The organism is Streptomyces sp. NPDC059740, from assembly GCF_042733155.1.
GTDB lineage: Bacteria > Actinomycetota > Actinomycetes > Streptomycetales > Streptomycetaceae > Streptomyces.
The window spans coordinates 57,672-173,014 of sequence record NZ_JBHWGP010000002.1 but is presented as its reverse complement, the minus strand read 5'-3'; the positions used below and the strand labels follow the sequence as shown (position 1 = coordinate 173,014).

General features: G+C 73.2%; 91 protein-coding genes, 2 tRNA genes and 2 pseudogenes (2 of these 95 cut by a window edge). 65 read left to right on the top strand and 30 right to left on the bottom strand.

Going from position 1 to position 115,343, the window contains the following annotated elements; translation table 11 throughout:
• A protein-coding gene (locus ACFV3R_RS03555) for a hypothetical protein (protein ID WP_385574755.1) crosses the window boundary here: on the bottom strand, nt 1-730 show its 5' portion. It extends 581 nt beyond the left edge of the window; 730 of the gene's 1,311 nt are visible here — the first part of the coding sequence; it begins with the start codon at nt 728-730; its stop codon lies off the left edge, out of view.
• Between the two features lie 413 nt (nt 731-1,143).
• Here ACFV3R_RS03555 and ACFV3R_RS03550 point away from each other — a divergent pair, with 413 nt between their 5' ends.
• The gene (locus ACFV3R_RS03550) at nt 1,144-1,830 is read left to right on the top strand and encodes a FadR/GntR family transcriptional regulator (RefSeq protein WP_385574752.1); all 687 of its coding nucleotides are present in this window, start codon (nt 1,144-1,146) and stop codon (nt 1,828-1,830) included.
• 132 nt (nt 1,831-1,962) lie between these two features.
• Here ACFV3R_RS03550 and ACFV3R_RS03545 read toward each other — a convergent pair whose 3' ends face one another.
• From ACFV3R_RS03545 to ACFV3R_RS03515, 7 genes are all read right to left on the bottom strand, one after another.
• Nucleotides 1,963-3,000 (bottom strand): N-acetylglucosamine kinase, encoded by a 1,038-nt coding sequence (locus ACFV3R_RS03545; RefSeq protein WP_385574749.1) that lies wholly within the window; start codon nt 2,998-3,000, stop codon nt 1,963-1,965.
• On the bottom strand, nt 2,991-4,253 hold the full coding sequence (locus ACFV3R_RS03540) for a 6-phospho-beta-glucosidase (RefSeq protein WP_385574746.1): 1,263 nt from the start codon (nt 4,251-4,253) through the stop codon (nt 2,991-2,993). The genes ACFV3R_RS03545 and ACFV3R_RS03540 overlap by 10 nt, the downstream gene beginning before the upstream one ends.
• Before the next feature lie 7 nt (nt 4,254-4,260).
• The gene (locus tag ACFV3R_RS03535; RefSeq protein WP_385574743.1) at nt 4,261-5,169 is read right to left on the bottom strand and encodes a carbohydrate ABC transporter permease; all 909 of its coding nucleotides are present in this window, start codon (nt 5,167-5,169) and stop codon (nt 4,261-4,263) included.
• Between the two features lie 7 nt (nt 5,170-5,176).
• Nucleotides 5,177-6,193 carry a carbohydrate ABC transporter permease gene (locus tag ACFV3R_RS03530; protein ID WP_385574740.1) on the bottom strand — a complete coding sequence of 339 codons (1,017 nt, stop codon included), beginning with the start codon at nt 6,191-6,193 and terminating at the stop codon, nt 5,177-5,179.
• Nucleotides 6,194-6,205: 12 nt separating this feature from the next.
• Nucleotides 6,206-7,603, bottom strand: coding sequence for an ABC transporter substrate-binding protein (locus tag ACFV3R_RS03525; protein ID WP_385574737.1), 1,398 nt, complete (start codon nt 7,601-7,603; stop codon nt 6,206-6,208).
• Nucleotides 7,604-7,789: 186 nt separating this feature from the next.
• Nucleotides 7,790-8,932, bottom strand: coding sequence for an ROK family transcriptional regulator (locus tag ACFV3R_RS03520; RefSeq protein ID WP_385575475.1), 1,143 nt, complete (start codon nt 8,930-8,932; stop codon nt 7,790-7,792).
• A gap of 327 nt (nt 8,933-9,259) precedes the next feature.
• Nucleotides 9,260-9,682 carry a TetR/AcrR family transcriptional regulator C-terminal domain-containing protein gene (locus tag ACFV3R_RS03515; RefSeq protein WP_385574734.1) on the bottom strand — a complete coding sequence of 141 codons (423 nt, stop codon included), beginning with the start codon at nt 9,680-9,682 and terminating at the stop codon, nt 9,260-9,262.
• 37 nt (nt 9,683-9,719) lie between these two features.
• Between ACFV3R_RS03515 and ACFV3R_RS03510 the strand changes: the two genes are divergently transcribed.
• Nucleotides 9,720-10,019 carry a hypothetical protein gene (locus ACFV3R_RS03510; protein ID WP_385574732.1) on the top strand — a complete coding sequence of 100 codons (300 nt, stop codon included), beginning with the start codon at nt 9,720-9,722 and terminating at the stop codon, nt 10,017-10,019.
• Nucleotides 10,020-10,143: 124 nt separating this feature from the next.
• Here ACFV3R_RS03510 and ACFV3R_RS03505 read toward each other — a convergent pair whose 3' ends face one another.
• Nucleotides 10,144-10,575, bottom strand: coding sequence for a DUF3224 domain-containing protein (locus tag ACFV3R_RS03505; protein WP_385574729.1), 432 nt, complete (start codon nt 10,573-10,575; stop codon nt 10,144-10,146).
• 112 nt (nt 10,576-10,687) lie between these two features.
• On the opposite strand from ACFV3R_RS03505, the gene ACFV3R_RS03500 reads away from it, so the two are divergent.
• A complete protein-coding gene (locus ACFV3R_RS03500) occupies nt 10,688-11,743 on the top strand; it encodes a helix-turn-helix transcriptional regulator (protein WP_385574726.1) in 1,056 nt (351 codons plus the stop codon).
• A 43-nt stretch (nt 11,744-11,786) separates the two neighbouring features.
• On the opposite strand, the gene ACFV3R_RS03495 is transcribed toward ACFV3R_RS03500, so the two are convergent.
• Entirely contained in the window at nt 11,787-12,845 is a 1,059-nt protein-coding gene (locus tag ACFV3R_RS03495) for a mechanosensitive ion channel family protein (protein ID WP_385574723.1), read from the bottom strand.
• A 343-nt stretch (nt 12,846-13,188) separates the two neighbouring features.
• Here ACFV3R_RS03495 and ACFV3R_RS03490 point away from each other — a divergent pair, with 343 nt between their 5' ends.
• The 6 genes and pseudogenes from ACFV3R_RS03490 (at nt 13,189) to alc (ending at nt 20,673) form a co-directional block, all read left to right on the top strand.
• Nucleotides 13,189-13,743: an HNH endonuclease gene (locus ACFV3R_RS03490; protein ID WP_385574720.1), complete on the top strand. Its 555-nt coding sequence runs from the start codon at nt 13,189-13,191 to the stop codon at nt 13,741-13,743.
• Nucleotides 13,744-14,127: 384 nt separating this feature from the next.
• Nucleotides 14,128-14,382 (top strand): hypothetical protein, encoded by a 255-nt coding sequence (locus ACFV3R_RS03485; RefSeq protein ID WP_385574717.1) that lies wholly within the window; start codon nt 14,128-14,130, stop codon nt 14,380-14,382.
• Nucleotides 14,382-16,820 (top strand): 4-alpha-glucanotransferase, encoded by a 2,439-nt coding sequence (malQ, locus tag ACFV3R_RS03480; RefSeq protein ID WP_385574714.1) that lies wholly within the window; start codon nt 14,382-14,384, stop codon nt 16,818-16,820. Before ACFV3R_RS03485 ends, malQ begins: the two co-directional genes overlap by 1 nt.
• A 222-nt stretch (nt 16,821-17,042) precedes the next feature.
• Nucleotides 17,043-18,836 (top strand): alpha-L-fucosidase, encoded by a 1,794-nt coding sequence (locus ACFV3R_RS03475; protein WP_385574711.1) that lies wholly within the window; start codon nt 17,043-17,045, stop codon nt 18,834-18,836.
• A gap of 102 nt (nt 18,837-18,938) precedes the next feature.
• Nucleotides 18,939-19,178: pseudogene (locus tag ACFV3R_RS03470) on the top strand (hypothetical protein); the annotation flags it as partial.
• Nucleotides 19,179-19,521: 343 nt separating this feature from the next.
• A complete protein-coding gene (gene alc, locus ACFV3R_RS03465; protein ID WP_385574709.1) occupies nt 19,522-20,673 on the top strand; it encodes an allantoicase in 1,152 nt (383 codons plus the stop codon).
• A gap of 144 nt (nt 20,674-20,817) precedes the next feature.
• On the opposite strand, the gene pepN (ACFV3R_RS03460) is transcribed toward alc, so the two are convergent.
• The 3 genes from pepN (ACFV3R_RS03460) to ACFV3R_RS03450 all read right to left on the bottom strand — a co-directional run bounded on the left by pepN (ACFV3R_RS03460) (nt 20,818) and on the right by ACFV3R_RS03450 (nt 23,989).
• Nucleotides 20,818-23,406 carry an aminopeptidase N gene (gene pepN, locus ACFV3R_RS03460; protein WP_385574706.1) on the bottom strand — a complete coding sequence of 863 codons (2,589 nt, stop codon included), beginning with the start codon at nt 23,404-23,406 and terminating at the stop codon, nt 20,818-20,820.
• 128 nt (nt 23,407-23,534) lie between these two features.
• The gene (locus ACFV3R_RS03455) at nt 23,535-23,750 is read right to left on the bottom strand and encodes a hypothetical protein (protein ID WP_385574703.1); all 216 of its coding nucleotides are present in this window, start codon (nt 23,748-23,750) and stop codon (nt 23,535-23,537) included.
• On the bottom strand, nt 23,747-23,989 hold the full coding sequence (locus tag ACFV3R_RS03450; RefSeq protein ID WP_385574700.1) for a hypothetical protein: 243 nt from the start codon (nt 23,987-23,989) through the stop codon (nt 23,747-23,749). The genes ACFV3R_RS03455 and ACFV3R_RS03450 overlap by 4 nt, the downstream gene beginning before the upstream one ends.
• A 151-nt stretch (nt 23,990-24,140) precedes the next feature.
• Between ACFV3R_RS03450 and ACFV3R_RS03445 the strand changes: the two genes are divergently transcribed.
• From ACFV3R_RS03445 to ACFV3R_RS03435, 3 genes are all read left to right on the top strand, one after another.
• Entirely contained in the window at nt 24,141-25,310 is a 1,170-nt protein-coding gene (locus tag ACFV3R_RS03445; RefSeq protein ID WP_385574697.1) for a helix-turn-helix domain-containing protein, read from the top strand.
• 101 nt (nt 25,311-25,411) lie between these two features.
• Complete coding sequence (locus ACFV3R_RS03440) at nt 25,412-26,470, top strand: hypothetical protein (protein WP_385574694.1); 1,059 nt, start codon at nt 25,412-25,414, stop codon at nt 26,468-26,470.
• Nucleotides 26,471-26,570: 100 nt separating this feature from the next.
• Nucleotides 26,571-27,101 carry a DUF1203 domain-containing protein gene (locus ACFV3R_RS03435; protein ID WP_385574691.1) on the top strand — a complete coding sequence of 177 codons (531 nt, stop codon included), beginning with the start codon at nt 26,571-26,573 and terminating at the stop codon, nt 27,099-27,101.
• 131 nt (nt 27,102-27,232) lie between these two features.
• Here ACFV3R_RS03435 and ACFV3R_RS03430 read toward each other — a convergent pair whose 3' ends face one another.
• The gene (locus ACFV3R_RS03430; RefSeq protein WP_385574688.1) at nt 27,233-28,264 is read right to left on the bottom strand and encodes an aspartate-semialdehyde dehydrogenase; all 1,032 of its coding nucleotides are present in this window, start codon (nt 28,262-28,264) and stop codon (nt 27,233-27,235) included.
• Between the two features lie 177 nt (nt 28,265-28,441).
• Entirely contained in the window at nt 28,442-29,014 is a 573-nt protein-coding gene (locus tag ACFV3R_RS03425) for a helix-turn-helix domain-containing protein (protein WP_385574685.1), read from the bottom strand.
• A gap of 108 nt (nt 29,015-29,122) precedes the next feature.
• On the opposite strand from ACFV3R_RS03425, the gene ACFV3R_RS03420 reads away from it, so the two are divergent.
• Entirely contained in the window at nt 29,123-30,568 is a 1,446-nt protein-coding gene (locus tag ACFV3R_RS03420) for a benzoate/H(+) symporter BenE family transporter (protein WP_385574681.1), read from the top strand.
• A gap of 334 nt (nt 30,569-30,902) precedes the next feature.
• Nucleotides 30,903-32,630, top strand: a complete 1,728-nt coding sequence (locus tag ACFV3R_RS03415) for a TIGR03767 family metallophosphoesterase (protein WP_385575472.1) — start codon at nt 30,903-30,905, stop codon at nt 32,628-32,630.
• Between the two features lie 52 nt (nt 32,631-32,682).
• Here the strand turns inward: ACFV3R_RS03415 and ACFV3R_RS03410 are convergent, their stop codons facing one another.
• Nucleotides 32,683-33,870 carry a hypothetical protein gene (locus tag ACFV3R_RS03410; protein ID WP_385574678.1) on the bottom strand — a complete coding sequence of 396 codons (1,188 nt, stop codon included), beginning with the start codon at nt 33,868-33,870 and terminating at the stop codon, nt 32,683-32,685.
• Nucleotides 33,871-34,144: 274 nt separating this feature from the next.
• Between ACFV3R_RS03410 and ACFV3R_RS03405 the strand changes: the two genes are divergently transcribed.
• Nucleotides 34,145-35,383: an alpha/beta fold hydrolase gene (locus ACFV3R_RS03405; RefSeq protein ID WP_385574675.1), complete on the top strand. Its 1,239-nt coding sequence runs from the start codon at nt 34,145-34,147 to the stop codon at nt 35,381-35,383.
• A gap of 111 nt (nt 35,384-35,494) precedes the next feature.
• Here ACFV3R_RS03405 and pepN (ACFV3R_RS03400) read toward each other — a convergent pair whose 3' ends face one another.
• On the bottom strand, nt 35,495-38,071 hold the full coding sequence (gene pepN, locus ACFV3R_RS03400) for an aminopeptidase N (RefSeq protein WP_385574672.1): 2,577 nt from the start codon (nt 38,069-38,071) through the stop codon (nt 35,495-35,497).
• A 122-nt stretch (nt 38,072-38,193) separates the two neighbouring features.
• On the opposite strand from pepN (ACFV3R_RS03400), the gene ACFV3R_RS03395 reads away from it, so the two are divergent.
• The 3 genes from ACFV3R_RS03395 to ACFV3R_RS03385 all read left to right on the top strand — a co-directional run bounded on the left by ACFV3R_RS03395 (nt 38,194) and on the right by ACFV3R_RS03385 (nt 40,464).
• Nucleotides 38,194-38,841 (top strand): disulfide bond formation protein DsbA, encoded by a 648-nt coding sequence (locus tag ACFV3R_RS03395; protein WP_385575469.1) that lies wholly within the window; start codon nt 38,194-38,196, stop codon nt 38,839-38,841.
• Nucleotides 38,842-39,012: 171 nt separating this feature from the next.
• Nucleotides 39,013-39,957 (top strand): acylphosphatase, encoded by a 945-nt coding sequence (locus ACFV3R_RS03390; protein WP_385574670.1) that lies wholly within the window; start codon nt 39,013-39,015, stop codon nt 39,955-39,957.
• Nucleotides 39,958-40,173: 216 nt separating this feature from the next.
• Complete coding sequence (locus tag ACFV3R_RS03385; protein ID WP_385574667.1) at nt 40,174-40,464, top strand: acylphosphatase; 291 nt, start codon at nt 40,174-40,176, stop codon at nt 40,462-40,464.
• A gap of 161 nt (nt 40,465-40,625) precedes the next feature.
• Here the strand turns inward: ACFV3R_RS03385 and ACFV3R_RS03380 are convergent, their stop codons facing one another.
• The 3 genes from ACFV3R_RS03380 to ACFV3R_RS03370 form a co-directional block, all read right to left on the bottom strand.
• On the bottom strand, nt 40,626-41,267 hold the full coding sequence (locus ACFV3R_RS03380; protein ID WP_385574664.1) for a superoxide dismutase: 642 nt from the start codon (nt 41,265-41,267) through the stop codon (nt 40,626-40,628).
• Nucleotides 41,268-41,455: 188 nt separating this feature from the next.
• Nucleotides 41,456-42,904, bottom strand: a complete 1,449-nt coding sequence (locus tag ACFV3R_RS03375) for an amino acid permease (protein ID WP_385574661.1) — start codon at nt 42,902-42,904, stop codon at nt 41,456-41,458.
• A 289-nt stretch (nt 42,905-43,193) separates the two neighbouring features.
• Nucleotides 43,194-44,621, bottom strand: a complete 1,428-nt coding sequence (locus ACFV3R_RS03370) for an amino acid permease (protein ID WP_385574658.1) — start codon at nt 44,619-44,621, stop codon at nt 43,194-43,196.
• Nucleotides 44,622-45,037: 416 nt separating this feature from the next.
• Between ACFV3R_RS03370 and ACFV3R_RS03365 the strand changes: the two genes are divergently transcribed.
• Entirely contained in the window at nt 45,038-45,655 is a 618-nt protein-coding gene (locus tag ACFV3R_RS03365) for a biotin transporter BioY (protein ID WP_385574655.1), read from the top strand.
• A gap of 121 nt (nt 45,656-45,776) precedes the next feature.
• Here ACFV3R_RS03365 and ACFV3R_RS03360 read toward each other — a convergent pair whose 3' ends face one another.
• Complete coding sequence (locus ACFV3R_RS03360) at nt 45,777-47,255, bottom strand: amino acid permease (protein WP_385574652.1); 1,479 nt, start codon at nt 47,253-47,255, stop codon at nt 45,777-45,779.
• 219 nt (nt 47,256-47,474) lie between these two features.
• Here ACFV3R_RS03360 and ACFV3R_RS03355 point away from each other — a divergent pair, with 219 nt between their 5' ends.
• Together ACFV3R_RS03355 and ACFV3R_RS03350 are read left to right on the top strand one after the other, a co-directional pair.
• Nucleotides 47,475-47,966 (top strand): ribose-5-phosphate isomerase, encoded by a 492-nt coding sequence (locus ACFV3R_RS03355; RefSeq protein ID WP_385574649.1) that lies wholly within the window; start codon nt 47,475-47,477, stop codon nt 47,964-47,966.
• Nucleotides 47,967-48,040: 74 nt separating this feature from the next.
• Nucleotides 48,041-48,898 (top strand): Fpg/Nei family DNA glycosylase, encoded by an 858-nt coding sequence (locus tag ACFV3R_RS03350; RefSeq protein WP_385574646.1) that lies wholly within the window; start codon nt 48,041-48,043, stop codon nt 48,896-48,898.
• Nucleotides 48,899-48,926: 28 nt separating this feature from the next.
• Here ACFV3R_RS03350 and ACFV3R_RS03345 read toward each other — a convergent pair whose 3' ends face one another.
• Nucleotides 48,927-50,153, bottom strand: a complete 1,227-nt coding sequence (locus ACFV3R_RS03345; protein ID WP_385574643.1) for a GNAT family N-acetyltransferase — start codon at nt 50,151-50,153, stop codon at nt 48,927-48,929.
• Nucleotides 50,154-50,304: 151 nt separating this feature from the next.
• Here ACFV3R_RS03345 and ACFV3R_RS03340 point away from each other — a divergent pair, with 151 nt between their 5' ends.
• Nucleotides 50,305-51,447, top strand: a complete 1,143-nt coding sequence (locus tag ACFV3R_RS03340) for a PP2C family protein-serine/threonine phosphatase (protein WP_385574640.1) — start codon at nt 50,305-50,307, stop codon at nt 51,445-51,447.
• Between the two features lie 148 nt (nt 51,448-51,595).
• On the opposite strand, the gene ACFV3R_RS03335 is transcribed toward ACFV3R_RS03340, so the two are convergent.
• Nucleotides 51,596-52,849 (bottom strand): acyltransferase family protein, encoded by a 1,254-nt coding sequence (locus ACFV3R_RS03335; RefSeq protein WP_385574635.1) that lies wholly within the window; start codon nt 52,847-52,849, stop codon nt 51,596-51,598.
• Between the two features lie 776 nt (nt 52,850-53,625).
• On the opposite strand from ACFV3R_RS03335, the gene ACFV3R_RS03330 reads away from it, so the two are divergent.
• The gene (locus ACFV3R_RS03330; protein WP_385574630.1) at nt 53,626-53,820 is read left to right on the top strand and encodes a hypothetical protein; all 195 of its coding nucleotides are present in this window, start codon (nt 53,626-53,628) and stop codon (nt 53,818-53,820) included.
• A gap of 253 nt (nt 53,821-54,073) precedes the next feature.
• Here the strand turns inward: ACFV3R_RS03330 and ACFV3R_RS03325 are convergent.
• Nucleotides 54,074-54,147, bottom strand: a tRNA-Gly gene (locus tag ACFV3R_RS03325).
• Between the two features lie 314 nt (nt 54,148-54,461).
• On the opposite strand from ACFV3R_RS03325, the gene ACFV3R_RS03320 reads away from it, so the two are divergent.
• The 5 genes from ACFV3R_RS03320 to clpX all read left to right on the top strand — a co-directional run bounded on the left by ACFV3R_RS03320 (nt 54,462) and on the right by clpX (nt 59,769).
• Nucleotides 54,462-54,538, top strand: a tRNA-Pro gene (locus ACFV3R_RS03320).
• 326 nt (nt 54,539-54,864) lie between these two features.
• The gene (gene tig, locus ACFV3R_RS03315; RefSeq protein ID WP_385574626.1) at nt 54,865-56,256 is read left to right on the top strand and encodes a trigger factor; all 1,392 of its coding nucleotides are present in this window, start codon (nt 54,865-54,867) and stop codon (nt 56,254-56,256) included.
• Between the two features lie 707 nt (nt 56,257-56,963).
• On the top strand, nt 56,964-57,566 hold the full coding sequence (locus ACFV3R_RS03310; RefSeq protein ID WP_385575466.1) for an ATP-dependent Clp protease proteolytic subunit: 603 nt from the start codon (nt 56,964-56,966) through the stop codon (nt 57,564-57,566).
• 68 nt (nt 57,567-57,634) lie between these two features.
• Nucleotides 57,635-58,294: an ATP-dependent Clp protease proteolytic subunit gene (locus ACFV3R_RS03305; RefSeq protein WP_385574622.1), complete on the top strand. Its 660-nt coding sequence runs from the start codon at nt 57,635-57,637 to the stop codon at nt 58,292-58,294.
• Between the two features lie 185 nt (nt 58,295-58,479).
• Nucleotides 58,480-59,769 carry an ATP-dependent Clp protease ATP-binding subunit ClpX gene (gene clpX / locus ACFV3R_RS03300; protein ID WP_385574619.1) on the top strand — a complete coding sequence of 430 codons (1,290 nt, stop codon included), beginning with the start codon at nt 58,480-58,482 and terminating at the stop codon, nt 59,767-59,769.
• 139 nt (nt 59,770-59,908) lie between these two features.
• On the opposite strand, the gene ACFV3R_RS03295 is transcribed toward clpX, so the two are convergent.
• The gene (locus tag ACFV3R_RS03295) at nt 59,909-60,874 is read right to left on the bottom strand and encodes a hypothetical protein (protein WP_385574615.1); all 966 of its coding nucleotides are present in this window, start codon (nt 60,872-60,874) and stop codon (nt 59,909-59,911) included.
• A 131-nt stretch (nt 60,875-61,005) separates the two neighbouring features.
• Between ACFV3R_RS03295 and ACFV3R_RS03290 the strand changes: the two genes are divergently transcribed.
• From ACFV3R_RS03290 to ACFV3R_RS03240, 11 genes are all read left to right on the top strand, one after another.
• Nucleotides 61,006-63,642, top strand: a complete 2,637-nt coding sequence (locus ACFV3R_RS03290) for a valine--tRNA ligase (RefSeq protein WP_385574612.1) — start codon at nt 61,006-61,008, stop codon at nt 63,640-63,642.
• 423 nt (nt 63,643-64,065) lie between these two features.
• A complete protein-coding gene (locus ACFV3R_RS03285) occupies nt 64,066-65,517 on the top strand; it encodes a peptidoglycan D,D-transpeptidase FtsI family protein (RefSeq protein WP_385574609.1) in 1,452 nt (483 codons plus the stop codon).
• Nucleotides 65,518-65,671: 154 nt separating this feature from the next.
• Nucleotides 65,672-67,243, top strand: coding sequence for a bifunctional folylpolyglutamate synthase/dihydrofolate synthase (locus ACFV3R_RS03280; RefSeq protein WP_385574605.1), 1,572 nt, complete (start codon nt 65,672-65,674; stop codon nt 67,241-67,243).
• Between the two features lie 2 nt (nt 67,244-67,245).
• Nucleotides 67,246-67,623, top strand: a complete 378-nt coding sequence (locus ACFV3R_RS03275) for a DUF4233 domain-containing protein (protein ID WP_385574600.1) — start codon at nt 67,246-67,248, stop codon at nt 67,621-67,623.
• Between the two features lie 163 nt (nt 67,624-67,786).
• On the top strand, nt 67,787-68,200 hold the full coding sequence (gene ndk / locus ACFV3R_RS03270) for a nucleoside-diphosphate kinase (RefSeq protein WP_385574597.1): 414 nt from the start codon (nt 67,787-67,789) through the stop codon (nt 68,198-68,200).
• Between the two features lie 491 nt (nt 68,201-68,691).
• The gene (locus tag ACFV3R_RS03265; RefSeq protein WP_385574593.1) at nt 68,692-69,711 is read left to right on the top strand and encodes a rod shape-determining protein; all 1,020 of its coding nucleotides are present in this window, start codon (nt 68,692-68,694) and stop codon (nt 69,709-69,711) included.
• Nucleotides 69,712-70,127: 416 nt separating this feature from the next.
• Entirely contained in the window at nt 70,128-71,072 is a 945-nt protein-coding gene (gene mreC, locus ACFV3R_RS03260) for a rod shape-determining protein MreC (protein WP_385574589.1), read from the top strand.
• A 2-nt stretch (nt 71,073-71,074) separates the two neighbouring features.
• On the top strand, nt 71,075-71,803 hold the full coding sequence (gene mreD, locus ACFV3R_RS03255; RefSeq protein WP_385574583.1) for a rod shape-determining protein MreD: 729 nt from the start codon (nt 71,075-71,077) through the stop codon (nt 71,801-71,803).
• 103 nt (nt 71,804-71,906) lie between these two features.
• On the top strand, nt 71,907-74,138 hold the full coding sequence (gene mrdA / locus ACFV3R_RS03250) for a penicillin-binding protein 2 (protein ID WP_385574577.1): 2,232 nt from the start codon (nt 71,907-71,909) through the stop codon (nt 74,136-74,138).
• Entirely contained in the window at nt 74,135-75,343 is a 1,209-nt protein-coding gene (gene rodA, locus ACFV3R_RS03245) for a rod shape-determining protein RodA (RefSeq protein WP_385574572.1), read from the top strand. The genes mrdA and rodA overlap by 4 nt, the downstream gene beginning before the upstream one ends.
• A gap of 279 nt (nt 75,344-75,622) precedes the next feature.
• Entirely contained in the window at nt 75,623-77,548 is a 1,926-nt protein-coding gene (locus tag ACFV3R_RS03240; protein ID WP_385574569.1) for a TIGR03960 family B12-binding radical SAM protein, read from the top strand.
• A gap of 121 nt (nt 77,549-77,669) precedes the next feature.
• Here ACFV3R_RS03240 and ACFV3R_RS03235 read toward each other — a convergent pair whose 3' ends face one another.
• Both ACFV3R_RS03235 and ACFV3R_RS03230 read right to left on the bottom strand, forming a co-directional pair.
• Nucleotides 77,670-78,206, bottom strand: coding sequence for an ATP-binding protein (locus tag ACFV3R_RS03235; RefSeq protein ID WP_385574564.1), 537 nt, complete (start codon nt 78,204-78,206; stop codon nt 77,670-77,672).
• Nucleotides 78,203-78,415: a hypothetical protein gene (locus tag ACFV3R_RS03230; protein WP_385574556.1), complete on the bottom strand. Its 213-nt coding sequence runs from the start codon at nt 78,413-78,415 to the stop codon at nt 78,203-78,205. Before ACFV3R_RS03230 ends, ACFV3R_RS03235 begins: the two co-directional genes overlap by 4 nt.
• A gap of 141 nt (nt 78,416-78,556) precedes the next feature.
• Here ACFV3R_RS03230 and ACFV3R_RS03225 point away from each other — a divergent pair, with 141 nt between their 5' ends.
• The 15 genes from ACFV3R_RS03225 to ACFV3R_RS03155 all read left to right on the top strand — a co-directional run bounded on the left by ACFV3R_RS03225 (nt 78,557) and on the right by ACFV3R_RS03155 (nt 99,252).
• On the top strand, nt 78,557-79,885 hold the full coding sequence (locus ACFV3R_RS03225) for a tetratricopeptide repeat protein (RefSeq protein WP_385574552.1): 1,329 nt from the start codon (nt 78,557-78,559) through the stop codon (nt 79,883-79,885).
• Nucleotides 79,886-80,118: 233 nt separating this feature from the next.
• Nucleotides 80,119-80,472: a WXG100 family type VII secretion target gene (locus tag ACFV3R_RS03220; protein WP_385574548.1), complete on the top strand. Its 354-nt coding sequence runs from the start codon at nt 80,119-80,121 to the stop codon at nt 80,470-80,472.
• A 120-nt stretch (nt 80,473-80,592) separates the two neighbouring features.
• Entirely contained in the window at nt 80,593-81,627 is a 1,035-nt protein-coding gene (locus tag ACFV3R_RS03215) for a hypothetical protein (RefSeq protein ID WP_385574544.1), read from the top strand.
• Between the two features lie 212 nt (nt 81,628-81,839).
• Entirely contained in the window at nt 81,840-82,421 is a 582-nt protein-coding gene (locus ACFV3R_RS03210; RefSeq protein WP_385574541.1) for a hypothetical protein, read from the top strand.
• 120 nt (nt 82,422-82,541) lie between these two features.
• Nucleotides 82,542-82,895 carry a WXG100 family type VII secretion target gene (locus ACFV3R_RS03205; RefSeq protein ID WP_385574538.1) on the top strand — a complete coding sequence of 118 codons (354 nt, stop codon included), beginning with the start codon at nt 82,542-82,544 and terminating at the stop codon, nt 82,893-82,895.
• A 218-nt stretch (nt 82,896-83,113) separates the two neighbouring features.
• A complete protein-coding gene (locus ACFV3R_RS03200) occupies nt 83,114-84,100 on the top strand; it encodes a transglycosylase SLT domain-containing protein (protein WP_385574534.1) in 987 nt (328 codons plus the stop codon).
• Between the two features lie 121 nt (nt 84,101-84,221).
• Nucleotides 84,222-85,028 carry a hypothetical protein gene (locus tag ACFV3R_RS03195; protein ID WP_385574530.1) on the top strand — a complete coding sequence of 269 codons (807 nt, stop codon included), beginning with the start codon at nt 84,222-84,224 and terminating at the stop codon, nt 85,026-85,028.
• Nucleotides 85,029-85,374: 346 nt separating this feature from the next.
• A complete protein-coding gene (locus ACFV3R_RS03190; RefSeq protein ID WP_385574527.1) occupies nt 85,375-86,157 on the top strand; it encodes a TIGR03936 family radical SAM-associated protein in 783 nt (260 codons plus the stop codon).
• Nucleotides 86,158-86,394: 237 nt separating this feature from the next.
• Complete coding sequence (locus ACFV3R_RS03185) at nt 86,395-90,531, top strand: ribonuclease E/G (protein WP_385574523.1); 4,137 nt, start codon at nt 86,395-86,397, stop codon at nt 90,529-90,531.
• Between the two features lie 321 nt (nt 90,532-90,852).
• Entirely contained in the window at nt 90,853-91,173 is a 321-nt protein-coding gene (gene rplU, locus ACFV3R_RS03180; protein WP_385574520.1) for a 50S ribosomal protein L21, read from the top strand.
• 14 nt (nt 91,174-91,187) lie between these two features.
• Nucleotides 91,188-91,442, top strand: a complete 255-nt coding sequence (rpmA, locus tag ACFV3R_RS03175; RefSeq protein ID WP_385574517.1) for a 50S ribosomal protein L27 — start codon at nt 91,188-91,190, stop codon at nt 91,440-91,442.
• Nucleotides 91,443-91,612: 170 nt separating this feature from the next.
• A complete protein-coding gene (obgE, locus tag ACFV3R_RS03170) occupies nt 91,613-93,058 on the top strand; it encodes a GTPase ObgE (RefSeq protein WP_385574514.1) in 1,446 nt (481 codons plus the stop codon).
• A gap of 619 nt (nt 93,059-93,677) precedes the next feature.
• Entirely contained in the window at nt 93,678-95,432 is a 1,755-nt protein-coding gene (locus tag ACFV3R_RS03165; protein WP_385574510.1) for a stealth family protein, read from the top strand.
• Nucleotides 95,429-96,427, top strand: a complete 999-nt coding sequence (locus tag ACFV3R_RS03160) for a hypothetical protein (protein ID WP_385574507.1) — start codon at nt 95,429-95,431, stop codon at nt 96,425-96,427. The genes ACFV3R_RS03165 and ACFV3R_RS03160 overlap by 4 nt, the downstream gene beginning before the upstream one ends.
• Complete coding sequence (locus ACFV3R_RS03155; RefSeq protein WP_385574504.1) at nt 96,424-99,252, top strand: stealth conserved region 3 domain-containing protein; 2,829 nt, start codon at nt 96,424-96,426, stop codon at nt 99,250-99,252. The genes ACFV3R_RS03160 and ACFV3R_RS03155 overlap by 4 nt, the downstream gene beginning before the upstream one ends.
• 224 nt (nt 99,253-99,476) lie before the next feature.
• On the opposite strand, the gene ACFV3R_RS03150 is transcribed toward ACFV3R_RS03155, so the two are convergent.
• Nucleotides 99,477-101,255 carry an FG-GAP repeat domain-containing protein gene (locus tag ACFV3R_RS03150; protein WP_385574501.1) on the bottom strand — a complete coding sequence of 593 codons (1,779 nt, stop codon included), beginning with the start codon at nt 101,253-101,255 and terminating at the stop codon, nt 99,477-99,479.
• Between the two features lie 198 nt (nt 101,256-101,453).
• Nucleotides 101,454-103,571, bottom strand: a complete 2,118-nt coding sequence (locus ACFV3R_RS03145) for a hypothetical protein (protein WP_385574497.1) — start codon at nt 103,569-103,571, stop codon at nt 101,454-101,456.
• Nucleotides 103,572-103,996: 425 nt separating this feature from the next.
• Here ACFV3R_RS03145 and proB point away from each other — a divergent pair, with 425 nt between their 5' ends.
• The 5 genes from proB (at nt 103,997) to ACFV3R_RS03120 (ending at nt 109,176) form a co-directional block, all read left to right on the top strand.
• Nucleotides 103,997-105,097, top strand: a complete 1,101-nt coding sequence (gene proB, locus ACFV3R_RS03140; protein WP_385575464.1) for a glutamate 5-kinase — start codon at nt 103,997-103,999, stop codon at nt 105,095-105,097.
• Nucleotides 105,098-105,335: 238 nt separating this feature from the next.
• On the top strand, nt 105,336-105,728 hold the full coding sequence (locus tag ACFV3R_RS03135) for a hypothetical protein (RefSeq protein ID WP_385575461.1): 393 nt from the start codon (nt 105,336-105,338) through the stop codon (nt 105,726-105,728).
• A gap of 90 nt (nt 105,729-105,818) precedes the next feature.
• On the top strand, nt 105,819-107,084 hold the full coding sequence (locus ACFV3R_RS03130; RefSeq protein WP_385574493.1) for a glutamate-5-semialdehyde dehydrogenase: 1,266 nt from the start codon (nt 105,819-105,821) through the stop codon (nt 107,082-107,084).
• A 128-nt stretch (nt 107,085-107,212) separates the two neighbouring features.
• Nucleotides 107,213-107,803 carry a hypothetical protein gene (locus tag ACFV3R_RS03125; RefSeq protein WP_385574490.1) on the top strand — a complete coding sequence of 197 codons (591 nt, stop codon included), beginning with the start codon at nt 107,213-107,215 and terminating at the stop codon, nt 107,801-107,803.
• A gap of 140 nt (nt 107,804-107,943) precedes the next feature.
• Entirely contained in the window at nt 107,944-109,176 is a 1,233-nt protein-coding gene (locus ACFV3R_RS03120; protein ID WP_385574487.1) for a hypothetical protein, read from the top strand.
• Between the two features lie 328 nt (nt 109,177-109,504).
• Here the strand turns inward: ACFV3R_RS03120 and ACFV3R_RS03115 are convergent, their stop codons facing one another.
• Nucleotides 109,505-110,584, bottom strand: coding sequence for a M48 family metallopeptidase (locus ACFV3R_RS03115; protein WP_385574484.1), 1,080 nt, complete (start codon nt 110,582-110,584; stop codon nt 109,505-109,507).
• A 194-nt stretch (nt 110,585-110,778) separates the two neighbouring features.
• Here ACFV3R_RS03115 and ACFV3R_RS03110 point away from each other — a divergent pair, with 194 nt between their 5' ends.
• From ACFV3R_RS03110 to ACFV3R_RS03085, 6 genes and pseudogenes are all read left to right on the top strand, one after another.
• Nucleotides 110,779-110,934 (top strand): hypothetical protein, encoded by a 156-nt coding sequence (locus ACFV3R_RS03110; RefSeq protein WP_385574479.1) that lies wholly within the window; start codon nt 110,779-110,781, stop codon nt 110,932-110,934.
• Nucleotides 110,935-111,058: 124 nt separating this feature from the next.
• Nucleotides 111,059-111,229: a hypothetical protein gene (locus ACFV3R_RS03105; RefSeq protein ID WP_385574476.1), complete on the top strand. Its 171-nt coding sequence runs from the start codon at nt 111,059-111,061 to the stop codon at nt 111,227-111,229.
• A gap of 53 nt (nt 111,230-111,282) precedes the next feature.
• A pseudogene (nadD, locus tag ACFV3R_RS03100) lies at nt 111,283-111,888 on the top strand (nicotinate-nucleotide adenylyltransferase); the annotation flags it as partial.
• A 180-nt stretch (nt 111,889-112,068) separates the two neighbouring features.
• Nucleotides 112,069-114,204 (top strand): LytR C-terminal domain-containing protein, encoded by a 2,136-nt coding sequence (locus ACFV3R_RS03095; RefSeq protein WP_385574472.1) that lies wholly within the window; start codon nt 112,069-112,071, stop codon nt 114,202-114,204.
• A gap of 167 nt (nt 114,205-114,371) precedes the next feature.
• Entirely contained in the window at nt 114,372-114,800 is a 429-nt protein-coding gene (gene rsfS, locus ACFV3R_RS03090; protein ID WP_385574469.1) for a ribosome silencing factor, read from the top strand.
• A protein-coding gene (locus ACFV3R_RS03085; protein WP_385575458.1) for a histidine phosphatase family protein crosses the window boundary here: on the top strand, nt 114,797-115,343 show its 5' portion. Its footprint extends 107 nt past the window's final position; 547 of the gene's 654 nt are visible here — the first part of the coding sequence; its start codon is at nt 114,797-114,799; its stop codon lies off the right edge, out of view. The genes rsfS and ACFV3R_RS03085 overlap by 4 nt, the downstream gene beginning before the upstream one ends.

Below are 115,343 nucleotides of genomic sequence, written 5' to 3'. Positions count from 1 at the left end.
CGGGGCGGCCCGCGCCGGGGGCCGAACTCCCGCCCGCGACCGGTACCCAGAAGGCCAGCGGGTCCGCGAGCACCTGGGAGCGCAGCCCGGTGAGCTCGTCGGTGATGGACTCCAGCTCGTCCCCGGCCGGGTGTTCGCCGGGCCGTACGCCCACCGAGTGCGCCAGCGACCTGGTGCGCCGCAGTTCCGCGGCGAGCAGGTCGATGCGGGCCGGCAGCGTCGACCACACCGCGTCGGCGGAGACCACCACGTCCAGGGCGCGGGCGTACAGGCCGTTCAGCCGGTCGACGAGGGCGGGGAGCGGGAGGGCGTCGGCGGCCTGCGCGGTGTGGTCCCCGGGCCGTGCTGCTGCGGGCGCCGCGGGCTCCCGCAGCAACACGGTGAGTTCGGCCAGTTCCTCCGGCGTCGGCCAGCGTCGCCGCTCGCGCAGCTCGCGGACGGTCTTCAGCCGCTGCGTGAACGCGTCGAAGTGGGCCCACAGCACGGTGACGGCGTCCTCGGTGGCCGCCCAGCGCTCCCGGGTGACGCCGGTCAGTTCGGTGCCCTCCAGCAGGCGGCGGCCGGCGTGGTCCTGGAGGGCCAGCAACGAGGTCTCCACCGCTTCGTGTTCGGCGGCCAGCCGGTCCAGGCACTGGTCGACGTCCTCCCGGCCCATCACCGGTCCCTGCGGGCGTCGCGGGGCGGCGTGCGGGCCCCGGGCGGAGCCGGAACGGATTCCTTCAGCCCCCATGGGCCACCTCTCTGCGCCTGCGAATGCCTGCCCGGAGCATTACCCGCTCCGGGATGCGGCGAGTCCTGCCCGCCCCTCCGGTCGTCCCCGGCAGCCCTGCCGTACGCCCCTCCCGTCCCCGTCCCCGTCCGCCGACGCCCCCGCGGCGGGCGTCCCGCAGCGAGTATGCCGCCCGGCACGCCTCGCCACACCGTGATTGCGGGGATCACGCCCGGTCGGGAGGCCGGGGCCGGTGTGAAGGGACCGCATCGCGCGGCCGGGCCGCGTGGCCGGGACCCGGCGGGGGCGACGCTCTACGATGCCAGGCACGGGCGGCCGAGTGGACGCCGTGGGCGGCGGGCCGGTACGGGTGGGCAGGGGCCGTCGTGGGCGCCGGGGGACCGGAGGCCGAACGGGGAGAGGAGCGTGTGGAGATGCCGGCGGTACGACGGGCGTCACTGGTGGAGACCGCCACGGACGAGATCCGCGACCACATCGTCCGGGGGGCCTGGCCGGTCGGCAGCCGCATCCCGCCCGAGAGCGCGCTGACGGAGTCGCTGGGCGTCAGCCGGGCCTCGCTGCGGGAGGCGGTCCGCTCCCTGGTCCATGCCGGTCTGCTGGAGACCCGGCAGGGCGACGGCACCTTCGTGGTCTCCGACGACGACAGTGCGGTGGCGCTCCGCAGACGGCTGGCGCGCGCCGAACTCAGCCACGTCACCCAGGTCCGGCAGGGCCTGGACGTGGTCGCGGCGCGCGGGGCCGCCCGGCACCGCACGAAGGCGCAGCTCGCCGCCATCGCCGCTGCGCTGGAGCGGCGCGGGACGGCGCTGCGGGAGCGGGACGGGGAGGCGTTCACCGCCGCCGACGTGGAGTTCCACGTCCTGGTGGCGGAGGCGAGCGCCAACCCGGTGCTCGCCGACATCTACCGCTCGCTGAGCGCGGCCCTGCGTGAGGAGCTGCGGCGGGCCGCCTGCTTCGACAGCGCCGCGGCGGCGGCCACCGACCCGCACTTCCAACTCTTCCAGGCGATCTCCGCCGGTGACCCGGCCGCCGCGGTGGACGCGGCCGTCATGCTGCTGGCCGGCCACGTCCGCGATCTGGCCCTGCCGCTCGACGGCTGACCGGGGCCGCCCGAGACCCCAGGAGCCGCCGGAGGCGCCCCGGCACCGCCCGGGCCTGGTCGCTGCCGGCTGCGGCGCCGGCGGCCCGGATCAGCGGCGGCCCGGTGCCCCGGGCCGCCCCGGACGGCCGGCTCAGGCCGCCGTCGCCGTCCCGGTCGCCGCGTAGTGCGCGCGCAGCCGCTCGCAGGCGGCGGCTCCGGCAGCCGCACCGGTACCGGCCGCGGCGTGGTCCAGGGCGCGCAGCGCGGCCCCCAGCACCGGTGGCGCGACGACGACGTGCGGTACGGCCCTGGGCGCACGCTCGGCGAGGAGGGCGGTGACCTGGTCGTGCAGCAGCGGGTGCCGGGCGGCCAGGACGCCGCCGCCGAGGACGACGCGCACCGGCTCGTCCAGCAGGTCCAGGCGGCGCAGCGCCACGGTCGCCATGACGACGATCTCCTCGGCCTGCCGGGCCACCAGCGAGCGGGCCACCGGGTCGCCGCCGGCCGCCGCAGCGAACAGCACCGGGGCCAGGCCGTGCCGGGCGGTGGCCGGGATGCGGCCCAGGTGCAGGGCCTCGATGAGCTCGGGCATGGTGGCCAGCCCGAAGTGGGCCGGGACGGTCTCGGCGAGGACGGTGGGCTCGCCCCGGCCGTCCTCCGCCCGGGCGGCGTGCCAGATCGCCTCGCGCGCCAGGTGGCTGCCGCCGCCCCAGTCGCCGGAGATCGCTCCGATGGAGGGGAAGCGTGCCACCCGGCCGTCGGGCGCGGTGCCGGCGCAGTTGGTGCCGGCGCCGCAGACCACGGCCACCCCGGCCGGCGGCACCCCGTCGGGCAGGCCGGCGCGCAGCAGCGCGAAGGTGTCGTTGCCGACCTCCAGGGTGCGGGCCCAGCCGCGGGCGGTCAGGGCCTCGGCCAGCGCCGCCTCCTCCACCGGCAGGTCGACGTTGGCGAGGAAGGCGCTGAGGTGCTCGGCCGGCCCGTCGAGTCCGGCCTGCTCCGCCACCGAGGCGACCAGCGGCGCCAGGACGTCCACCGCCGCCGCCACGCCGACCTGCGGCGGGTGGAAGCCGCCGCCGCGGGCGCTGCCCAGGACGGTGCCGTCGGGGGAGAGGGCGATGACGTCGGTCTTGCTGTTGCCCGCGTCGACGGCGAGGAGGACGCCGCCGGGGGCGGTGGGGGTCAGGCCCACGGCAGGTGCTCCCGGTTGTGCGCGAGGAGGGCGTCGGTGAGCTGGTCGGCCCGGTCGATCTGGCCCACCAGCGGGTGGCTGAGCAGGGCGTCGAACACCCGGCCCCGGCCGCCCTTCAACGCCGCCTCCAGCGCGAGGTGTTCGTAGCCGGTGACGTGCGCGACCAGGCCGGCGAAGAGCGGTTCCAGCGGCCGCACCGGCAGCGGAGTCGCGCCGCTCGCGTCCACCGTGGCCGGCACCTCGATCACCGCGTCGTCCGGGAGGAAGGGCAGGGTGCCGTTGTTGAGGGTGTTGACGACCTGGACGTCGCCGGTGTCGCGCAGCAGCGAGGAGGTGAGGGCGACGGCGGCCTCGGAGTAGAAGGCGCCGCCGCGCTTGCCGAGCAGCTCGGGCTTCTCCGCGAGCGTGGGGTCGGCGTACATGTCCAGAAGCTGCTTCTCGATGGCGGCGACCTCGGTGGCGCGTGAGGGCCGCTCCCGCATTTCGGCGACCACCGCGTCGTGGCTGTAGAAGTAGCGCAGGTAGTAGGAGGGGACCACGCCCAGGCGGTCCAGCAGGGCGCGCGGCATGTGCAGGTCGGCTGCGACCGCCTCCCCGTGCTCGGCGAGCAGCCGGGGCAGCACGTCCTCGCCCTCGGGGCCGCCGACGCGCACCGCCCGCTCCCAGGTGAGGTGGTTCAGCCCGACGTGTTCCAGCGCGAGCTGGTCGGGGGCCAGGTCCAGCAGCTTGGCGAACTTGCGCTGGAAGCCGATGGCCACGTTGCACAGGCCGACCGCCTTGTGGCCCTCGGCGAGCAGGGCGCGGGTGACGATGCCGACGGGGTTGGTGAAGTCGACGATCCAGGCGTCCGGGTTGCGGCGGCGGACCCGTTCGGCGATGTCCAGCACCACCGGCACGGTCCGCAGCGCCTTGGCCAGGCCGCCGGCTCCGGTGGTCTCCTGGCCGACGCAGCCGCACTCCAGCGGCCACGCCTCGTCCCTGGCGCGGGCCGCCTGGCCGCCGACGCGGAGCTGGAGCAGGACCGCGTCGGCGCCGTCCACGCCCTCGTCCACGTCGGAGGTCCAGCGCACCGTCCCCGGGTGGCCCTGGGCGGCCAGGATGCGGCGGGCGAGGCCGCCGACCAGCTCCAGCCGGTCGGCCGCCGGGTCGATCAGGACCAGCTCCTCCACCGGCAGGGTCTCGCGCAACCGCGCGAATCCGTCGACAAGTTCGGGTGTGTAGGTCGATCCACCGCCGACCACTGCGAGCTTCATGTGCGGTTCAGCCCTTTACTCCGGTGAGGGTGACGCCTTCGACGAAGGCCTTCTGTGCGAAGAAGAAGACGAGGATGACCGGCGCCATCACCAGCAGCGTGGCGGCCATCGTCATGTTCCAGTTGACGTTGTGGGCGCTCTTGAACGACTCCAGCCCGTAACTGAGCGTCCAGGCGGCGGGGTTCTGAGCGGTGTAGATCTGCGGGCCGAAGTAGTCGTTCCAGCAGTAGAAGAACTGGAACAGGGCGACCGCCGCGATGCCCGGTTTCGACATCGGCACGACGATCCGCAGCAGGGTGCGCAGCTCGCCGCAGCCGTCCACCCGCGCCGACTCCAGGTACTCCTTCGGGATCGTCAGGAGGAACTGCCGCAGCAGGAAGATGGAGTACGCGTCGCCGAAGGCCATCGGTATCACCAGCGGCCACAGCGACCCGGCGAGGTGGAACTGCTGGGCCCACACCAGGTACATGGGGACGACGACGACCTGCGGCGGCAGCATCATCGTGGAGATCACCAGGATCATCGCGGTGCGCCGGCCGCGGAAGCGGAACTTGGCCAGTGCGTAGGCCACCGGAACCGAGGAGCAGACCGTCAGGAGCGTCCCGGCCACCGCGTAGGTGATCGAGTTGCGCCACCAGTCCAGGAAGCCGGGGGTGTGCAGCACGTCGAGGTAGTTGGACCAGTGCCAGGCATGCGGCCACAGGTCGCCGCTGAGCGCCTGGTCGTCGCTCATCACCGAGGTGAGCAGGACGAAGACGAACGGCAGGACGAAGAAGAGGGCCGCGGCGATCGCCAGCGAGTGGACGGCGACCCAGTGCAGCACCTGGCGGCGGCGGGCCCGGGACGCGGCCCGGCGTCCACCGGGGCCGGGCAGCGGGCGGGCGGCGTCACGGGCGGGAAGGGTGGTGGTGGCCATGGTCTTCTCAGTCCTCCGCGCTCAGCAGGCCGGCGCGCTTGCGCATCAGCAGGGTGGTGACCGCCATGGCGATGGCGAACAGGACCAGGGACAGGGCACACGCCGCCCCGGTGTTGAAGTTCTCGAAACCGAGCTGGTAGACGAGCTGCGGCACGGTCAGCGTCGAGTGGTCGGGGTAGCCGGGCTGGATCACCGAGCCGGGCCCGATGGAGACGCCGGAGGCCAGCTTCCCGGCCACCAGCGCCTGCGTGTAGTACTGCATGGTCTGCACGACGCCGGTGACCACCGCGAACAGCACGATCGGCGTGATCGAGGGCCAGGTGACGTAGCGGAACCGCGCCCACGGCCCGGCGCCGTCCAGCTGCGCCGCCTCGTACTGCTCCTTGGGGACGTCCAGCAGCGCCGCCATGAAGATCACCATCAGGTCGCCGATGCCCCACAGGGACAGCAGCACCAGGGACGGCTTGGCCCAGGCGGCGTCGTTGAACCAGCCGGGGGTGGGCAGCCCCACCGCGTCCAGCACGGCGTTGACGGGGCCGGAGGCGGGGTTGAGCAGGAAGACGAAGGCGACCGTGGCGGCCACCGGCGGTGCCAGGTAGGGCAGGTAGAAGGCGGTGCGGAACAGCCCGGCGCCCGACTTGACCTTGGTGACCAGCATGCCGACGCCCAGGCCGAAGACGACCCGCAGCGCCACCATCACCACCACCAGCCACAGCGTGTTCCACAGCGCCGGGCCGAACAGCGGCATCTGCGTCAGCACGTACTTCCAGTTCCGCAGCCCCACGAAGTCGGGTGCCTTGATCTGGTTGTAGTGCATGAAGGAGAAGTAGACGGTGGCGAGCAGCGGGTAGGCGAAGAACACCGAGAAGCCGACCAGCCACGGCGAGAGGAAGCCGAGCGTCGTCAGCCGCTCCCGCAGCCGCTTGCGGCGCAGCAGGGCGTCGGGGGCCGCCGGTGGCGGGGCGGGCGCCGCGGTGGGCGCGGCCGGGGACGGGGCGCCCGGCAGGGGGGAGGAGAGGGCCATGGGTCAGCTCCGTCAGTTCTCGGACTGGAGGTTGTCGGCGTCGATCTGGGCGTCGAGCCGTCGCAGCCCCGCGTCGAGGTCGGGCACCTTGCCCGCCTCCACGTCGTAGGAGAAGTCCTGGAGGTCGACGATGTACTGGCCGCCGTTGGTCGAGGGCGGCACGGCCGTGCTGTGCGGGTTCTTCGCGATGTCCAGGAAGGCGCGGAAGGCCGGGTCGGCGTCGAGCCGGGGCGAGGCCAGGGCGGCCTTGGTGGAGGGCACGTTGTGGATGGCGTTGGCGAAGTCCACGACCTGGTCGGTGTCGGTGGTCAGGAACTTCACGAACTGCCAGGCGGCGTTCTGGTGGGTGCTGCTGTGGGCTATCCCGACGACGGTCCCGGTGAGGTAGCCGCGGCCGTAGGTGCCGGCCTGGTCGTCGGGGACCGGCAGCGGGGCGGTGCCCCAGTGGAACTTCGCGCCGGCGTCCTTGAGCATCAGGCCGCGCCACTCACCGTCGAGGTGCATGGCGACCTTCTGGGTGAGGAAGGCGTTCTGCGAGGACATCTCGTCGCCGAAGGAGGAGCGCAGCCGCTCCAGCGCGTCGTAGCCGCCCTGCGCGTCCATCAGCTTGCGCTGGGTGGTGTAGAAGTCCTTCGCCTTGCCGCCGCGGGCGAGCGCCGCCTTGCCGCGGGAGTCGAAGTAGGTGGGGTTCCACTGGCCGAAGAGGCGGTCCGGGCTGTTCTGATAGAGGCGGAAGTCGGGCATGAAGCCGACGCGTTCCAGCTTCCCGTCCCGGCTGCGCCTGGTCAGCTTCGCCGCGTCGCGGGCCATCTCCGACATGGTGTGCGGGGGCCGGGTGATGCCGGCCGCCTCGAAGAGGTCCTTGTTGTAGTACATGCCGAAGGCGTCGGCCAGCAGCGGCAGCGCGCACTGGTCGCCCTTGTACTGCGTGTAGTCCAGCAGCGTCTGCGGGAAGACCTTTTTCTTGTCCATGCCGGAGCCGGTGAGGAAGGGGTCCAGGTCCGCCCACATCCCCGAGGAGCAGTACTGCCCGACGTTGTTGGTGGTGAAGGAGGAGACCACGTCCGGGGCTTCGCTGCCGCCGGCGCGCAGCGCCTGGTTCATGGTGGCGTCCGAGACGTTGCCGATCGACTTGATGTGGATGTTGGGGTGCTGCTCCTCGAACCGGGCGATGCTGTCGTCGATCGCCTTGACCTCGTTCTTCTCCGACCAGCCGTGCCAGAAGGTCAGGGTGACCGGCTTCGTCGGGTCGTCGTGGGCGCTGCCGACGCTCGGGTTGGCGCACCCGGCCAGCAGCAGCCCGGCCAGGGCGAGCGGGACGAGGCGGGCCGGGCGTGGCCAGCGGCCGGGGACGTGGGGGGTGCGGCGGCGCGCGGCGGGCGGTTGTGCTCGCCGGAGGAGACGCGTCATTGCGGACTTCCTTTGCCGGAGGCGGAGGCGGAGGCGGAGAAGGAGGGGACGGCGGGGACGGACAGCAAGGGGCGGAACACGGGGCGGCCGGGGGCCGGAGCGGGGCGGGGCGTCGGCGCGGTGGGGCGGACGTGCGGGTGCGGCGGTCGTGAGGTGTGACGTTCGCGTGCGCTGTGGCGGCGCGCCTCAGGCCGGCGCGGGGGTACTGCGCGAGGTGTCGAAGACGGAGTCCCGGGCCGCGTCCAGGGCGGTGTGCAGCGCGCCGGCGAGGATGGGATCGCCCTGGACCTCGCTGATGCGCAACTCGGGCCGGGGCAGCGCCAGACCGGTCATCTCCCGCTCCACCGCGGCGCGCAGCCCTTCCCCGCCGGCGTGGGCGACCGAGCCGGAGAGCACCACCAGGCGCGGGTCGACGACGGCGACGACGGCGGCCAGCCCGACGGCGAGCCGATGGGCGACCTCCTCACGCACCGGCGAGTGGCCGAGGGCGTCATCGAGCGTGGTGACGTCCCCGAACCCCTGGGAGCGGGCGAGCTCCACCACGCGGGGGGCGCCGACCAGTTGCTGGAAACCACTGCTCCGGGCGTCCTCGCCGCGGACCAGCGGTGCCCCGGGCACCGGCAGGTAGCCAACCTCGCCGGCACCACCCGTCGCGCCGCGCAGCAGCCGTCCGCCCAGCACGATCGCCGCGCCCACCCCCGCGTCCGCCCACAGCAGGACGAAGTCCTCGTGGCCGCGGGCGGCACCGTGGTGGCGTTCGGCGAGCGCGGCGAGGTTGACGTCGTTCTCGATGACCACGGGCACGCCGACGACGGCAGCGATCTCCGCGGCCGGCTCGCGCGAGTGCCAGCCCGGCAGGTGGGGGGCGTAGCGCAGCACGCCGGTGCCGGGGTCCACGGCGCCGGGCGTGCCGATGACCGCGCGGTGCAGCCGGTCCCGGGTCAGCGAGGCCGCGTCCAGCGCGGCGTCCACGGCGTGCGCCACCAGGTGACCGGTGCGGTCGGGGAGTTCGGCGGCCACGGCGTCGTGCCGTACCCGGCTGCGGCCCGTCACGCGGCCGGTGATGTCGGCGACGCAGGCGGTGATGCCCTCCGGGTCGACGGCGAGGGCGGCGACGTGCCCCGCCTCGGGGTCCACCTCGTAGAGCTGCGCGCTGGGGCCGGGCCGACCGCCGGTCGCGCTGCCCGTGGCCCGGACCAGTCGCGACTGCTGGAGGCGGCCCAGCACCTGCGAGACGGTCGGCTTGGACAGCCCGGTCAGCTCACCGATACGGGCCCGGGTGAGCGGGCCGTGCGCTGCCAGGAGGTCCAGCGCCGCCCGGTCGTTCATGGCGCGCAGAACGCTGGGGGTGCCGGGTGAGGGACGCCGGCCCGTGGACCGGGTGGCGGCGCCCGAGGACGCCGCGGTGCTCTCACCGAACCTGCCGGCCGTGCCGTCCGCCACCGTCCTCACCTCCGCAATCCGAGACCCTGGGCCCGCGGCCGGAACACCGGGCGGGAACTGTTAGGAAACCTTCCAATCAGTGATGAGGAAGGTAAGGCCGCGGTCCAGGTCGCGTCAATGGGTCGGCGGAAACGTCCTGTTCGGGCGTCCGGAGCGGGAGCCTCGTGCGGCGTGGGCGGTGGCCGGCGGGGGCCGGCGGGTCCGGCCCCCGGCTCAGCCTGTCCGGCGGCGTGCGATGAGCGCCGCCAGGCCGTCCAGGATCCGTTCCAGGCCGAACTCCAGTGCCTGGTCGCGGTCCTGCGGTCCGGCGGGGGAGGCGAGGGCCGCGGCCAGGGCCGGGTAGCGGTCCGGGTGGTCGTGGAGGACCTCGGTCAGACAGCCGAGGATCTGCCCCTCCGGGCTGCCGGACGGCCCGGAGGCGCGGGCGTGCCGGGCGATGTCCCGGATGTGTCCGGAGAGCAGCGTCACGGCGTCCATCTGCTCGGCCCCGCTGAGGCCGCTGCCGTCCAGGGCGCGCAGGGCGCCCTCGATCCAGGTGAGTTCGTTGGGGCCCATGACCCGCGGGCCCACCACGGCGTCCACCAGCCAGGGATGGCGTTGCAGGGTGGCGTGAAGGCTGTGCGCCCAGTCGGTCAACGCGGCGCGCCACCCTGCGGGTTCGCCCGTCGCCGGCATGGGCACCGGCACCGCGGTCGTCGCCGCGTACGTCCTCGCCGGTGAACTGGCCCGCTCCCGCGGTGACCACACCACCGCCTTCCGCCGCTACGAGCACCTGCTGCGTGACTACGCCACCCGCTGCCAGTCCGGCGGCGACCGCACCGGCCGCTTCCTCGCCCCCACGACCCGCCTCGGCATGGCCACCCGCAACGCCCTGCTGCGGCGCCAGGTCTTCCTGCGGGCGATGCTGAGGGTGGGGGAGAAGGTGAGCAGCGCGGTGGCGCTGCCGGACTACGAGGGCCTGGTGGGGAGTTGACAGACGTCGCCCGGGGCGGCCGGCCGGTGGTGGGCCCGAGGGGCCCCGGGGGCTCCTCAGCCGGCCGGTTCCGGCTCCCGGAGCCCGGTGCCCGGTGCGGTGGCGGACGGCCGGGCCCGCCGGGTCAGCCGAGCTCGTAGGTGAAGGCGTACTCCACCGACGGCGCGCCCGGCCGGGCCACGTACGTGCCGGTGCCGCGCAACCCCCTCAACGCGCCGGTGCCGGAACCGGGAACGACCTCGAAGGTGCAGCGGACGATTCCGTCCTCCCCGAACCCGCCGCGCTCCTCCGCCACGAAGGTGCCCTCGCGGCCGTCGAGCCGGCCGGTGAGGACCTGCATACCGGTGAAGGTGCCGGCACGGGCGGTGACGTAGGTGATGGTGTACTCGCAGGTGGTCGCGGGCGCCTCGATGCCGCCGGTGAAGGAGTTGGTGACCCCGGCGTGGGCGAGCCTGGGCCCCTCCCCGCCGGGGCCGGCAGGGGGCGCGCCCCAGGTGGTGAGGGTCTTCTCCTGCCAGTCACGGAAGGTGAAGGTGCCGGTGGTGCGTGCGGACATGGGGGCTCCGTCTCTCTGGGCGGTTCGCCGGTGCGGTGGTGGCCGCGCGGTCGGGGAACAGCCTGAGGGCCGTACCTGACACCCCCTGTCAGGTACGGGGATACTGACCTCCGTGCGCGCCGACCGGCTCCTCACCCTGCTCCTGCTGCTCCAGAACCGTGGCCGGATGACCGCCCCGCAGCTCGCCGCCGAGCTGGAGGTGTCGGTGCGGACGGTCTACCGCGACGTCGAGGCGCTCGGCGCGGCGGGCGTACCGGTCCACGCCGAGCGGGGCCCCGAGGGCGGCTACCGGCTGGTGGACGGCTACCGGACCCGGCTTACCGGGCTCACCGCCGAGGAGGCCGCCGCCCTCTTCCTCGCCGGCGGCCCCGGGCCCGCCCGCGACCTGGGACTCGGACCTGAGCTGGCCGCCGCCCGGCTGAAGCTGACCGCGGCCCTCCCGCCCGGCACCGGGGACCGGGCGCAGCGCGTGCAGGAGCGGTTCCACCTCGACCCCGCGGCCTGGTTCCGGGACGCGGACGCCGTGCCGCACCTGGCGACCGTGGCGACGGCGGTGTGGGAGCAGCAGGTGCTGGACGTCCACTACCGCCGCTGGGCGGGCGAGGTGCACAGGCGGCTGCTGCCGCTCGGCCTCGTCCTCAAGGGCGGCATCTGGTACCTGGCCGCGACCGGCGCGCAGCAGGCGGCAGCGGAGGGTGCGGCGGCGGAAGGTGCGGCGCCGGGTGCGGAGGAGGCCGTGCGGACCTACCGGGTGTCGCGGCTGCTCGCCGCCGAGCCCGCCGGGGACCGCTTCGAGCGGCCGGCCGGCTTCGACCTCGCCGCGTACTGGGAGCGTTCCGCGCACCGGCTGGAGGCCGCCCGCCACCGCGGCACCGCCCTGGTACGCCTCTCCCCGCGGGGCGTGGCGCTGCTGCCGATGTGGTTCGGCGCGGCGGGCAGGCGGGCCCTGGCGGACGCGGGCGAGCCCGACGCCGAGGGGTGGGTGCGGGTGGAGCTGGCGGTGGAGGGCCTCGCGGTGGCCGTGGGCGACCTGCTGCGCCTGGGCACCGAGGCGGAGGTGGTCGGACCGCCGGAGCTGCGGGCGGCGGTCGCCGGGACGGTGGCGGTGCTGGCGGGACGCTACCGGGCCGCCCCGCCACCGGGCCCGCCGCGGGCCGCACCGGACTGAGGCCCGGCCGACGGCGGGGCGGGCCGGGGCGGCGGGTCGTCGCCTACTTGCCGAGCTTCGGGGACGCGATCGGGGAGGCGGCCAGGGACTGCGGCGAGGTCGGGCTGGCCAGGGCGGACGGCGCGGCGACCCCCGCGGCCGGGTCGGCCGCCTCGGCGTCGGCCGCGCTGGCGGTGGTGGCCGAGGCCAGGGTGATCCCCGCCGCGTCCAGGGCCTTCTTGGCGCGCCAGCGCAGTTCGCGCTCGACGGCCGGGGCCCGGCCGGGCATGGTCTTGCCGGTGAGGCTGATCGTCACCGTGTCCAGGTTGGCGTCGCTCAGGCCCAGCACCTCCACCGGCTCCCAGAGCTGCTCGTTCCACGGCTCCGACTTCGACATCTCCTCGCCGACGGAGACCAGGACGCCGCGCGCGCCCTCCAGGTCCTGGTCGGCCCGGACGTGGACGTCCACCTCCGCCGTCGACCAGCCCTGGCTGAGGTTGCCGATGCGCTTGACCTCGCCGTTGCGGACGTACCAGATGGCGCCGTTCGGGCCCCGGAGCTTGGTGACGCGCAGTCCCACCTCGATGACCGTGCCGGTGGCCACCCCGGCGTCGATCTCGTCGCCGACGCCGTACTGGTCCTCAAGGATCATGAACACGCCGGAGAGGAAGTCCGTCACCAGGTTGCGGGCGCCGAAGCCGATGGCCACACCGGCGACACCGGCGCTGGCCAGCAGCGGCGCCAGGTTGATGTTGAGCACCGAGAGCACCGTCAGGGCCGCGGTGCCCAGGATCACGAACGAGGCGACGCTGCGCAGCACCGAGCCGATCGCCTCCGAGCGCTGCCGCCGCCGCTCGGCGTTGACGAGCAGACCGCCCAGGGCCGTGCCGTGCGGGGAGCCCGCGTTGCGGTTCATCCGGCTGATGAGCTTGGTGATCGTGCGCCGCACCAGGTTCCGCAGCACCACGGCGATCACGATGATCAGCACGATGCGCAGACCGGCGCCGAGCCAGGCGGACCAGTTGGCCTGTATCCACCCCGCGGCGTCGTTGGCGCGCGCCGTGGCGTCGTCGAACGGGGCGGGGGACGGTGAAGCGGCGGCCAGGGGGGCTGACCAGTGCACTGCGAACCTCCGTGGGAATACGTCCTGCCCGAAACCCGGCGGCGCGGTCGGCCCGCGCTCCCGGCGCCTGCGGACGGTCCCGGACCCGCCGGCCGCCGTGGGCCGTCAGGAGTCCTTCGATGCGGACCCGGGCAGGTCAACCACACTAACGGGGTAACGCGGGGGGACCGACCCGCTGTTCGAGGGCGACGGCCCCGAAATGGGGGAATGTACTGACTGGTGTGGTCGAAAACACCTCCCGCCTGTTACCTGGTCATGGTGGCGCGGCGGCCGGGCCACAGGGGAGACTGTGGAGAGATCGTCCCGGCGCGAGCCACGCGCCGCCGGCGTACAAGGAGGCACCGTGCCGCATGTCCTGGTCCTCAACGCGTCGTACGAGCCGCTCGGCGTCGTACCGCTCCACCGCGCGCTCATCCTCGTCCTCAACGACAAGGCCGTCAGCCTTGAGGACTCAGGCGCCCTCATGCACAGCGCAACACGCGTCATCCCCGCTCCGAGCGTGGTCAGACTCAAGAGATTCGTCCGGGTCCCCCTCAGAGGCCCAGTCCCCCTGACGCGCCGCGCCCTGTTCGCGCGGGACGGCGGCAGGTGCGTGTACTGCGGTGGCGTCGCAACCAGCGTCGACCACGTCATCCCCCGCAGCCGTGGCGGGCAGCACACCTGGGAGAACGTCGTCGCCGCCTGCCGCCGCTGCAACCACGTCAAGGCGGACAAGCACGTGGCCGAGATCGGCTGGCGGCTACGGCACCAACCCGCCCCGCCCAGTGGTCTGGCCTGGCGCATCATCGGCACCGGCCATCGGGACCCGCGCTGGCTGCCCTACCTGCAACCCTACGGTGCGGAGGACGCCCTGGCCCGGATCGACGCCGTGACGGCGCAGGTCCGGGCCTCTGCGTAGGGAGACCCGGAACCGCGGGGGAGCCGGCCGGCCGCCGGGCCGGCCCCCGACCGCGCCCGGCCGCCCCGTGGCCGCTCACGCCTCCGCCGGCCACGGTGGGTGGCCACGCGGTGGTGCGCGGTGCCCGCGCGGTCGGCCCGCGATGGGCCGTGAGGCGGCGGCGTGCCTTCCGGGGGAGAATGGTCGTGGAGCGCGGGCCGCAAGAAGTTCGCCCGGATGTCCTGAATGCGGCATCTCTCTGCTGTGAGATGCCCCTCCCCGCCGTCAATTCGCCACATCCCGCGATCGTGTGACCTGGGCCACGTTTCGACGGCGAAGACGTCTGCGGTGGCGTCCACTGGGTAGGGCCCTGCTGTCCCACTGTCGACGAACGGGAGGCCCACCGTGGCCGCATCCGCTCAACTGCTGCTCGACGCCCTCTCCAAACCCTGCGAGCCGGACCTCTACGACGGAGTCTCCGACCCCGACTCCGTCCTGGACGGCACCGGCTCGTTCCGCATCGTCGAGCCCCCTCTGACCAGTGAACCGCCACTCGCCGACGCCGCCCCCCTCACCAGCGAATCCCCGATGGCCGCCGAGTTGCCGCTGACCAGCGAGCCGACCGCGACCGTCCTGGGCATGGAGACCATGGAGGTCTGATGGGTCGCGCGCGGCTCGCTCGGTTGCACGGTGTGTCCACGTCCTACGAACCGTCCCCGGGCCGCAGGGTCGACGTCGGTGAGGAGACCGTCGTCGCCGTGCTCGCCGCGCTCGGAGTCGACGCCTCGACCTCCCAAGCTGTACGCGCCGCCCTCGACGCCCACGACCACGCGCAGGGCGGCGCGCTGCTGCCCGGCACCGTCGTGGTGCGCCCGGGCCGCCCGCTGACCCTGCCGCACCTCCCCGCCGAGACGGCCCTCCAGGTGCACACCGAGAACGGCGAGACGCTGGAGGCCCCCGTCGGCGCGGGCCTGGGCCGCCCCGGTGACGTCTGCGAGGACGGCCGGGGCGGGCTGCCCCTCGGCGTCCACACGCTGCGCGCCCACACCCCCGACGGCCGCTCCGCGCGCGCCCACCTCGTCGTCGCACCCGACCGCATCCCCGCCCCGCAGGGCCGCTGCCACGGCTTCCTGGTGCAGCTCTACTCGCTGCTCTCCCGGCGCTCCTGGGGCATGGGCGACCTCGGTGACCTCGCCGACCTGGCCTCCTGGTCCGGGCGTGCCCTGGGCAGCGGCTTCCTCCAGCTCAACCCGCTGCACGCCGCGGTCCCCGGCCACCCCACCGACCCCTCGCCCTACCGCCCCTCCTCGCGCCGCTTCCCCGACCCCGTCCACCTGCGGGTCGAGGACGTCCCGGAGTACGCCTTCCTCACCGGCGAGGCCCGCGCCGAGGCCGACCGGCTGCTCGCCGAGGGCGCCGCGCTGCGCCGCGGGGTGCTGGAGGAGGACGCGCTCATCGACCGCGACGCCGTCTGGGAGCTGAAGCGGCGGGCGCTGGAACTGGTCCGCGCCGTCCCGCTCTCCCCGGGCCGCCGCGCCGCCTACTGCGACTTCCTCGCCGCGCGCGGCTCCGCGCTGGAGGACCACGCCACCTGGTGCGCCCTGGCCGAGGTGCACGGCTCCGACTGGCGCGAGTGGCCCGAGGCGCTGCGCGACCCGCACTCGGCGCACACCCGCCGCGCCCGGACCGGGCTGATGGACCGCGTCGACTTCCACAGCCGCCTGGCCTGGTACACCGACGAGCAGCTCGCCGCGGCCCAACGCGCCGCGCGCGAGGGCGGGATGGGCATCGGACTGGTCCACGACCTGGCCGTCGGCGTCCACCCGCACGGCGCCGACACCTGGGCCGCGCGGGAGGTCTTCGCCGCCGGCATGTCGGTGGGCGCCCCGCCCGACGCCTTCAACTCCCGCGGCCAGGACTGGGGCCTGCCGCCCTGGCGCCCCGACACCCTCGACCGGCTCGGCCACGCCCCGTTCCGCGAACTGCTCCAGAGCATGCTGCGGCACGCCGGCGGGCTGCGCATCGACCACGTCATGGGCCTGTTCCGGCTGTGGTGGGTCCCGGAGGGCCGCCCGCCCACACAGGGCGCGTACGTGCGCTACGACTCCGAGGCGATGCTCTCCCTGCTGGCGCTGGAGGCCCACCGGGCGGGCGCCGTCGTCATCGGCGAGGACCTCGGCACCGTCGAGCCCGGCGTGCGCGAGACCCTCGCCGACCGCGGCCTGCTGGGCACCTCGGTGCTCTGGTTCGAACGGGACTGGCAGGCGCAGCAGCAGGCCGGGGCGGGCCCCGACCACCCGGACACCCCGGCGGCCCCCACCGCGCAACCGGCGCCCGGACCCGCACCGGCCGCGGAGGAGGCCCCCGGCCCCGCCCCCGAACCGCTCACCGCAGCCGCCGCGCGCGCGGGCGAACCGGCACTCCTGACCGCGGCCCCCGAGGCGGAGACCGGCGCGGACGCCCGCCCGGCGAGCGTGCCGCGCCCCGCCGGGCCGCAGCGGAGCGCCCCGCCCGAGGAGCCCGAGGGCAGGGACACCGCGGCGGCGCAGGGCGACCACGCTCCGATCCTGCCGCCGCAGCAGTGGCGCGCCGACTGCCTGGCGACGGTCACCACCCACGACCTGCCCACCACCGCCGCCCGCCTGACCGGGGAGCACGCCGCGCTCCGGGACCGCCTCGGGCTGCTGGACCGGCCACTGGCCCAGGAGCGGCGCGCCGAGAGCGCCGAGACCGGTGAGTGGCTCGCTCTGCTGGGGCGTCTGGGCATGCTCACCGGGGGGACGCACGAGGAGGAGGCCGCGGTCCGCGCGCTGCACCGCTTCCTGGTGTGCACCCCGGCCCGGATGGTCGGCGTCTGGCTGCCCGACACCGTCGGCGACCGCCGCCCCCAGAACCTGCCCGGCACCTGGGACCAGTACCCCAACTGGCGCCTGCCGATCAGCGACGCGAGCGGCCGCCCGGTGACGCTGGAGGAGATCGTCGCCTCCCCGCGCCTGCACGCCCTCATGCGGGAGCTGGCGCCACTGCGGGAGCGGCCACCGCTGGCCGGTGGCACCGGGCTCCGCCCGACGGACGGCCCCGCACCCACCGTTCCCTGACGGGCGGCGCCCGGCACGGTACGGCCGGCCCGGCAGCGCGCGGGGCCGGCCGCCCGACTGCGCGCGGACCAGGGCGCTCACCCACCGCACCCGGGGGAGAAGGTAGGAGGTGTCGACGCCGAGTTCTGTCACGGCTCTTCTCCCGCTTGCCCGGTTCCGGCATCATGCCCGCAAGGCAACCCAATACATCCGACCTATGGGGTCGGTGAGGTGGAGGGAACCATGCGGGGACGCGCCAACCGACCTGAGGCCACTGCCGGCCCGGACGCCGCTGCGGACGCCGCTCCGCCCGAGCCGCTGGGCCCACCGGAGTCGCCGGGCCGGTCCGCACCACCGCACGCCACTGCCGGCCCGGGCCGCCGCGCGGCCCTCCTCGCCGGAGCAGCCGCCGCCCTCCTGCCCGCGCTCACCGCGACCCCCGCCCGGGCCCGCCCGGCCGGCGCCGCGCATCCCGGGGGCGAGGCCACCGCGGAGTCCGCCGTCCGCCCCGCCCCGCAGATGCGCGTCGAGCCCGGCGACACCCCCGAGCGGATCATCGCCAAGGCCGCCAACATCGTTCCCCGCAAGGGCCAACTCGCCTGGCAGCAGCGGCGCGTCACGGCCTTCACCCACTTCGGGATGAACACCTTCACCGACCGCGAGTGGGGCTCGGGAACCGAGGACGAGGCGTGGTTCGCACCGGGGGACATCGACGTCGAGCAGTGGATGGCCGTCTACCGGGCGGCCGGCGCCCAGCAGGCCATGCTCACCGCCAAGCACCACGACGGCTTCGTGCTCTACCCCACCCGCTACACCCCGCACTCCGTCGCCCACAGCCCCGGCCGCCCCGACGTCCTCGGCCGCTACGTCAAGGCGGCCCGTGCGGCGGGACTCCGCGTCGGCGTCTACCTCTCGCCGGCCGACGGCGCCGAACTGCCGCACGCCTGGCACGCCCGGTGGGTGGAGAGCGTCCAGGAGAAGAAGGACCGCGGCGAACAGCTCAGCCTCCCCGAGGAGATGGCGCTCGCCGACAAGGGCCGAGCCCCGGCCGGACTGGGCCGCTACGGCAACGGCAGTGCCGTCACCGAGCACACCATCCCCACCCTCGTCCCCGGCGACGACCGCACCTCCGCCGTCCGCAGCGGTCGCCTGCCCTCCTTCACCGTCCACGTCAACGACTACGACGCCTTCTACCTCAACCAGGTCTACGAGCTGTTCACCCAGTACGGCCCCCTCGACGAGCTGTGGCTGGACGGCGCCAACCCCTGGCGCGACGCGGGCGTCACCCAGACCTACGCCCCCGAGGAGTGGTTCCGCCTCATCCACGCCCTCTCCCCGGACACCGTCGTCTTCGCCGGGCCGCAGGGCGTGCGCTGGGTCGGCAACGAGGACGGCGTGGCCCGCGAGACCGAGTGGTCCGTCACCCCCTCCACCGTCGACCCGTGGACCGTCATGGCCGGCGGGCTGCCCAACGACTCCACCGACCCCGACATCGGCTCCCGCGAGAAGCTGCTCGACCCCGCCACCCGGTACCTCCAGTGGTACCCGGCCGAGGCCGACGTCTCGGTCCGGCCCGGCTGGTTCCACCACCCCGACGAGCACCCCAAGAGCGCCGGCACCCTCGTCGACCTCTACGAGAAGAGTGTCGGCCGCAACGCCTGCCTGCTGCTGAACATCCCGCCCGCGAAGGACGGCCGGATCGAGGCGGCGGACGTCGAGGAGCTGACGGCCTTCGGCGACCGGGTCCGCGCCACCTACGGCACCGACCTGCTCGGCCGCGGCCACCACGGGCCCGCCACCTTCGACCGGGTCCGGCTGGCGGAGGACGTCCGCCACGGCCAGCGGGTGGAGAGCTTCACGGTGCAGGCGCGGGTCGCGGGTGCCTGGCGGGACATCGCCGAGGGCACCACCATCGGCGCCTGCCGCATCCTGCCCCTGCCCGCACCGGTCACCGCCGACGCCGTCCGCGTCCACGTCGGCGCCGCCCGGGCCACCCCCCGGCTGCTGCCCGTCACCGTGCACCGCTCCACCCCCTGACGGGCGGGCGGACGGGCCCGCGTCACCCGGCGGGGGGCGACACCGACGCGCGTGCGGTACCCCGCGCGCGTGTCGCGGGGGACCGTCCGATAGCTTGGCAACGTGAGCAACCAGGTCAACAAGATCAACAAGAGCGCCCTGCGCGCCGGCACCCTCGCCGCGGGCACCGCCTTCGTGCTGCTGCTGTCGTCCCCCGCGTTCGCGCTCACCCGCGACGACGGTGACGACCCGGGCCCCGGCCTGAGCATCGCCCAGACGCTCGGCCTCTACGTGGGCATCCCCGTCCTGCTGTTCCTGGTCATCGCCGGCCTGGTCATGGTCGGCGACAGGTCCCGCAAGCAGGCCAAGGCGGGCCACGGCCCCGACACCCGCGGCGGTGAGGGCGCCGGCACCGCGTCCACCGCGGCCGGCAGCGGAGCCTGACCCTCCCCGACCGACGCCTCACATCCGGCGGCGCCCCCGGCGGACCCCAGTGGTCCCGGGGGCGCCGCCGCTTGCGTGTGTCCGGGGGCATCACCCGGGTGCGCATCGCTGTATTCGGCACCTTTCAGTTGTGCTGAACGGTGTAGGAGGAAACTTTCGATAGACCTGTCGGTTCTGCTGCTGTCATCGTCAAGGGGACGACGCACGAGGTCCCACCGCCCCCACCCCGGACGGACGCCCCGGCCACGACGAAAGGCAGCAGATGACGCAGGCAGCCAACGCCACCGACCCGCACGCCAACGACGCCGCACCCTACGGCGGGGGCGACCCGTACGCGGACTACCGGACCTCCGGTGACCAGTCCTTCACCTCCCTCGTCGACCTCGCCGACCGCCGCTTCGGCGCCGGCGTCATCGCTGCCAACGACGAGTTCTTCGCCGAGCGCGAGAACCTCCTCGTCCCCGCCCGCCCGGTCTTCGACCCCGAACACTTCGGCCACAAGGGCAAGATCATGGACGGCTGGGAGACCCGCCGCCGCCGCGGCGCCGACGGCGACCACCCCTTCCCCACCGAGGACGAGCACGACTGGGCGATCGTCCGGTTGGCCGCCCCCGGCGTCATCCGCGGTCTGATCGTCGACACCGCCCACTTCCGCGGCAACTACCCGCAGCAGATCAGCGTCCAGGCCACCTCGGTACCCGGCAACCCCGGCCCCGAGGAACTGCTCGCCGACGACGTGAAGTGGGAGGAGATAGTCCCGCGCAGCCCCGTCCTCGGCCACGCCGCCAACGGCTTCGCCGTCACCTCCGAGCGCCGCTTCACGCACCTGCGCCTCAACCAGCACCCCGACGGAGGCGTCGCGCGGCTGCGCGTCCACGGCGAGGTCGTGCCCGACCCGGCGTGGCTGGCGGCCCTGGGCACCTTCGACCTGGTCTCCGTCCTCAACGGCGGTGACGTCGAGGACGCATCGGACCGCTTCTACTCGCCGCCCACCAACATCATCACCCCGGACCTCTCCCGCAAGATGGACGACGGCTGGGAGAACCGCCGCCGCCGGGTCCGCGGCACCAACGACTGGGTCCGCTTCCGCCTCGCCGCCCAGGGCTCGATCCGCGCCGTCGAGCTCGACACCGGCTACTACAAGGGCAACGCCGCCGGCTGGGTCGCGCTGTGGGCCTGCGACGCGCAGAGCGCCGACCCCGCCGACGAGTCCTCGTGGGTCCAGGTCCTGCCGCGCACCCGCCTCCAGCCCGACACCCCGCACCGCTTCGTGCTGCCCGAGGCCGTCATCGCCACCCACGTCCGCGTCGACGTCTTCCCCGACGGCGGCATCGCCCGCCTGCGGCTCCACGGCGGCCTCACCGAGACCGGCGAGGCGGCGCTGCGGCGGCGCTTCGAGGAGTGCGGGGGCTGAGCCCCGCCCGCGGCGGCCCGGCGGCAGACGGAGGGGGCTGCCGCCGGGCGACCGGCCACTCACCGGGGGGGAGGGGCCGGTACGACGGAGGGCGGCGGGCCCGAGGTGGGTCCGCCGCCCTCCGTCACGTCGGGCCGGGCGAGGTCAGCGGCCTGCCGCCGCGTCCACCGCCTGCGCCTTGAGGGCGCGCTCCACGCCCGCCCTGGCCTCCGTCACCAGGCGGCGCAGCGCGGCCGAGGGCTGCGCCGAGGCCAGCCAGGCGTCGGTGGCGTCCAGCGTCTCCTGCGAGACCTGGAGGGCGGGGTAGAGGTTGACCGCGATCTGCTGCGCCATCTCGTGGCTGCGCTGCTCCCAGACGTCCTTGACGACCGTGAAGTAGCGCTCCGCGTACGGCGCCAGCAGCTCACGCTGGTCGGGCTGGACGATGCCGAAGATGACCGCCTCCTGCACCGCGTTCGGCAGCGTGTCGGACTCGACCACGGCCGCCCAGGCGCGTTCCTTGGCCTCAGCCGTGGGGCGGGCGGCCCGGGCCGAGGCCGCGTGCTGCTCACCCGCGGACGTGGCGTCCCGGGCCAGCTCCGCGTCGATGGCCGCCTCGTCGGCCCGGCCCGTCGAGGCCAGGCGCTGGAGGAACGCCCAGCGCAGCTCGGTGTCGACGGCCAGGCCCTCGATCACCTCGCTGCCGTCCAGCAGCGCCCGCAGCAGGTCGAGCTGCTCGTCGGTGCGGGCGGTGGCCGCGAAGGCCCGCGCCCAGGCCAGCTGGTGGTCGCTGCCGGGCGTGGCCACCCGCAGCTGCTGGAGCGTGGCCTCGGTCCACCGGCCCAGCTCCTGTTCCCGCCACTGCGGCGCCGCGTACAGGTCCAGGGCCAGCTTGACCTGGCGGTGCAGCGACTGGACGACGCCGATGTCGGACTCCTTGCCGATGCCGGAGAGCACCAGGTTCAGGTAGTCGCGGGTGGCCAGCTCGCCGTCGCGGGTCATGTCCCAGGCCGAGGCCCAGCACAGGGCGCGCGGCAGCGACTCGGTGAAGTCGCCCAGGTGCTGGGTGACCACGCGCAGCGACTCCTCGTCCAGACGCACCTTCGCGTAGCTGAGGTCGTCGTCGTTGAGGAGGATGACGGCCGGGCGCCGGCGGCCCACCAGGCCGTCCACGACGGTCAGTTCGCCGTCCACGTCCAGCTCCCAGCGGTCGGTGCGCACCAGGCGGCCGTCGCGGAGGTCGTAGGCGCCGATCGCGATGCGGTGTGGACGCAGGGTCGAGGTGCCGGTGGCACCGGCCGGCAGCGCGGGGGCCTCCTGGCGGACGGCGAAGGAGGTGATGACCTCGCCGTCCGCTCCCGCCTCGACCTCGATCTCCGGACGCAGGATGTTGATTCCGGCGGTCTCCAGCCACGCCTTCGACCAGGCCTTGAGGTCCCGGCCGCTGGTCTCCTCCAGTGCGCCGAGCAGGTCGGGCAGCCGGGTGTTGCCGAAGGCGTGCCGCTTGAAGTACGTCTGCACGCCGCGGAAGAACTCCTCCTCGCCGACGTAGGCCACCAGCTGCTTGAGCACCGAGGCGCCCTTGGCGTAGGTGATGCCGTCGAAGTTGACGAGGACGTCGTCCAGGTCGTTGATGGGCGCCATGATCGGGTGGGTCGAGGGGAGCTGGTCCTGCCGGTAGGCCCAGGTCTTCTCGGCGTTGGCGAACGTCGTCCAGGAGTGCGGCCAGCGGCTGCCGGGTGCCGCGGCCTGGCAGGCCACCGAGGTGAAGGTGGCGAACGACTCGTTCAGCCACAGGTCGTTCCACCACTCCATGGTCACCAGGTCGCCGAACCACATGTGGGCCAGCTCGTGGAGGATGGTCTCCGCGCGCCGCTCGTAGGCCGCGTCGGTCACCTTCGAGCGGAAGACGTACTGGTCGCGGATGGTGACCGCGCCGGCGTTCTCCATCGCGCCCGCGTTGAACTCGGGGACGAAGAGCTGGTCGTACTTGGCGAACGGGTAGGCGTGGTCGAACTTCTCCTGGAACCAGTCGAAGCCCTGCCGCGTGACCTCGAAGATCGCGTCCGCGTCGAGGAACTCCGCCAGCGAGGGACGGCAGTAGATGCCCAGCGGCACCGAGCGGCCCTCGCCCTCCCAGCTGCTGTGCACGCTGTGGTACGGGCCGGCGATCAGCGCGGTGATGTAGGTGGAGATGCGCGGCGTCGGCTCGAAGCGCCACACGCCGTCCTTGACGTCCTCCGGGGAGGGCGTCGGCGAGTTGGAGATGACCGTCCAGCCCTCGGGCGCCTTCACGGTGAAGGTGAAGGTGGCCTTCAGGTCGGGCTGCTCGAAGCTGGCGAAGACCCGGCGCGCGTCCGGCACCTCGAACTGCGTGTACAGGTAGGCCTGCTGGTCCACCGGGTCGACGAAGCGGTGCAGGCCCTCGCCGGTGTTGGTGTACGCGCAGTCGGCGACGACCCGCAGCTCGTTCGCGCCCGCCGCCAGTCCCGGCAGGGCGATCCGCGAGTCGGCGAACACCTCGGCCGGGTCCAGCGCCGTGCCGTTGAGCACCACCTCGTGCACCTCGGGCGCCACCAGGTCGATGAACGACTCGGCGCCGGCCTCCGCGGCCTCGAAGCGCACCGTGGTCACCGACCGGAAGACACCGCCCTCCTGCGCGCCGGAGAGGTCCAGGTCGATCTCGTACGCGTCCACCGTCAGCAGCCGGGCGCGCTGCTGGGCCTCTTCACGGGTCAGGTTCGTACCGGGCACCGGGCCACTCCTTAGCATCGTGACGTTTCCGGCCATCCTTGCACGTGGCGGGCGGACTTCCGAGGGAGTTCGCGGGGGGCTGAGGGGGTGGGGGGAAGGGGCCCCCGCCCCCGGTCCGATCGGCGGGCCTACGGCTCACCAGTGGGTGGTTCCTGGCCGCCCAGCAACAGTTCGTCCCCGGCAGGGAACCGCGCCGTGCCGCCCTCCTCCCAGGTCACCACCACAGCCAGCCCGCCCATCGGCCCCCTTTCGGTCCTGGCAGTGGCGACCGTGCGCCACTGCCCCTCGTAGCCGATCACGTCGCCCTCGCCGACCAGGACGGCGCGTCTGGTCGAGGGGGTCAACCGTTCACCACGGCCGGACGCACCTCGCTCGCGGGGACCTCCCATTCGACGCCACCTCCCCGCGGACGCAGGTAAGCGGTCCTGCGGACGACCCTCCCGCTCTGCGCCAGACGCTCCTCGATCACACCTCGCAGCTCCCCCGTGCGGCCGGATGCGGTGTCCTCGACGAGCGTTCCCACCGGGTACGGCGGCTCACCGTGACTGAGCGTCGTCGGTGGCTGTGCCTGTGACAGTTCCATGACTCCTCGTTCCGCCTGCGGACATCTGCCTCACAGGGAGAACGGCTGGAGGGAGAAGCCGACTTGCACAGCACTTGCACAACGGCCGGACCGGTGCGCTGCGCGGTGGAACGATGGTGGCTACGGAGCCGAGCGGGGAAGGAGGCACAACATGAGCGTTGGCAGGATTCCGGGGCCCGGTGCGAACGTCGCCGTCTGCCGCAAGGCGTGCGGCTTGAGCCAGGCGGCCCTCGCCCGCCGGGCGGGTGTCTCGGTCTCACTGCTCAGCAAGATCGAAGTGGGTGACCGGGCGCTGACCCAGGGCATCGCCGCTGCCCTCGCCCACGCCATGAACCTGACGCTCGACGAACTGCTGGGAAAGGCGGCCGTCGAGCACGCCGAAGAGCACCGTCTGGCCTCGCTCAACCACGCCGTGCGCCGCTTCGACATCCCCGACACACCGCCGCCTCACCCGGAGGACCTGCCGTACGCGCTGGCCGAGCTGAACGCACACCGCTACCGGACGGAGCTGACAGCTGTTCTCCGGAAGCTTCCCGGTGTGCTGACGGACATCACCAACCACGCCCATGCCACCGGCTCGCCCGATGCCTGGGCCCGGGTGGCCGACACGTACAGCATCGTCTACTGGCTCGCCGCACGCCATCGCTGGATGCACCTGGCGGAGCTGGCGGTCATGAAGGAGCGGGCAGCCGCCGAGCGCGCTCATCCGGTGGCCGCGACGGTCGCTGCCCGTGACGAGGCCGGGGCCTTTCTCAACTCAGGGGACTTCGCCGGGGGAATGGCCGTCGTCGACCGTGCCGTCGTGGAGGCCGAATCGGCTCTCCGGGGACGCGACCGCGCGTTCGGCCTGGGCATCCTGCACCTGCGGGGGCTCACGCTGGCCGGCCGGCTGAAGGACAGGCCCGCCGCCGAGAAGCACATCAGGGCGGCGTGGCGCACGGCCGAGGAGTACGGCGCGGACGCCGACGAACACGGCATCCACTTCGGACCGGAGCAGACGGCCAGCCACGTCATCGCCACCTACTCCGACCTGGACCAGCACCGCACCGCGCTGGAGACCGCCGATGACCTGCTCCGCGGCGGCACCTCGTTGCCCGCCACCCGGATCGGCCCACTGCACATGAACCTCGGCCGCTCGCACCTGGCGCTCGGTGACCGCGACGCCGCCCTGGCCTCGCTCGAAGAGGCATGGCAGGTGGCCCCGGAGATGGCCCGTGTCCACCCGACGAGCCAGGAGCTGATGCGCGTGCTGACCTCGCTGCACCGCCGCAGCAACCCGAGGCTCACCAGGTTGGCCAAGCGGGCAAGGGTGCCTTTCTGAGACCTGCCGGCCTCGGACGCCCCCCTGAACGAGCCACCCAGGAACCACCCACCGCACCCACGCGTGTAGGGGGGCGCGGGGCACGGAACGGAGAGGGGCCAGTGGTGGAGCGGGAGAACGGCCGGTCGGCGGTGGGGCTGCCGGAGGAGGCGGGCAGGTCGCAGGGGCCGGCTTCGCGGCACGGACTTACCGCTGGCACCCTGCGAGTCCTGCGCGGGGGCAGCTCCGGCCTGTACGGCGTCTCCTTCGGCGTCGCGCTGCTGGCGGGGCTCGTGGGGGCGGCGCTCGTGGCGGCGGCGTTCGGCCTCTCCTGGCACTACTTCGCCCTCACCTGGAAGTGGGCGCGCTCCGACATCGCCTACGAGGACCCGCCCGTCGGCTACTTCCCGCCCTATCGGACCGGCATCTTCCTGCGGAGCCTCCCCTTCATGATGCTGCTGCTGCCGCTCGCCGGCTTCGTCCTCGCGCTGCTGCACAGCGCGGGCGCCGTGGCCGTCCGCGACGCGACGGTGGGCGGGCGGCGCCCGGGCGCGAGGGAGTTGTGGCGCCGCTGCCGCCCGTTCACCTGGCTCGCCGTCCGCGTGCAGCTGCTGACGAACGCGTACGCGGCGTCCCTGGCTCTGCCGGCCCTGCTGGTGTGGATGTTCTTCGAGAACGGGGGCGTCCCGGGCGTCGATCTCGAACGGCTTTCCCATTCGACCAGTGCGCCCTACCAGTTGCTGGGCTACGGCCTGCCCCTCGTCCTGCTCGCCCTCGCGCTCGCCGTGTGGTTCCGGCTGGGCCCGGCCACCGCCGCCGTGGTGGACGGCGCGACCACCGCCCGGGCCGCCGTGCGCCGGTCCTGGTCGCTGACGGGCGGTGCGCGACGGTGGCGGGTGTTCGGCGTCGGCCTGCTGCTCGCGGCCCTCGTCGTCGCAGCCTTCTGGGCCCTCTCCCGGGCAGCCGCGCCCCTCGCCCACCCGGTGGGCCTGGCCGTCCTGTGGCTCACGCACGACAACCCCTACGCCGCCGGCGCCGTGATGGAGGTCGTCCCGGTCGCGGCGGGCCTGCTGCTCCTGACGGCGCTGGTCCTGCCCCCGGTCGGCGTGGCACTCGCGCTCCTGCACCGGGAGCTGCGCGCGGCGGACGGCGGGAGCGAGGCTGCGGCGGTCAGCAGGTGACACCGGCCGCGTGAGGGCGGGCCCAGGAGCGCGGGCCCGCCGAACCCCACGTCGCTTTCCTGCCGGACAACGCCCCGGCCCCGCGCCCAGGATGAACGGCATGGACACTCTCCTGCACACCCCACGGACCAGGTACACCCCGCTCGGCATCGCCCCGGAGGTTCTCCGGGAGCTGCGGGAGCGCGACGACGCGGGCCGGCCGCTGAAGCCCTTCACCGCCACCGACGAGGGCAGCCCCCTGCGCTGCTGCCTGCGCCCCCACCGCGTCGGTGAACGGCTGGCGCTCGTCGGGTACGCGCCGCTGCGCAGGTGGGCCGCCGCGACGGGGGCGGACCCCGGGGCCTACGACGAGGTCGGGCCGGTCTTCGTGCACGCCGGGGCCCAGGACTGCGACGGGCCCGAGGCCCGGTCCAACGGCTACCCGTGCACCCGCCCCGGGGCCCAACGGGTCCTGCGCCGCTACGACGGGGGCGGCGCCATCGTGGGCGGCCGACTCCTCACCCTCACCGACGCCCCCGACGCCGGACTGGACGCCGCCCTGGACGAGGCGTTCGCCGATCCGGAGGTCGCGGTGGTGCACGTGCGGGCGGTGGAGTACGGCTGCTGGCACTTCGAGGTCCGGCGGGGCTGAGCGGCGCCGGGCAACGCACGCGGTCCCCGGCCAAGTGGGCCGGGGACCGCGTCACCGCCAGGGCGGACGCCCTCCGAGCGGCCCCCGCACGGGGGTCGGGGACCGCGGGAAGGCGCCGCCGGCGGCGGAGGTCAGCTGCGCAGGTCGGCGGCGACCAGCTCGGCGATCTGCACGGCGTTGAGCGCCGCGCCCTTGCGCAGGTTGTCGTTGGAGACGAACAGGGCCAGGCCGTTGTCCACCGTCTCGTCCACGCGGATGCGGCCCACGTAGGACGGGTCCTGGCCGGCGGCCTGGAGCGGGGTGGGCACCTCGGAGAGGGCAACGCCCGGCGCGCCGGCCAGCAGCTCGGTGGCGCGCTCCACGCTGATCGGACGGGCGAAGCGGGCGTTGATCTGGAGGGAGTGGCCGGCGAAGACCGGCACGCGCACGCAGGTGCCGGAGACCTTCAGCTCGGGGATCTCCAGGATCTTGCGGCTCTCCTTGCGGAGCTTCTGCTCCTCGTCGGTCTCGAAGCTGCCGTCGTCGACGACCGAGCCCGCCATCGGCAGCACGTTGAAGGCGATGGGCCGCACGTACTTGTTCGGCTCGGGGAACTCGACCGCACCGCCGTCGTGGGTGAGCCGGGTCGCGTCCTGCTCGACGGCCTTGCGGGCCTGCTCGTCCAGCTCGGCGACGCCGGCCAGGCCGCTTCCGGAGACGGCCTGGTAGGTGGCGACGACCAGCGAGAGGAGCCCCGCCTCGTCGTGCAGCGGACGCAGCACCGGCATCGCGGCCATCGTGGTGCAGTTGGGGTTGGCGATGATGCCCTTGGGACGGTCCGTCGCGGCCTGCGGGTTGACCTCGGAGACCACCAGCGGGACCTCGGGGTCACCGCGCCACGCCGAGGAGTTGTCGATCACCACGGGGCCCTGCGCGGCCACCTTCGGCGCCAGCTCGCGGGAGGTCGCGCCGCCCGCCGAGAACAGGACGATGTCCAGCCCCGAGTAGTCGGCCGTCGTCGCGTCCTCAACCGTGATCTCGGTGTCCTGCCACGGCAGAGTGCGCCCGGCGGAGCGCGCGGAGGCGAACAGTCGCAGCTGCTCCACGGGGAAGTTCCGCTCGGCGAGAATGCGCCGCATCACGCCGCCGACCTGTCCGGTGGCTCCGACGATTCCGATCCTCATGGGGCTCCTCTTCTCTCGCTGGCAGCAGCTCTGCCGAGGGGTAACCTGCTCGGTTACCTCCGCATCATGCTCATCATGCGTGTGACGCCCGTCGCGCTGTCCACTCCATTGTGCCCAGCCCGCCGGTGGTGAGACGGGGCCGGCAGGGCGCCCGGTGGGCGTGGGCGGGGCGCACGGTCACCCTCCGGCGTGCCGGATGAGCAGGCTCGCTTCGGCCGTCCCGCCGCCCAACGCCTCGTACACGTGCGGCCGGTCGGAGAGCCAGGAGACGTGCTCGCCCGCGTGCACGACCAGGGGTGCGTCGGCCGGGCCCACCCGGACGGAGCCGGAGAAGAGAGTGAGGTACTCCACTGTCCCCGGTCCGTGCGCGGGGGAGGTCTGGCGCTCCCCGGGGCGGATGCGGAGCCGGAACAGCTCGGTGGTCACCGTCCCGCCCTCGGCGGCGGCGTCGCGGAACGCGGCCAGCGGGGTCGCGGTGACCGCCGCGCCCCGCACCTCGGGCGCCGCGGTGACGGCGGCGCCCGGCACGGCCAGCAGCGCGGTCAGCTCCACCCCGAGCTGGCCGGCCACCGCGTAGAGCGTCTCGGCGGTCGGGTTGCGGGCGCCCGTCTCCAGCCCGGAGAGCGTGGCCTTGCCGACCCCGGCCCGGCGCGCCAGTTCCGAGAGGCTCAACCCCCGTTCGCGGCGCAGCTCCCGGATGCGGGAACCGGTCAGTGCTGCGGCGTCGCGGGTCCAGGGCCTGTCCTCCATGGCGTCGAGTATCGCCCACCGCCTAGTGTTCCGTTTACGGAACGCTTCTCGTCCGCTCCCGTCCTCCGCGGCCCCGCCCGCCTTCCCGACCGTCGCCAGGAAGTGACCATGTCCACCACCCGCCACACCCCGGCCGTGCCGCCGCCCGCCGCCGACGGCCGCCTCCAGCTGCTGAGCACCGGAGTCGTCAGTGCCGTCGTCGGCTTCACCAGCTCCTTCGTCCTGGTCCTCACCGGACTGCGGGCCGTCGGCGCCGACGCGCACCAGGCCGTCTCCGGGCTCCTGCTGCTCTGCCTGGCCAACGGCGCCCTCGCGATCTGGCTGGGGCTGCGGCACCGGCTGCCGCTCAGCATCGTCTGGTCCACCCCCGGCGCCGCCCTGCTGGTCGCGGCGGGCCGGCAGGAGGGCGGCTACCGGGCGGCCGTCGGGGCCTTCCTGCTCGCCGGGCTGCTGGTGACCGTCACCGGCCTGTGGTCCCGGCTCGGACGTCTCACCGCGGCGATACCCGCCCCGCTCGCCACCGCGCTCCTGGCCGGGGTGCTGCTGCCGCTGTGCCTGGCGCCGGTGAAGGCGAGCGTGCAGGAACCCGCGCTGGCCCTGCCGATGGTCGCGGTGTGGGCGCTGTGCACCCGCTTCGCCCGCCGCTGGGCGACCCTGGCCACGCTCGCCACCGTCGTCGTCGGACTGCTGCTGCGGCACAGCGCCACCGCCACCGGCCCGGCCACCGGCCTGCTGCCCCACCTGTCCCTGACCGCTCCGGCCTTCACCCCGGGCGCGGTCGTCGGCATCGCCGTGCCGCTCTACGTGGTCACCATGGCCTCCCAGAACATCCCCGGGTACGCCGTGCTGCGCCACTTCGGCCACCGGGTGCCCACCAGGCCGGTGCTGGTCGGGACCGGTCTGGCCACCACCCTCACCTCGGTGGGCGGCGCCTTCATGGTCAACCTTGCGGCCATCACCGCGGCCCTGGTAGCCGGCCCCGAGGCCCACCCGGACCGCTCCCGGCGCTGGGTCGCCTCGGTGACCGCCGGCTGCTGCTACCTCCTCCTCGGCCTCGGGTCCGGGCTGGCCGCCGCCCTGCTCAGCGCCGCCCCGTCGGTCCTCGTCGAGGCCGTCGCGGGCCTGGCCCTGCTGCCGACTCTGGGCTCCGCCCTGTCCTCCGCCGTCACCGCGGCCCGGGGCAGGGAGGCGGCGGTGATCACCTTCGTCGTCTGCGCCAGCGGAGTGACACCCCTCGGCGTCGGCGCGCCCTTCTGGGGCCTGCTCGCCGGCCTGGCCGCCCACCGCCTGCTGCCCGCCCCGGCCACCCCGCCCGCCGCCACTGCCCAGGACACCGCGACCTCCGCGAATTCCCAGGACTCCGCGGACACCGCGACCTCCGCCACCTCCCAGGACTCCGCGAACTCCGCGAACTCCGCGAACTCCGCGAACTCCGCGGACACCGCGAACTCCGCGGACGGCCGGGAGCCGGGCACGGTGGCCCCGGGCGCGGAAGGCTCCGGCGCCCTGACCGCCGCGGACGACCGGGCCGGGCGTCCGGTGGGCTCCGGCTGACGAACTCCGGGCGAACGCCCCGCGTCCCGCGGGCAGCCGTGCGCCGGCGAGCGGGCGGCGGCGCAGAGCGTGGAGATCCCTGTGCGGGGATCGGCAGCCGAAGTTGCCGCGCCGTTCACGTCACGGCCACGCCCGGTGCCGACGCTCACGGTGACGGCGGCAGGCCCGTCGTCGCCGACGCCGACGCGCACCGGGAGAGACGACGAGCATGCCCGCGCATCCCCGCCCACAAGCCGACGGTCCCCACCCCGACGACCCCACCCGGCACCCCGGAGGGCACCGTCCCGCCGCCACCGCCGGGACGACCACCTCCCGCCACCGGGGGCGGCCCCGCATGCCGCGCCCCGGCATCGAGCGCCGCAGGTTCCTGGCCGCCCTGGGGGCGGCGGGCGTCGCTACCGGGGTGGGGCTCGCCACCGGACTCGGCGGCACCGGCACCCCCACCGCCTCCGCCGCACCGCTGAAGGGCCGCGCGCCCTTCGCCCCCCGGCCGGTGGACGCCCCCGCGCTGCCGCCCGAGCCCTTCAGCCAGGGGACGACCCTGCACTCCGTGGCCACCCCGCGCGGCACCGGTGGCTACCGGCGACTGGCCGACGGGCCCGGCTGGCGGCGGGTGGTGCGCACCGAACTGGCGAGCCCCGACCGCGGACGCGAGGACCGCCGCACCGTCCTGGCGGCGTTCGTCCAGTTCACCGACCTGCACCTGGTGGACGCGCAGAGCCCGCTGCGCTACGAGTTCCTGCGCGGCCAGACCACCTCCGCCTGGCGGCCCCACGAGGCGCTCGGCGCCGCCGCCACCGCCGCCCTCGTCGCACGCGTCAACGCCCTCGCCAAGGGACCCGCCACCGGCGCGCCGCTGCACTGCGTGGTGACCACCGGCGACAACACCGACAACAACTCGCGCGCCGAACTGGACTGGTTCCTGCGCCTGATGAACGGCGGTCGCCTCACCCCCGACACCGGCGCCCCGGGACGGTACGAAGGGGTGCAGAACGGCGGTCAGGCGCTGTACTGGCAGCCGGACAGCGCCCTGCGCGACGCCGACAAGCAACTGGGCTTCCCCCACCTGCCCGGCTACCTCGACGCCGCGGTCCGCACCGTCCACAGCCCGGGCCTGCGTCTGCCCTGGTACTCGACGGCGGGCAACCACGACTCGCTGCCCGGCGGCTGCTGGGCACCCGGCGACCCGTACTGGACGGAGTTCGCCACCGGCGACCGCAAGCTCTACCGGCTGCCCGAGGACACCGCCCGCCGGGCCTGGCGCGCGGTGAGCAGGGGAGCGGACCCCAAGGGCGCGGAGTTCAAGGCCCTGTTGCGGAGCAACACCCGCCACATGCGCCAGGTCACCCCCGACGAGCGGCGCGCGCCCTTCACCCGCGCCGAGTACCTCCGCGCCCACCTCGACCCCCGGCACACCGGCCCCGGCCCGCACGGCCACGGCTACACCGCCGAACACCTCGACTCCGGCCACGCCTACTACACCTTCCGCATCTCCCCGGACGTCCTGGGCGTCAGCCTCGACACCACCGACACCGGCGGCCACTACACCGGCTCAGTCGGCACCGCCCAACTGCGCTGGCTGAAGCAGGTGCTGACCGACCACGCCGACGAACACGTCCTCGTGCTGAGCCACCACACCTCCACGACCATGGACAACACCCGCCCCGACCCGCTCCACCCGGGCGAGGCGCGGCACAGCGGCGAGGAGCTGGTGAGCGTCCTGTCCGCCCACCGCAACGTCCTGGCCTGGGTCAATGGGCACACCCACCGCAACGAGATCACCGCCCACCCCGGCTTCTGGGAGATCTCCACCGCCTCGCACATCGACCACCCCCAGCTCGCCCGCGTCATCGAACTGACCGACAACCACGACGGGACGCTCTCGCTCTTCACCAGCCTGATCGAGTCCGCGGCCCCCGCCCGCACCGACTTCGCCGACCTGTCCCAGACCGGGCTCGCCTCCCTCTACCGCGAACTGGCCCTGAACGCCCCCGGAGCCCGCACCACCCTCGCCGGCGACCCGGGTGACCGCAACACCGAACTGGTGCTCCGCAAGCGCTGAGGCCGGGACCGCGGTGCGCACCCCTGCCCGGGCCCGCGGCCTTCGCCACCGTTCACCGCGGCAGCACGACCAGGTAGGCGCTCGGCTCGCGGTCGGCGGCGGACACCAGTGCCGTGCGCACCACCGCGGCCTGCTGGTCGGGGGCCTCCCGGAGCTTGCGCGGCGTGAGGTGGACGACGGTGACGCCGAGCCGTTCCAGCGTCTCGCGCTTGCGGGCCTGACCGTTCCACGCCAGCTCCGCCTCCTCCTCGTCCCGCCGCGGCCCCCGCGCGTCGATCTCCACCGCCACGGCCTGCTCCGGCCAGTACGCGTCCACCGCACCCAGCCAGGGCCCGCCGGGCAGCCGCAGGTCCACGTTCCACACCGGCTCGGGCAGGCCGTGGGCGCGCACCAGCGCGTACAGCCGGTCCTCGGCCCGGGCCCGTCCCTCGGCCGTCAGCGTCTCCACCGCCGCCGCCACCGCGGGCCGCCCCAGCAGGCCCGACCGGGTCAACTCGGCCGCCACCGCGGTCGCTTCGCAGTGGCCGTCGCGCACCGCCTCGGTCAGCAGCTCGCACACCTCGCTCACGCCGCGGGGGGAGGCGGTGGCCGCGGGGGGACCGGCCAGGGCCGAGGGGGAGGACGGGGCGGGCACGTGCGCCGCGCGGGCCGGCCCGGACGCGGGCCCGGCGGCCTCCCGGCGGCGGCCGGGGACGGTCGCCGCCGGGGTGCGCCCGGACGGCTCGGCCACCGGACGCGTCAGCTCCGCCACCGCGTCCGCCAGTGCCCGCGCGACCGGGGCCACCGGCAGCCCCGCCACCCGCTCGGCCCGCGGCAGCACCGCGTCGCGCACCACGTGCGCGAACCCGGCCGACCGCAGGCGCCGGGTCGCCGGGACCAGCACGTCGACCTGCGACAGCGCCGACAGCGCCGGGACGGAGGCGAAGCCGTGCAGCGCCAGCGCCGCCAGCCCGGTGAGCATCGCGGGCCGCTCGGCCTCCTCGGCCCCCGGCCGCGGCACCGGGCGCTGTGTGGCGTAGAGCAGCGTGGCCTGGAGGAGGTCCTGCGGGGTGGGTGGGCCCGGGTGCAGAAGGTGGACGCCGGGCAGGAGCTGCTGCCAGGGGCCGCCGGGCCGGCAGCGCTCTCCGGTGCGGTGCGCCGGGACGCCGTGCTCCCGCAGCTGACGGGAGGTCATCAGGCGCCGGGGGGCGTGGACGAGGTGGTGGAGGGGGCGGGGCGCGGCGGGCATCTCGTGGTTCATGCCGCTGCCATTCCCGGCCCCGAACCCCCTCCTAACCGCTGTTACACGCCCGTCGACAAACCCGGACATCCCCGCACTAAAGTACGGGCGTTCGACTGCCGATAGGGGGCCGCGTCCCCGAGGCCCTGACTGTCGACCGCCACGAGGACCGCGTGGCGGCGCGGCGCCCCGTGAGGGCGTGGCCTGGCCGACCTCCGGCCGCCCGCCGGGCCGCCACAGCCCCCGCGTCCCTCTCCCGGCAGCCCGCGGCACTGTGCATGACAGGATCACCGGCATGGCTGTCACCCACCACATCCCCGGCCTGGTCCTGACCGAGCACGAGTTCCAGGTGCCTCTGGACCACGGTGCCCCGGACGGCGAGCGGATCACCGTTTTCGCCCGTGAGGTCGCCGACCCCGACGGGCGGGACCTGCCCTTCCTGGTCTATCTCCAGGGCGGACCGGGCCAGGAGGCGCCCCGGCCCACCTTCGCCCCGGGCGTCCCGGGCTGGCTGGGGCGTGCCCTGCGCGACTACCGCGTCCTGATGCTCGACCAGCGCGGCACCGGCCGTTCCACACCGGTCGGCACGCTGCCGGGGATGTCCCCCGAGCAGCAGGCGGCCTACCTCAAGCACTTCCGGGCCGACGCGATCGTGCGGGACGCCGAGTGGATCCGGGCCGAACTGGGCGTGCGCCGCTGGAGCGTGCTCGGCCAGTCCTTCGGCGGCTTCTGCGCACTGCACTACCTGTCGGCGGCGCCGGAGGCGTTGCGGGAGGCCCTGTTCACCGGTGGCCTGCCCCCCGTCGGACGCCACCCCGACGAGGTCTACCGCGCGACCTACGCCACCATGCTGGAGCGCAACCGGCGCTACTACCGGCGCTACCCCGCCGACCGGGACAGGGTACGGGCCCTGGTGGAACGCCTGGAGTCCACCGACACAAGGCTCCCCGGCGGCGACCGGCTCACCCCCCGGCGGCTGCGGCAACTCGGCAGCGTCCTCGGCATGAGTGACGGTGCCGAGCGCCTGCACTACCTGCTGGAGCGCGACCCCGCTTCGCCCGCCTTCCGTCACGACGTCGAGGCTGCCATGCCGTTCTCCGGCCGCAACCCGCTGTACGCGGTCATCCACGAGGCCAGTTACGCGGACGGCCACGCCACGCGGTGGTCGGCGGAGCGGGTGCGCCCCGAGGAGTTCGACGCGGACCCGACGCTCTTCACCGGTGAGCACGTCTTCCCCTGGATGTTCGAGGAGTACGCCGAGTTGACCCCGCTGCGGGAGGCCGGCGAACTGCTGGCGGCCCACGAGTGGCCCCGGCTCCACGACGCGGACCGGCTCCGGCAGTGCGAGGTGCCGTGCGCGGCGGCCGTCTACGCCGACGACGCCTACGTCGACCGGGCCTTCTCCGAGGAGACCGCCCGGCTCATCCCCACCCTGCGGATGTGGCTCACCAACGAGTACGAGCACAACGGGCTGCGCGCCGCCGGGGACCGCGTCCTGGACGAGCTGATCGCACGGGCCCGCGGCCGCGCTTAGGGGTCCTTGCACTATGCCTGCCCGGCCCGCGGCAGCCCGGCCCTCCGCGGCGGCCCGGGGCAGCAGCGAGGGTCTCGCGGCAGCCCCGGGTGGTCACGGGCCCCGGGGGCCTCAGCCGGCTGCCGCGTCGCACTCCTGCGCCCGCAGCGCCCGGGCCAGGTCGTCGCGGGACTCCAGCACCAGGCGGCGCAGCGCGGGGGCGGCCTGCGGGTGGCTCTCCAGCCAGGCGTCGGCGGCGGCCAGCGTCGGCCGGTCGCACTGGAGCATCGGGAAGAGACCCCGCACCACGGCCATGCCGATCTCGATGGACCGCTCCCGCCACACCCGCTCCAGCGAGGCGAAGTAGCGGTCCACGAACGGGGTGAGCAGTTCCCGCTGACCGGCCCGGTCGAAGCCGGCGATCGTCGCCTCGACCATGGCGTTGGAGAGGACGTCGCGCTCGACGACCTCCCGCCACGCACCCTCCTTCACCTCGGCCGAGGGCCGGGCGGCCAGGCAGCGCACGTGGTGGCGGCGGCCCGAGGCGGTGTCGTCCCGCCGCAGCTCGGCGTCGATGCGGTCGGTGCCGGCCAGGCCGTGGGAGACCAGCGGCCCCAGCAGCGTCCAGCGCAGCTCCTGGTCGACGTCCAGCCCCTCGATCCGTACGTCACCCTCCAGCAGGCCGGCCACCTGGCGCAGGTCCTCCTCACCCGCGGCGACCGAGGCGAAGAACCGCGCCCAGCTCAGCTGGTGGCCGCTGCCCGGCTTCGCCCGCTCCAGCTCCTCGCGGGCCCCGGCAGCCAGCTCCCGCGCCGCCGCCTCGCGGTGCCCGGGCGTGGTGTAGTACTCCAGCGCCGTGACCGCCTGGGAGTGCAGCGACTGCACCACGCCGATGTCCGACTCGCTGCCGGCGGACCGCCGCACCACCGCCAGGTAGTCACGTGCGGGCAGCAGCCCGTCCCGGGTCAGGCCCCACAGCGCCGACCAGCACAGCGCCCGCGCCATCGGATCGGCCACCGCCGCCAGGTCCTCGCGCACGGTCGCCAGCGAGACCGCATCGAAGCGCATCTTGCAGAAGGTCAGGTCGTCGTCGTTGACGAGCACCAGGTCGGGCCGCTCGGCACCGGCCAGCTCCGCGACGACCGTCCGTTCCCCGACGACGTCGACCTCGGCGCGGGCGTAGCGGGTGATCGCCCCGGCGGCGTCCCGCCGGTACAGGCCCACCGCGACCCGGTGCGGGCGGAGCGTGGGGTGGGAGGCGGCAGCCTCCTGCTCCACCGCCAGCTCGGCGACGCGTCCGTCCTCGTCGTAGCTGACCTGCGGCGTCAGCGAGTTGACGCCGGCGGTCTCCAGCCACGCCCGCGACCAGGCCGCCATGTCGCGGCCACTGGTCTCCGCCAGGACGGCCAGCAGGTCGGCGAGGGTGGTGTTGCCGTAGGCATGGCGGCGGAAGTAGCGGCGGGCACCCTCCAGGAACGCCTCGCGGCCCACGTACGCCACGAGCTGCTTGAGCACCGAGGCGCCCTTGGCGTAGGTGATGCCGTCGAAGTTGAGCTTGGCGTCCTCCAGGTCGCGGATGTCCGCGGTGACCGGGTGGGTGGAGGGCAGCTGGTCGGCGCGGTACGCCCAGGCCTTGCGGTTGTTGGCGAAGGTGATCCAGCCGTCGGTGAACCGCGTCGCCTCGGCCAGCGCCAGCGCGCCCATGAAGTCGGCGAAGGACTCCTTGAGCCACAGGTCGTCCCACCAGCGCATGGTGACCAGGTCGCCGAACCACATGTGCGCCATCTCGTGCAGCACGACGTTGGCCCGCCGCTCGTAGGAGGCCTGCGTCACCCGGCCCCGGAAGATCATCTCCTCGCGGAAGGTCACACAGCCGGGGTTCTCCATCGCACCGATGTTGTACTCCGGCACGAACGCCTGGTCGTACTTGCCGAAGGGGTAGGGGAAGTCGAAGGTGTCGTGGAAGAAGTCCAGACCCTGCTTGGTGACGGTGAAGACGTCGTCGGCGTCGAAGTGCCGGGCCAGGCCCTTGCGGCACAGCGCGCCCAGCGGCACCTCCAGCTCCGTGCCGTCCGCGAACCGGCGCCGGTAGGTGTCGGTGACGTAGTGGTACGGACCCGCGACCACGGCGGTGATGTACGTCGAGATGGGCAGCGTCTCCACGAAGCGGTGCACGCCGCCCTCGGCCTCACCGTCCTGCACGCCGTTGCTCAGCACCAGCCACCCCTGCGGCGCGGTCACCGAGAAGGTGAACGGGGCCTTCAGGTCCGGCTGTTCGAAGTTGGCGAAGACGCGGCGGGCGTCAGCCGGTTCGTACTGGGTGTAGAGGTAGACCTCGCCGTCCTCGGGGTCCACGAAGCGGTGCAGGCCCTCGCCGGTGCGGCTGTAGGCGCAGTTCGCCTGCACCACCAGCGTGTTCTCCTCGGCCAGCTCCGGCAGGGTGATCCGCACGCCGTCGAAGACCTGCGCCGGGTCCAGCTCACGGCCGTTGAGCGTCACCGCCGTCACCTCCGGCGCGACCAGGTCGGCGAAGGTGGTGGCACCGGGCTCGGAGCAGCTGAAGCGGACGGTGGTGCGGGAGGCGAAGGTCCGCGCCGCCTCACCGTGCTCCGTCGCCGAGCGGACGTCCAGCGCCACCTCGTAGGAGGTGACGCTCAGCAGCCGGGCCCGCTCCCGGGCCTCCTCGCGGGACAGGTTCTCACCGGGCACCGTCTTGACTCCCTACCTCGACATCTCGTCGGTCTCGCATGCTGGAACTTCGCCAAAGGGGAATCATGGCACGCGCCCCGGGCGTTCACCCCGAGCAGATCCGCCTCCAGGAGGGAACCACCGTGTCCGAGACCGCCGCCGCCACCGACCCCACCCCGGCCGACTTCTGGTTCGACCCGCTCTGCCCGTGGGCGTGGATGACCTCCCGCTGGATGCTGGAGGTGGAGAAGGTCCGGCCCGTGAAGGTGCGCTGGCACGTCATGAGCCTGTCCGTCCTCAACGAGTCGAAGATCGACGAGCTGCCCGAGAAGTACCGCGAGCTGCTGTCGGAGGGCTGGGGCCCGGTGCGGGTGTGCATCGCCGCCGAGGAGAAGTACGGCAGCGAGGTGCTCGCCGCCCTCTACACCGCGCTCGGCACCCGCTTCCACAACCGCGGCCTGCCCCGCAACCGCGAGACGATCGTCGACGCGCTGGCCGAGGCCGGACTGCCCACCGAGCTGGCCGACGCCGCCGACTCCGACGCCTACGACGAGCGGCTGCGCGCCTCCCACAAGGAGGGCATCGACCTGGTCGGCCAGGAGGTCGGCACCCCCGTCATCGCCGTCCCCGGCGCCGACGGCTCGCAGATCGCCTTCTTCGGCCCCGTCGTCACCCCCGCGCCCAAGGGCGAGGAGGCCGCGCAGCTGTGGGACGGCACGCTGATGGTCGCCGCCATCCCGGGCTTCTACGAGATCAAGCGGACGCGGACGCAGGGCCCGATCTTCGACTGAGGGCGGACCGGGGCGGGGCACGGCGGGCCGGGCGGCTCGCGTGCCCCGCACCTGCACCCCGCACCCCGGGGCGGGGGCCGCAGCCCTGGCGCACCGCCCTGCCGGCCGGGTCCGGCGCCCGCACGGCGGCGCGCCCGGTCGGCGGCCGCCGCCTCCCGTAGGCTCGCCGCCATGGGCAGCACGACTCGCACCGACCGACACCCGCTGGGCGGGGAGGGTGGCCGGCAGGAGGCGGGGCAGCCGAACGAGGGCGCGCCGCACGCGGCCTACCCGCCGCGCGCCGGCGACCGGCTCACCCGGGCCCTGACCCGCGCACTGCCCCCGCTGTGGACCGCACTGGGCCTGCACCGCGGCGCCGCCACGCTCCGCCACTACCTGGCGGGCACCGGCAGCGAACACCGCGTGGACGCCACGGACCTGCTGACGCTGCCCCTGACGCGGGCGGCGGTGGCGGACCGGCTGGCGCTCTGGCGCCGGGAGGCCGCCGCACGCGGCCCGGACGTCACCCACCGCGCCGACAGCGGGTGGCAGGGCCTGTACGTCCGCCCCCGCGACGGGGTGGACTGGTGGCTGACGCTGCGGGGCCTGGAGTACCGGCTCACCGGGACCGTGCGGGTGTGCGGAGACGGCCGCTGGGAGATCCGCTACCGCTTCCGGGTGTACAAGATCTGGAACTTCGACCGGGGTGAGTCCGAGTTCGGCGTGCCCTTCACCCCGTTCGCCCGACTGCACGAGACGGGGCTGGCCCGGGAGTTCCCGGTGGCGGGCGAGACCGCGGAGCACGTGGTGCGCGGTCGGGACGCCTCCCTCCTCGCACCGGACGTCTCGCCGGGCCATCCTGGACCCATGAGCACCCGCGCACACGTCGTCGTGACCGGTACCGTCCAGGGCGTCTTCTTCCGTGACACCTGCCGTCGCCTCGCCACGGAGGCCGGCCTCGCCGGCTGGGTGCGCAACCTGCCGGACGGCGGGGTCGAGGCCGTCTTCGAGGGGGACGAGGCGGCGGTGGCCTCCCTGGTGGACTGGGCCCACCACGGCCCGCCCGCCGCCTCGGTACTGGACGTGCAGGTGACGGCCCAGACCCCCGAGGGCCTCACGGACTTCGAGGTGCGCTGAGCCGGGCCCCGCGGCCGCGACCGGACCTGCGCGGGGGCCGGGTGCCGGGTGCCGCGAGCCGTCCCGCCCACGGTGGTCGTCCGCGGCCGGTGGCCGGACCGGAAGGCCGGTGGGTGCGGTGCGGCGGGTGTGGCCGGTGGTCGTCCGAGGCGGAAGGAACACCCTCACGCCGCGTCCGACCGGGCGCCCGGCCGCGAGGCGGGCGATCCTGGGGGCATGAGCACACGAGCACGCGTCATCGTCACCGGCGCCGTCCAGGGCGTCTCGTTCCGCGACTCCTGCCGCCGCGCGGCGCTGGACGCCCGTGTCTCGGGCTGGGTGCGCAACCGTTCGGACTGCGCGGTCGAGGCCGTCTTCGAGGGCGACGAGATCGGTGTCGAGCGGATGGTCTCGTGGGCGCACCACGGCCCGCACAGCTCCGGCGTGGAGGCGGTGCGCGTGGTGGAGGAGGAGCCGGTGGAGGGGCTCACCGGGTTCGAGGTGCTGCCGGACGAGCCGACCATGTGACTCAAGGGCTCAGCGTGACCTCAGGGGCGGACCGGCCCCGTGGTGACGCCGCCAGGCAGTGGGAGGGCCGGGCCCCGGCGTACCTCACTCGGGGCCCGGCCACGCCCCCTGCCCGTGTCGGGTGAGAAGACGATCACGAGGCAGGAGCAGTGGACGCCCGCTTACGGGGCGAGCAGCAGGTTGTTGGCGCGCTCCTTGGCGGCGGTGTACCGCTTGGCGACGTCCTGCCAGTTGACGACCTGCCACATGGCCTCGATGAAGTCGACCTTCTGGTTCTTGTACTGCAGGTAGAAGGCGTGCTCCCAGGCGTCGAAGACCAGGATCGGCACCGAGCCCTGACCGACGTTGCCCTGGTGGTCGTAGACCTGCTCCACGACCAGGCGGCCGCTGACCGGCTCGTAGGCGAGGACCCCCCAGCCCGAGCCCTGCGTCGTCGCGGCGGCCTTGGACAGGTGGGCCTTGAACTTCGCGAAGGAGCCGAAGGCCTCCGCGATGGCGTCCGCCAGCTCGCCGACACCGTCCGCCGCCAGCGGCTCGCCGCCGCCGTCACCGGTCATGTTCTGCCAGTAGATGCTGTGCAGGATGTGCCCGGAGAGGTGGAACGCGAGGTTCTTCTCCAGACCGTTGAGGGAACCCCACTGCTCCTTGTCCCGCGCCTCGGCCAACTGCTCCAGGGTGTCGTTGGCGCCCTTGACGTAGGTCGCGTGGTGCTTGTCGTGGTGCAGCTCGATGATCTCGGGGCTGATGACCGGTGCCAACGCCGAATAGTCGTACGGCAGGTCAGGAAGGGTGTAGACGGCCATGGGAGCGCCTCTCCTGCATTCGGATACTTATTGCGCATCACTTGCAAGAACACGTTAGCAGCAGAGGTGATCGTCGGCGGGGGGCCGGGGCGGGTGTGGCCCGCAAACGCCGCGAGGGCGGACCGGTTACCGCGCACCTGTGCGGCGCTGCGGGAACCGGTCCGCCCTCGCGGCGGGTCGGCGTCGGATCAGTCGGTGGCCGGGTCCGCCCCCACCAGCGGTCGCCGCCGCCCCGTGCGGTGGCGCAGATGGCCCAGGACCGAGAGGAAGAGGGCGAGGCCGCCGGTGAAGTACAGCTCGACCCGGGTGGAGTCCTGCGTCAGCATCAGCAGCAGTACGGCGACCACCCCGGCCAGCGTCAGCCAGGTCAGGTACGGGAACCACCACATCCGCACCACCAGCCGACCCGGACTCTCCCGCTCCAGGCGGCGGCGGGTCAGGAGCTGGGAGACGCAGACGAAGGCCCACACCACCAGCACCGCGGCGCCGACCATGTTGAGCAGCCAGGCGAAGACGGTGTCCGGCCACCAGTAGCTCAGCAGCACCGCCACGAAGCCGAAGGCGGACGAGGCCAGCACCGTCAGGCGCGGCACGCCGCCGCTGAGCCGGCCCAGGCGGCGGGGCCCGTCACCGCGGACCACCAGCGAGTACGCCATGCGTGAGGAACCGTAGATGTTGGCGTTCATCGCCGAGAGCAGCGCCACCAGCACGATGACGTTCATGACCTGGCCCGCGGCGGGGATGTGCAGGTAGTTCAGGAGGGCGACGTAGGGGCCGTCCCGGGTCACCGACGGGTCGTTCCACGGGACCACCGTGACCACCACGGCCATCGAGCCGACGTAGAACAGCGCGATCCGCCACATCGCGGTGCGCACCGCGCCCGCCACGCCCCGCACCGGGTTCTCCGACTCGGCGGCCGCGATGGTCACCGTCTCCAGACCGCCGTAGGCGAACACCGAGGCCAGCAGTCCCGTCACCAGGCCGCCGGCGCCATGGGGCAGGAAACCGCCGTCCCCCAGCAGATGCGAGGCGCCCGGCGCGTCGGTGCCCGGCAGCACGCCCGTGACGGCCAGGACGCCGATGACCAGGAACGCGCTGATCGCGAAGATCTTCAGCGCCGCGAACCAGAACTCGAACTCGCCGAAGTTGCTCACCGCGGCCAGGTTGGTGCCGCAGAAGACCGCCATGAACAGCAGCACCCACAGCCACGACGGCGTCCCCGGGAACCAGCCCGTCATGATGCCGGCCGCGCCGATCGCCTCCGCGGCCACCCCGACCGACAGCAGCGCCCAGAACATCCAGCCGGCGGCGAACCCCGCCCACGGGCCGATCGCCCGCTCGGCGTACACCGAGAAGGTGCCCGAGGCCGGGTCGGCGGCGGCCAGCTCGCCCAGCATCCGCATGACCAGCATGACCAGCAGGCCGGACAGGGCGTAGGCGAGCACCACGGACGGGCCGGCGGCGGCGATGCCCGCGCCGGAGCCGACGAACAGCCCCGCTCCGATGACGCCACCGAGGGCGATCATGGACAGGTGGCGCTGTTTGAGGCCGCCCGCCAGCTTGTCCCCGTCGCCGGAGCCGGCCGCCGGGGCGGCCTCGGGCGCGGGCGGCGCGGTGGAGGTGGAGGTGCGGTTCATGGTCTGACGTCCCAGGGTGCGGGGGAGGGGAGAAGAACCCGCTCATTTTTGGAGGGACGAAACACCCGGAACAACCTCAACCGGTTTCTGCTCACCATGCAGACGCCGGCGTTGCACTCCGTGTCCGAAATCCGTCGAAGAGTTGCTCACCGTGACGGCGGGGTGTCCGGCGGGCGAAGCGCCACCCCGCAGGGCGCCCCGGGGACGCTCGGACGCCCGCCGCGCCGAGCCCGCGGCACGGGACGGCCTCCCGCCCCGCGCTGCCGGGCGGCGCGGGGCGGACGGTCTCTCAGCCGCGTGCGGTCCGCCGGCTGAGCACCTCGCGCACCCCGGCCACGACCAGGATCAGGGCGGTCGCGCCGGCCGACCACAGCACCTGCGGCCGGGCCGCGTCGTCCAGCAGCATCAGCACCAGGACCGCCGCCATCACCGCGAGCGTCGCCCAGGTCAGCGCCGGGAACGCCCACACCTTCAGCACCAGCTTCTCCGGCGCCTCGGCCTCCAGCCGCCGCCGCAGCCGGAGCTGGGAGACGGCGATCAGGGCCCAGACGAACAGCAGGACCGCGCCGACCGCCTTCAGCAGGTAACCGAAGACCGTGTCCGGCCACTCCAGGTTGAGCAGGACCGAGACGAAGCCGAAGGCCACCGAGGCCAGCACCGCCGGCCGCGGCACGCCGCCCCGCGAGGTCCGCAGCAGCGCCCGCGGCGCCTCACCGCGTTCGGCCAGCGAGAACACCATCCGCGAGGAGCCGTAGAGGTTGGCGTTGAGCGCCGAGAGCAGCGCCACGAACACCACCACGTTCATGATCTGCGCGGCGCCCGGCACCCCGATGGTGTCCAGCACCGCGACGTACGGGCTGTGCCCCGGCACGATCCGCGTCCACGGCAGCAGGGCCACGATCACCAGCATCGACCCGACGTAGAACAGCAGGATGCGCCAGACCGCGCTGCGCACCGCCCGCGCCACCGAGCGCGCCGGGTCGTCGGACTCGGCCGCGGCGATGGTGACGACCTCCAGCCCGCCGAAGGCGAAGACCACGGCCAGCACGCCGGAGACCACACCGCTCCAGCCGCGGGGCAGGAAACCGCCCTGGCCGGTCAGGTTGGACAGACCCACCGGGTCGGTGTCCGGCAGCACCCCGAAGATCGCCAGCACGCACAGCACCAGGAACACGACGATCGCGGTGACCTTCAGCGTCGCGAACCAGAACTCGAACTCGCCGAAGTTCTTGACCGCCGCCAGGTTGGTCCCGGTGAAGAACAGCATGAACAGCAGGACCCAGCCCCACTGGGGTACGCCGGGCAGCCAGCCGTGGGCGATCTGCGCGGCACCCGTCGCCTCCACGGCGAGGACCACCACCAGCATGAACCAGTACAGCCAGCCCACGCTGAACCCGGCCCAGCGGCCCAGCGCCCGCTCCGCGTGCACCGAGAACGCCCCCGAGGCGGGCATCGCCGCGGACATCTCGCCGAGCATCCGCATCACCAGCATCGCCAGCACGCCGGCGATCAGGTACGAGACAGTGATACCGGGCCCGGCCATGGCGATGCCCTCGCCCGAGCCGACGAACAGCCCCGCACCGATCACGCCGCCCAGCCCCAGCATCGTCAGGTGACGCTGTCGCAGGCCACCCGCCAGGGGTTCGGCGGTCGGCGCGCTCGCGGCGGGGGCGGCGCCGGGGACTTCGGGCGCGGCGGGGGACTCGGGCTGGGGCATGGGGGAGGCGACTCGCAACTCGTGAGGACGGGCCCCGTCGCGCTGCGGCCTCGCGGGACGGCGGGGGCGCCTGGTGGCGCAACACCACAGTGTCCCCGGACGACCGGCCCTCCGGCAAAGCCTTTCGCGGGCCGCCTCCGGGTGCGCGGCCCCCACCTGGCAGGCAGCCCCGCGCCTGTGAGGGGAATCACACACACCGGCGGTGACCAGCGACAACGCCCGTCCGCAGCGAGCCCTCGCGTCGGACCCGCCCGCACCCGGGTGCCCGCTCGGGCCCTCGTCGGGCCGCCGCCAACCTTCCGAAGCCTCCAAGGAGACCGGCCGGGCGTTGTCACCGACGGACGATGAGGCAGCCGCTCCCTTGCACTAGCGTCAACGCTGCTCGGTCAGTCACCCTCACCCACGCGGAGTTCCGAATGAGCGCTGCTGTCACCACCCGCCCCGGCGCGGTCCTCGCGGACGTGCTGTTCCCCGCCCGCGCGCAGGACGCCGCCGGCACCGCCGCGCGCGCCCGCCTCCGGGACCTCGCCCTGGTGGCCGGAGGAGCCGTCCTGACCGGGCTCGCCGCGCAGATCGCCGTGCCGATCCCCGGCTCGCCCGTCCCCGTCACCGCCCAGACCTTCGCCGTGCTCCTGGTCGGTGCCTCCCTGGGCGCCGGCCGCGGCTTCCTGTCGATGGCCCTCTACGCGGTGGCGGGCGTGGCCGGCGTCCCGTGGTTCGCGGGCGCCCAGGCCGGCGCGGGCGGCGCCTCCTTCGGCTACGTCCTGGGCATGATGCTCGCCGCCACCGCGGTCGGCGCCCTGGCCCGCCGCGGCGGCGACCGGCGCGCGCTGCGCACGGTGGGCACCGTGGTGCTGGGCGAGGCGCTGGTCTACGCCCTCGGCGTGCCCTACCTGGCCCTCTCCGCGCACCTCTCGCTGACCGGAGCCCTGGCCGCCGGTCTCGTGCCCTTCCTCGTCGGTGACGCGGTGAAGGCCGCGCTGGCCATGGGCGTCCTGCCCACCGCCTGGAAGCTGCTCGGCCGCCGCGGCTGACCGGGCGCCCCGTCCCGACAGGCTTCACCCGACGCGCCCCGCCCGGTCACCGGACGGGGCGCGTCGGCGTTCCCGCGCGCCCCACGGACCTCTCCCCACCTGGCCGGTCCGGCTCCCCGTCTCATCCGCGCTCCGGTGGGGCCTGCGCCCCCGCGTCCCCCGCCGGCTCCTGCGCTCCCGCACCGGCACCCGGCCGGCGCCGGTGCACCACCAGGCCCGCCACCAGCACCAGGACCGCAACCAGCAGGGACAGCAGCATCTGCACCCGGCCGTCGGGGTTGACGAACATGTAGACCACCACCCCCGCCATCAACGCGATCGTCGCCCACGTCAGGTACGGGAAGAACCACATCCGCACCGTCAGCCGCTCCGGCGCCTCGCGCTCCACCACCCGGCGCATGCGCAGTTGCGAGAAGCAGACGACCAGCCACACGAACAGCGCGATGGCGCCGGAGGAGTTCATCAGGAACCGGAAGACGGTGTCCTGCGCCACGTAACTGAAGAACACCGCCACGAAGCCGAAGGAGACCGAGGCCCAGACCGCCACCGCCGGCACTCCGCCCCGGTTGAGACGGGTGAAGGAACGCGGCGCGTCACCCCGCTCACCCAGCGAGAACGCCATCCGGGAGGCCGTGTACAGCCCGGAGTTCAGGCAGGAGAGGTTGGCCGTCAGCACGATCACGTCCATCACCGGACCGGCGCCCGGGATGTGCAGCGCGTCCAGCACCGCCACGTACGGGTGACGGGCCACCTCCGGGTCGTCCCAGGGCAGCAGCGCCACGATCACCGCCACCGAACCGATGTAGAACACCGCGATCCGCCACACCACGCTGTTGACCGCCCGGCGCACCGCCCGTGCCGGGTTCGGCGCCTCGCTCGCCGCGAGCGTGACGATCTCGCTGCCCATGAACGAGAAGATGACCAGCAGCATCCCCGACAGGATCGCCCCCGGCCCGTGCGGCAGGAACCCGCCGCCGTCCCCCGTCAGATGCCGCAGCCCCACCGGTCCGTCCCCCGGCGGCAGGCCCGCGAAGGCCAGCACCCCCACCGCGATGAACACCACGATCGCGGCCACCTTGATCCCCGCGAACCAGAACTCGAACTCCCCGTAGGAGCCCACCGAGATCAGGTTCGTCCCGGTCAGCGCGGCCATCACCACCAGCGCCCACGTCCACTGGGGCACCGCCGGCACCCACCCCGCCAGGATCACGGCCGCCGCCGTGGCCTCCACCGCCAGCACCACCGCCCAGAAGAACCAGTAGAGCCAGCCGATCGTGAACCCCGCCCACCGGCCCAGCGCACGGTCGGCGTAGGCCGAGAAGGACCCCGAGGTCGGCGAGGCCGCCGCCATCTCCCCCAGCATGCGCATCACCAGGACCACCAGCAGGCCGGTGATCACGTAGGAGACCAGGATGCCCGGCCCCGCCGCGGCGATGCCCGCCCCGGAGCCGATGAACAGCCCCGCGCCGATCACCCCGCCGATGGCGATCATCGACATGTGGCGGGTCCGCAGCCCCGCCCGCAGCCCCTGCGGCTGCTGCTGCGGTCCGGGCGCCCCCTGGGGCGACTGCGCGGCGGGAGCAGGTGGGTGCGTGCTCATCGGCACCGTCCTTCGGGTGGCGGTCGGCGGTGGCCCGGCCCGTACCCGCCGCAGCGGGCGGACGGACGGACCGAACGGTTGCCAGGCATTGAAGGGCCCGCGGGCCCCGGACGGAAGAGATCGGCCACGATCGGCACCGACGGAAACAGAACGCTCACCCCCGTGTGACCCGCCGCCCCGCCGCGCCCCGCCGCCGCCCGCCGTGGCAAACTCGACCTCATGCGCGTCTACCTCGGCTCCGACCATGCCGGACTTGAACTGAAGACCCACCTCGTCGACTGGCTGAAGGAACACGGTCACGAGCCCGTGGACTGCGGACCGCACATCTACGACGCCCAGGACGACTACCCGCCGTTCTGCCTGCGCGCCGCGGAACGCACCGCCGCCGACCCCGAGTCCCTCGGCGTCGTCATCGGCGGCTCCGGCAACGGCGAGGCCATCGCCGCCAACAAGGTCAAGGGCGTCCGCGCCGCGCTGGCCTGGAGCGAGGAGACCGCCCGGCTCGGCCGCGAGCACAACAACGCCAACGTCGTCTCCGTCGGCGCCCGCATGCACAGCACCGACGAGGCCACCAGCTTCGTCGCCGTCTTCCTCGCCACCCCCTACAGCGGCGAGGAGCGGCACACCCGCCGCATCGAGATGCTCAAGGACTACGAGATCTCCGGCGACCTCCCGCCCATCCCGGCGCACCACCCGCAGCCGCACCAGTAACCGGCGCCTCCGGGCGGCCCGCCCGGCCGCCCGACAGCCCACCGCGGACCGCATCCCCGACCCGACGGAGTCCCATGCCCGAGGGGCACACCATCCACCGCCTCGCGCTGGAGTACCGCGAACGGTTCGGCGGCCGGTGCGTGCGGGTCACCAGCCCGCAGGGCAAGTTCTCCGACGGCGCCGCCCTGGTCGACGGCCGGCTGCTCCGGGCCACCGAGGCCCACGGCAAGCACCTCTTCCTCGGCTTCACCGACCCGCCCGCCGGGCCGGCCACGACCGCCCCCCTCCCGCCCGAGGCCACCGCCTGGGTCCACATCCACCTCGGCCTCTTCGGCAAGCAGGCCTTCGGCGCCGACCCCGCGCCCCCGCCCACCGACACCGTGCGGCTGCGGCTGCGCACCGACACCGCCTGGGCCGACCTGCGCGGCCCCACCACCTGCGCCCTGATCACCGACGCCGAGAAGACGGCGGTCCACACCCGCCTGGGCCCCGACCCGCTGCGCCCCGACGCCGACCCCGACCGCGCCTGGGCCCGCATCAGCCGCAGCCGCACCAGCGTCGCCGCGCTCCTCCTGGACCAGAAGGTGATCGCCGGAGTCGGCAACGTCTACCGCGCGGAGGTCCTCTTCCGGCACGGCATCGACCCCCACCGCGCCGGCCGCGACCTCACCCGCGCCGAGTGGGACGCTGTCTGGGCCGACCTGTGCGTCCTGATGCGGGACGGGGTGCGGGCCAACCGCATCGACACCGTCCGGCCCGAGCACACCCCCGAGGCGATGGGCCGGCCGCCGCGGGTGGACGACCACGGCGGCGAGGTCTACGTCTACCGGCGCGCCGGCGCCGCCTGCCACCTGTGCGGCGGCGCGGTCGCCGCCGCCGAGCTCGCTGCCCGCAACCTCTTCTGGTGCCCCACCTGCCAGCCGCCCCGCTGACCGCCGGCCACCCGGGCGGGGCGCGGCCTCAGAACGAGAACGGCGTCCAGGGAACGGTCTGCGAGGCGAACGCCGCCGAGGCCGCCGCCAGCGCCCCCGCCCGCTCCTGGACCACCCGGCCCGCGCCCGCCAGCGACCGCAGCGAGGTCCCGCCCAGGTAGGCGGCGGCCAGGTCCCGTGCCGTGAGGGAGAGGTCGGCGGGGGCGTCGCTCGGCTCGCACACCGCCCCGCCCCCGTCCGCCGACAGCCGCCAACGCCGCGCGTTCCAGGGGCAGAAGTCGTCCGCGACCGCCAGCACCACGTCCACCGGAGCCGCGTAGGCGCGTGCCGCGAGTGCCGCACCCACGTCCACCAGCCGCACGAAGAGCTTCTCGCGCACCGTGACACGGCAGGACCGCACGTCGTCCACCATGAGCAGCAGCGGATCGTCCAGCGGACGGTCGGCGACCTCGACCCGCGTGGTCAGGTCCACGCCGAACAGGAACCGCCACAGCGCCCCGTACCCGGCAGGACCCGCGGCCGTCACCTCCCGCACCTGCACCGTTCCGGTGTGCCCGGCCTCGTCCCGCGCCGGGCGGACCGCGTAGCGGGCGTAGCCGACCACCTCGCCGCCGGCCTCGGCCAGCACGCACCGCAGCGGGCTCGCACCCGCCCGCCGGTGCTCCGGATCGAAGACCGGGACCTGCCGCCAGGCGGGACCGCGCGCCAGCATGCCGGGACGGGAGGGCAGCAGCCGCGTGGCGAGCTCCCCGCACACGTCGAGGGCGGCCACCGGATCGACCAGCCGCAGCCGCACGTCGGCCGCGGCCGGCGGCGGGGTGAGGGGCACCCGCCAGGTGTCCAGGGCCAGCGAGGCGGTCTGCGTAGCCGCGCCGTACCCGAACCGTCCGTAGATGGCGGGCTCCGAGGCGGTCAGCGCCGCCACCGCCTCACCACGGGCGTGTACGTCGTCGAGCTGGTGCCGCATCATCGCCCGCAGCAGTCCGCGACGGCGGTGGGTGGGCAGGACGCAGACGAACGTGACCGCCGCCGTCGGCAGCAGTGCGCCGCCCGGCACCGTCAGACCGAAGGAGTGCGCACCGGCCGTCGCCACCCACGCGCCGCCCTCCCGCATCCCGAAGGACCGCTCCACCTCGATGAGCGCGCGGTCGTGGGAGCGTTCCCCGAGAGCCATGGTCTCGCCGAAGGCCACTTCCAAAGTGTCGTACCAGGGGTCCCACTCGTCGTCCGTCAGTGTGCAGAGAGTTATGGCCATGCGCGGATGTCTATCCCCCCGCCGACGGGCGCGCGAGGACATTTCCCCCCGGCACGCGCCTCCCCGCTCCCGGAGCGCGCGCTGCGCGCCCGCGCGCCCTCCCGTATCCCCCATGCGCACCGGTGCCGGCCCTCGATAGGCTCCCGGGGAAATGGCACGCGGTACGGGATCGGAGAGACCCACGGCCCGGGTACGCAGGGCGCTGCACCGGGCCCGCATCGCCGTGCGCCGGGCCGGCGTGGACCACTTCCGCGGCGACGGCTCCGACTGGCTCGCCCTGACGGCCCTGTTGGTCACCGTCCCCGCCATCGCCGCCGGAACCGTCTACCGGCCCGACTGGATCGCGCCCACGGCGCTCGTCCTCCCCGTCGTCGCCGGCGGCCTGCTGCTCCGCCCGGCGAGCCTGCTCGCCCTGTACGGCGGGGCGGCGCTCGGCCTCATGGTCGAGGCCTCGCTGCTCGACCCGCTCGGCAGCGGCCAGGAGCAGGTCACCGCCGGAACCGTGCTGGTGGTCGGGTCGGTGGGGCTGATCGGCCTGCTCATCGCCCAGTTCCGCAGCCGGGTGGGGGTGCCGTGGCGGCGCGGCGGCACCATGCTCTTCGACCTGCGCGAACGCATCCGGGTGCAGAGCAAGCTGCCCCGGCTGCCAGGCGGCTGGCACCGCGAGATGGCGCTGCGGCCCGCCGGCGGCCAGTCCTTCTCCGGCGACTTCGTGGTGGCCGCCCGGACCCACGAGGACACCATCCTGGAGGTCGTCCTCACCGACGTCTCCGGCAAGGGCATGGACGCCGCCTCCCGCGCCCTGCTGCTCTCCGGCGCCTTCGGCGGACTGCTCGGCTCGCTGCCGCCCCACGCCTTCCTGCCCGCAGCCAACGGCTACCTGCTGCGGCAGTCCTGGGAGGAGGGGTTCGCCACCTCCGTCCACCTCGTGCTGGACCTGGAGTCCGGCGACTACGAGCTGTACTCGGCCGGGCACCTGCCCGCGCTCCAGCTCAGCGGCGGCACCGGACGCTGGGAGGAGAAGGCCGCCGAAGGCCCGCTGCTGGGCATCATGGACGGCGTGAGCTTCGACCCCGTCAAGGGCACCCTCCGCCCGGGCGACGTACTCATGCTCTTCACCGACGGGCTGGTGGAGTCGGCCGGCCGCGACATCGCCGAGGGCATCGACCGGCTGACGGGGGAGGCCGACAGGTACGTGGCGACCGGGTTCGCCGGAGCGGCCTGGCACCTCATCGAGGCCGTCGCCAAGGACGTCAACGACGACCGGGCGCTCCTGCTCATCTGCCGTGACTGACCGGCTGACCGGCTGACCGGCTGACCGGATTCCCCACCGGACAGGCCGGCCGCCCGGCCCGCTGCCCGCGCATACGAAGGGCGGCCGGGGCCGGGGAGTTCCCCGATCCCGGCCGCCCACCCGGCTCAGGCCGTCAGGCCCACCCGGCTCAGGCCGTCAGACGTTCCCGTGCCGCATCCGACGGGTCCTTCTTGAAGGCCCAGTTCATACGGGGCTCCATCACACAGCGGAAGACCCGGCGCACCGGCGGGGTGCACAGCACCGTCACGATCCCGGCGGCGACCACCGACACCGCCACCTGGCCCCAGGGGGTGTGCGTCCAGTCGTTGTCGAACCAGCCCCAGAACCGCGAGCCCTTGGCCAGGAAGCCGTGCAGCAGGTAGCCGTAGAGCGTGCCGGCGCCCAGCACCGTGAACCACATCCGGCGGCGCGGCACCCAGGCGTAGAAGCAGGCCGTCAGCACCAGCGAGCAGCCGAACAGCGCCAGGTTCATCACGACCGCGACCCACCAGGGCACACCCAACTGCTCCGCGCTGTCACGGTGGTAGAACCACACCGAGGTCATGCGGGGCGCGGCCCAGTAGGCCAGGACCAGGGCCGCGGCGAACACCGGGATCGAGGCGACGCGCACCCAGGTGCGCTGCACCAGCCGGAAGTGCTCCGGCTTCATGACCAGACCGATGACGAAGAAGGGCAGGAACTGCAGCACCCGCTGCATGTCGAGCGTGGTGCCCAGGTCGGAGGTCGAGGCCAGCAGGGCGACGGCCAGTGCGAGCGGCACGGGCCAGCGCACCATCTTCCACAGCGGCGTCGTCAGCCGCCAGATGAACAGGGCCACCAGGAACCAGGTGAGGAACCACGGGTCCAGCAGGCTGATCGGCTGGCCGGGATCGTTGTCCGCCCACCGCTTGAAGAGGCTGTAGAGGACCTCGAAGACGACGTACGGCACGGCGACACCCGTCACCAGCCGCTGCAGCCGGTCCCGGCGCATGTCGAAACTGCGCGAGAAGAAGCCGGAGATGACGATGAACGCCGGCATGTGGAACGTGTACACCGTCATGTACAGCGCCTCGGCGGTCCGGCTGCCGTCGGTCAGCGGCTCCCAGCAGTGCGCCATGGCCACGAGCACGATGGCCAGGTACTTGGCGTTGTCGAAGAAGGCGTCGCGCTCCTTCTTCACCGGCCGGGCCGGCTCGGTACGGGCCGCGGCGGCCTCGTCCGGCCGCTGTGCGGCGCCGGTGTCCCGGCGGGCGGCGGGCAGCTCGGTGCGGGCGCCCGTGTCCGCGGGGTCGCGGCGCGCGTCCTCCCGGGTGGCCGTCGTGCTCCGGCCCGGCCGCCGCTCCCGGCTGCCGGTGTCCCCGGAGTCCTGCCGGCCTTCCCCTGGCCGCTCTGCGTTCGTCACATGCCCTCCCGTCCGGCCGTCGGCAAAAGCGTCTGCGGCCTGTCGCGGAGGGACGCTGCGGGGGCAGCGTGGAACACCCGGCGCACCCTGGTAGCACCCGTTGCGTGCGCAAAACCGTTCCCCGGCTCCGCGGCGTACTCGGCCGTCATGTCCCTTCCACCGTCTCTCGACTGCTGTGGGGTCTCCCGCCCCCGCTCCCGGGAGGGCGGCGGGGCCCGCCTCGACGTACCCCGGTTACCCCGTGATCGGCCGGGCAGGCGTACTCGTCCACCCCGTTCCGGGGGCGGGCACGCACGAGACGGCCCGGCCGGTTTTCGGGGGAGAGGTCCGATGCTAACCACCCTTCAACGGGCGAAATGTCCGTGTTGTTGACCTATGACGGGGAGGTCGGGGTGGCTTTATGGCGTAGTCCACTCGGCGGGGCGGTGTCGGCGGGGTGGCTCGTAGTGCGCATCGGCCCCCCTGGCGCGGGGTGAGGCGGGCATACGTCAACGGCATGAGGTATGTCACCCGAAACGGGCTTGCGGTCGCGGGGCCGGACGGTCCGCCGCGGCTGCCGGACGCCGGGACCAGCGGCGCTCCGGGCCGAGCCGGTGCGGAGTCCGGCCCTCCGGCCGGTGGTCGTTGCTACGGTGACGGGATCGAGCCTTGGCCGATGATTCGTCACCGGGTCTCATGGGGCAGAGAGTTGATGGCACGATGGTGTGCCAGGTGGGGGCGTGCGGAGCCGCGCGCTTCCCAGGCCGGTGGCCGTCCCGACCGAAGGTGTGATCTTCGTGGCTCTTTCGCTGTCTGTAGTGGTGCTGTTGGCGGTCATCCTGGTCGTGCTCGTCCGGGGGAAGTCGATCAAGCCCGGCCCCATGATCGTCGCCATACTGTTCGGCTTCTTCCTTGCCTCCAGCGGCATGGCGCCCACCATCAACAGGTTCCTCAACTCGCTGGCGAACACCATCAACCACATCAGCCTCTGAGGTCCTGCCTCCTGCCCCGGTTCTCGCCGCCCTGGCGGCGAGGGGTGAGGGCGCCCTGACCGCTCCGCCCCGTCCGGGGCCGGGGCGGCGTCTCGGCGCGCCCCGGAGGCGGTCGGCGGACGGAAGGTGCGGCGCTGCGCGCCTCCGGCTGGCGGCAGGCGGCGGAACCCTCGTCGGGCGGGCCCTGAGGAGAGGTGTGCGGGGAAGACGCGAAGGGCCGGTGGGAGAGGACTCCCACCGGCCCTTCGCCGTGTGGAGCGGGCGACGGGAATCGAACCCGCGTAGCCAGTTTGGAAGACTGGGGCTCTACCATTGAGCTACGCCCGCGTGACCCGACCGACCCGTAACGGGGCGGCCGTACGCAGTGCATCGTAGCGGCTCGGGTGCCCGTGGTGCACACCCGGCCCGCCGCCGGGACTCTCCGTCACCACGGCGCGGGTCCGTCGCCGCCCGCACGCAGACCTCGCTCCCGGGTCCGGCCGCGCCCCCCTTCTCCCTCTCGCCTCCCTCGGTGGCCCCCGTGGCGCGGCGCCCCCCGGCGTGCGCCGGAGCGCGGAAGAGCGGGGGAGGCACAAGGGGGCGGGCGGTGGCAATGCGGGGGACCGGGGCTCCGCGGCCATGTACGCTACGTGTCGCACCGACGGGGTGTGGCGCAGCTTGGTAGCGCGTCCGCTTTGGGAGCGGAAGGTCGTCGGTTCGAATCCGGCCACCCCGACCAGCAGTCCCGCCGCGAGTGAGCGCAGTCCGCCTCGGCCGCGGCCCCTCATCCGGATCCCCGCGTGTGGGACTCCCCACGTCCCCGCGTGCGCCTGCGGCCGCGAAGCCGGGCCTGCGGGGGTTGTGGAGCGGCGGCCCGTCCCGTGCAGTCGCTGCGTCCGGCCTCACGTTGTGGGCGCGATCCCCCTTGCGGTTACTATGCAGGCTGCGTGCCCGTGTGTCTGTTTGCCGGGCGCGATCAGCCGGGCGTGTGACACCGGACGGTGTCGCGGCAGCCGGCGGATCTCAGAGCAGAACCCCAGAAGTCAGCCCCAAGGAGACCGAACCGTGAAGAGCGCCGTGGAGACCCTGAACCCGACCCGGGTTCGGCTCACTGTCGAGGTGCCCTTCGAGGAGCTCAAGACCAGCCTCGACGCGGCGTACAAGAAGATCAACCAGCAGGTCACCGTGCCGGGCTTCCGCAAGGGCAAGATCCCGGCCCGCGTCATCGACCAGCGGTTCGGTCGTGGCGCTGTGCTGGAGGAGGCCGTCAACGACGCGCTCCCGAAGTTCTACACCGAGGCGGTCAACGAGGGTGAGCTGAACGTCCTCGGCCAGCCCGAGGTCGACATCACCGAGCTGAAGGACGGCGAGCTGCTGTCCTTCACCGCCGAGGTCGACATCCGCCCCAGCCTGGAGATCCCGGACTACTCCGGCATCGAGGTCGAGGTCGACGCCGTCGAGGTGTCCGACGAGGACGTCGAGAAGTCCGTCGAGCAGCTCCGTGACCGCTTCGCCTCGACCAACGTCGTCGAGCGCGCGGCCCAGGACGGCGACGTCGTCACGATCGACCTGCAGGCCAAGGTCGACGGCGAGGTCCTCGAGGACGGCGTCGCCGACGGCGTCAGCTACACCATCGGCTCCGGTGAGCTGCTGGACGGCATCGACGAGGCCGTCAAGGGCCTGGAGGCCGGTGGCGAGGCCACCTTCACCTCCGAGCTCAAGGGCGGCTCCGCGGCGGGCAAGGAGGCCGAGGTCACCGTCAAGGTCACCGAGGTCAAGGCCCGTGAACTGCCCGAGCTCGACGACGACTTCGCCCAGCTCGCCAGCGAGTTCGACACGCTGGAGGAGCTGCGCGCCGACAGCCGTTCGCGCCTGGAGCGCATGAAGAAGTACGACCAGGCCACCCAGGCGCAGGAGAAGGTCCTCGACAAGCTCCTGGAGCTCGTCGAGGTGCCCGTGCCCGAGAAGCTGCTGGCGGACGAGGTCCAGACCCGCAAGCACAACCTGGAGCACCACCAGCTCGGCCAGATGGGCCTCACGCTCGAGTCCTACCTCAAGATGCAGGACAAGAGCGAGGAGGAGTTCGACGCCGAGACCCGCGAGCAGGCGGTCAAGGGCATCAAGACCCAGTTCATCCTCGACGAGCTGGTCAACACCGAGAAGCTCAACGTCAGCCAGGAAGAGCTGACCGAGCACCTCATGCGCCGCGCGCAGTCCTCCGGCATGTCCCCCGACCAGTTCGCGCAGGCGGTCGTCGAGGGCGGCCAGGTGCCGATGCTCGTCGGTGAGGTCGCCCGCGGCAAGGCCCTCGCGGTCGTCGTGGAGAAGGCCACCGTGAAGGACACCAACGGTGAGGTCGTCGACCTGGACGACGAGGAGGAGACCGAGGAGGGCGCCGAGACCGCCGAGGCCGCCGCCGAGGCGACCGAGGGCGACGAGGAGAAGTCCGAGGGCTGATCCTCCGGCTCCGCACAGCTCCGCCCTCCCCGGAGGGCCCCGTAGGCCCCGTACGCACCGGCGTACGGGGCCTACGGCGTACGGCCGCCCACCGGACCGGTCCCGGGCGGCCCGCGGGCCCCTCGTCGGCCCGGGGAGGCGTCCCGCCCGCTCGCAACGCCTCCCCGGGGCGACGAGGGGCCCGCGGGCGCCGGGAAGGGCCCCTGGGGCCCTGCGCCGGGCACGTCAACCCCCGCTCAGGGCAAGGCAGTAGCCTCTGGAGCTGCCGCCTCCGGACGCCCCGGCCGGTGCCCTGCCGGTGCCCGCGGCTCTCGGACGGCTGCCGGGCCCGGCCCCCACTGGCGCGCGTCGGCGCGGCCGCCACGAGGGGTCGTCGGACGGGGCCCTCGCACGGGGGCGGGAGGCCGCACGCGGGCGGCCGCCCCCGGGCCCCGGTCCGACCTGGCGGGGCCCGGACGGGAGCGCGCCGGGAGGCGCCGAACGGCCCGCTCCGCACCGTGAGCAGGGCCTGCGCTCACAGCGAACAGTTCCGCCACCGGGATGGTGATCACCGACCTGCGCGTTAGGGTCCATGAACATGAGGAGAGGGCTCCACGCAGTCCCGTCACCGGCAGGTGGTGGCGCGGGCGAGGAGCTGCTCCGAGAGGCAGACCTTGAGACGGCTTGCGGCCGTCCCGACACGAGCAGGTGGACACGTGACTCTTCCGATGCCTTCCGCCGCCGCTGAGCCGATGACCGGTGGCCTCGGCGACCAGGTTTACAACCGGCTGCTCGGCGAGCGGATCATCTTCCTCGGTCAGCAGGTCGACGACGAGATCGCCAACAAGATCTGTGCGCAGATGCTTCTGCTGGCCGCCGACCCGGACAAGGACATCTACCTCTACATCAACTCGCCCGGCGGCTCGGTGACCGCGGGCTTCGCCATCTACGACACGATGCGCTACATCAACAACGACGTGGTGACCATCGGCATGGGCATGGCGGCCTCCATGGGGCAGTTCCTGCTGACCGCGGGCACCCGGGGCAAGCGCTTCGCGCTGCCGAACACCGACATCCTGATGCACCAGGGCTCCGCCGGTATCGGCGGCACCGCCTCGGACATCAAGATCCAGGCCGACTACCTGCTGCGCACCAAGCGCCGGATGGCGGAGATCACCGCCGAGCACACGGGCCAAACCGTGGAGACGATCATCCGCGACGGTGACCGCGACCGCTGGTTCACCGCCGAGGAAGCCAGGGAGTACGGGATCATCGACCAGGTCATGGGGTCGGCCACGGACGTGCCGGGCGGCGGCGGAACGGGCGCCTGACCCCGGCCGCCGGCCGTGCGGTCCGCCCAGCCAGCCCCCATCGACTTGCCACCAGGACGGTGAACCACATGAACGACTTCTCCTTCAGCGGCAACGGTCTCTACACCGGCCCGCAGCCCGACGCCCGCTACATCGTGCCCCGCTTCGTGGAGCGCACCTCCCAGGGTGTGCGCGAGTACGACCCGTACGCGAAGCTCTTCGAGGAGCGCGTGATCTTCCTCGGCGTCCAGATCGACGACGCCTCCGCCAACGACGTCATGGCGCAGCTGCTGTGCCTGGAGTCGATGGACCCCGACCGCGACATCTCGATCTACATCAACAGCCCCGGCGGCTCGATGACCGCGCTGACGGCCATCTACGACACGATCCAGTTCATCAAGCCGGACGTGCAGACCGTCTGCATGGGCCAGGCCGCCTCGGCCGCCGCGGTGCTCCTCGCCGCCGGCACCCCCGGAAAGCGCATGGCGCTGCCCAACGCCCGGGTGCTCATCCACCAGCCGTCCACCCAGACCGGCCGTGAGCAGCTCTCGGACCTGGAGATCGCGGCCAACGAGATCCTGCGGATGCGCAACCAGCTGGAGACCCTCCTCTCCCGCCACTCCCACAAGAGCCGGGAGGAGGTCAGTGAGGACATCGAGCGCGACAAGATCCTCACGGCCGACGAGTGCCTGGAGTACGGTCTCGTCGACCAGATCATCTCCACCCGCAAGAGCAGCCTCGGCGTCTGACCGCCCCCGGGTGGAAGGAAGCACCTCGCCGGGAAACCCCGCGTGTCCCCCTTGGCCCGACCGGTCTTGAGAACCGAGTCGGGCCAAGGGGGACCCGTAGCAGGGGTTCGGCAAGGTACCGTCGATTAGGCACGTACCCGGGTTCGCGCGGCACCGCGGACCTTCAGGCGAAGGGGAAGCACCTCGTGGCACGCATCGGTGACGGCGGCGACCTGCTCAAGTGCTCGTTCTGCGGCAAGAGCCAGAAGCAGGTGAAGAAGCTCATCGCGGGGCCTGGCGTCTACATCTGCGACGAGTGCATCGACCTCTGCAACGAGATCATCGAGGAGGAGCTCGCCGAGACCTCCGAGGTCCGTTGGGAGGAACTGCCCAAGCCCCGCGAGATCTACGAGTTCCTCGAGGGCTACGTCGTGGGCCAGGAGCCCGCCAAGAAGGCGCTCTCGGTCGCGGTGTACAACCACTACAAGCGCGTCCAGGCCGGCGAGAACGGCGGCGGGCGCGGTGGTGACGAGGGCATCGAACTCGCCAAGTCCAACATCCTGCTCCTCGGCCCCACCGGCTCGGGCAAGACGCTGCTGGCGCAGACACTGGCCCGCATGCTCAACGTCCCCTTCGCCATCGCGGACGCCACCGCGCTGACGGAGGCCGGGTACGTCGGCGAGGACGTCGAGAACATCCTGCTCAAGCTCATCCAGGCCGCCGACTACGACGTCAAGAAGGCCGAGACGGGCATCATCTACATCGACGAGATCGACAAGGTCGCCCGGAAGAGCGAGAACCCGTCGATCACTCGTGACGTCTCCGGCGAGGGCGTGCAGCAGGCGCTCCTGAAGATCCTGGAGGGCACCACCGCCTCGGTGCCGCCCCAGGGCGGGCGCAAGCACCCGCACCAGGAGTTCATCCAGATCGACACCACCAACGTGCTCTTCATCGTGGGCGGTGCGTTCGCCGGCCTGGAGAAGATCATCGAGTCGCGTGCCGGTGCCAAGGGCATCGGGTTCGGGGCGACCATCCGCTCCAAGCGCGAGATCGAGTCCAAGGACCAGTTCCAGGAGGTCATGCCGGAGGACCTGGTGAAGTTCGGGATGATCCCGGAGTTCATCGGCCGGCTGCCCGTCATCACCTCGGTGCACAACCTCGACCGTGAGGCGCTGCTCCAGATCCTCATCGAGCCCCGTAACGCGCTGGTCAAGCAGTACCAGCGCCTCTTCGAACTCGACGGCGTGGAGCTGGACTTCGACCGTCCGGCGCTGGAGGCCATCGCCGACCAGGCCATCCTCCGCGGCACCGGCGCCCGTGGTCTGCGCGCCATCATGGAGGAGGTGCTGCAGTCGGTGATGTACGAGGTGCCCTCCCGCAAGGACGTGGCCCGCGTGGTCATCACCCAGGACGTCGTCCTCTCCAACGTCAACCCGACGCTGGTCCCGCGCAGTCGGGGCGGCGAGTCCGGCGAGCACCACGAGAAGAGCGCCTGACGCCCGGTCGTCACCCGCACCACGCGTGAGGGGCGCCGCACGGTCCTCGGACCGCGCGACGCCCCTCACGCGTGTGTGCCTCCGCCTGCCGTTCCCGCCCGCTCAACCCGTGTCGGGGTGAGCCACGGGGGGGGGGCGGTCAGGAGGGCTGCTTGACCTCGTTGCGGATCTGGGCGGTCTTGTTCGCCAGCGCCTCGGCGTCGGTGTCGCCGCTGGGGTTGGTGTCACCGACGGTCGGGGTGACGACGTGCGTCACGATGCCGATCGCGCTGCTGTCGCCCCAGATGCACATGGTGAAGGGCATCTTGATGGTCATGCCGCCGCTGCCGGAGGTGATCTGCTTGACGGAGCACTTCATCACCGCACCGTCGAAGTCGTCCGGGGAGTACGAGGTGGGCTGCTTGAGAGTGATGATCTTGAAGCTGGCCGCACTGGAGCTGGCGCCGTCGCTCATCTCCTTGTCGGAGGCGGCGTACGCGGCGTCGACGGCCCCTTCCGGGTCACCGATCTTGCCGTAGACCCCGGCGACGGACATCTGTTCCGTCTTGGCCTTCGCGTACTGCCCGGAGACCGACTGGGCGTCGCTCACGCCCCACTTCTTCGCCTCGGAGTCGTCCGGTACCGAGGCGGGGCCCGAGCTGGAGGCCGCGTCGTTCTTGGTGAACTCGCCGTTCAGGATCGAGGCCGGCATCACCATCTTGTACGGCGCGACGTCCCCGCCGCCGCTGAAGAGGAAGAACCCGCCCACGATCAGCACGACGACCACCACGAGCCCGCCGATGATCAGGCCGGTCTTCTTGCCGCCGCCACCCGAGGAGGCCGGCGGCATCCCGCCGTAGGGCTGCTGCTGCGGGTAGCCGTAGCCGGGCTGGCCCTGCGGCTGACCGTAGGGGGCCTGCGGCGCACCCTGCTGCGGGAAACCGTAACCCTGCTGCTGGGGGGCCTGCCCGCCCTGCTGGGGGTAGCCGTAACCGGGCTGGCCCTGCGGCTGGCCCTGGGGCTGCCCGTAGGGTCCCGGGGGCTGCCCCTGCGGCGGGCCGTACGGATTCGGCGGCTGCCCCTGGGGCTGGCCGTACGGATTCGGCGGCGGCTGGTTGAAGCTCATGGAGCAGGTCCCCCTCGGAGTACCGGATCTTCTCTTGTGTAGGGGACATCCTCTCCGACGTTCGCGGCCGGCGGTGGGCCGGGTGCCAAACCGATTCGAGACCGCTACATCCTCGCCCGTAGACTGGCGAGGTGACGCAGAACCCTCAGCAGCGCCCCGCGAGCGGGCCGAACGCCAGCGACCCCCACCTGCCGACCCAGTACAAGCCGGCCGACGTAGAGGGGCCGTTGTACGAACGCTGGGTAGAGCGCGGGTACTTCACGGCGAGCACGGAGAGCGACAAGCCGCCGTACACCATCGTCATCCCGCCGCCGAACGTCACCGGCTCGCTGCACCTCGGCCACGCCTTCCAGCACACGCTGATGGACGCCCTGACCCGCCGCAAGCGGATGCAGGGCTACGAGGCGCTGTGGCTGCCCGGCATGGACCACGCCGGCATCGCCACCCAGAACAAGGTCGAGCAGCAGCTCGCCGACGAGGGCAAGTCCCGCCACGACCTGGGGCGCGAGGCGTTCGTCGAGCGCGTCTGGCAGTGGAAGGAGGAGTACGGCGGCCGCATCCTCGGCCAGATGCGCCGGCTCGGCGACGGCGTCGACTGGTCGCGTGAGCGCTTCACCATGGACGAGGGCCTCTCGAAGTCCGTCCTGACCATCTTCAAGAAGCTCTACGACGACGAGCTGATCTACCGCGCCGAGCGCATCATCAACTGGTGCCCGCGCTGCCTGACGGCGATCTCCGACATCGAGGTCGACTACCAGGACGACGACGGCGAACTCGTCTCCATGCGCTACGGCGAGGGCGAGGACTCCATCGTCGTGGCCACCACCCGCGCCGAGACGATGCTGGGTGACACCGCCGTCGCCGTCCACCCCGACGACGAGCGCTACCGCCACCTCGTCGGCCGCCGCATCAAGCTGCCGCTGACCGACCGCACCATCCCGGTCGTCGCCGACACCCACGTCGACCCCGAGTTCGGCACCGGCGCCGTCAAGGTCACGCCCGCCCATGACCCGAACGACTTCGAGATCGGCCGGCGGCACGACCTGGAGTCGATCACCGTCCTCGACGAGCGCGGTGTCATCACCGCCCACGGCCCCTTCCAGGGCCTGGACCGCTTCGAGGCGCGCTCGGCGATCGTCGCCGCCCTCCGCGAACAGGACCGCATCGTCGCCGAGAAGCGGCCCTACACCCACTCCGTCGGCCACTGCTCCCGCTGCAAGACCACGCTGGAGCCGCGGCTGTCGATGCAGTGGTGGGTCAGCGTCGGCCCGCTGGCCCAGGCCGCCGGGGACGCCGTCCGCGACGGCCGGGTGGCCATCCACCCCGAGGAGATGTCGAAGCGCTACTTCGACTGGGTCGACAACATGCACGACTGGTGCATCTCGCGCCAGCTGTGGTGGGGCCACCGCATCCCCGTCTGGTACGGCCCGAACGGCGAGGAGGTCTGCGTCGGCCCCGGCGAGGAGCCGCCCGCCGGCGAGGGCTGGACCCAGGAGACCGACGTCCTGGACACCTGGTTCTCCTCCGGCCTGTGGCCCTTCTCCACGCTGGGCTGGCCCGAGCGGACCGCCGAGCTGGAGAAGTTCTACCCGACCGACGTCCTGCTCACCGGCCACGACATCATCTTCTTCTGGGTCGCCCGGATGATGATGTTCGGCCTGTACGCGATGGACGGCCAGGCCCCCTTCCACACCATCGCGCTGACCGGACTCGTCCGCGACGAGCACGGCAAGAAGATGTCCAAGTCCTTCGGCAACGTCGTGGACCCGCTGGACTGGATGGACGCCTACGGCGCCGACGCCGTCCGCTTCACCCTGGCCCGCGGCGCCAACCCCGGCGCGGACGTGCCGATCGGCGAGGACTGGGTCCAGGCCTCCCGCAACTTCGCCAACAAGATCTGGAACGCCACCCGCTTCGCGATGATGAACGGCGCGACGGTCGAGGGTGAACTGCCGCCCGCCGAGAAGCTCTCGGCGACCGACCGCTGGATCCTCTCCCGGCTGAACGAGACCGTCGCCGCCGTCGACGCGTTCTACGAGGACTACCAGTTCGCCCGGCTCTCCGACGCCCTCTACCACTTCGCGTGGGACGAGGTCTTCGACTGGTACGTGGAGCTGTCCAAGACCACGTTCCAGGCCGGGGGAGAGGCGGCCGAGGTCTCCCAGCGCGTCCTGGGCGAGGTCCTCGACGTCACGCTGCGCCTGCTCCACCCGATCGTGCCGTTCGTCACCGACACCCTGTGGACGACGCTGACCGGCGGCGAGTCCGTCGTGATCGCCGACTGGCCGAAGGACTCCGGCTTCCGCGACGCCGCGGCCGAGCGGGAGATCGAGACCGTCCGGCAGGTCGTCACCGAGGTGCGCCGGTTCCGCTCCGACCAGGGGCTCCAGCCCGGCCAGCGGGTTCCCGCCCGCCTGGACCTGGCCGGCACCGCGCTGGCACCGCACGAGGCCGCCATGCGGTCCCTGCTGCGGCTCCAGGAGCCCGGGGACGACTTCGCCGCCACCGCCTCGCTGCCGGTGGCCGGGGCCAAGGTCGCCCTCGACCTGTCCGGCGCCATCGACGTCGAGGCCGAGCGCAAGCGGCTCACCAAGGACCTCGCGGCGGCGGAGAAGGAGAAGACGCAGACCACCGCCAAGCTGAACAACGAGGCGTTCCTGGCCAAGGCCCCGGACCAGGTCGTGGACAAGATCCGCGTCCGGCTGTCCACCGCCGAGGCCGACATCGAGCGCATCACCGCGCAGCTCGCGGCGCTGCCGCAGGGCTGAGCCCCGCCGGCCGCACCGGCCGGCCGTGTGTCACCACGGGCCGCACCCGTCCCCCTCGGACGGGTGCGGCCCGTCACGCGTTCCCGGACACCGCCGGCCGGCCACTCGGGGCGCCGGACACCGCAGGCCGGCCACGCCGGGTCGCACCGGCCGTCACCGTCCGCGACGGATTTTCCCGGTTCCGGCCGGCTCGGTTAGCCTGCGAGGACTCCACAAAAGGGACGGTTCGCCGGACTCCGGTCCGGCCGGCGAAGGTGCGGGGCCCGGCCTCCGCGGCGGCACGCACCGGAGCGGGCCCCTTTCTCATCGCCCTCTCATGAGGTGGCGGAACCATGGCCTCCACACCCGACGTTTCCATGGAAAACCGCCCTAACGGGTGAACCGTCCCGCCGCCCCGTCCGAAGCCAGGAGCCGCGCCCACCCATGAACCGACCTCTGCGACGCGTCTCGATCTTCTGCATAGCCCTGGTCCTCGCCCTGATGGGCTGGGCCACCTGGGTGCAGGCAGCCAAGGCGGGCACCTACCAGGACGACCCGCACAACCCGCGCGTCACCATGGCCAAGTACGCCCAGCCGATGGGCAACATCCTCGTCGGCGGCGAGCCCGTCACCGGTTCCACCAGGACCGACGGCAACCTCAAGTACAAGCGCACCTACACCGACGGCGCCATGTACGCCCCCGTCACCGGCTTCTCCTCCCAGGTCTACGGCAGCAACCAGCTGGAGAGCCTCTACGGGAAGCTGCTCGACGGCAGCGACAGCCGCCTCACCAAGCCCGGTGACGCGCTGCTGCGCCAGCGCCCCAAGGGCGGTGACGTGGCCACCACCATCGACAAGAAGGTGCAGAAGGCCGGTTACGACGCGCTGAAGGGCAAGACCGGTGCCGCCGTCGCCCTCGACCCGGACACCGGCAACATCCTCGGCATGGTCAGCACGCCCTCCTACGACCCCGGGGACTTCTCCGGCTCCGGCAGCTCCGACGCCAAGGCCTGGCAGAAGCTCTCCGAGGACCCGAGCAAGCCCAACGTCAACCGCGCACTGCGCCAGCCGCTCGCCCCGGGCTCCACGTTCAAGCTGGTCATCGCCTCCGCCGCGCTGGAGAACGGCCTCTACCCGGACGTCGACACCCCCACCAAGAGCCCGAACCCCTACCCGCTGCCCGACAGCAGCACGGTCCTGAAGAACGAGAGCGCCTCGGCGCCCTGCAAGAACGCGACCATCCGCACCGCACTGCAGTACTCGTGCAACAACGTCTTCGGGAAGATGGCCGTCGACCTCGGCGCCGACAAGGTCAAGGCGCAGGCCGAGAAGTTCGGCTTCAACGACAAGAAGCTGGACACCCCGGTCCGGGCGGCCGAGAGCGTCTACCCCGGCGGTATGGACAAGCCGCAGACCGCGCTCTCCGGCATCGGCCAGTTCGACGACCAGGCCACCCCCCTGGAGATGGCCATGGTCTCCTCGGCCATCGCCGACGACGGCCACCTCATGACCCCGCAGCTGGTGGACCGGCTCACCGACGGCGGCGGCAACACCGTCGAGGCGATGGACCCCCAGAAGTACGGCGACCCCATCTCCGAGCGCACCGCCTCCCAGCTCCGCTCGGCCATGCAGACGGTCGTCGACAAGGGCACCGGCACCAACGCGCAGATCCCCGGTCTCGCGGAGGTCGGCGCCAAGACCGGAACCGCCCAGAACGGCGTGAACAACAACGGCACGCCCTACGCCTGGTTCGTCTCCTACGCGAAGAACAAGGCCGGGAACAAGGTGGCCGTCGCCGTCATGGTCCAGCAGTCCGACGCCGCCCGCGCCGAGGTCTCCGGCAACGGCCTGGCCGGGCCGGTGGCCAAGGCCATGATGAAGGCCGCACTGGACTGACCCCCGCCGGGCCGGCCGCGGGGTCGGCACGGGGCGGACGGCCCGAGGGCCCGCCGCGTCCGGTCGCGGACGCGGCGGGCCGCGGCCGTCCCCGGCCCCCGCCCGGGACGGTGGGGCGTCGGCGCTGTCGGCGGTGGCTCGTAGACTGGACGGCGTGAGCGAGCGCCCCCGAAACGACGACCCCGACCCCAACTCCGACGACCCCTTCGAGGCCCTGTCCGCCCTCGGCGGCGACCCGGGCGAGGAGGACGCCTTCGGGGAGATCGTCGACGCCGAGACGGAACGAGACCCCGACCTGGCGGTGATCGAGGCGGGCAGCCGCACCCTGCGCGCCCAGGCCGGCCCGCCCCCCTCGGACGTGCCCACCCGCCCCGAGGACCCCGAGCTCGACCAGGCGCTCCGGGAGGTCGAGGCCGAGCTGGCCGGTCGCTGGGGCGAGACCAAGCTCGACCCGTCGGTGCAGCGCATCGCCGCCCTCATGGACATCCTGGGCTCGCCGCAGCGCGCCTACCCCGCCATCCACATCACCGGCACCAACGGCAAGACCAGCACGGCCCGCATGATCGAGGCCCTGCTGACCGCCCTGGACCTGCGCACCGGCCGCTACACCAGCCCGCACGTCCAGTCCGTCACCGAGCGCATCAGCCTCGACGGCGCCCCCATCTCCGCCGAACGCTTCATCGAGACCTACCGGGACATCCAGCCCTACGTGCAGATGGTCGACGAGCGGGAGGAGTACCGCCTCTCCTTCTTCGAGGTGCTCACGGCCATGGCCTACGCCGCCTTCGCCGACGCGCCCGTGGACGTGGCGGTCGTCGAGGTCGGGATGGGCGGCCGCTGGGACGCCACCAATGTCCTGGACGGCGACGTCGCCGTCATCACCCCCATCTCGCTGGACCACACCGACCGCCTGGGTGCCACGCACGAGGCGATCGCCGGGGAGAAGTCCGGCATCATCAAGCAGGACGCCACCGTCGTCCTGGCCCAGCAGCCGGTCGAGGCCGCCTCGGTGATGCTCAAGCGCGCGGTGGAGGTCGACGCGACCGTGGCCCGCGAGGGCATGGAGTTCGGCGTCGTCTCCCGCGAGGTGGCCGTCGGCGGGCAGCTGCTGACCCTGCGCGGCCTCGGCGGCGAGTACGAGGGCGTCTTCCTCCCGCTGTACGGCGCCCACCAGGCCCACAACGCCGCCGTCGCGCTCGCCGCGGTGGAGGCGTTCCTCGGCATCGGCGGCGGCGACCACACCCGCACCCTGGACGCCGACACCGTCCGCACGGCCTTCGCCTCGGTCTCCTCGCCCGGCCGCCTGGAGGTCGTCCGCAAGAGCCCGACCGTGGTGCTGGACGCCGCGCACAACCCGGGCGGAGCGCGTGCGGCGGCCGAGGCGGTCTCCGAGGCCTTCGACTTCAGCCACCTCGTCGGCGTGGTCGCCGCCAGCGCGGACAAGGACGTCCGGGGCTTCCTGGAGGCCTTCGAGCCGCTGTTCGCGGAGCTCGTCGTCACCCGCAACTCCAGCCACCGCGCCATGGACCCGGACGAGCTCGCCGCCGTGGCCGTTGAGGTCTTCGGCCCCGACCGCGTCCAGGTCGAGCCACGCCTGGACGACGCGCTGGAGGCCGCCATCACCCTCGCCGAGGAGGAGGGCGAGTACGCCGGCGCGGGCGTGCTGGTGACGGGCTCGGTGATCACGGTCGGCGAGGCCCGGCTGCTGCTGGGAAGGAACACCTGACGATGCGGATGCTCTGCGCCTCCACCCTGATCGGGGAGTTCTTCGTCATCGGCTTCGCCGGTCTGGTGGCCATGCAGCTCTCGGACCTGTCCGACACCACGATCTGGACGGTCAGCGGCGTCGCGATGCTGCTGTGCGTGGTGCTGTGCGGGGCCCTGGGGCGCCGCGGCGGGGTGACGCTGGGCTGGGTGCTCCAGGCGGCCCTGGTGGCCAGCGGTTTCGTGGTGCCGACCATGTTCTTCCTCGGCATCGTCTTCGCCGCCCTGTGGTGGGCCTCGGTGCACTTCGGCCGCCGGATCGACGAGGCCAAGGCCCGCTGGGCGCGATTGGCGAGCGAGGCCGAGCAGGGCGGCGACGAGGCGGCGGCCACCCCGGCCTGAGGCCCCCGGTCGCCGGCCGCCCGGGGCTCCCCGCCGTGGGCGGCCCGGCGGTCCCGGGCGCCGGTGGCGGCAGCCGGTGGCCCGCCCCCGTCGGCCCTGGTCGCTGCCTGTAACCTCGGGCGCACAACGCCCGAACCCCGCGCCTGCCCGCAAGGAGCCGTCCATGAGCCAGCGCACCCTCGTCCTCCTCAAGCCCGACGCGGTCCGACGCGGCCTGGTCGGCGAGGTCCTTCGCCGGATCGAGGCCAAGGCGGGCTGGTCACTCACGGCCATGGAACTGCGGACCCTGGACCGCGACATCCTGGAGCAGCACTACGCCGAGCACGTCGGGCGCGACTTCTACGAGCCGCTGGTGGCCTTCATGTCCTCCGGGCCCGTGGTCTCGCTCGTCGTCGAGGGTGAGCGGGTCATCGAGGGCGTGCGGGCGCTGGCCGGGCCGACCGACCCGATCAAGGCCCCCAGCGGTTCCATCCGCGGCGACTTCGGGACCATCACCCGCGAGAACCTCATCCACGCCTCGGACTCCGAGGAGTCCGCAGAGCGAGAGATCAAGATTTTCTTTCCCGGTCTTTCCTGACCGGCGGAACCGGACCGCCGTCACCGGACGTCCTCGGAAGCGGTAACCCCGAGGGTGCGACGGCGGTCCTTTCGGCCCGTGCCGTCGCGGATGACCGCCGCCATGCGTTTCGCGACGGTCTCGGACCTTTCCTCCACGGGCGTTCACCCGGCCCGTCCGCTTTTCTGCTGTGCGGGGCCTTCCGTGCCGGTCCACCAGGGCAGGTGCAGTTCCGCGGAAGGCCACCGAAGACCTCAGTCGCCTGTCGCTCTTTGGCATATGCGGGTGCATCATGGGAAGCATCCACGCGACACGGCTCCCCTCCTGTCGGGGGTGGCGTCCTCTTGCGCCGACAATGGCGAGGGACGGTCCCACCGTGTGCAAGTGGGCGAGTCCTCGCGATTACCATGAAGTACGGCGCCGCAGGCGCACCGTCCCATTCGTAAACCGCCGACCTCACACAAGCATCCGCTCCAGCTGGGAAGGCCTGACGCATCCTCATGGGGAACAACATGTCGTTCATCGGCCGTGACATGGCTGTCGACCTCGGGACCGCCAACACGCTGGTGTACGTCAGAGGTCGGGGAATCGTTCTGAACGAACCCTCGGTCGTGGCCATCAACACCAACACCGGCGGCATTCTGGCGGTGGGCGCCGAGGCGAAGAAGATGATCGGCCGCACGCCCGGCAACATCGTCGCGGTGCGGCCTCTGAAGGACGGCGTCATCGCCGACTTCGAGATCACCGAGCGGATGCTGCGGTACTTCATTCTCAAAATCCACAAGCGCCGCTACCTCGCCCGCCCCCGCGTCGTGGTCTGCGTCCCCTCGGGCATCACCGGTGTCGAGCGCAGGGCGGTCATCGAGGCGTCCACGCAGGCGGGCGCCCGGCAGGTGCACATCATCGAGGAGCCCATGGCCGCGGCCATCGGTTCGGGCCTGCCCGTCCACGAGGCCACCGGCAACATGGTCGTGGACATCGGCGGCGGCACGACCGAGGTCGCCGTCATCTCGCTCGGCGGCATCGTCACCGCCCAGTCCATCCGGGTGGCCGGCGACGAACTCGACAACGCGATCATCCAGCACATCAAGAAGGAGTACAGCCTCCTGCTGGGCGAGCGCACCGCGGAGAGCATCAAGATCACCATCGGTTCGGCGCACGAGCTCGAACAGGACGAGCACACCGAGATCCGTGGCCGCGACCTGGTCTCCGGTCTCCCCAAGACGGTGGTCATCTCCGCCGCCGAGGTGCGCAAGGCCATCGAGGAGCCCGTCAACGCCATCGTCGACGCGGTCAAGACCACCCTCGACAAGTGCCCGCCCGAGCTGTCCGGCGACGTCATGGACCGCGGCATCGTCCTGACCGGCGGCGGTGCCCTGCTCCGCGGCCTCGACGAGCGGCTCCGGGTCGAGACCGGCATGCCCATCCACATCGCCGAGGACCCGCTGGACTCCGTCGCCCTGGGCTCCGGCAAGTGCGTCGAGGAGTTCGAGGCGCTCCAGCAGGTTCTGGACTCCCAGCCCCGCCGCTGACGGGTGAGCGGCCCCGCCACCTGCCGGCGGGGCCGTCACCGCGCCCGCGGCGCACCGTGACGAGCTGATATACAGGCAGGACGCAACTCCCCGCGCACCGGACGGCTCTTGCCCGGGGGAGCGCCCCGGAGCAGTGCGGGCGCCCCGCCCCCGCGACCGGCCCCGCCGCCGCCGCCCGCCGGTCCGGTCACCGAACCGCCTCGCAGTACCGCAGCACCGGCGGACCCGCCGCCCCAGGGCGACCCCGCCTCCCGTACCACCCGTGCGTCCGCACATGACGCGCACCGGGACACGCGGGGACGCCCCGGCAGGGCCGTCGCCGCCCGTTCCGAACTGGCACAACGCTCGACTCCCCAACGAGACCGGCGCAGGCCCGCAGCCGGCCGGTCCTACGAGGAAGGACACGGCCGCCGCACGTGAGGGACACACGAGAGAGCCGGCTGCTGCTGGTGCTGCTGGTAGCGATCGCGTTCGCGCTGATCACGGTGGACATCCGCGGCGGCGAGCAGTCCCCGCTGCACAGCGCCCGGCAGGCCGCCGCCTCCGCCTTCGGACCCGTCGAGAACGGCGTGGCCTCCGTCGTCGACCCGGTCGGCAACGCCGTCGCCGCCATCCGCGACTCGCCCGGACGCCACAGCCGCGTCGCCCAACTGGAGCAGGAGAACGCCGCCCTGAAGGCGCAGCTCGGCTCCACCGACCGCAACCGCAACCGGGCGGCCGAGCTGGACAAGATGCTCAAGATGGCCGGCGCCGGGCAGTACACCATCAAGGGTGCCCAGGTGGTGGCCATAGGAGCGGCCCAGGGCTTCTCCTGGACCGTCACCATCGACGCCGGCTCCCAGGACGGCATCGCCCGCGACATGACGGTGATCAACGGGGACGGCCTGGTCGGCCGGGTCACCACCGTCTCGCCCACCACCTCCACGATCCTGCTCGCCAACGACCCCGACTTCACCGTCGGCACCCGTATGGAGAAGACCGACGAGATCGGCTTCGCCAACGGCCAGGGCGACCGCTCGCTGAAGGTGCAGCTCCTCAACGGCAGGGCGGACGTGAAGAAGGGCGACCGGCTGGTCACCTTCGGCTCCAGCAACGGCAAGCCCTTCGTACCCGGCGTGCCGGTGGGCCGGGTGGTCCGCGTCGACCCCGCCAACGGCGCCCTGACCCGCACCCTCCAGGTCCGCCCCTACGTCGGCTTCAGCAAGCTGGACGTGGTCGGCGTCGTCGTGGTGCCGCCCCGCCACGACCCGCGTGACTCCGTCCTCCCGCCCGCCCCGGCCAAGCCCAAGCCGACGCCGACCGTGACCGTCACGGCCACCCCCGGCGCCCAGGGCTCCCCGAGCGCCTCCCCCAGGAACTGACGATGCGCATCAACCGGATCCTCCTCGCCACGCCCCTGGTGATCGTCGCCATGGTCCTCCAGGTCAGCGTCCTGGCCCGGCTGCACCTGCCCGGCGCCGTGCCCGACCTGCTGCTGATGGTCGTCCTCGGACTGGCCCTCGTCCACGGGTGCGTGGGCGGTTGCCTGGTCGGCTTCTTCGCCGGGCTGCTCGCCGACCTGGCGCCGCCCTCCGACCACGCGGTGGGCCGGTACGCGCTGGTGCTCTGCGTCGTCGGCTACGTGGCGGGCCTGTTCGCCGCCGACGCCCGGCGCCAGCAGCAGCGCACGGTGGTGCTGCCGCTCCTCGTCGTCATCGGCGCGGCCGTCGTCTCCACGCTGCTCTACGCGGGTGTCGGCGCCCTGGTCGGCGACACCGCCGCCCGCAACGTCGGTCTGTCCGGGCTGATGCTCAGCGCGGCCCTCTACGACCTGGTGCTGGCGCCCTTCGTGCTGCCGGTGGTGATGGCCCTGGCCCGCCGCACCGAGAACGACCCGCTGGCGGGGGAGCGGGGCTCCACCGCCGGTACCGGGCTGGAGGCCACGTCCCCGCTGAGCGCCGGGAACTGGCTGACCACCTCCGCCGGCTTCAAGAGCAGCCGGGGCCGCATGCCGCGGCAGGGCAGGTCGCTCGGGCTCGGCGGCAGGGGCGGTCTGCTGGGCCGGTCGGCGCGCGCCAAGGCCGGCCGCATCAAGGGGGTCAAGCGCCTGTGACCTGCTCCGGCCACGGCCCCGCAGCTCCTCCGTGCGGCGGTGACCCCGCCGACCTCCCGAAGAACCCCTTCCGCCTCCGGCACTGACAACGGAAGAGCGCGCCATGTCGAACATCCCCGAGACCGGACGGACCCCGCGCGTCAAGATCCGCCTGGTCGCCATCCAGATACTCGTCTTCTCGCTGCTGGCCACCCTCGGCGGTCGCCTGTGGTACCTCCAGATCCGCAACGGCGAGACCTACGCGACCGAGGCGAAGAACAACCACGTCCAGCAGGTCGTCGACCCGGCCGTGCGCGGCTCGATCCTGGACGCCCGGGGTGTGCCGCTCGCCGACAACCAGACCCGCCTGGTCGTCTCCGCCAGCCGCACCGACCTGATGAAGATGGACGACGGCGGCAAGGCGGTGCTGGGGCGGCTCGCCAAGGTGCTGGAGATGCCGGAGAAGGAGATCCAGGAGAAGGTCCGGCTGTGTGACGCGAAGACCCCGCAGCCCTGCTGGAACGGTTCGCCTTACCAGCCCATCCCCATCACCGACGAGGCCACCACCCAGCAGGCGCTCCAGATCCGCGAGCGCTCCGAGGACTTCCCCGGCATCAGCGCGCAGCCCACCGCCGTGCGCCGCTACCCCGCGCCCGGCAACGCCAACACCGGCCAGGTGCTCGGCTACCTCTCGCCCGTCACCGACGACGAGATCAAGGAGGCCGAGGACACCGAGTCCCCGCTGCTGCGCTCGGACCAGATCGGCCGCTCCGGCCTGGAGCGCACCTACGACAGCTACCTGCGCGGCAAGGCCGGCGTCACCCGCTACGAGGTCGACAACCTCGGCCGGGTCATCGGCAAGGCCAAGTCCGACCCGCCCACCGCCGGCTCCAACGTCGTCACCAGCCTCGACGCCCGCGTCCAGCACGTCGCCGAGAAGGAGCTGGACCAGGCGATGAAGGAGACGCGCAAGCAGTACGACTCCGTGACCCACAAGAACTACAAGGCCGACTCCGGGGCCGTGGTGGTGATGGAGGCCAAGACCGGACGGGTGGTCGCGATGGCCTCCAACCCGACGTACGACCCCAACGCCTGGGTCGGCGGCATCTCCGCCAAGGACTACGCCAAGCTCACCGGCAAGAACTCCAACTACCCGCTGCTCAACCGGGCGATCCAGGGGCAGTCGGCACCCGGCTCGATCTTCAAGGTGATCTCCAGCTCGGCGGCGGTCAACGCGGGCTACCCGTTCAACGGCCACTACGACTGCTCCAGCGCTTACCACATCGGCAGTCAGACGTTCAAGAACTTCGAGTCGGAGAACTACGGGCCCATCAGCATCGGCCGGGCGCTGGAGGTCTCCTGCGACACCGTCTTCTACGACCTGGCCTACAAGCAGTGGCTCAAGGACGGCGGCATCCACCCGTCGAAGAAGGCCAAGGACTGGTTCTACAAGACCGCCCACCAGTTCGGCCTGGGCAAGGAGACCGGTATCGACCTGCCCAACGAGGTCACCGGCCGCGTCCCGGACCGCCAGTGGAAGAAGGCCTACTGGGAGGCCAACAAGGACGTCTGGTGCAAGCAGGGCGCCACCGGCAAGGACTACGCCTCCCGGATCGCCAAGGAGAACTGCGCCACCGGCAACCAGATGCGCGCCGGTGACTCCGTCAACTACTCCATCGGCCAGGGCGACACCCTCGTCACGCCGATCCAGATGGCCGACATCTACGGGGCGATCTCCAACGGCGGCACCCTGATGACCCCGACCATCGGCAAGGCGGTCGTCAGCCCGGACGGCAAGGGCGTCAAGGAGATCGAGCCGAAGGTCCGCGGCAAGCTCCCCGACACGCAGAAGACGCTCCACCAGATCGACTCCGCGCTCGCCGGCGTCGCCACCCGCGGTACCGCCGCCTGGCGCTTCCAGGGCTGGCCGCAGGACAAGATCCCCATGCACGCCAAGACCGGTACCGCGGAGGTCTACGGCAAGCAGACGACCTCCTGGTTCGCCACCTACACCAAGGACTACAGCGTCGTCATGACGATCTCCCAGGGCGGCACCGGCTCCGGCGCCTCCGGGCCGGCCGTCCGCAAGATCTACAACGCGCTCTACGGCGTCCAGGACGACGGCTCCATCGACGGCAAGAAGGCGCTGCTGCCGCACCCGCAGGCCAAGCTGCCCACCATCCGCAAGGACGGCACGATCGAGTCGGCGCCGCTCAACACGGCTCCGGAGGAGACCGCCACGCCGACCTCGGACGGCTCCAGCGGGCCCTACTCGCCCTCCGCGCCGCCCTCGCTCGCCGCGACACCGGCCGACCTGGTCACCCGTCCCTCCGCCGTCGGAAGGCCGAGCCTGTGACCTCCTCCTACAGCAGCCGCACCTTCAACGTCCCCCGCTACAGCCCCGAGCCGAGCACCTGGAACAAGCTCACCGCCCGCGGCTCGCTGATCCGCCGCCTCGACTGGGTGCTGCTCCTGGCGTGCCTGATGCTCTCGATCGCGAGCTGGGCGCTGGTCTTCTCCGCGACCCGGGGCCGCACCGAGCTGACCCACGGCGACCAGTACGCCTACCTCTTCAAGGACCTGGTCAACACCGGCATCGGACTGGCGCTGTGCGCCGGGACCATCTGGCTCGGCCACCGCACCCTGCGCACCGCCGTGCCCATCCTCTACGGCGCCTCGGTGGTGCTGTGCCTGCTGGTGCTCACCCCGCTCGGGGCGACCATCAACGGCTCCCGGTCCTGGCTCGCCATCCCGGGCGGCCTGTCGCTCCAGCCCGCCGAGTTCGCCAAGATCACGATCACGCTCGGCATGGCCATGGTGCTCGCCGCGCGGGTCGACGCCGGCGACAACCCGCACCCCGACCACCGCACGGTCATGCAGGCGCTGGGGCTGGCGGCCGTCCCCGTCGGCGTGATCATGCTGATGCCCGACCTGGGCTCGGTGATGGTGCTCGGCGCCATCATCCTCGGCGTGCTGCTGGCCTCCGGCGCCTCCAACCGGTGGATCCTCGGCGGGCTGGCCGCCGTCGTCGTCCTCGCCGCCCTGGTCTGGCAGCTCGGCCTGCTCGACGAGTACCAGATCGCCCGGTTCGCCGCCTTCGCCAACCCCAACCTCGACCCCTCGGGCGTGGGCTACAACACCAACCAGGCACGCATCGCCATCGGCTCGGGCGGCCTCTTCGGCGCCGGCCTCTTCCACGGCAGCCAGACCACCGGCCAGTTCGTCCCCGAGCAGCAGACCGACTTCATCTTCAGCGTCGCGGGGGAGGAGCTCGGCTTCGTCGGCGCCGGGTTCATCATCCTCCTCATCGGCGTCGTCCTCTGGCGCGCCTGCCGCATCGCCCGGGAGAGCACCGAGCTCTACGGCACCATCGTCGCCGCCGGCGTCATCGCCTGGTTCGCCTTCCAGGCCTTCGAGAACATCGGGATGTGCCTGGGCATCATGCCGGTGACCGGACTCCCGCTGCCCTTCGTCTCCTACGGCGGCACCTCGATGTTCGCGGTGTGGATCTCGATAGGGCTGCTCCAGTCGATCCGGGTGCAGCGGCCGGTCTCGGCCTGAGGCGCCCCGGCCCGGGCCGTCCGGGCCGAGGAGGACGGGCCCCGTGGCGACCTGCCGCGGGGCCCGCCCCGTCCCCGCCCCACCCGGCCCGGCTGTGCGACGGGCCACACCCGCCCCCCGTCCCGTGCCTCCCGCGGCGTCCGCAACCCCGCGGCCGGGTTAGTCTGGATGGTCACCCGTGTGGCCGCCCGCACCGCTCCGGGGCCACCGGGCCGAGAAACCCGGGGTTGACCTGCGTCCGCCCCGTTCTGCTCTGCACCAGCTCACGAAAGCGCCGCGATGTCTGCCGAGACGGTCTTCCCGCGCCTGGAAGCGCTTCTCCCCCACGTCCAGAAGCCGATCCAGTACGTCGGTGGAGAACTCAACTCCACCGTCAAGGACTGGGACGCCTGCGACGTGCGCTGGGCACTGATGTACCCGGACGCCTACGAGGTGGGCCTGCCCAACCAGGGCGTCCAGATCCTCTACGAGGTCCTCAACGAGCGCGAGGGGGTCCTCGCCGAGCGCACCTACAGTGTGTGGCCCGACCTTGAGGCGCTGATGCGCGAGCACGGTGTGCCGCAGTTCACCGTGGACGCCCACCGGCCCGTCGGCGCCTTCGACGTCCTCGGCGTCTCCTTCTCCACGGAGCTGGGTTACACCAACCTCCTCACCGCCCTGGAGCTGGCCGGCATCCCGCTGGAGGCCGCCGACCGCACCGAGGACCACCCCCTGGTCCTGGCCGGCGGGCACGCCGCGTTCAACCCCGAGCCCATCGCCGACTTCCTGGACTGCGCGGTGGTCGGCGACGGCGAGCAGGCCGTGCTGGACATCACGGACATCATCCGGGCCTGGAAGGCCGAGGGACGCCCCGGCGGACGCGACGAGCTGCTGCTGCGCCTGGCGAAGACCGGCAGCGTCTACGTGCCGAAGTTCTACGACGTCGAGTACCTGCCCGACGGCCGCATCTCCCGCGTCGTGCCCAACCGCTCCGGCGTGCCGTGGCGGGTCTCCAAGCACACCGTGATGGACCTCGACGAGTGGCCCTACCCCAAGCAGCCGCTGGTCCCGCTGGCGGAGACGGTCCACGAGCGGATGTCCGTGGAGATCTTCCGGGGCTGCACCCGGGGCTGCCGCTTCTGCCAGGCCGGCATGATCACCCGGCCGGTGCGTGAGCGGTCCATCACCGGCATCGGCGACATGGTCGAGAAGGGCCTGAAGGCCACCGGTTTCGAGGAGGTCGGCCTCCTCTCGCTCTCCTCCGCGGACCACACCGAGATCGGCGAGGTCGCCAAGGGCCTCGCCGACCGGTACGAGGAGGACAAGATCGGCCTGTCCCTCCCCTCGACCCGCGTCGACGCCTTCAACATCGACCTCGCCAACGAGCTGACCCGCAACGGTCGCCGCTCCGGCCTGACCTTCGCCCCCGAGGGCGGCAGCGAGCGCATCCGCAAGGTCATCAACAAGATGGTCTCGGAGGAGGACCTCATCCGCACCGTCGCCACCGCCTACGGCAACGGCTGGCGCCAGGTCAAGCTGTACTTCATGTGCGGCCTGCCCACCGAGACCGACGAGGACGTCCTGCAGATCGCCGACATGGCGACGAAGGTGATCGCCAAGGGCCGCGAGGTCTCCGGCCAGAACGACATCCGCTGCACCGTCTCCATCGGCGGCTTCGTGCCCAAGCCGCACACCCCCTTCCAGTGGGCGGCACAGCTCTCCGCCGAGGGCACCGACGCCCGCCTGGAGAAGCTGCGCGACCGCATCCGCGGCGACAAGAAGTACGGCCGCTCCATCGGCTTCCGCTACCACGACGGCAAGCCCGGCATCGTCGAGGGCTTGCTCTCCCGCGGCGACCGCCGCATCGGCGCCGTCATCCGCGCCGTCTACGAGGACGGCGGCCGGTTCGACGGCTGGCGCGAGCACTTCAGCTACGACCGCTGGATGAAGTGCGCCGAGCAGACCCTGCCCCAGCAGGGCGTCGACGCGGACTGGTACACCACCCGCGAGCGCTCCTACGAGGAGGTCCTGCCCTGGGACCACCTCGACTCCGGCCTCGACAAGGACTGGCTGTGGGAGGACTGGCAGGACGCCCTGGACGAGACCGAGGTCGAGGACTGCCGCTGGACGCCGTGCTTCGACTGCGGCGTGTGCCCGGCCATGGACACCGAGATCCAGATCGGCCCGACGGGGAAGAAGCTGCTGCCGCTGTCGGTGGTGAAGTAGGACGGCGGCGCCCCGGAACCGCCGGACCCGCGCCTGTGGGTCTGCGCGGTCCGGCGGTGCTGTGACCCGGTCCTGGCGGGGGATGACCCTGCCGGGGCCGGGTTCGTTCGTTCGGGTTCGTTCAGGGGGACGGTGGGACAGCGGCGCCGGCGACGGCGTTCACCTCGGCCCAGACGACCTTGCCCCACCGGCGTACGTCCACGCCCCACCGCTCGGCGAGCGTCCCCACCAGGACGAGCCCCCGTCCGCATGCGGCTCCGTCTCCCGCGGAGCTGCGCCGGGGCAGCGAGAGGGATCTGTCGGAGACGGCGATACGGACGGTGCAGTGGCTCTCCCTGGTGATGCTGAACCGGAGGGAGCGGCATGCGGTGTGCCGGACCGCGTTGCCGACCAGCTCCGAGGCGACGAGGACGGCGTCGTCGGCTGCCTGGTCGAGGCCCCAGGCGAGCAGGGCGGTCCGCACCAGGCTGCGGGCGCGGGCGGCGGTCCGGGGTTCGCGGGGCCAGGTTCTGGTGCAGCCGGGTAGACCGGTGGAGAGAAGCCGGGGTGTTGCGGCGGGTTCACCGACCGTGTCGGCATCGGTGGCGGTCGTGGGTCGTACCGCCGTGGCGAACTTCGGGGGGCGCGCCTTCTCGACGGCCTCACAGCGGTCGTTCACCCGTGCTCCCTGAGCCACTGGGCGAGTCGCGACGCCGCGGCGGCGCTGCATCCTCCGAGCCGGACCATCGCGAGCCCGTGAACGGGGAAGTCGCCGTCGATGCTGGGCAGCGGGTGCCCGATGTCGCGCAGGGCGCAGGCCAGTTCCCGGGCCGCCTCGCGGCCGGCCTTCAGCGCATCCTGCGACGAGGGTGCCGATCCGTGGGTCACGTGAAGCCTCTCTGTTCCGGACGCGCGGCCTGACGCGTCCACTCGCAATGAGTAACCGAGCCCTGACACAGCGCGGTACCTTGGAAGCCGGAGCGGAACGTGAAAGTCCTGAAAGTTTCCGAGACTTCTGCGGGGGCGGAAATGGCGAAGAGCCCGAACGCCGGTCTGGCGGCGCTGCTTCGGGAGGCGCACTGGAGCCAGCGGCAGTTCGTCAACGCGGTGAATCGGCTGGGGGCGGAGTCCGGGGGCGAGCTGCGGTACGACGAGTCGGCTGTCTCGCACTGGCTTCGCGGGACGGAGCCGCGAGAGCGCGTCCGCGGCCTGATCGTCGAAGCACTGTCCAGGCGTCTGTCGCGTCCGGTCACGTTCGCCGAGGCAGGCCTGCGGGCACCGAAGGTTCAGGAGGCCGGGCCCCGGGAGATGGTCGACGGCCTCGTCGATCTCGGGAGGCAGGACATGGATCCGTCACGACGCGGCGTCCTGGGGGCGGCCCTCTTCTCGGTCGCCCTGTCCATCCCCGACTGGCCGGACGTGATCGGACGGGCCGAAGCCGTCCAAGCCGGCCGTTCGCAACACATCGGTCAGGGCGAAGTCCGGATGGTCCAGGACATGACCGAGGAGCTGAGCGGGCTGGACGACCGCTACGGAGGCAGGCATGCACGGCCCATGGCGGCGACCTTCCTGGTCAACACGGTTGCTACGTACCTCCGTTGCGACGCACGGCCCGAGGTCCGCCGGGACCTGCTCTCCGCCGCCTCGGACCTCTGCTACCTCACCGGTTACATGGCCGTGGACGAAGGGCTGCACGGCCTCGCCCAGCGGTACTACCTGAAAGCGCTCGAACTGGCCGGGGCGGCCGACGACCACCTGACCTACTGCACGACCCTCCGGGGGATGTCGGTGCAGGCGGATCTGGGACACAGCCGACAGGCGGTGCGCCTCGCCGATGCTGCCGCGGCGGCGTCTCCGGCGGCGGGCCCCCGCATGCGCGCCTTCCTGGCCGGACAGCAGGCTCACTCGGCGGCCCAACTCGGTGAGAGCCGGGCCGCCCTGCGATACCTGCAGGAGGCCGAGCGGGCCATGGACAAGGCCGAAGCAGGGGTGAAGACGTTCGGCTCCTACGATCCCGCCGCCTTGTACTACCACTCCTCCCAGGTCCGCTATGAACTGGGCGACGTGGCGGGCGCCCTCAAGGTGATGCAGGCCGCCGACAAGGCGCGCGACGACACCTACCGTCGCACCCGGGTGCACCGTCGAGCCCTCCTGGCCGAACGCCAGTTGGAGGCCGGACGGCTCGAAGACGCCTGCGCCACCTGGTCACTCGCGCTGGACGACTACCCCTTCGTGGAATCAGGGAAGTGTGATGCCAAGGTGGCGCACATGTTCGCCCTGATCAGACCGCACCAGCGCAACGAGCAGGCCCGTGAGCTGTACGAGAAGGGTGTGGCGGTCAGGAAGAGCGTGGCGTGAGCTGACCGGGCGCCTCCGGGGCGGTCGCCCTCAACTGTGCTGCCGCGCGGTAGGCGTGGAGAAAGGACTGACATGCCGGAGACCTCAGCCGGCCACGCGGTTGCCTCCCGTGTCCTCATGGCACTTGCCCACGCTCCGACCTGCCCTTCCCTTCACGCCCGTCACACCCTTCGGTAACCTTTTGACGAAGTGTCGGTACGCGAACACTGCGTGTGAGTAACGGGGGTTCTGCCATGGGTCTGGGTGACCTTGTCGACGGCGTGGAGAAGGTCGTCGGCGGTGTGGTCGAGGTCGGCAAAGAGATTGTCATGGCCCCGGCGGAGATTGCGCACTGGGCGTTGACGCAGATGTTCGGCGGGGGCGAGGCGGATCTGAAGAAGATCGCCGCTGAGTTGGACCAGCTCGGCAAGGAGTTGGAGACGTTGTCGAAGGACATGTCGACGACGGTCTCGCACCTGACCTGGCACGGTCCGGCGTCGGATGCGTTCGTGCAGCACGCGCAGGGGCGGGTGAAGGAGCTGAACGGGGTCTCGGACGGCCTGCACACGCTGAGCAAGGACGTCACCCGCCTCGCCAACGTCTACTGACATCACCGACGTCGAGGACCACCGCACCTCGACACGGACAGCCGCCCGGTGCAGGACGTCACCGGGCCGGACGACCGCGGGCGGCCCCGCGGTTCCCAGATCACTCACGGGGGTTTTCGCATGGCCAAGGACACGTTCGGCTTCGAGATGGGGGAGCTGGCCAAGGTCGAGAAGGACTGGCGTACGGCGAGCCGGCGTCTTGAGGAGATGGACAAGAAGCTGGCGGAGATCGCCGGGACGCTGGCGAAGGCGGCGGCGGTGGACCTGGCGTCCTCGCAGCTGGCGACCTTGGTGCCGGGCTTCGCGGTGGCCTTCGAGGTGCTGCGGGACGTGCAGCAGATCCACGAGACCACGCAGTCGCTGGAGTTGCGCAAGCGGACGCTGATGGCGGAGCTGTCGCAGGACGCGGACAAGATCAAGCAGGTCAAGGCGGAGTACGAAGCCACCGAGAAGAAGATCGAGGAGCACCTGAAGAAGCTCAAGGAGCAGCACCGGGGCAAGGACCCGGGGTCCCCCCACACCGGTCTCCACGGGGCCGGTGGCGGTGGCGGAACCGGTGGCGGCGGCGGGGGAACCGGTGGTGGCGGTGGCACCGGAGGGTCGGGGGGCGGCGGCACGCCGGCCCAGGGCCACGGCGACGGCAAGTGGGAGACGCACGGCAACTGGGACGCCTGGTCGCCGGGGAAGCACCACACCACCACGGGTGCCGGTGTGCAGCAGGCCCCCGACACCGACGGGCTGCCACAGGAGCGCAAGGACATCATCGACCGCGCGCTGGAACGCGTCCGCCACAACATCGGCTACAGCCAGTCCGCCACGACCAACGGCTACCGCGACGACTGCTCCGGCTTCGTCTCCGCGGCCTGGGGGCTCAAGCCGCCCGGCCTGAACACCTGGGGCCTGATGGGGCACGACGTCGCCCACCAGATCGGCAAGGACGACCTCCAGCCGGGTGACGCCCTCGTCGCCGGCGACCACACCGTCCTCTTCGGCGGCTGGGCCGACGACGCGCACACCAAGTACATCGCCCTGGAGGACAACGGCTCGCAGGGAACCGTCTCCCACGTCATCCCGTACCCGTACTACCAGGGTGACGCCAGCTCCGAACTGGCCGCGGGTCACCCGTACGTGCCCTACCGCCGCAACGGACTCTGAGCGGACGGGTGTGCGGGGAAGGGCCCCGGCCCCGCACACCCACCGGGCGCGGCCCACCCGCCGCCGCGCGACCGCACAGCGCCAGACGCCGGTTCCCGCCGCGCCCCGCTGCCACAGGGATCCTCCCCACCTACCCGTCCGGCGCTCACCGTGCCGGGCCACCCAGTCACGGGTACCGCCGACTTCCCACCCACGAAAGGGCCCACCGCGCCATGCGTCCTCGCAGCCTGTCGTCCGCCGTCCTGCTGGCGGCGGCACTGGCGACCCTCACCGCCTGCGGTCCCGACCGGAGCGACCAGAAGGCGGACGCCGCCCCGTCCGCCCCCGCCACCACGGCGCAGCCCTCCGCCACCGACTCCGCCGACGGTCCCTCGCCGACCGCCTCCGCCCCCGCCACCGACGGCGCCCCGGCGTCCTCGGAACCGGGCCCCGCCTGTACGCCGGGTCTGAAGTGGGACGGCGGCAAGGTGGTGACGGTCAGCGGTGAACCGTCCTCGGGCGGCGCCCTGTCCGCGCACCTCACCACCTACGTCTGCGACCCCAACGGGGGCCACTACCAGGCGGCCGAGGGCGAGGTCCGCTACCGGCTCACCGCGGGCGCGACCGGACTGCTGGCGGCCGGCGACCCCACGAAGTTCCGCACCGTGGGCCGCGCGGCGCTGCTCGACCACATCACCGCCTGCCTGCGGCGCGAGAGCGTACCCGCACCCCTGAGCTGCTCGGGCGACACCTACCAACTCACCCTGGACGGGCAGGGACGCGTCACGCGGATGCGCGAGATCTGGCACTCCTGACCCACACGAACCGCCCGGACACGGACCGTCCCCACCCCACTTCCTGACGTGTTCGTGCCGGAGTAGCCTGTCGGCTCAGTGGCGGCGCCCGGCCGCCTCTCACACCACGGGGGTGGGTGCATGGGTCTGGGTGACCTTGTCGACGGCGTGGAGAAGGTCGTCGGCGGTGTGGTCGAGGTCGGCAAAGAGATTGTCATGGCCCCGGCGGAGATTGCGCACTGGGCGTTGACGCAGATGTTCGGCGGGGGCGAGGCGGATCTGAAGAAGATCGCCGTTGAGTTGGACCAGCTCGGCAAGGAGTTGGAGACGTTGTCGAAGGACATGTCGACGACGGTCTCGCACCTGACCTGGCACGGTCCGGCGTCGGATGCGTTCGTGCAGCACGCGCAGGGGCGGGTGAAGGAGCTGAACGGGGTCTCGGACGACCTGCACACGCTGAGCAAGGACGTCACCCGCCTCGCCAACGTCTACTGACATCGCCAACGCTACGGACACGCAACGGGACGGCACAGGCTGGTGCCTCCCTGCCGACCGCGGCGGACGGACCGGTCGGCCGCGGCACCGGCCCCGTCGCGGGGCGACGCGTGAGCGGGACGGCGGCGGGGGACGCTCCCTGCGTCGCCCACCGCACCGCCCGCGCCGCGACCGGACGGCGACGGCGCACAGGACAGGTACCACACGGGGGTTTTCGCATGGCCAAGGACACGTTCGGCTTCGAGATGGGGGAGCTGGCCAAGGTCGAGAAGGACTGGCGTACGGCGAGCCGGCGTCTTGAGGAGATGGACAAGAAGCTGGCGGAGATCGCCGGGACGCTGGCGAAGGCGGCGGCGGTGGACCTGGCGTCCTCGCAGCTGGCGACCTTGGTGCCGGGCTTCGCGGTGGCCTTCGAGGTGCTGCGGGACGTGCAGCGGATCCACGAGACCACGCAGTCGCTGGAGTTGCGCAAGCGGACGCTGATGGCGGAGCTGTCGCAGGACGCGGACAAGATCAAACAGGTCAAGGCGGAGTACGAAGCCACCGAGAAGAAGATCGAGGAGCACCTGAAGAAGCTCAAGGAGCAGCACCGGGGCAAGGACCCGGGGTCCCCGCACACCGGCTCCGGAGGCCACCCCGGGAGGACCGGCAACGGTTCCGGCGGGGACGGCGGCAACGGCCAGGGCGGGGACGGCGGCAACGGCGGCGACACCGGAACCCCCGACGGGCACCAGAGCAACGCGGCGAAGATCCCCGTCTCGGACGTCTCCTACGGCGGAGCGGGCACCTACAAGAGCGGCCGGGACGCCTGCAAGGAGTACATCGACCAGGCGCTCGACAAGATGGGGGTCACCGACCCCCAGGCCCGCCGCAACTGGGAGGAGGGCATGCTCACCGTCGCCCAGCGCGAGTCCGCCTACAACTCGCCGAACTACCAGATCAACCTGACCGACTCCAACGCCCACGGAGCCGCGGCCGGTGACGGCCACCCCGGCAACTGCTCCCGCGGCGGCTGGCAGTGCATCCCCAGCACCTTCGCCGCCTACCACCAGCCCGGCACCTCGACCGACATCTACGACCCGGTCGCCAACTGCGCCGCGTCGATGAACTACATGATGTCCCGTTACGGCGTGTCCGCTGACGGCTCCAACCTCGCGGCCAAGGTTCCCCAGGCCAACCCGAACGCCCCGGGGCACGGCTACTGAGCCGCCGGCCGGCGGGGCGCTCGCACCGCCGCCCCCGCCGGCCGCGGTCCCGACGACCGACGACCACACCGCTCACGCATCCCACCCTCCGTATCCGTACGAACAAGGAAACGATCACCCAGTGCCCAGCGCCACCACCCGCACCGCGGCCCTCGCCACCCTCGTCCTCGCCGTCTGCGCCCTCACGGCCTGCGACCCCGACGACGCCCAGACCAGCGGCCCGCAGTCCCCCTCCGCCTCGTCCTCCGCCGCCGGCGACCCCGCGGGGACGCCCACCTCCTCGGCCTCCTCGCCCTCTTCGGCCTCCTCCGCCCCGGCCTCCCACGCGCCGTCGCAGTCGGCCATCGCGGCCGGCGCCTGGATCAACCGCGACGACGTCCCGATGGCCCGGAACTACGACTGGCCCGCCACCGCTCAGGCCGCCAGGACCGCGCACGACCCCAAGTTCGCCCCCGAGACCTTCTGCGGCGCCACCCGGGTCCCCTCCCTCTCCCTCAGCGACTGGAAGGGCCCGGCCGCGCAGGCGAAGCTGGCCGGCACCGGCAGCGCCTCCGACTGGCAGGCGAGGGAGACCATCGTCCACTACCCCGGCGGCAGCTCCGGTGCGGAGCAGTCCGCCTTCGCGCTCTACAACGGCCTCCGGGACGAGCTGGTCGGCTGCAAGGACGCCGCCCCCGACGTCCACGTGAAGATCACCACCGAGGGCCAGGACGGCGGGAACCGCGACCTCGCCGCCAACTTCGCCGTAGCCGACCCGCAGGGCGCCACCAACCAGGTCCACACCTACCTGTCCCTCACCGGTCCCACCGTCACCGAGGTCGTCGTCTGGGCCACCGACCCCGGCCGCAAGTGGACCGCGCCCGCCGACCGCACCGTCCTGAAGGCCATGGAGACCCCGGTCTGCACGGCGTTCGGCGACTGCCACTGACCTCCCGGCACGGCGGCTGACGCTCCCCGGCCCGGCAGGGCAGCGTCAGCCGCCGGGGCCGCCCCACCGGCGGCGGGAACCCACGGCCCGCGCGGCACGTACTCTTGTAAGGAGTCCTCCCGTGGACGCGCCCGCCCTCACCCCGAGCGTCCGAGCAGGTCGTGGCGGCGGCGCGGACCGCAGGGCGGCGTGGGTGCCCGTGGCCGTGGCCACCGGGCAGCCGGCAGCGCCACCCGGCGCGGCGCCGGGCCCGGCGGAGGACTCCCGAGGAGAAACGTCCGCACTCACGAAGGACTGAAGGACACTGGGCAAGCGACAGCCCGAAGGCCCGCCGCCCGCACCGGCGGTGCAGCGCATCCGACTGCGCTACACCAAGCGGGGCCGCCTGAGGTTCACCAGCCACCGCGACTTCCAGCGCGCCTTCGAGCGGGCCCTGCGCCGCGCCGAGGTGCCGATGGCCTACTCGGCCGGGTTCACCCCCCACCCGAAGGTGTCCTACGCCAACGCGGCACCGACCGGTACCGGCAGTGAGGCCGAGTACCTGGAGATCCAGCTCACCGAGGCCCGCGACCCGCAGGCGCTGCGGGCCCTGCTGGACGCCTCCCTGCCGCCCGGCCTCGACGTCGTCGACGCCGTGGAGGCGCGCACCAGCGGTCTCGCCGACCGGCTGGAGGCCTCCGAGTGGGAGCTGCGGCTCGACGGCGTGGCCCCCGAGGCCGCCCGACGCGCCGCCGAGACCTTCCTCGCGGCCGAGGAGGTGCTGGTCGAGCGGCGCACCAAGAACGGTCTGCGCACCTTCGACGCCCGCTCCGCAGTCGTCCACCTGGAAGCCCGGGGTGACGGGAGCGATAGGCCGGGCAGCGATGCCTGTGCGATACTGCGGCTGGTTGTTCGGCACGCCACACCCGCCGTACGACCCGACGACGTCCTGACCGGTCTCCGAGCCACGGCCGACCTGGCGCCGCCGGTCCCCGCAGCGGTGACCAGGCTGGCGCAGGGGCCGCTCGATGCGGAGAGCGGTACGGTGACCGACCCGCTCGCGCCCGACCGCGACGCTGCCGAGACCGCCTCACAGGCGGCAAGCGGACAGAACCTCGCGACGGCGCCGGGCGGGACTCCTCCGGCGTAGCCGGGGGAGGGGTACCCGTACGGGAGCGCCGTCGCCGCGTCGCCGCCGCACCAGGGAGCCACCCCGGTGACGGCGAACGCAACCGACCAGGAGACTTTCGCCGGTCCCGGACCACCCGGGACCGGCGAGCGAAACGACAGCTCCCGTGCGGCGCCCAGCCCCGGACGGCGGAACGTGCAACTGACGCGGACCGCCCCGCGGCCCGGCGCCCGGGAGCGTGACGGGAGAAATGCCCGCATGCTCGAGCCCACTGAGCCCAATTCCGCCTCCGCCCCGCACGGCGGAGCCCACGACACCCCGAGCGACACCCTGCCGCCGCGCCGCCGGCGCCGTGCCGTGTCCCGGCCGGCCGGGCCGCCCGCCGCGGGTGGTGCGGCCGAGGCCGCCGCCGAGGTCGTCGCACCGGCCGCGGAGTCGGCGGCCCCCGCCACCGGCGCCCTCTCGGAGTCCTCCGCGGAGGCCGCCGTGACCACCGGTGACGCCGCCGCCCCCGACCGTCCGCGCCGTCGCGCGACCCGTCGGGCCAGCGCCCCCACCGGCGCCCCCAGGGGTGCCGAGGCCACCGTCCGCACCGGTTCCGAGGCCACCGAGGACACCCCCGCCGCGGCGGCCGGTGCCTCCCAGGAAGAGCCCGCCGGCAAGGACGCCGCCACCGCGACCGAGCTCGCAGCCGCCGCCGAGGCGCCGCGTGGCCGCCCGCGCCGCCGCGCCACCCGCCGCTCCACCGCCCCCGCCGGGAGCCCGGAGCAGGCGCCGGCCGAGGCTCCCGCCGCCCAGGAGGCCGCCCCCGCCCCGGAGGCCACCGCCGACCGCGAGCCCCAGACCGCCGACAGCGCCGCCGCCGAGCCCGCCGCCCCGGCCCGCTCCCGCCGTCGCGCCGTCCGCGCGGTGAGCGCCCCGAGCAGCGCCGAGCAGGGCGAGGCCGCCGTGTCCGCCGGCGCCGCGACCGTCGCCGAGCAGGAGCAGGAGCAGCCGGCTGCCGAGGAGCAGGTCCCGGCCGCACCGGCCCGCTCCCGCCGCCGCGCCACCCGCCGGGCCACGGCCCCGGCCGCCTCGGTGACGGAGCCCGTCGACGAGACCGCCGAGCAGGCCGCTCAGGCCGACCAGCCCCAGCAGACCGACCAGCCCCAGCAGGCCGAGAGGCCCAGGCAGGCGAAGCAGACCGAGCGGAGCCGGCAGGCCAAGCAGGCCGCACCGGCCGAGCAGCCCGCACCGGCCGAGACGGCCGAGGAGGAGGGCCCGCGCCGCCGTGGCCGCCGCCGGGCCGAGCGCTCCGGCCAGCAGGCACCGGCCGCCGCCGAGGCCCCGGCCGCCGAGCGGGCGACGGAGACCGAGCGGCCCGCCGCCGGCCGCCGCTCCCGCCGGGCACCGGCCGCCATGTTCCAGGCCCCCGTCTTCACCGAGCCGATGTTCCAGACGCCGGAGACGGCTGCGGCAGCGGCGGCGGCAGCCGCGGCGGCCACCGACGAGGACAGCACCGACTGGGACGAGGAGGCGGAGGAGCCGGCTCGCGAGGCCCGCACCACCACCCCCCGTCGCCGCCGTCGCCGCGGCGGCCAGGCCGAGGAGCCCGCCGCCGAGCAGGCCCCCGCCGAGGCCCCCCAGGAGGAGCCGGAGCCCGAGGAGGCGGCCGAGTCCGCCGAGGCGGAGGAGGACGCCGGGGAGCGCCCCTCCCGCCGTCGCCGCCGCGGTGGCCGTCGCCGTCGCCGCGGGGAGAGCCCCGAGGCCGAGCAGGGCGCCGAGTCCGAGGACGAGGGCGCGGAGCAGGAGGCCGGCCACGCCGAGGCGGGCAAGGACGCCGCACCCGAAGCCGAGCAGACGACGGACGAGGAGGCCGCGGAGGCCGCCGAGGAGCCCGAGGAGGAGACCGCCGAGCAGGGCGGCGGCAGCTCCAGCAGCCGCCGGCGTCGCCGCCGCCGGCGTCGGGGCGGGGACACGGTCGAGGCCGAGGGCGGCAACGACGACCCCGAGCGCACCGTCGTGAAGGTCCGCGAGCCGCGCAAGCAGGCCGAGGCCTCCGACGAGGTCCAGTCCATCAAGGGCTCCACCCGCCTGGAGGCGAAGAAGCAGCGCCGTCGCGAAGGCCGTGAGCAGGGGCGCCGCCGGGTGCCGATCATCACCGAGGCCGAGTTCCTGGCCCGCCGTGAGGCCGTCGAGCGCGTCATGGTCGTCCGCCAGAACGGCGACCGGACCCAGATCGGCGTGCTGGAGGACAACGTCCTCGTCGAGCACTACGTCAACAAGGAGCAGTCGACCTCCTACGTCGGCAACGTCTACCTGGGCAAGGTGCAGAACGTCCTGCCCTCGATGGAGGCCGCCTTCGTCGACATCGGCAAGGGCCGCAACGCCGTGCTCTACGCCGGCGAGGTCAACTTCGAGGCGCTGGGCCACTCCGGGGGCCCGCGCCGCATCGAGACCGCGCTGAAGTCGGGTCAGTCCGTGCTGGTGCAGGTCACCAAGGACCCCATCGGCCACAAGGGCGCCCGACTGACGAGCCAGGTCTCGCTGCCCGGCCGGTACCTGGTCTACGTGCCCGAGGGCTCGATGACCGGCATCAGCCGCAAGCTGCCCGACACCGAGCGCACCCGCCTCAAGCAGATCCTCAAGAAGGTCGTCCCGGAGAACGCGGGCGTCATCGTGCGCACCGCCGCCGAGGGCGCCAGCGAGGACGAGCTCCGCCGCGACGTGGAGCGCCTCCAGGGGCAGTGGGAGGAGATCCAGCGCCGGGCCAGGACCGACAGCGGCAAGGCCCCCACGCTGCTCTACGGTGAGCCGGACATGACCGTCCGCGTCGTGCGCGACATCTTCAACGAGGACTTCTCCAAGGTCATCGTCAGCGGCGAGGAGGCCTGGGAGACCATCCACGGCTACGTCGCCCACGTCGCGCCCGACCTCGTCGACCGGCTCCAGAAGTGGACCTCCGACGTCGACGTGTTCGCGACGTACCGCATCGACGAGCAGCTCATGAAGGCGCTGGACCGCAAGGTCTGGCTGCCCAGCGGTGGCTCGCTGGTGATCGACAAGACCGAGGCCATGGTCGTCGTCGACGTCAACACGGGTAAGTTCACCGGGCAGGGCGGCAACCTGGAGGAGACCGTCACCCGCAACAACCTGGAGGCGGCCGAGGAGATCGTGCGCCAGCTGCGGCTGCGCGACCTCGGCGGCATCATCGTCGTCGACTTCATCGACATGGTGCTGGAGTCCAACCGCGACCTGGTGCTGCGGCGCATGCTGGAGTGCCTGGGCCGGGACCGCACCAAGCACCAGGTCGCCGAGGTGACCTCGCTGGGTCTGGTCCAGATGACCCGCAAGCGGGTCGGCCAGGGACTGCTGGAGTCGTTCTCCGAGACCTGCGTGCACTGCAACGGCCGCGGCGTGATCGTGCACATGGACCAGGTCACCACCCCCGGTGGCGGTGGCGGTGGCAAGCGCAAGAAGAAGGGCAAGGGCGGCGGCGAGCAGCAGGCCGTGTCCGAGCAGGTCGAACATGCTCCCGAGGCCGAGGCCGAGCCGGAGGTCCCCGTCGAGCTGCCCGAGCCCGCCGACCGGGAGCCCGCCGCGGCGGTCGCCCAGGACGCCGCCGCCGAGGTGGACGAGTGGTTCGGCAGCCCCGCCGAGGCCGAGGCCGCGGCAGCACGGGGACGGCGGGGACGCCGTCGGGTGAGCCGCAAGGTCTCGGCGCCCGCCGGGTCGCCGAAGGCCGTCGAGGAGTCCGCCGAGATCGTGGTGGCGGCCGAGTCGCCGGCCCCGGCGGCCGAGGAGCCCGCGCAGCAGCCCGCCCCGGCGCCCGCAGCCGAGGAGGCCGCAGCGCCCGCTCCCGAGCAGCCCGCCGCGGCTCCCGCCCGCCGTCGCCGCCGGGTGACGCGGGAGGTCTCCGCACCGCCCGCCCAGGCCGCCGAGATCGTCGAGCCCGCCCCGGCCGAGCCCGTCCCCGCGGCGGAGCAGCCGGCTCCGGAGCCCGCCGCCGAGGAGCCGTCGGCCCCGGCGGAGGCCGAGGAGGCGCGTCCGGCGAAGAAGGCGGCGGCGAAGAAGGCCACCGCCAAGAAGGCGCCGGCGAAGAAGACGGCCGCCAAGAAGACGACGGCGAAGAAGGCCACCACCCGCAAGGCGGCGGCCGCCGAACCGGAGGCCGCTCCCCAGGAGCCCGCCGGGGAGGCCGCGGCCCAGGAGGAGCCGGCGGCGGAGGCGGCGGAGGAGGCGCGCCCGGCGCGCAAGACGGCCGCGAAGAAGGCACCGGCGAAGAAGGCGGCGGCCAAGAAGACGACCGCCAAGAAGACCGCGCCGGCGAAGAAGACCGCCGCCAAGAAGACGACGGCCAAGAAGAGCACCGCCAAGAAGTCGGCACCCTCGGAGGCCGGCTCCTCGGAGGAGTGAGCAGTCGGCTCCCGCCCCGGCCCCGGCCCGGTCGCGCCCCGCGCGCTACCCGGGCCGGGGCCGGGCCCGTCCGGCCGCCGGGGACGCCCCGTAAGGTGCGTGGCGGCCCGCCCGGTCCCGGTTTGACCTCCGCTCTTCGCGCCCCGTAACCTTGACCGTCGGCGTGTGAACGCCACACCCCTGAGCAGACACCTCCCGGTTCACCGGGGGAGGCCGCTCGTCCTCTCGGATTCCACGTGTCCCGGGTCCCGGAACTCTCCGGTCCGCAGCGTGAGAGCGGCTGGCATCAGTGGTCCCGTCTTCGAGTGAAAGAGAGTTCCCGTGTACGCGATCGTGCGTAGCGGCGGCCGCCAGCACAAGGTTGCTGTGGGCGATGTCGTCGAGGTTGACAAGATTTCCGCCGGCAAGGTGGGCGACGCGGTCGAGCTCTCGACGCTCCTCGTCGTCGACGGCGAGACGGTCACCAGTGACCCGTGGGTGTTGGCGGGTGCGAAGGTCCAGGCGGAGATCGTGGACCACCACAAGGGCACCAAGATCGACATCCTCAAGTACAAGAACAAGACCGGTTACCGCAAGCGGATCGGTCACCGCCAGCAGTACACGGCGCTCAAGATCACCGGCATCGACGCGCCGGCGAAGTAAGGGACTGAGGAGACATGGCACACAAGAAGGGCGCATCGTCCACTCGGAACGGTCGCGACTCCAACGCGCAGCGGCTCGGCGTGAAGCGCTTCGGCGGCCAGGAAGTCCTCGCCGGTGAGATCATCGTCCGCCAGCGTGGCACCCACTTCCACCCGGGCACCGGGGTCGGCCGCGGCGGCGACGACACCCTGTTCGCCCTGGCCCCCGGCGCGGTGCAGTTCGGCACCCGTCGCGGCCGCAAGGTCGTGAACATCGTCCCGGTCGCCTGACGACCGTGTGACGGGCGTGGCCCAGGCCGCGCCGGCAGTACCGCATTCCGAGGGCGGACCGCCTGCTCTCCCGTAACGGGGGAAGGACGGTCCGCCCTTGGTGCGTTGAACGAACAGCGCACCACCCGTCAGCACCATCCCCGTCCGGGGAACTACAGGAGGCATCCACCATGACCACCTTCGTGGACCGCGTCGAGCTGCACGTCGCCGCGGGTAACGGAGGCCACGGCTGTGCCTCCGTCCACCGTGAGAAGTTCAAGCCGCTGGGCGGCCCGGACGGCGGCAACGGCGGCCGTGGCGGCGACGTCGTCCTCGTCGTCGACAGGGACGTCACCACGCTGCTGGACTACCACCACCACCCGCACCGCAAGGCCACCAACGGCCAGCCCGGCGCCGGCGACAACCGGGAGGGGAAGAACGGCACCGACCTGGTGCTGCCCGTGCCCGACGGCACCGTCGTCATGGACGCGCAGGGCAACGTGCTGGCCGACATGGTCGGACAGGGCACGACCTTCGTGGCCGGCAGCGGTGGCCGCGGCGGCCTGGGCAACGCCGCGCTCGCCTCCGCACGCCGCAAGGCGCCCGGTTTCGCGCTGCTCGGCGAGCCCGGCGAGGCCCGCGACATCGTCCTGGAGCTGAAGACCGTCGCGGACGTCGCGCTGGTCGGCTACCCCAGCGCCGGCAAGTCCTCGCTGATCTCGGTGCTCTCCGCGGCCAAGCCGAAGATCGCCGACTACCCCTTCACCACCCTGGTGCCCAACCTCGGCGTGGTGACCGCGGGCTCCACCGTCTACACCGTCGCCGACGTGCCCGGCCTCATCCCGGGCGCCAGTCAGGGCAAGGGGCTGGGGCTGGAGTTCCTGCGCCACGTGGAGCGCTGCGAGGTGCTGGTCCACGTCCTGGACACCGCGACGCTGGAGTCCGACCGCGACCCCCTCTCCGACCTCGACGTCATCGAGGCCGAACTCACCCAGTACGGTGCCGGGCTCGACGAGCGGCCCCGGATCGTCGTCCTCAACAAGATCGACATCCCGGACGGCAAGGACCTCGCCGACATCATCCGCCCCGACCTGGAGGCGCGCGGCTACCGCGTCTTCGAGGTCTCGGCCGTCGCCCGCACCGGGCTGAGGGAACTGAGCTTCGCCCTCGCCGAGATCGTGGCGGCCGCCCGCGCCGCCCGGCCGGTGCAGGAGGCCACCCGTATCGTCATCCGGCCCAAGGCCGTGGACGACGCCGGCTTCACCGTCACCCCCGAGGGCGAGGAGTTCTTCCGGGTCCGCGGCGAGAAGCCCGAGCGCTGGGTGCGGCAGACGGACTTCAACAACGACGAGGCCGTCGGGTACCTCGCCGACCGCCTCGCCCGCCTCGGCGTCGAGGACGCGCTGCTCAAGCAGGGCGCCCGCCCCGGCGACGGCGTGGCCATCGGTCCGGAGGACAACGCGGTCGTCTTCGACTGGGAGCCCACCATGGCCGCCGGCGCCGAGATGCTCGGCCGCCGCGGCGAGGACCACCGCTTCGAGGCGCCCCGCCCCGCCGCCCAGCGCCGCAAGGAGCGGCAGGCGGAGCGGGACGACGCGCTGCAGGAGTACCGGGGTTTCGAGCCCTTCGAGGACTAGCCGGTTCCGTTCGGACCAGTCGCTCGTCGGCCCGGGTGTGCCGTTGGCTGACGGGCGGTGGGCGTGGAGTGAGCCGCTGCTCCCGGACCGGAGGAAGATGCCCGCGACGTGGAGGCCGGCCACATCCAGGTAGATGGTGGCGGTCTTCTCGTAGCGGGTGGCGGTGCCTCGCCACTGCTTCGGACGGCTGATGCACCGCTCGACGGTGTCGCCCCTTCACCCGTCGCCCCGCCGGGCAGGCCCGCGTCCTCGCAGCGCGGCGGGCCGACGGGCCCCCTGCGGCGCGGCCGTTCGTCCGATCCGCTGCCCTTGTGTCCGTGGTCAGGGCAACCACACGGCCTTTTCATGCGTCTTTCATGTTGCAGGCGCTCGCTGTTCCCTCGTCATCCACATGCCGGGGAGGTGGGCCGCCTGTGGGTCCGTCGCAGTCGCGTCGGGCCCCGGGAGTGGCCGCGCACGGGCCGGTGGAGGCGCTCGGCGTCCTGCCTCGGGCCGTGTCGGGTCACCGTCCACCGAAGGCTGACAAAGGTGTACCGCACCAGAACGCGTCCCCTCCCTGTGACCGAGTGTGCGGCGTCCCTCGCAGAGTGGTGCGCCCAGGTGCAAGGAGCCCCCCACCATGCGCAATCCTGAAGCGCCCCAACTCGTCGACGTCTACCGGCGTGTGGTCCCCGAGGAGGCGCGGCGGGCCATCGCGCAGCGCGTCGGCTCCGACCTGCGCCAGCAGATCAAGATGCGGCTCGCCGTGGTGGCGGAGGCGCGCGACCGGATGCGCAGCGCGCGACTCGCGCGGCAGCACGGTCCCTACCTCTCCGGGCCCACGCGCACCATCGTGACGTCGGGCGGCACGGCGCGGATCGCGGAGGTGCAGGAGGGCGTCACCCCCCTGACCGCGCGCCGGGCCAACCTCGAACGCGTCCTGGGAGCACTGCGCGAGCGGGGCATCGACCACTTCTGCGTCCGGGGCCGCTCCCAGACCTCCTCCGCGGTGGCGGTGGACGCCGCCGACCGGGAGGCCGTCCTCGCCGCCCTCCGCGTCCTCGGCCACATGCACCCGGCCTACCTGGCGGCGCCGCGGCCCGGGCGCCCGTTGCAGCGTCTGGAACTGCCCGGCCACGACCACGAGACCTGGGAACGCGTCGCCGCGGCCGACGTCCTGCGGATCGCCTGGTACCGCACCGACCCCTCCCGGCGACTGGTGCTCGGGATCGACTACGGGTGCGACGTGGAGTTCTGGAGCCGCGAGGACGAGGACCTGGTCTCGCCCCGCCGGGGCGTGGTCACCGAGCGGGTGCCGGCACACGGCGAGAGCGTGCAGGTCCCGGAAGGGCGGTTCACCGACCTGGCACCGGCCTACGAGGAGGCCGGGACCGTACGGGTCCCCAGCCGGCGCGAGTTCGACCTGCGCACCACCTCCTCACCCGACTTCCCCGTCGACGTGGTCTACACCTGGGTCGACGGCTCGGACCCGCAGTGGCTGCGGCGGCGTGCCGCGTACTCGGGCGCCGGCTACCACGAGGAGGCCGCCAACGCCGCCCGGTACCTCAGCCGGGACGAACTGCGCTACTCCCTGCGCTCGCTCCACCTCTACGCGCCCTGGGTACGCAACGTCTACCTCGTCACGGACGACCAGAGACCGTCCTGGCTCGACACCGCCCACCCGCGGATACGCGTCGTCAGCCACAAGGAGATCTTCACCGACCCGGACTCCCTGCCGACGTACAACTCCCACGCCATAGAGAGCCAGCTGCACCACATACCCGGCCTCTCGGAGCACTTCCTCTACTTCAACGACGACGTGCTGCTGGGCCGCGAGGTCGTGCCCGGCGACTTCTTCTTCACCAACGGCGTGAGCCGCTTCTTCCCGTCCCCCGCGCTGGTGCCCCTCGGCGAGGTGACGCAGGAGGACCCACCGGTCGCGGCGGCCGGCAAGAACAACCGGCGGCTGGTCGCGGAACGCTTCGGGGCGGTCATCGTGCAGAAGATGAAGCACATGCCGCACGCCCTGCGCCGCAGCGTGCTCAGCGAGATCGAGGCCGCCTACCCGGAGCAGTACCGCGCCACGGCCGCCAGCCGCTTCCGCTCCACCAGCGACCTGTCGGTGGCCTCCTCCCTGCACCACTACTACGCCTTCCACACCGGCCGGGCCGTGCCCTCCCGCGAACTCGACTACACCTACTGCGACCTGGCCCAGCCCGGGGCCGAACGCCGGCTGGGCACGCTGCTGGCCAAGCGGGACCGGCACGTCTTCTGCGTCAACGACACCACCTCCACCGAGGCGGACCTCGAGGCCCAGCACACCCTGCTGGCGACCTTCCTCGAGGAGTACTACCCGGTCCCCAGCCCGTTCGAGCGCAAGGACGCCAGCTCATGAGACGACTCGTCGCACCCGGCGAGGTCCTGCGCCGCGGCTACACGGCCGCGCGTGAGGCCCGCACCCGCTGGGCGGGCCTGGTCACCGTCCCGCCCGCCGTCGACGACTGGCCCCGCCTCACCCCCGCCCACCTGTCCCTGCTGGACGGACGCACCCTGAACGTCTGCGTCCGGGTACCGGACCAGATCCGGCCGACCGAGGCGCACCTGGTCATCGGGGGCGGCGCGAAGCCCGTGGTGGCGCCCCTCACCCTCACCGAGCGCGGTGAGGGACGCGTGGAGGCCTCCGGCACCCTGGTGGTCGGCCTGCTGGACGGCCGGTGCGAGACCGTGCCGGCCCTGCCGACGGACCTGCGGCGCTACCTGCTCGCCGCCGGGCAGTGGAAGCTCTCGGTACGGTTCGCCGACGGCACCGGCGAGGAACGCCGCTTCGCCCTGGCCGCCGTCCCCAACCCGCTGCCCGACGGCCCGACGATCGCCGCCCCCACGGCCGCGGACGGCTCCCACGGCAGGCTGCTGGCCTCCTCCACCGGCCGCGCGCACCTGTCCCTGGGACGGGACGCGGCGGCGGCCGAGGTGGAACGGGTCGTGATCGGCTGGAGCGACCTCACCCTCCACGGCCGGCTCACCAACGCCGCGAGCCAGGCGTACACCGGCGCCTCGGTCGAGCTCGTGCGGCGCGGCGGAGCCGCGGTACGCAGCGTGCAGCCGGCCTGGGACGGCGAGCACTTCACCTGCCGGCTGCGGGTCGAGGACTTCGCCGGCGCCACCGCCAAGGAGCAGATCTGGGACGTGCGGCTGACCGCGCCGGGCGGCAGGCCCCTGAAGGTCTCCCGCCGGCACACCGACGTCCGCCTCCCCAAGCAGGTCTTCCGCATGCCCAACCGCCTGCTCGCCGACGAGCAGGGCAGGTGCCTGCGGATCAACCCCTACTACACACCGGTCGGCAGCCTGGCGCTTCGGGGCGCCGTCATCGCCTCGGAGAGAGAACAATGAAAATAACCTTCCTGCTCACCTGGGGCGACGAGATGGGGGGCACGGAGCAGGCCGTGTACACCCAGGCCACGCACCTCGCCCCGCGCCACACGGTGGAGGTGCTCAGCGTCTTCCGGACCAGGGCGGAGCCGTTCTTCTCCGTCGACGCCCGCGTCCCCGTGCGCTACCTGGTGGACCGCTCGGGTGAGTACGAGCGTCCGGTGCGCGAGAGCGGCCTGGACCGCCAGGCCTGCGAGCGGCTCGCCGGCCTGCCCAGCGAACTGGTCAACTCCCGTTGGGAGGCGACCTTTGACGCCCTGTCCGACATCGAGATGAAGCGGGCGCTGCGCACTCTCGACACGGACGTGCTCGTCACCACCTCGCCCGCCCTGATGTCGGCCGTCGCCGACCTCGCCCCGGCCGGTGTCGTCACCGTCCACCAGGAGCACCGCCCCAGCCAGCTGCGGGGCGGCACCGGCGAACCGCTGCTGCTGCGCGCCCCGGAGATCGACGCCCTGGTGGTGCTCACCGAGCGGACCCGGCAGTGGCTGGAGGAGTCCCTGGGCAAGGCCGCACCGCGGCTGGAGGCCATCCCCAACGCCATCCCCGAAGGCTTCCGCCCCCGCTCCAGCCTGACCGGGCGCACCATCGTCATGCCGCGCCGCCTCGTCCCCGACAAGCAGGTCGACCACGCCGTCACGGCCTTCGCCAAGGTGCTCCCCGAGCATCCCGGGTGGCGCCTGCGGGTCTTCGGCGACGGGCCGCAGATGCCGCGGCTGCGCAACCTCGTCGAGGGCCTCGGCCTGCACGACTCCGTGGAGATCCTCGGCCCCAGCCAGCACATGGACGAGGAGTGGGCCCGCGCCAGCCTCACCATCCTGCCCTCCCAGGACGGCGAGGCCTTCCCCCTGGTCCTGCTGGAGGCGTTCGCCGCCGGCGTGCCGGCCGTCGCCTACGACATCGTCACCGGCCCGGCCGAGATCGTGCGCCACGGCGTGGACGGCCTCCTCGTGCCGCCGGGCGACATCGAGTCGCTGGCCGCCGCGCTGGACCGGCTGATGGGCGACGAGGAACTGCTGCGCACCTACGGGCGCAACGCCCTGGAGGGCTCCGAGCGCTTCTCCGCCGGGGTGGTCGTCAAGCGGTGGGAGGCGCTCTTCACCGAGCTCGTCGCCCGCCGGGACGACCCGCGCCGCATGGCCGAGCGCGCCGACCGCATGGCGCACCGGGTGGTGGACGGCGGGGCCGGACGCTTCCACGCCGCCGTGGCCGCCGACCGCACGGCCCCCTCCTCGGGCGACCAGCGGGCCAGGGAGGCCGTCATCAACGCCGCCGACCGCAGCCTGGTGAGGGCCAGCGGCCGGCTGTGCGAGGTCCGGGACGACCTGCGCGCCGCCGACGTCCTCGACCGCAACTTCGAGACCGTGCACACCGCCCTCGAACGCCACGGGGTGCCGTACGTGGTGCTGCGCGAGACCGACGCCGTCCAGCGGCGCAGGCTCGCCGTCGACGCCCGGCACGCCGAGCGGGCGAGGGCCGCGCTGGTCGCCGAGTACCAGGGCAAGGCGGTCTACGCCGAACTGCTCAAGCCCCGCACGCACGCCCCCGCGGTGCTGCTCGCGGAGCGGCTCGAAGGCATCGGGGAGACCGCCGGGCTGCGCGTCTTCCGGCCGGTGGTGACCTCCACCCGCACCCTGCGCTTCGGCCCCGCCTACGGCTGCGACATCGAGTTCTGGCCCTTCGAGCCGGCCGAGGAGGGGGGCGACGACCACTTCGCCGCACCGCTGCGCGCCACCGAGCTGGGCCGGCGCCTGCCCTCCCTCACGGCGGACGCCACCACCCCCGTCGCAGGCCGCGACCACCCCACGCTCGCCCCCTTCACCCGCACGCTGGTCGGTGACATCGGCTTCCCCGTCGACGCCGTGTACACCTGGGTCGACGACACCGACCCGGCCTGGCAGGAGCGCAAGGCACGCCGCCGCGAACAGATGGGGCTGCCCGCGGAGTCGGCCGGCGACGCCGCCGCCCGCTTCCGCAACCGCGACGAACTGCGCTACTCGCTGCGCTCACTGGCCATGTTTGCGCCCTGGGTGCGCAACGTGTACCTGGTGACGGACGACCAGACCCCCGCCTGGCTCAACACCGAGCACCCCGGCGTGAAGGTGGTCTCCCACCGCGACCTGTTCGCCGACCCCGACTGCCTGCCCACCTTCAACTCCCATGCCATCGAGAGCCGCCTGCACCACATCGAGGGCCTCTCCGAGCAGTTCCTCTACCTCAACGACGACGTGTTCTTCGGCCGCCCGGTGGGCGCCCAGCGGTTCTTCCTCGCCAACGGCACCAGCCGGTTCTTCTGGTCCCCGACCACGGTGCCGGTCGGCGAGGTGAGCGAGGAGGACGAGGCCTACTTCGCCGCGGCCAAGAACAACCGCCGGCTGCTTCAGGAGCGGTTCGGGGTGACCGTCTCCAACAGCTTCCTGCACGCCCCACACCCGCTGCGGCGCAGTGTCCTGGCCCGCATCGAGGAGGAGTTCCCGCAGGAGGTCCGGCGTACCGCGGCCTCGCCGCTGCGGCACTGGCGCGACATCTCCATGGTCTCCTCGCTCCACCACCACTACGCGTACCTGACGCGGGAGGCGGTGCCCAGCAGCATCAGGTGCGCCTACGTGGACGTGGGCACCTACGAGCGCCACCCCGAGCTCACGCGACTGCTGTCGCTGCGGGGCCACGACGTGTTCTGCCTGGGCGAGTCCATGGACGCCGAGGTGCCCGCCGCGGAGCAGGAACGGGTGGTGGACGCCTTCCTGCGCGCCTACTTCCCGGTCAAGAGCCCGTACGAGGTGTGAGCCGAGCCGGTCGCCGAGGACGGGCCTGCCCACCGCACAGCGCGGTGGGCAGGCCCGTCCCGTACCGGGACGCACACCGGGGTGCTCCCGGCCTCATGCCGGGGGCGGAACGGCAGCAGCCGGCGCGGTGCATGAGCGCCCCCTCACGCACGAGGCCGGTGCCCCCGCCGTACGTGCGGGGGCACCGGCCTCGTGCCGTCGCGGAGAGCAGCCGGTCAGGATCCTCAGAACAGCCGCAGGTAGGTGTCCCAGCCCGTGCCGAGCTTCACCCGGGCGCGGAACTGGCCGGAGCCGTAGGAGCTGTAGCGGTAGAGCGTCCCGGCCGAGTTCGCGCCGAGCAGGTCCGCGCGGCCGTCGCCGTCCAGGTCACCCGGCGAGACGAGCTGGCCGTACTGCTGCCAGCCGGTCCCCAGCTTCACCTTGGCGAGGAAGGGCACCGCCGCCCGCCCCGTCCCCGGGTACAGGTAGAGCGTGCCGGCCGGGGTCCTGGCGACGATGTCGGTACGGCCGTCACCGGTGAAGTCCCCGCTGCCCACCAGGGAGTTGTAGGCGTCCCAGCCGCCGCCCACCTTGGTGCGCGCCGCCAGGGACGCGCCGTCGCCACGGCCCGGGTACAGCCACAGGACGCCGGAGGAGTCCCGGGCGAGCAGGTCGCCGTGGCCGTCGCCGGTCAGGTCACCGGGGCCCAGGACGAGCGGGTAGTTCGGCCACCCCGAGGCGAGCTCCCCACCGCCGGCGGGGGAGTTGTAGTTGTACAGGGTGCCGTTGTAGAGCTCCAGCAGGTCGGCGTAGCCCTCGGGGTCGAGGGAGGAGGCGTAGGTCAGCTTCGCACCGGCGAACCCACCGGTGTCACTGGCCTGCTGCCGGGCGCTGAGCTGCCCGTCGCCCATCCCGCCGTACCAGTAGAGGGTGCCCTTGCGGTCCAGGCCGACGAGTTCGCGCCGGCCCCAGGCGGGGACGCCGCCGGCGTTGGCGAACTGCGCCGACGTCCAGCCGGTGCCCAGCTGCTGCCGGGCGGTGAAGTTCCCCTTGCCGTCGGCGGAGTAGAACCACAGGACGCCCTGGTAGTCGCGCGCCATGAGGTCGGCGAGGCCGTCCCCGTCCCAGTCGTCGGCGGACAGCAGCTGGTTGTACGTCTGCCAGCCCCCGCCGACCGCCGCCCGGGCCGCCAGCGGGGCGGCCGGCTTCCCGGTGCCCCGGTAGAGGTACAGGTCCCCGCCGGGGGTGCGGGCCGCCACGTCGCCCAGCCCGTCGCCGTCGGTGTCCCCGAGCCCGACGAGCTGGTCGTAGGCCGACCAGCCCCCGCCGACCGCCGTCCGGGAGGCGAAGGGCGCGGAGACGCTGCCGGTGCCCGGGTAGAGGTACAGGTCGCCGTCGGGCGTCCGGGCCAGCAGGTCCGCCCGGCCGTCGCCCGTCACGTCCCCCGGCGCGAAGAGCTTGTTGTAGGCCTGCCACCCGCTGCCCGACCAGACCGCGGCACGGGAGCCCTGCGCGCTCTTCTGCGGGTGCAGCGCCAGAGTGCCGTCCTGGGTGAGGACCAGCAGGTCGTTCTGGCCGTCGCCGGTCAGATCACCGGGGGCCAGGACGTCCTTCGGCAGCGTCCCGGTGTACCCCGGCACGTCGTAGGGCGCGACGGACGCGTCGGAGGTGTGCAGGTCGTACAGGTTGTCGTCGAGGTCCCGGAAGAGCGGGTCGGTCCAGCCGTCGGAGTCGACGTCGAAACGGGACGAGGCCGCGGTGGCGGCGGCCCGCGGGCTGCCGCCGGCAGCGGTGCGGTCCGGTGCGGCGGCCGCCCGGTGCCGGTGGGCGAGTGCGGGCGCCGGGGCGTCCGGCGCGGTGTGCCGCGGTGCCGGACGCGGTGTGCCGGTGTGCGGTGCACCGGCGGCCACGGCAGGTGTGCCGGCGGCAGCGCCGGCGGCCAGAGCCACGGCCGCCGCGAGGACGGTCAGGGCGGTGCGGCCGCTGCGTCTGCGGCCCGCCGGACGTGCGGAAGTGGTGCTCATGAAGCCAGGCCCCCCTGGGAGTGAAAGCGGGGGCAACGGCACGTGACACGCCCGGCCCTCGCGAGAGTCGGCTGATTGTAGACAGCTCGACGGGCCGGCGGTCCGTGTTTTCCAGAAACTTCCGTGTTCTTCACGACCAAGGCCGCGGACAGACCAGTTCGGTCCGTCCGCGGCCTTGAGCAGTCAGCCGGTCCCGGGTCAGGCGGTGGTGGCCACCGGGCTCTCCGTGTCCCCGTCCGCGCCGTCCTCCACCGAGTCCGCCGGCGCCGCGTGCCCGGTACCCGGGGGCGTCACCTCCGAGTCCTCACGCTGCGCGGGCACGGCCGCCAGCCGCGCCGCCATCCGCACGGCTCGCTCGTCGGCCTTGGCCGCCAGCGCCTGCGCGGCCGCGTCGAAGCGGACCAGCGACGGCGGGTCGGACGGCCCGAGCAGGTGCTCCTTCAGCTCGCGGCGCGCCTCGGCCAGCGTGTCGCGCTCCGGGTGCCGCACGGTGTCCAGCAGCGCCGGCACCCCGTCCGCCGCCGGCGTGAGGATCGTGGCCGCCCGCACCGTCGGGAAGGTGGTGCGGAACTCCTCCTCGCTCATGCCGGAGGTGTTGGCGACCGCGTACGGCTTGTCGCTGGTCAGGTAGTCCGACACCACACTGGAGACGTCGCTGATCAGCACGTCCGCCTGGTTGAAGCAGGAGAAGATCGCGGGCCGCGGGCCGGTGACGATCTGGTGCTCCCACTCCGGGAACGAGGCCCAGAACGCGTCCTCCCAGGCCTGCGTGGCGGCGGCGACCGCGTCGGCGCGACCCGGCTCGGGCGCCCCCTGGATGCGCATCCGCTCCAGCTCGTCGGCGCTGCCGCGGAAGGAGGTGGAGGTGAGCCGGTCCAGCTCGGCCTCACGCCGGGCCAGCTCGGTCGCCGTCGACGGGTCCGGCCGGGCACCGGAGCGCCGGGTGTTCGCCTCCGCGATCATGGCCTGGATGCGGGCGTTGGCGGCCCCCGCCGCCGGCTCCACCGACCCGGTCATCGGGTGCGGCTTGTACAGCAGCCGCACCTTCGGGTCGGCCAGCAGCTCCCGCACGATGTTCTCGCCGGCGAGCACCACCGAGGTGTTGCCCGGGTTGCCGTCCCAGCCCTCCCAGGTCGGCGCGTACAGCACGGTGGTGTACTCGCCCGCCGGCGGCCCGGCGTAGGAGCGGATGGGGGTGAGCTGCGGACGCCCGACCTCCACCACGTCCTTGTCCTCGACGCCGATGTCCGCGAGCTGGTAGCGCTCGCGGGCCGCCGGACCGGCCACCCACACCTCGTCGTAGGCCTTCGCGTACGGGTTGCACGAGGACAGCTTGTCGCTCTCGCCGTGGTTGATGAAGGCGTGCTTGATGGAGGGGATGCGCAGCACCTGCGAGGTCTTGCCGGAGTTCGCCGGGTGCAGCAGCACCTTCAGCGTGGAGTGCTCCAGCCGCATCAGGTGCGCGACCTTCGGCAGGCAGACGATCGGGATGTCCGTCGCCTCGATCTTCTGCATCATGAACCGCTCACGCAGCACGATGATCGGCCGGCCCTCCAGCGCGTCCAGGGTGGAGAGCCACATGTTGGCCTGGTAGGCCGAGGACGTCCCGCCGGAGAAGTACATGCCCACCGTCGGCCGGTACTGCGCGAGCCAGCCGTCGAGCCACTCCAGCGCCTTGTCCTGGTGCGGCAGGCGCTTGCTCCGCAGCAGCCAGGTCGCCAGGTGGACCGTGCCGCCCACGGACAGCAGGACACCGATCACCAGGCCGGTGCCGCCCCACACCGCCTGCCGGGTGAGGGCGGTCACCATCAGGCCGACCGTGCCGGGCAGCGCGAAGCGCAGCAGCCGGCGGCCGGTCTGGCGCGCCAGCAGCCGCGGCGGCGCGTCCGACAGGCGCAGCGCGCTGACGTCGATGTTCCGCGTCAGGAACGGCAGCGACCGCGACCGGCGCACCAGCACGGCGACCGCCTGGCACGCGAAGTGCGCGACGTAGAAGACCAGCAGCGCGAGGGTGAGCGGCGCCTGCTCACGCAGCGGGTTGATGCCGTGGATGTGCGTCAGACCGATCAGGACCAGCATGTCGCGCAGCAGCTGGCGGATGGTGACGTCCAGCCTGATTCTCCCCAGCAGCGCCAGCAGCCCCGGCTGTTTGTGCTGGAGGAAGAGGTCCAGGCCCAGGTTGACCACGGACGCCGCGACGAACAGCGGCACAACGGGCAGCAACGCGCCGACGAGCTGCGCGACGAACGCGAGCAGCAGCGCCAGCAGAGCCATGAGACTCACGGCTCGACGACGGGCGAATCCGGCGAAAGGCACGGGTGGGGGCTCCTGGCAGCGATAGGTCAGGTGGGGGGCGGCCGTGGGGGAGACCGCGCGCAGTTCCCGCGCTGCGACGCCGTTGCCAACGGCGGCCGGGAACTGGTGGACACCTGACCGTATTGCCTCTCCCTGCGGGATGACAATTTGCTGTGGCCCGCGTCACCGCACGCCCGGTGGCCCACCCCACACCTCCTGACCGGTGGTGGTGGGCGCCTCACCCCGCGCAGGCCCCGCACCGCGGGCCCGTCCACCGCCGCAGCCGCCTGCCCCACCCGCTCTCCGCGCACCGTCCGCCCCCTGATATCCGCGGGCACCCGCTCCGCCCGCTGTCGTAGATTCGAGCGGTACGCAGGGGTTGGCACCCCGCCGACCGGCGAGAACGCAGGGGATCAGAAGTGGCAGCCGAAGGCACCAGGGCCGACGTGACCGGCGCGGGCAGGATCGTGGTCAAGGTGGGGTCCTCCTCCCTGACCACCGCGGCCGGCGGGCTCGACGCCGACCGCGTCGACGCCCTCGTCGACGTCCTGGCCAAGCACGTCGAGCGCGACACCCGGGAGATCGTCCTGGTCTCCTCCGGCGCCATCGCGGCCGGCCTGGCCCCCCTCGGCCTGCCCCGCCGCCCCCGCGACCTCGCCCGCCAGCAGGCAGCCGCCAGCGTCGGCCAGGGCCTCCTCGTCGCCCGCTACACCGCCTCCTTCGCCCGCTACGGCCGCCGCGTCGGACAGGTGCTGCTGACCTCCGACGACACCAGCCGCCGCGCCCACTACCGCAACGCCCGCCGCACCCTGGACCAGCTCCTGGCCATGGGCGCCGTCCCGATCGTCAACGAGAACGACACCATCGCCACCGACGAGATCCGCTTCGGCGACAACGACCGGCTGGCCGCCCTCGTCGCCCACCTCGTCCACGCCGACCTGCTCGTCCTCCTCTCCGACGTAGACGGCCTCTACGACGGCGACCCCTCCTCGCCCGGCACCACCCGGATCAGCCGGGTCAGCGGCCCCGCGGACCTGGCGGGCATCAGCATCGGCAGCGCGGGCCGGGCCGGCGTCGGCACCGGCGGCATGGTCACCAAGGTCGAGGCGGCCCGCATCGCCGCGGCCGCCGGCATCCCCGTGGTCCTCACCTCCGCCGCCCACGCCGCCGAGGCACTGGCCGGCGGCCCCACCGGCACCCACTTCCTGCGCACCGGCCGCCGCTCGGCCGACCGCCTGCTCTGGCTCGCCCACGCCTCCACCCCCCGCGGCGCCCTCGTCCTGGACGCCGGAGCCGTGGACGCGGTCGTCGAGCGCCACTCCTCGCTGCTGCCCGCCGGCATCGCGGCCGTCGAGGGCGAGTTCAACGCCGGCGACCCGGTGGAGCTGCGCGACACCGCAGGCCACCCCGTGGCGCGCGGCCTCGTCAACTTCGACTCCCGCGAACTCCCCCGGCTGATGGGCCGCTCCACCCACGACCTCGCCCGGGAGCTGGGCCCCGCCTACGAGCGGGAGATCGTCCACCGGGACGACCTCGTCCTCCTCTGAAGGAGTCAGGACACCCCCGCTCACCAGGCAGCTTCCTCAAAACGCCTCCACGGCGGGCCGTGGGCTGGTCAACTTTGTCCAGGCGGCCCGCCGCGGCCGCCGCGCGCCGCGCGCCCACCCCCACGACAAGGACGACCGCCCCGTCCCGCCCCCCGGACCGCACGCGAACACGCACAGGAGGCCGCCGGTGACAGAAGCGCACCCGCAGGTGCAGCCCCGGCTCAGGGCCGCACCCCCCGTGACGCCGGAGACGGCCTCCCCCGCGGGGACGAGCGCCGAGGAAGGCGAAGGCCACCGCCTGTGGCACGTCACGCTCAGCGTCTCCGGAGCCGCCGCGCCCCTGCCGGAGGTGCGACGCGGCCTGGAGCAGCTCGCCCACGACCACGCCTTCCTGCTCACCAGCCGCTACGCCGAGGACCACGCCGAGATCCGGTACTGGGAGGAGGCCCGCGACCTCCACGACGCGGCGGCCATGGCCCTGCGGCTGTGGGGCGAGCACCGCTCCTCCGCCGACCTGCCGCCCTGGGAGATCGTCGGCCTGGAGGTCATCGACCGCGCCACCTACCGCAAGCGGCTCGCCACCGGCCGGGCACCGGCCCCGGTGGCCCCCGTCGGCGTCCACCCCTGGTGAGGACGGGCCGCCGCCCACCGCGCGGACGGCCGCTGTCCGTCCTGCGGAACACCTCCGAGGCGGGACGCCGCCCCCGCTAGGCTTCCCGTCATGACCAGCGCCGCACAGACCTCGCCCGTCCTGGCCACCGCCCGCCGCGCCCGGGAGGCCGCCGCCACCCTCGCGCCCCTGCCGCGCACCGTCCGTGACGGCGCGCTCACCGCCGTCGCCGACGCGCTGGTCGCCCGCAGCGCCGAGATCGTGGCCGCCAACACCGAGGACGTCGAGAAGGCCCGCGCGAACGGCACCCCCGAGGCCATCGTGGACCGCCTCACCCTCACCACCGAGCGGGTCGCCGCCATCGCCGCCGACGTCCGCCAGGTCGTGGGCCTGCCCGACCCGGTCGGCGAGGTCGTCCGCGGCTCCACCCTCCCCAACGGCCTGGACCTGCGGCAGGTCCGCGTCCCCCTCGGGGTCGTCGGCATCATCTACGAGGCCCGCCCCAACGTCACCGTCGACGCCGCCGCGCTCTGCCTGAAGTCGGGCAACGCCGTCCTGCTGCGCGGCTCCTCCTCCGCCTACGCCTCCAACACCGCGCTGGTCGAGGTGGTGCGCGACGCGGTGGCGTCGGCCGGGCTGCCCGCCGACGCCGTGCAGCTCGTGCCGGGCGAGAGCCGGGAGAGCGTGCGCGAGCTGATGCGCGCCCGCGGCCTGGTCGACGTGCTCATCCCGCGCGGCGGCGCCTCGCTGATCCAGACCGTCGTGAGCGAGTCCACCGTCCCCGTCATCGAGACGGGCACCGGCAACTGCCACGTCTACGTCGACGCCGCCGCCGACATCGACATGGCCCTGGACATCCTCGTCAACTCCAAGGCCCAGCGCCCCAGCGTCTGCAACGCCGCCGAGACGGTCCTCGTCCACGCGGACATCGCCGACGCCTTCCTGCCCCGCGCCCTCGCCGCCCTCACCGAGGCGGGCGTCGTGGTGCACGGCGACGAGGCCTGGCAGCAGGCAGGCCCCGGCCAGGTCGCCCCCGCCACGGACGAGGACTGGGCCACCGAGTACCTCTCCTACGACATCGCCGCGGCCGTCGTCCCCGACCTCGACGCGGCCGTCGCACACATCCGCCGCTTCAGCTCCGGCCACACCGAGGCCATCGTCACCGGCTCCCAGGCCGCAGCCCGGCGGTTCACCCAGTTGGTCGACTCCACCACCGTCGCCGTCAACGCCTCCACACGGTTCACCGACGGCAGCCAGTTCGGGTTCGGAGCCGAGATCGGCATCTCCACCCAGAAGCTCCACGCCCGCGGCCCCATGGGCCTGCCGGAACTGACCTCCACCAAGTACGTGGTCACCGGCGACGGCCACACCCGCTGACCCACCCGGCCGCACCGGTCCCGCCCGTCCCGTGCGGCGGACGGGACCCGGGACGCGCCAGCCTGCCCGCGCCCCCTTCGGTGCCGCTTCCCCTGCCCGGATCGGCCGCGCACGGCTACTCTGGAGAGGTGCCGGACGAAGCGGGAGGCACGCCGTTCCCGGACGGCGACCAGCCCGAGGAGCACGAACCCGGGAGCCACGGCTGGGCGGACGAGGACTTCGCCTCCGTGGTCTTCGACGAGGAGTTCATACGGTCCGCGCTCTTCCACGAACCCAGCGCGGCCGAGCGGCTGCTCGCCGCCGCAGAGGCACGGGCGGAGGCCGAACGCCACGCCGACGCCGACGGCCGCAGACCCGTCGCCGAGGGCGTCGACCTCCCGCCCTCGGACTGGACGGGGTTCGGCGGCGACCGTGCCGCCCACCTCGACCCCTACGCCGAGGACGGCCCCTACGGCCCCTACGGCGGCGCACTGCGCCCTTACCGAGGCCGGGGCCGCTGGCACCGGCCCGTGGCGCTGCTGCTGGCCATGGTGATGGGCGTCGGACTGGTGGCCCTCGCACTCAGCGCCGTCATCCGCGGCAGCGAGAACCCCACCGGCCGTCCCACCACCCCGCCGACCTCCCGCGGCGTGGGCGAGACCACCCCGTCCCCCTCCGGCGGCCGCGGCCCGACGGTCCAGCCCGAACTGCTCCCCCCGGCCGTCGTCGAGGGGCAGTAGGCCCGACCTGGCGTAACGCCACGTCACAGGGGTCGGTGACGGGCCGGTGGCCACCGCGGCCACCCCACCGGCAAGCCCCGCAGGCCGGAAGTGGCCTACCGGGGCGTTTATGGATCCCACCCCGGACCTACTCTTGAGGTATGGGTGGGACGGCGAACCCTCCGGAGGGGCCCGAAGGGCCTTCGGGGGGATCAGAGGACGAGTACCGGTCCGTCGTGTTCGACGAATCGTTCGTCCGTGCTGCCCGCCTCCAGGAACTCTCCGCCCGCGAGCGGCTCGTGGAGCACACCCAGGCGGTGCGGCCCCGCCACCTGTGGACCCGCCTCGGCGGGTCCCGCCAGGCGCTGCTGCTCGTCATGCTCATCGTGGTCGCCTTCGGCACCGCCATATACATGGGCATCCGTCACCCCTACCGCACCCCCGAACACCTCCCGCCGCAGGTGATGCGCTCGGAGGTCATACCCCTCGCGCCCCGCGGCGAGGTGCCGGCGGGCCGGCCGGGGGAACTGGTCCGGCGCAGCCCGGCAGCCTCCTACGGGATCGGAGCCGCCGGCATCGACCCGCCCGACCCGGCCCGGACCCTGCACTTCTCCGCCGCCGAGATCGGGTCGGCCCAGGCCATCGCCAAGGACTACCTGGTCCGCTCCTCACTCGACCCCGAGACCCTGGCCGGCGGCCCGGCACGAGCCGTCCGGGCCCTCCTGAGCACCGACCAGCTCGACCAGTTCGACCGCAGCATGGAGCGCCCCACCGCCGACGGCAGGCACGCCGCGACCGGCTGGGTGGTCCGCATCGACCCCGACGTGGCACGGCTGGCCGGCCCCGGCGTCCGCGTCCACGGCACCATGCGCACCCGTGAGTCCGGCGCCAGTGCCCTGGAGGTCACCGCCGACTACACCTTCGTCTACGTCCTGCGCCCCGCCGACGACGGCAAGGGCACCGGCGAGGCGGCAGGCGGCGCGACCGTCACCCCCGCCGCCTACCGGACCGCGGCCCGCACCCCGGCCGCCTCGCCCTCGGACGAAGGCGCGGACGGCCCGCCGGCGGACACCGAGAACGCGGCCTCGCTCTTCACCGTCCACCGCGAGGTGCACTTCCGCATCGGCCGGGAGGACCTGGCCGACCACCGCCTCCAGGTCCAGCAGAGCCTCCTGGAGGCCGGGCCGCTCTCCTGCTCCGCGGACCCCGCGGACCTGCTCAGCCCGCTGCTCGCCGGCCAGAAGGCGACCGGTGACCAGCCCCCCGGCACCGACCCCTTCCGCCACGGCAGCAGGCCCACCCCGCTGTGCGGCACGCTCGCCGACGGCGCCCAGCCCTCGCCCGCCCAGTCCACCACCCCCGCCCCCGACGGGCCGAGCGTCTCCCGCCACTGACGAGCGACCCGACCGGCCCCCCCGCGCCGTGCCGCCGCCGTCCCGCCGCGGAACCGCCAGGGCAGCGCCGGCACCCCGGCACGCACGACCCCCGGCACGCACCCGAGCCTGAGCCCTTCCGGCACACACCGGCCCGGCCCCCCGGCCCGGACACGACTCCGCCCGGCCGGGAGAGCGGCCGGGCGGAGTCGTGGAGCCGGTCGGTCACGGAGCTGCCGGCCGAGAAGCCGGTCAGCCGCGGAGCCGGTCAGGCGGCGTACGGATCAGGGCCGGAGGGCCGGGGAACGGACCGGCAGCCGTACCCGGCGCGCCGCCCTCGGCCGCACCCTCAGGCCCCGGCGCCCTCCGCCCCCGCGGCACCCTCGCCACCGGCGGGGCGGGTGCCCCGGAACACCGAGTCGCGCAGCTTCCCTCCCAGGTCACCGGCGCCCCCGGCGATGTCCCGGACCAGGCCCATCAGCGGGTCCTTGCTGGTACGGACCGTGTCCGCGTAGTGCGCCCCCGCCTCGCGGAAGGAGTCCGACACCGAACTGGTGGAGTCCTCGTCACGGCGCGGGTAGTGGCCGTCCATGAGGCGCTGGAAGTCCCGGCTCGCGTGCCACTTCTTCAGCTCCGCCGCCCGGATGGTGGTGAACGGATGGCTGCGCGGCAGGACGTTGAGGATCTTCAGCACCGAGTCCCTCAGGTCGCCGCCGGCCTCGTACTCCTCGGCCTGCTCCAGGAAGGCGTCCACGTTCATCTCGTGCAGGTGGTTGCCGCCGGCCAGCTTCATCAGGCCGCGCATGGAGGCCTTCAGGTCCTGACCCACCAGCAGCCCCGCCCGGTCCGCGGAGAGCTCGGACTTGCGGAACCACTCGTTCAGCGCGGTGACGATCGCGGTGATCGCCACCGCCCCCAGCGGAATCCAGGACACCCGCACGGCCAGCTTCGTCAGGTACATCAGCAGGGTGCGGTAGACCGCGTGGCCCGACAGGGCGTGGCCGACCTCGTGGCCCACCACCGCCCGCATCTCCTCCTCGTCGAGGAGCTCGACCAGGCCCGTGCTGACCACGATGATCGGCTCGTCCAGACCGACGCACATGGCGTTGGGCGTCGGGTCCTGGGTGACGTACATGGGCGGGACCTTCTCCAGGTCCAGGATCTGGCAGGCGTCCAGCAGCATCTCGTGCAGGTGGACGAACTGCCGCTCCCCGACGCGGACCGAGTCGGAGAGGTACATCAGGCGCATGCTGCGCTCCGGCAGCAGGCCGCTCAGTGTGCGGAAGACGGTGTCGAAACCGGTCAGCTTGCGGAGCGCCACCAGCGCCGAACGGTCCGTGGGGTGCTCGTAGGCCCGGGAGGATATTCCGGGAAAGCGCCTGCGGTTCCGGCTCGGTACGCGCTCACTGTCGTGCGGGCTCTCCGTCATGGAGACCTCCCCCTGCTCGGATGACGTGCTTGCAGCGTAGAGGACGCCGCTGAGGGCCCCAGGGATGCGTCGGCGTACGCTGGCCGCAGGCCGAACCGCCGCGCACGCGGACGGAACGGGACGGATGCCGCACACCGCCGTGCCCGCCGCGCCGGCCGCAGGACCACCCCGCACAACCGAGGAGCGCACCGGCCATGAACCACGCCAGCACCCTGCTCGCCGCCGTCACCGAAGCCTCCCCCGGCCAGGGCGGACCCGGCTGGGTCCTGCGCTCGGTGATCATCTTCGGCGTCCTGGGCGCCGTGCTCGTCGCGTGGTTCCTGCTGCGCGGCTACCGCGACCAGGACTGAGCCCCGCACCGCACGCGGGTGTCCGGGCGGCCCTCGGCGGCGGAGTCGGCGTGAGGTCCGCGGGGGGCGCCGCTTACGATGTCGCTGACGTAACTGCCCGCCCAGCCCGGATAGGTCGCAGCCGATGAGCCCGCACATCACCGTTCAGTCCCTGACCCACCTCGTCACGCTCGCCGAAGGCGGCCAGGAGGGCGGCAACCACGAGAGCCTGAGCCCCTACCTGACCGGTGGCGGCGCGCTCTTCGCCCTCCTGCTGCTGCTGTGGATCACCACCCGCTTCAACCGCGACCGCTGAGCCGAGGGCCCGCAGGTGAGGCCGGTGGCCGACGCCCAGTAGGGTCTGCACGCATGGGAGAGCAGAGAGGCCCCGCCAAGCGGCGGCTCGGAGTGATGGGCGGGACGTTCGACCCGATCCACCACGGACACCTGGTCGCCGCCAGCGAGGTGGCGAGCCAGTTCCACCTCGACGAGGTGATCTTCGTCCCGACCGGGCAGCCCTGGCAGAAGAGCCACAAGCGGGTGTCACCGGCCGAGGACCGCTACCTCATGACGGTCATCGCGACCGCCTCCAACCCGCAGTTCTCCGTCAGCCGCATCGACATCGACCGCGCCGGCGACACCTACACCATCGACACGCTCCGGGAACTGCGGCAACAGCACGACGAGGCGGACCTGTTCTTCATCACGGGCGCCGACGCACTGGGCCAGATCCTCTCCTGGCGCAACGCCGGCGAACTCTTCGCCCTCGCGCACTTCGTCGGCGTCACCCGGCCCGGCCACGTCCTGACCGACCCCGGGCTCCCGGAGGGCGGCGTCTCGCTGATCGAGGTCCCCGCCCTGGCCATCTCCTCCACGGACTGCCGCGCACGCGTCGCGCAGGACGACCCGGTCTGGTACCTGGTGCCGGACGGCGTGGTGCGCTATATCGACAAGCGCCAGCTCTACCGGGACGACCCGGTGGAGCCCGGACACCAGGCCACCCGCCGGTCCGAGGACGGGCCGGACACCGGTGCCCGGCCGTCCGAGGAGCACCGCGGCGTGCGTGCTGAGGACCCCCGCGACCAGGCCTGACCTGCCGCGCCCAGCGCCGACCGCCTACCGACACCGCCACGGGGCTGACCGAAAGGGCCGACGGTGAACGACCGACAGGACCGCCCGTACGGGCAGGGGGACGCAACGCCCCGCCGCCCCGACCCGTGGCAGCGCCAGCCCTACGGAGAGCAGAACGCCGACCCCTACGCCGGTTACGACGAGGCCGGTTACGAGGAGAGCGGGTACGGCGCCACCGGGTACGACGCGGGTGGCCACCCCCAGGGGTACCCGCCCCGGCAGGGTGGCCCCGCCCCCTACGCCGGTCATCCCGGGCAGGACCCCTACGCCCAACGCGGCCACCAGGCGGCGGACCCCTACGCCGCCCACGACCCGTACGCCCCGCAGGCCCCCCGGCCCGCGTACGACCCCTACGCCCAGCAGGGCGGGCCGGCGCCGCACGAGGGCCGGTACGCCGGAGACCCGTACGCCACCCCGGCCGCCCCGCCCCCCGGAGACCCTTACGCCCCGCAGGCCTCCTACGGCTACCGCGACCCGCAGGCCCCCCGGGACCCGTACGTACCCCAGGAGTCCTACGCGCCTGTGCACCCACAGGAACCCCGGGACCCGTACAACTCACCGGACCCGTACGCCACATCGGACCCGTACGCCTCGCAGGACCCCTACGGCCGCGGTGCCCGGCCGGCGACGCAGGAGCCGTACCCGCCGCAGCCCGGCCCCTACGACGGGGACCGCCGCGGCGCCGCCCCGCAGGGCTGGGCCCCGGGCCACGGCGGGGCACCCGCCGGCGTACCGGGCGGCCCTCACGACCCGAGCGGGCCGCACACCGCGCCGCAGGCCCCCTACGAGTCGGAACCGCAGGACGAGTGGGCCCCCCGGCCGCAGGAGGGCCGCCGCATACCGCCGCAGGCCGCAGCACCCGCCCGGGAGCCGGCCGGGCCGGCCGGAGCGCAGGGGGAGGGCGGGCCGGAGTACCACACCGAGGAGTTCTCGTTCGTCGAGGAGGAGGACGAGGAGTCCGAGGACGTCATCGACTGGCTGAAGTTCACCGAGAGCCGGACCGAACGCCGCGAGGAGGCCAAACGCCGCGGGCGCAGCCGCCGCGTGGCACTGTGCGTCGTCCTCGCACTGGCCCTGGTCGGCTCGGTCGGCTACCTGTGGTGGTCCGGGCGGCTGCCGGGCCTGTCCGCCGGCGGTGGCGGCGCGGCCACGGCGGTGGGAGCCCAGAAGCGGGACGTGCTCGTCGTCCACCTGCACGACATCGACAGCGGCGACAGCTCCACCGCCCTCCTGGTCGACAACGAGACCACCCACCGGGGCACCACGGTGCTGCTGCCTGGCGACCTCGCCGTCCCCCGGGACGACGGCACGACCACGACCCTGGCCAAGTCGGTCAAGGACGAGGGCGTCGAACCCACCCGGGACAGCCTGAACACCCTGCTCGGCGCCGACGTCAAGGCGAGCTGGCGACTCGACACCCCCTACCTCGACTCCCTCGTCGAGACCGTGGGCGGCATCACCGTGGACACCGACACGAGCGTCCCCGGCGCCAAGCGCGGCGCGGCCCCCCTGGTGAAGAAGGGCGACGCTCAGCAGCTCGGCGGGCAGGCAGCCGTGGCCTACGCCACCTACCGCGCCCCGGGCGAAGACCAGGCCCACCAGCTCACCCGCTTCGGGCAGGTCCTGCAGGCCACCCTCAAGAAGCTCTCCAGCGACTCCGCCGGGGCGACGGCCACCGTCAAGTCGCTCATGGAGGTCCTCGACCCGCCCCTGACCGAGGACGACCTCGGCACCTCCCTCGCCGCACGGGCCGAACTCGTCAAGGCGGGCGCCTACCGCACGACCGTCCTGCCGGTGCGCCCGGACGGCACGCTCAGCGACCGGACCGCCGACAGCGTCGTCAAGGACGTCCTGGGCGGCTCGCTGAAGAAGACCGGCACCTCGGGCGTCACCCGGGTCAGCGTCCGGGACGCCACCGGCGACCGGAAGGCGGCCGACCAGGCCCGGGCGGCCGTCACCAACGGGGGGTACTCCTACGTGGACGGCGGCACCGCGGCGCGGCGCAGCGCCTCGCAGGTGCTGTACGGCCAGGACGCGCAGAAGGCCAAGGCGGTGGAGGTCGCCAGGACGCTCGGCCTCCCGCAGTCCGCGGTGACCAAGGGCAAGGGGGCGTCGAACGCGGACGTCACCGTGGTGCTCGGCGGCGACTACGACGGCTGACCGGTGGCGGCCCGGCGGAGCTGCCGCCGGGCGTCCCGGCGCTCCCTCGGGCCCGCGCTCGCCCCGGTCACGGGCCGGGGCGAAGGCCCGCCCCGGTTTCGGACGGGTGTGTCATCGGCCCGTGAGACCCTGGTGAGGTATCCATCCGCCGACCGGAAGTACCTCCTGTGACCGCCACGGACCGCTCCGTCGAGCTGATCAACGCCGCCGCCCAGGCCGCCGCCGACAAGCTCGCGCACGACATCATCGCCTACGACGTCAGCGACGTCCTCTCCATCACCGACGCCTTCCTGCTGGCCTCGGCGCCCAACGACCGCCAGGTCAAGTCGATCGTCGACGAGATCGAGGAGCGCCTGAACAAGGACCTCGGCGCCAAGCCGGTGCGCCGCGAGGGCGACCGCGAGGCCCGCTGGGTCCTCCTCGACTACGTCGACGTCGTCATCCACGTCCAGCACAGCGAGGAGCGCGTCTTCTACGCCCTGGAGCGGCTCTGGAAGGACTGCCCCGAGCTGGAGCTCCCCGAGGAGGCCCGCGCCACCCGCGGCAGGGCCGCGCAGGCCGAGCAGCAAGCCGGCCCGGACGGGGCGGACCACTGAACGGCACCCCGGCGGGGCGGGGCCGGCGGCTCGTCCTGTGGCGTCACGGTCAGACGGCGTGGAACCTCGAGCGCCGCTTCCAGGGCACCACGGACATCCCGCTCACCGAGGTGGGGGTGCGCCAGGCCCGCCGCGCCGCCCGGCTGCTGGCGGCCCTGCGCCCGGACGCGGTGATCGCCTCCGACCTCCAGCGCGCCCGGGCGACCGCCGCCGAGCTGACGGAGATCACCGGGCTGGCGGCCACCCACGACGCCGCGCTGCGCGAGACCTACGCGGGCGACTGGCAGGGGCTGACCCACGAGGAGATCCTCGAGCGGTACGGCGAGCAGTACACCGCATGGAAGCGCGGTGAGACGGTCCGGCGCGGTGGCGGCGAGCTGGAGACCGAGGTCGCCGACCGGGCGGCGCCGGCCGTCCTGGCCGCGGCCGACAAGCTGCCCGACGGCGGCACCCTCGTCGTCGTCAGCCACGGCGGAACCCTGCGCACCACCATCGGCCGGCTGCTGGGCCTGCCCTCGCACCACTGGGAGGGGCTGGGCGGCC

Bases quoted from the DNA above. Each gene is read 5' to 3' on its own strand.
- ACFV3R_RS03530 (WP_385574740.1), bottom strand. From the start codon at position 6,193: ATGGCCCTCTCCTCCCCCCTGCCGGGCGCCCCGTCCCCGGCCGCGCCC.
- ACFV3R_RS03220 (WP_385574548.1), top strand. From the start codon at position 80,119: ATGGGTCTGGGTGACCTTGTCGACGGCGTGGAGAAGGTCGTCGGCGGT.
- ACFV3R_RS03350 (WP_385574646.1), top strand. From the start codon at position 48,041: ATGCCCGAGGGGCACACCATCCACCGCCTCGCGCTGGAGTACCGCGAA.
- ACFV3R_RS03160 (WP_385574507.1), top strand. From the start codon at position 95,429: ATGAGACGACTCGTCGCACCCGGCGAGGTCCTGCGCCGCGGCTACACG.
- ACFV3R_RS03450 (WP_385574700.1), bottom strand. From the start codon at position 23,989: ATGGAACTGTCACAGGCACAGCCACCGACGACGCTCAGTCACGGTGAG.
- malQ (WP_385574714.1), top strand. From the start codon at position 14,382: ATGGGTCGCGCGCGGCTCGCTCGGTTGCACGGTGTGTCCACGTCCTAC.
- ACFV3R_RS03295 (WP_385574615.1), bottom strand. From the start codon at position 60,874: ATGAGCTTCAACCAGCCGCCGCCGAATCCGTACGGCCAGCCCCAGGGG.
- ACFV3R_RS03375 (WP_385574661.1), bottom strand. From the start codon at position 42,904: ATGAACCGCACCTCCACCTCCACCGCGCCGCCCGCGCCCGAGGCCGCC.
- ACFV3R_RS03520 (WP_385575475.1), bottom strand. From the start codon at position 8,932: ATGAACGACCGGGCGGCGCTGGACCTCCTGGCAGCGCACGGCCCGCTC.
- ACFV3R_RS03410 (WP_385574678.1), bottom strand. From the start codon at position 33,870: ATGAACCACGAGATGCCCGCCGCGCCCCGCCCCCTCCACCACCTCGTC.
- ACFV3R_RS03425 (WP_385574685.1), bottom strand. From the start codon at position 29,014: ATGGAGGACAGGCCCTGGACCCGCGACGCCGCAGCACTGACCGGTTCC.
- alc (WP_385574709.1), top strand. From the start codon at position 19,522: ATGACGCAGGCAGCCAACGCCACCGACCCGCACGCCAACGACGCCGCA.
- ACFV3R_RS03505 (WP_385574729.1), bottom strand. From the start codon at position 10,575: ATGTCCGCACGCACCACCGGCACCTTCACCTTCCGTGACTGGCAGGAG.
- ACFV3R_RS03475 (WP_385574711.1), top strand. From the start codon at position 17,043: ATGCGGGGACGCGCCAACCGACCTGAGGCCACTGCCGGCCCGGACGCC.
- ACFV3R_RS03420 (WP_385574681.1), top strand. From the start codon at position 29,123: ATGTCCACCACCCGCCACACCCCGGCCGTGCCGCCGCCCGCCGCCGAC.
- ACFV3R_RS03165 (WP_385574510.1), top strand. From the start codon at position 93,678: ATGCGCAATCCTGAAGCGCCCCAACTCGTCGACGTCTACCGGCGTGTG.
- ACFV3R_RS03405 (WP_385574675.1), top strand. From the start codon at position 34,145: ATGGCTGTCACCCACCACATCCCCGGCCTGGTCCTGACCGAGCACGAG.
- rpmA (WP_385574517.1), top strand. From the start codon at position 91,188: ATGGCACACAAGAAGGGCGCATCGTCCACTCGGAACGGTCGCGACTCC.
- ACFV3R_RS03105 (WP_385574476.1), top strand. From the start codon at position 111,059: ATGAGCCCGCACATCACCGTTCAGTCCCTGACCCACCTCGTCACGCTC.
- ACFV3R_RS03540 (WP_385574746.1), bottom strand. From the start codon at position 4,253: ATGAAGCTCGCAGTGGTCGGCGGTGGATCGACCTACACACCCGAACTT.
- ndk (WP_385574597.1), top strand. From the start codon at position 67,787: ATGAGCCAGCGCACCCTCGTCCTCCTCAAGCCCGACGCGGTCCGACGC.
- ACFV3R_RS03185 (WP_385574523.1), top strand. From the start codon at position 86,395: ATGCTCGAGCCCACTGAGCCCAATTCCGCCTCCGCCCCGCACGGCGGA.
- ACFV3R_RS03150 (WP_385574501.1), bottom strand. From the start codon at position 101,255: ATGAGCACCACTTCCGCACGTCCGGCGGGCCGCAGACGCAGCGGCCGC.
- ACFV3R_RS03240 (WP_385574569.1), top strand. From the start codon at position 75,623: ATGTCTGCCGAGACGGTCTTCCCGCGCCTGGAAGCGCTTCTCCCCCAC.
- ACFV3R_RS03285 (WP_385574609.1), top strand. From the start codon at position 64,066: ATGAACCGACCTCTGCGACGCGTCTCGATCTTCTGCATAGCCCTGGTC.
- ACFV3R_RS03370 (WP_385574658.1), bottom strand. From the start codon at position 44,621: ATGCCCCAGCCCGAGTCCCCCGCCGCGCCCGAAGTCCCCGGCGCCGCC.
- ACFV3R_RS03310 (WP_385575466.1), top strand. From the start codon at position 56,964: ATGCCTTCCGCCGCCGCTGAGCCGATGACCGGTGGCCTCGGCGACCAG.
- ACFV3R_RS03435 (WP_385574691.1), top strand. From the start codon at position 26,571: ATGGACACTCTCCTGCACACCCCACGGACCAGGTACACCCCGCTCGGC.
- ACFV3R_RS03345 (WP_385574643.1), bottom strand. From the start codon at position 50,153: ATGGCCATAACTCTCTGCACACTGACGGACGACGAGTGGGACCCCTGG.
- ACFV3R_RS03155 (WP_385574504.1), top strand. From the start codon at position 96,424: ATGAAAATAACCTTCCTGCTCACCTGGGGCGACGAGATGGGGGGCACG.
- ACFV3R_RS03535 (WP_385574743.1), bottom strand. From the start codon at position 5,169: ATGGCCACCACCACCCTTCCCGCCCGTGACGCCGCCCGCCCGCTGCCC.
- ACFV3R_RS03550 (WP_385574752.1), top strand. From the start codon at position 1,144: ATGCCGGCGGTACGACGGGCGTCACTGGTGGAGACCGCCACGGACGAG.
- obgE (WP_385574514.1), top strand. From the start codon at position 91,613: ATGACCACCTTCGTGGACCGCGTCGAGCTGCACGTCGCCGCGGGTAAC.
- ACFV3R_RS03380 (WP_385574664.1), bottom strand. From the start codon at position 41,267: ATGGCCGTCTACACCCTTCCTGACCTGCCGTACGACTATTCGGCGTTG.
- ACFV3R_RS03355 (WP_385574649.1), top strand. From the start codon at position 47,475: ATGCGCGTCTACCTCGGCTCCGACCATGCCGGACTTGAACTGAAGACC.
- mreD (WP_385574583.1), top strand. From the start codon at position 71,075: ATGCGCATCAACCGGATCCTCCTCGCCACGCCCCTGGTGATCGTCGCC.
- ACFV3R_RS03265 (WP_385574593.1), top strand. From the start codon at position 68,692: ATGTCGTTCATCGGCCGTGACATGGCTGTCGACCTCGGGACCGCCAAC.
- ACFV3R_RS03115 (WP_385574484.1), bottom strand. From the start codon at position 110,584: ATGACGGAGAGCCCGCACGACAGTGAGCGCGTACCGAGCCGGAACCGC.
- ACFV3R_RS03415 (WP_385575472.1), top strand. From the start codon at position 30,903: ATGCCGCGCCCCGGCATCGAGCGCCGCAGGTTCCTGGCCGCCCTGGGG.
- ACFV3R_RS03275 (WP_385574600.1), top strand. From the start codon at position 67,246: ATGCGGATGCTCTGCGCCTCCACCCTGATCGGGGAGTTCTTCGTCATC.
- ACFV3R_RS03365 (WP_385574655.1), top strand. From the start codon at position 45,038: ATGAGCGCTGCTGTCACCACCCGCCCCGGCGCGGTCCTCGCGGACGTG.
- ACFV3R_RS03430 (WP_385574688.1), bottom strand. From the start codon at position 28,264: ATGAGGATCGGAATCGTCGGAGCCACCGGACAGGTCGGCGGCGTGATG.
- ACFV3R_RS03130 (WP_385574493.1), top strand. From the start codon at position 105,819: ATGACCAGCGCCGCACAGACCTCGCCCGTCCTGGCCACCGCCCGCCGC.
- ACFV3R_RS03305 (WP_385574622.1), top strand. From the start codon at position 57,635: ATGAACGACTTCTCCTTCAGCGGCAACGGTCTCTACACCGGCCCGCAG.
- ACFV3R_RS03445 (WP_385574697.1), top strand. From the start codon at position 24,141: ATGAGCGTTGGCAGGATTCCGGGGCCCGGTGCGAACGTCGCCGTCTGC.
- ACFV3R_RS03215 (WP_385574544.1), top strand. From the start codon at position 80,593: ATGGCCAAGGACACGTTCGGCTTCGAGATGGGGGAGCTGGCCAAGGTC.
- ACFV3R_RS03205 (WP_385574538.1), top strand. From the start codon at position 82,542: ATGGGTCTGGGTGACCTTGTCGACGGCGTGGAGAAGGTCGTCGGCGGT.
- ACFV3R_RS03210 (WP_385574541.1), top strand. From the start codon at position 81,840: ATGCGTCCTCGCAGCCTGTCGTCCGCCGTCCTGCTGGCGGCGGCACTG.
- ACFV3R_RS03385 (WP_385574667.1), top strand. From the start codon at position 40,174: ATGAGCACACGAGCACGCGTCATCGTCACCGGCGCCGTCCAGGGCGTC.
- mrdA (WP_385574577.1), top strand. From the start codon at position 71,907: ATGTCGAACATCCCCGAGACCGGACGGACCCCGCGCGTCAAGATCCGC.
- ACFV3R_RS03110 (WP_385574479.1), top strand. From the start codon at position 110,779: ATGAACCACGCCAGCACCCTGCTCGCCGCCGTCACCGAAGCCTCCCCC.
- ACFV3R_RS03510 (WP_385574732.1), top strand. From the start codon at position 9,720: ATGGGCACCGGCACCGCGGTCGTCGCCGCGTACGTCCTCGCCGGTGAA.
- ACFV3R_RS03390 (WP_385574670.1), top strand. From the start codon at position 39,013: ATGGGCAGCACGACTCGCACCGACCGACACCCGCTGGGCGGGGAGGGT.
- ACFV3R_RS03525 (WP_385574737.1), bottom strand. From the start codon at position 7,603: ATGACGCGTCTCCTCCGGCGAGCACAACCGCCCGCCGCGCGCCGCCGC.
- ACFV3R_RS03200 (WP_385574534.1), top strand. From the start codon at position 83,114: ATGGCCAAGGACACGTTCGGCTTCGAGATGGGGGAGCTGGCCAAGGTC.
- ACFV3R_RS03225 (WP_385574552.1), top strand. From the start codon at position 78,557: ATGGCGAAGAGCCCGAACGCCGGTCTGGCGGCGCTGCTTCGGGAGGCG.
- ACFV3R_RS03360 (WP_385574652.1), bottom strand. From the start codon at position 47,255: ATGAGCACGCACCCACCTGCTCCCGCCGCGCAGTCGCCCCAGGGGGCG.
- ACFV3R_RS03120 (WP_385574487.1), top strand. From the start codon at position 107,944: ATGGGTGGGACGGCGAACCCTCCGGAGGGGCCCGAAGGGCCTTCGGGG.
- ACFV3R_RS03340 (WP_385574640.1), top strand. From the start codon at position 50,305: ATGGCACGCGGTACGGGATCGGAGAGACCCACGGCCCGGGTACGCAGG.